At 72.2% G+C, this 108,798-nt stretch carries 110 protein-coding genes, 2 tRNA genes and 1 pseudogene; 71 read left to right on the top strand and 42 right to left on the bottom strand.

The window, feature by feature from the left end:
* Positions 1-204 precede the first annotated feature (204 nt).
* On the bottom strand, positions 205-1,113 hold the full coding sequence (fmt, locus tag KBB57_RS04730) for a methionyl-tRNA formyltransferase (protein ID WP_290747378.1): 909 nt from the start codon (positions 1,111-1,113) through the stop codon (positions 205-207).
* A 26-nt stretch (positions 1,114-1,139) separates the two neighbouring features.
* Complete coding sequence (def, locus tag KBB57_RS04725) at positions 1,140-1,658, bottom strand: peptide deformylase (protein ID WP_290747377.1); 519 nt, start codon at positions 1,656-1,658, stop codon at positions 1,140-1,142.
* An 85-nt stretch (positions 1,659-1,743) separates the two neighbouring features.
* On the opposite strand from def, the gene KBB57_RS04720 reads away from it, so the two are divergent.
* The 3 genes from KBB57_RS04720 (at position 1,744) to KBB57_RS04710 (ending at position 6,099) form a co-directional block, all read left to right on the top strand.
* Positions 1,744-2,913 carry a MalY/PatB family protein gene (locus tag KBB57_RS04720; protein WP_290747376.1) on the top strand — a complete coding sequence of 390 codons (1,170 nt, stop codon included), beginning with the start codon at positions 1,744-1,746 and terminating at the stop codon, positions 2,911-2,913.
* A 107-nt stretch (positions 2,914-3,020) separates the two neighbouring features.
* Positions 3,021-4,412, top strand: coding sequence for a chromate efflux transporter (gene chrA, locus KBB57_RS04715; RefSeq protein WP_290747375.1), 1,392 nt, complete (start codon positions 3,021-3,023; stop codon positions 4,410-4,412).
* Positions 4,413-4,473: 61 nt separating this feature from the next.
* The gene (locus KBB57_RS04710; protein WP_290747374.1) at positions 4,474-6,099 is read left to right on the top strand and encodes an iron ABC transporter permease; all 1,626 of its coding nucleotides are present in this window, start codon (positions 4,474-4,476) and stop codon (positions 6,097-6,099) included.
* 43 nt (positions 6,100-6,142) lie between these two features.
* Here KBB57_RS04710 and KBB57_RS04705 read toward each other — a convergent pair whose 3' ends face one another.
* From KBB57_RS04705 to KBB57_RS04680, 6 genes are all read right to left on the bottom strand, one after another.
* On the bottom strand, positions 6,143-6,736 hold the full coding sequence (locus tag KBB57_RS04705) for a MerR family transcriptional regulator (RefSeq protein ID WP_290747373.1): 594 nt from the start codon (positions 6,734-6,736) through the stop codon (positions 6,143-6,145).
* 16 nt (positions 6,737-6,752) lie between these two features.
* Entirely contained in the window at positions 6,753-7,055 is a 303-nt protein-coding gene (ihfA, locus tag KBB57_RS04700; RefSeq protein WP_290747372.1) for an integration host factor subunit alpha, read from the bottom strand.
* Positions 7,056-7,158: 103 nt separating this feature from the next.
* Positions 7,159-8,130: a beta-ketoacyl-ACP synthase III gene (locus tag KBB57_RS04695; RefSeq protein ID WP_290747404.1), complete on the bottom strand. Its 972-nt coding sequence runs from the start codon at positions 8,128-8,130 to the stop codon at positions 7,159-7,161.
* 8 nt (positions 8,131-8,138) lie between these two features.
* Entirely contained in the window at positions 8,139-9,227 is a 1,089-nt protein-coding gene (plsX, locus tag KBB57_RS04690; protein WP_290747371.1) for a phosphate acyltransferase PlsX, read from the bottom strand.
* A 57-nt stretch (positions 9,228-9,284) separates the two neighbouring features.
* On the bottom strand, positions 9,285-9,491 hold the full coding sequence (gene rpmF, locus KBB57_RS04685) for a 50S ribosomal protein L32 (RefSeq protein ID WP_290747370.1): 207 nt from the start codon (positions 9,489-9,491) through the stop codon (positions 9,285-9,287).
* Between the two features lie 173 nt (positions 9,492-9,664).
* Positions 9,665-10,258, bottom strand: coding sequence for a DUF177 domain-containing protein (locus KBB57_RS04680; RefSeq protein WP_290747369.1), 594 nt, complete (start codon positions 10,256-10,258; stop codon positions 9,665-9,667).
* A 134-nt stretch (positions 10,259-10,392) separates the two neighbouring features.
* Between KBB57_RS04680 and KBB57_RS04675 the strand changes: the two genes are divergently transcribed.
* From KBB57_RS04675 to KBB57_RS04660, 4 genes are all read left to right on the top strand, one after another.
* Complete coding sequence (locus KBB57_RS04675) at positions 10,393-10,848, top strand: outer membrane protein assembly factor BamE (RefSeq protein ID WP_290747368.1); 456 nt, start codon at positions 10,393-10,395, stop codon at positions 10,846-10,848.
* A gap of 641 nt (positions 10,849-11,489) precedes the next feature.
* Positions 11,490-12,458: a quinoprotein relay system zinc metallohydrolase 2 gene (locus KBB57_RS04670; protein ID WP_290747367.1), complete on the top strand. Its 969-nt coding sequence runs from the start codon at positions 11,490-11,492 to the stop codon at positions 12,456-12,458.
* 11 nt (positions 12,459-12,469) lie between these two features.
* A complete protein-coding gene (locus KBB57_RS04665; RefSeq protein ID WP_290747366.1) occupies positions 12,470-13,261 on the top strand; it encodes a quinoprotein dehydrogenase-associated SoxYZ-like carrier in 792 nt (263 codons plus the stop codon).
* Positions 13,258-13,803, top strand: coding sequence for a rhodanese-like domain-containing protein (locus KBB57_RS04660; RefSeq protein WP_290747365.1), 546 nt, complete (start codon positions 13,258-13,260; stop codon positions 13,801-13,803). Before KBB57_RS04665 ends, KBB57_RS04660 begins: the two co-directional genes overlap by 4 nt.
* 524 nt (positions 13,804-14,327) lie before the next feature.
* Here the strand turns inward: KBB57_RS04660 and KBB57_RS04655 are convergent.
* The 7 genes from KBB57_RS04655 to KBB57_RS04625 form a co-directional block, all read right to left on the bottom strand.
* The gene (locus tag KBB57_RS04655) at positions 14,328-14,939 is read right to left on the bottom strand and encodes an alpha/beta hydrolase (RefSeq protein WP_290747364.1); all 612 of its coding nucleotides are present in this window, start codon (positions 14,937-14,939) and stop codon (positions 14,328-14,330) included.
* Positions 14,936-15,058 carry a hypothetical protein gene (locus tag KBB57_RS04650; protein WP_290747363.1) on the bottom strand — a complete coding sequence of 41 codons (123 nt, stop codon included), beginning with the start codon at positions 15,056-15,058 and terminating at the stop codon, positions 14,936-14,938. The genes KBB57_RS04655 and KBB57_RS04650 overlap by 4 nt, the downstream gene beginning before the upstream one ends.
* The gene (locus KBB57_RS04645) at positions 15,055-15,177 is read right to left on the bottom strand and encodes a hypothetical protein (RefSeq protein WP_290747362.1); all 123 of its coding nucleotides are present in this window, start codon (positions 15,175-15,177) and stop codon (positions 15,055-15,057) included. The genes KBB57_RS04650 and KBB57_RS04645 overlap by 4 nt, the downstream gene beginning before the upstream one ends.
* The gene (locus KBB57_RS04640) at positions 15,174-16,103 is read right to left on the bottom strand and encodes a ring-cleaving dioxygenase (protein WP_290747361.1); all 930 of its coding nucleotides are present in this window, start codon (positions 16,101-16,103) and stop codon (positions 15,174-15,176) included. The genes KBB57_RS04645 and KBB57_RS04640 overlap by 4 nt, the downstream gene beginning before the upstream one ends.
* A gap of 380 nt (positions 16,104-16,483) precedes the next feature.
* A complete protein-coding gene (choV, locus tag KBB57_RS04635) occupies positions 16,484-17,533 on the bottom strand; it encodes a choline ABC transporter ATP-binding protein (protein WP_290747360.1) in 1,050 nt (349 codons plus the stop codon).
* A gap of 1 nt (position 17,534) precedes the next feature.
* Positions 17,535-18,362, bottom strand: coding sequence for a choline ABC transporter permease subunit (choW, locus tag KBB57_RS04630; RefSeq protein ID WP_290747359.1), 828 nt, complete (start codon positions 18,360-18,362; stop codon positions 17,535-17,537).
* A 143-nt stretch (positions 18,363-18,505) separates the two neighbouring features.
* Entirely contained in the window at positions 18,506-19,450 is a 945-nt protein-coding gene (locus tag KBB57_RS04625; RefSeq protein ID WP_290747358.1) for a choline ABC transporter substrate-binding protein, read from the bottom strand.
* 143 nt (positions 19,451-19,593) lie between these two features.
* On the opposite strand from KBB57_RS04625, the gene betI reads away from it, so the two are divergent.
* The 5 genes from betI to KBB57_RS04600 all read left to right on the top strand — a co-directional run bounded on the left by betI (position 19,594) and on the right by KBB57_RS04600 (position 25,231).
* A complete protein-coding gene (gene betI / locus KBB57_RS04620) occupies positions 19,594-20,181 on the top strand; it encodes a transcriptional regulator BetI (RefSeq protein WP_290747357.1) in 588 nt (195 codons plus the stop codon).
* Between the two features lie 160 nt (positions 20,182-20,341).
* On the top strand, positions 20,342-21,799 hold the full coding sequence (gene betB, locus KBB57_RS04615; protein ID WP_290747356.1) for a betaine-aldehyde dehydrogenase: 1,458 nt from the start codon (positions 20,342-20,344) through the stop codon (positions 21,797-21,799).
* A 10-nt stretch (positions 21,800-21,809) separates the two neighbouring features.
* Complete coding sequence (locus KBB57_RS04610; protein ID WP_290747355.1) at positions 21,810-22,451, top strand: glutathione S-transferase family protein; 642 nt, start codon at positions 21,810-21,812, stop codon at positions 22,449-22,451.
* A complete protein-coding gene (betA, locus tag KBB57_RS04605) occupies positions 22,451-24,097 on the top strand; it encodes a choline dehydrogenase (RefSeq protein ID WP_290747354.1) in 1,647 nt (548 codons plus the stop codon). The genes KBB57_RS04610 and betA overlap by 1 nt, the downstream gene beginning before the upstream one ends.
* A gap of 117 nt (positions 24,098-24,214) precedes the next feature.
* The gene (locus KBB57_RS04600) at positions 24,215-25,231 is read left to right on the top strand and encodes a DUF6635 family protein (RefSeq protein WP_290747353.1); all 1,017 of its coding nucleotides are present in this window, start codon (positions 24,215-24,217) and stop codon (positions 25,229-25,231) included.
* Positions 25,232-25,818: 587 nt separating this feature from the next.
* On the opposite strand, the gene KBB57_RS04595 is transcribed toward KBB57_RS04600, so the two are convergent.
* Together KBB57_RS04595 and KBB57_RS04590 are read right to left on the bottom strand one after the other, a co-directional pair.
* Complete coding sequence (locus KBB57_RS04595) at positions 25,819-26,937, bottom strand: hypothetical protein (RefSeq protein ID WP_290747352.1); 1,119 nt, start codon at positions 26,935-26,937, stop codon at positions 25,819-25,821.
* 107 nt (positions 26,938-27,044) lie between these two features.
* Positions 27,045-28,199 carry a CaiB/BaiF CoA-transferase family protein gene (locus KBB57_RS04590; protein ID WP_290747351.1) on the bottom strand — a complete coding sequence of 385 codons (1,155 nt, stop codon included), beginning with the start codon at positions 28,197-28,199 and terminating at the stop codon, positions 27,045-27,047.
* Positions 28,200-28,383: 184 nt separating this feature from the next.
* Here KBB57_RS04590 and KBB57_RS04585 point away from each other — a divergent pair, with 184 nt between their 5' ends.
* Positions 28,384-28,593 (top strand): DUF1127 domain-containing protein, encoded by a 210-nt coding sequence (locus tag KBB57_RS04585; RefSeq protein WP_290747350.1) that lies wholly within the window; start codon positions 28,384-28,386, stop codon positions 28,591-28,593.
* 58 nt (positions 28,594-28,651) lie between these two features.
* Complete coding sequence (locus KBB57_RS04580) at positions 28,652-29,197, top strand: GNAT family N-acetyltransferase (RefSeq protein WP_290747349.1); 546 nt, start codon at positions 28,652-28,654, stop codon at positions 29,195-29,197.
* Positions 29,198-29,208: 11 nt separating this feature from the next.
* Here KBB57_RS04580 and KBB57_RS04575 read toward each other — a convergent pair whose 3' ends face one another.
* The gene (locus KBB57_RS04575; protein ID WP_290747348.1) at positions 29,209-30,153 is read right to left on the bottom strand and encodes a hypothetical protein; all 945 of its coding nucleotides are present in this window, start codon (positions 30,151-30,153) and stop codon (positions 29,209-29,211) included.
* A 170-nt stretch (positions 30,154-30,323) separates the two neighbouring features.
* On the opposite strand from KBB57_RS04575, the gene KBB57_RS04570 reads away from it, so the two are divergent.
* The 7 genes from KBB57_RS04570 (at position 30,324) to KBB57_RS04540 (ending at position 35,701) form a co-directional block, all read left to right on the top strand.
* Entirely contained in the window at positions 30,324-31,136 is an 813-nt protein-coding gene (locus tag KBB57_RS04570) for a S49 family peptidase (protein WP_290747347.1), read from the top strand.
* Positions 31,133-31,309 (top strand): hypothetical protein, encoded by a 177-nt coding sequence (locus tag KBB57_RS04565; protein WP_290747346.1) that lies wholly within the window; start codon positions 31,133-31,135, stop codon positions 31,307-31,309. The genes KBB57_RS04570 and KBB57_RS04565 overlap by 4 nt, the downstream gene beginning before the upstream one ends.
* Positions 31,309-32,091 (top strand): SDR family oxidoreductase, encoded by a 783-nt coding sequence (locus KBB57_RS04560; RefSeq protein ID WP_290747403.1) that lies wholly within the window; start codon positions 31,309-31,311, stop codon positions 32,089-32,091. Before KBB57_RS04565 ends, KBB57_RS04560 begins: the two co-directional genes overlap by 1 nt.
* A 389-nt stretch (positions 32,092-32,480) precedes the next feature.
* The gene (gene uvrC / locus KBB57_RS04555; protein WP_290747402.1) at positions 32,481-34,325 is read left to right on the top strand and encodes an excinuclease ABC subunit UvrC; all 1,845 of its coding nucleotides are present in this window, start codon (positions 32,481-32,483) and stop codon (positions 34,323-34,325) included.
* Between the two features lie 41 nt (positions 34,326-34,366).
* Positions 34,367-34,987 carry a CDP-diacylglycerol--glycerol-3-phosphate 3-phosphatidyltransferase gene (pgsA, locus tag KBB57_RS04550; protein ID WP_290747345.1) on the top strand — a complete coding sequence of 207 codons (621 nt, stop codon included), beginning with the start codon at positions 34,367-34,369 and terminating at the stop codon, positions 34,985-34,987.
* Positions 34,984-35,235, top strand: coding sequence for a molybdopterin converting factor subunit 1 (gene moaD, locus KBB57_RS04545; protein ID WP_290747344.1), 252 nt, complete (start codon positions 34,984-34,986; stop codon positions 35,233-35,235). Before pgsA ends, moaD begins: the two co-directional genes overlap by 4 nt.
* A 13-nt stretch (positions 35,236-35,248) precedes the next feature.
* Positions 35,249-35,701 carry a molybdenum cofactor biosynthesis protein MoaE gene (locus KBB57_RS04540; RefSeq protein WP_290747343.1) on the top strand — a complete coding sequence of 151 codons (453 nt, stop codon included), beginning with the start codon at positions 35,249-35,251 and terminating at the stop codon, positions 35,699-35,701.
* A 289-nt stretch (positions 35,702-35,990) separates the two neighbouring features.
* Here KBB57_RS04540 and KBB57_RS04535 read toward each other — a convergent pair whose 3' ends face one another.
* The 3 genes from KBB57_RS04535 to KBB57_RS04525 all read right to left on the bottom strand — a co-directional run bounded on the left by KBB57_RS04535 (position 35,991) and on the right by KBB57_RS04525 (position 39,228).
* A complete protein-coding gene (locus KBB57_RS04535; RefSeq protein WP_290747342.1) occupies positions 35,991-36,314 on the bottom strand; it encodes a hypothetical protein in 324 nt (107 codons plus the stop codon).
* Positions 36,301-38,178 (bottom strand): OmpA family protein, encoded by a 1,878-nt coding sequence (locus KBB57_RS04530; protein ID WP_290747340.1) that lies wholly within the window; start codon positions 38,176-38,178, stop codon positions 36,301-36,303. Before KBB57_RS04530 ends, KBB57_RS04535 begins: the two co-directional genes overlap by 14 nt.
* 363 nt (positions 38,179-38,541) lie before the next feature.
* A complete protein-coding gene (locus KBB57_RS04525) occupies positions 38,542-39,228 on the bottom strand; it encodes a response regulator transcription factor (protein ID WP_290747338.1) in 687 nt (228 codons plus the stop codon).
* Between the two features lie 158 nt (positions 39,229-39,386).
* On the opposite strand from KBB57_RS04525, the gene ribA reads away from it, so the two are divergent.
* A complete protein-coding gene (gene ribA, locus KBB57_RS04520; protein ID WP_290747336.1) occupies positions 39,387-40,475 on the top strand; it encodes a GTP cyclohydrolase II in 1,089 nt (362 codons plus the stop codon).
* 92 nt (positions 40,476-40,567) lie between these two features.
* Positions 40,568-41,758, top strand: coding sequence for a lipid-A-disaccharide synthase (gene lpxB / locus KBB57_RS04515; protein ID WP_290747333.1), 1,191 nt, complete (start codon positions 40,568-40,570; stop codon positions 41,756-41,758).
* Between the two features lie 172 nt (positions 41,759-41,930).
* Here the strand turns inward: lpxB and KBB57_RS04510 are convergent, their stop codons facing one another.
* The gene (locus KBB57_RS04510) at positions 41,931-43,682 is read right to left on the bottom strand and encodes an alpha/beta fold hydrolase (RefSeq protein WP_290747331.1); all 1,752 of its coding nucleotides are present in this window, start codon (positions 43,680-43,682) and stop codon (positions 41,931-41,933) included.
* Positions 43,683-43,912: 230 nt separating this feature from the next.
* On the opposite strand from KBB57_RS04510, the gene rpmC reads away from it, so the two are divergent.
* The 15 genes from rpmC (at position 43,913) to KBB57_RS04435 (ending at position 50,502) form a co-directional block, all read left to right on the top strand.
* Positions 43,913-44,128 (top strand): 50S ribosomal protein L29, encoded by a 216-nt coding sequence (gene rpmC, locus KBB57_RS04505; protein WP_290747329.1) that lies wholly within the window; start codon positions 43,913-43,915, stop codon positions 44,126-44,128.
* A gap of 1 nt (position 44,129) precedes the next feature.
* Complete coding sequence (gene rpsQ, locus KBB57_RS04500) at positions 44,130-44,372, top strand: 30S ribosomal protein S17 (RefSeq protein WP_290747327.1); 243 nt, start codon at positions 44,130-44,132, stop codon at positions 44,370-44,372.
* Positions 44,373-44,431: 59 nt separating this feature from the next.
* On the top strand, positions 44,432-44,800 hold the full coding sequence (gene rplN, locus KBB57_RS04495) for a 50S ribosomal protein L14 (protein ID WP_109760336.1): 369 nt from the start codon (positions 44,432-44,434) through the stop codon (positions 44,798-44,800).
* The gene (gene rplX, locus KBB57_RS04490; RefSeq protein WP_290747322.1) at positions 44,800-45,105 is read left to right on the top strand and encodes a 50S ribosomal protein L24; all 306 of its coding nucleotides are present in this window, start codon (positions 44,800-44,802) and stop codon (positions 45,103-45,105) included. Before rplN ends, rplX begins: the two co-directional genes overlap by 1 nt.
* A complete protein-coding gene (gene rplE / locus KBB57_RS04485) occupies positions 45,105-45,665 on the top strand; it encodes a 50S ribosomal protein L5 (protein WP_290747320.1) in 561 nt (186 codons plus the stop codon). The genes rplX and rplE overlap by 1 nt, the downstream gene beginning before the upstream one ends.
* A 16-nt stretch (positions 45,666-45,681) precedes the next feature.
* Positions 45,682-45,987, top strand: coding sequence for a 30S ribosomal protein S14 (rpsN, locus tag KBB57_RS04480; protein ID WP_290747318.1), 306 nt, complete (start codon positions 45,682-45,684; stop codon positions 45,985-45,987).
* Positions 45,988-45,997: 10 nt separating this feature from the next.
* Positions 45,998-46,396, top strand: a complete 399-nt coding sequence (rpsH, locus tag KBB57_RS04475; protein ID WP_290747316.1) for a 30S ribosomal protein S8 — start codon at positions 45,998-46,000, stop codon at positions 46,394-46,396.
* 10 nt (positions 46,397-46,406) lie between these two features.
* On the top strand, positions 46,407-46,940 hold the full coding sequence (gene rplF, locus KBB57_RS04470; protein ID WP_290747314.1) for a 50S ribosomal protein L6: 534 nt from the start codon (positions 46,407-46,409) through the stop codon (positions 46,938-46,940).
* Between the two features lie 12 nt (positions 46,941-46,952).
* Entirely contained in the window at positions 46,953-47,312 is a 360-nt protein-coding gene (rplR, locus tag KBB57_RS04465; RefSeq protein WP_290747312.1) for a 50S ribosomal protein L18, read from the top strand.
* Between the two features lie 9 nt (positions 47,313-47,321).
* A complete protein-coding gene (rpsE, locus tag KBB57_RS04460) occupies positions 47,322-47,897 on the top strand; it encodes a 30S ribosomal protein S5 (RefSeq protein WP_290747309.1) in 576 nt (191 codons plus the stop codon).
* 4 nt (positions 47,898-47,901) lie between these two features.
* On the top strand, positions 47,902-48,090 hold the full coding sequence (gene rpmD, locus KBB57_RS04455) for a 50S ribosomal protein L30 (protein ID WP_290747307.1): 189 nt from the start codon (positions 47,902-47,904) through the stop codon (positions 48,088-48,090).
* Between the two features lie 164 nt (positions 48,091-48,254).
* Positions 48,255-48,695, top strand: a complete 441-nt coding sequence (locus KBB57_RS04450) for an SgcJ/EcaC family oxidoreductase (protein WP_290747305.1) — start codon at positions 48,255-48,257, stop codon at positions 48,693-48,695.
* Between the two features lie 13 nt (positions 48,696-48,708).
* On the top strand, positions 48,709-48,834 hold the full coding sequence (locus tag KBB57_RS04445) for a pyrimidine dimer DNA glycosylase/endonuclease V (protein ID WP_290747303.1): 126 nt from the start codon (positions 48,709-48,711) through the stop codon (positions 48,832-48,834).
* Positions 48,835-48,885: 51 nt separating this feature from the next.
* Positions 48,886-49,992: an IS4 family transposase gene (locus tag KBB57_RS04440; protein WP_290747301.1), complete on the top strand. Its 1,107-nt coding sequence runs from the start codon at positions 48,886-48,888 to the stop codon at positions 49,990-49,992.
* Positions 49,993-50,187: 195 nt separating this feature from the next.
* Positions 50,188-50,502, top strand: a complete 315-nt coding sequence (locus KBB57_RS04435) for a pyrimidine dimer DNA glycosylase/endonuclease V (RefSeq protein WP_290747299.1) — start codon at positions 50,188-50,190, stop codon at positions 50,500-50,502.
* A 417-nt stretch (positions 50,503-50,919) separates the two neighbouring features.
* Here KBB57_RS04435 and KBB57_RS04430 read toward each other — a convergent pair whose 3' ends face one another.
* On the bottom strand, positions 50,920-52,308 hold the full coding sequence (locus KBB57_RS04430) for a GntP family permease (RefSeq protein ID WP_290747297.1): 1,389 nt from the start codon (positions 52,306-52,308) through the stop codon (positions 50,920-50,922).
* A 238-nt stretch (positions 52,309-52,546) separates the two neighbouring features.
* Here KBB57_RS04430 and rplO point away from each other — a divergent pair, with 238 nt between their 5' ends.
* The 9 genes from rplO to KBB57_RS04385 all read left to right on the top strand — a co-directional run bounded on the left by rplO (position 52,547) and on the right by KBB57_RS04385 (position 59,633).
* A complete protein-coding gene (gene rplO / locus KBB57_RS04425) occupies positions 52,547-53,026 on the top strand; it encodes a 50S ribosomal protein L15 (protein ID WP_290747295.1) in 480 nt (159 codons plus the stop codon).
* A gap of 97 nt (positions 53,027-53,123) precedes the next feature.
* Positions 53,124-54,473: a preprotein translocase subunit SecY gene (secY, locus tag KBB57_RS04420; protein WP_290747294.1), complete on the top strand. Its 1,350-nt coding sequence runs from the start codon at positions 53,124-53,126 to the stop codon at positions 54,471-54,473.
* Entirely contained in the window at positions 54,470-55,138 is a 669-nt protein-coding gene (locus tag KBB57_RS04415) for an adenylate kinase (RefSeq protein ID WP_290747292.1), read from the top strand. The genes secY and KBB57_RS04415 overlap by 4 nt, the downstream gene beginning before the upstream one ends.
* A gap of 186 nt (positions 55,139-55,324) precedes the next feature.
* Positions 55,325-55,693 (top strand): 30S ribosomal protein S13, encoded by a 369-nt coding sequence (rpsM, locus tag KBB57_RS04410; RefSeq protein ID WP_290747290.1) that lies wholly within the window; start codon positions 55,325-55,327, stop codon positions 55,691-55,693.
* A 12-nt stretch (positions 55,694-55,705) separates the two neighbouring features.
* Complete coding sequence (gene rpsK / locus KBB57_RS04405; protein WP_290747289.1) at positions 55,706-56,095, top strand: 30S ribosomal protein S11; 390 nt, start codon at positions 55,706-55,708, stop codon at positions 56,093-56,095.
* 122 nt (positions 56,096-56,217) lie between these two features.
* Positions 56,218-57,234 (top strand): DNA-directed RNA polymerase subunit alpha, encoded by a 1,017-nt coding sequence (locus KBB57_RS04400; protein ID WP_290747287.1) that lies wholly within the window; start codon positions 56,218-56,220, stop codon positions 57,232-57,234.
* Positions 57,235-57,354: 120 nt separating this feature from the next.
* The gene (gene rplQ, locus KBB57_RS04395) at positions 57,355-57,774 is read left to right on the top strand and encodes a 50S ribosomal protein L17 (protein ID WP_290747285.1); all 420 of its coding nucleotides are present in this window, start codon (positions 57,355-57,357) and stop codon (positions 57,772-57,774) included.
* Positions 57,775-57,912: 138 nt separating this feature from the next.
* Complete coding sequence (locus KBB57_RS04390; RefSeq protein ID WP_290747283.1) at positions 57,913-59,250, top strand: replication-associated recombination protein A; 1,338 nt, start codon at positions 57,913-57,915, stop codon at positions 59,248-59,250.
* Complete coding sequence (locus KBB57_RS04385; RefSeq protein ID WP_290747281.1) at positions 59,250-59,633, top strand: BLUF domain-containing protein; 384 nt, start codon at positions 59,250-59,252, stop codon at positions 59,631-59,633. The genes KBB57_RS04390 and KBB57_RS04385 overlap by 1 nt, the downstream gene beginning before the upstream one ends.
* Before the next feature lie 575 nt (positions 59,634-60,208).
* On the opposite strand, the gene ileS is transcribed toward KBB57_RS04385, so the two are convergent.
* Complete coding sequence (gene ileS, locus KBB57_RS04380) at positions 60,209-63,157, bottom strand: isoleucine--tRNA ligase (protein ID WP_290747279.1); 2,949 nt, start codon at positions 63,155-63,157, stop codon at positions 60,209-60,211.
* Between the two features lie 448 nt (positions 63,158-63,605).
* Here ileS and KBB57_RS04375 point away from each other — a divergent pair, with 448 nt between their 5' ends.
* A complete protein-coding gene (locus tag KBB57_RS04375; protein ID WP_290747277.1) occupies positions 63,606-64,412 on the top strand; it encodes a class I SAM-dependent methyltransferase in 807 nt (268 codons plus the stop codon).
* Positions 64,413-64,442: 30 nt separating this feature from the next.
* Here KBB57_RS04375 and KBB57_RS04370 read toward each other — a convergent pair whose 3' ends face one another.
* Genes KBB57_RS04370 through KBB57_RS04360 form a run of 3 tightly spaced genes read right to left on the bottom strand, consistent with a single transcriptional unit; the run spans position 64,443 to position 67,053 of the window.
* Positions 64,443-66,047, bottom strand: a complete 1,605-nt coding sequence (locus KBB57_RS04370) for a CopD family protein (RefSeq protein WP_290747275.1) — start codon at positions 66,045-66,047, stop codon at positions 64,443-64,445.
* Positions 66,048-66,061: 14 nt separating this feature from the next.
* Positions 66,062-66,583 carry a YcnI family protein gene (locus tag KBB57_RS04365; RefSeq protein ID WP_290747273.1) on the bottom strand — a complete coding sequence of 174 codons (522 nt, stop codon included), beginning with the start codon at positions 66,581-66,583 and terminating at the stop codon, positions 66,062-66,064.
* 59 nt (positions 66,584-66,642) lie between these two features.
* On the bottom strand, positions 66,643-67,053 hold the full coding sequence (locus tag KBB57_RS04360; RefSeq protein WP_290747271.1) for a hypothetical protein: 411 nt from the start codon (positions 67,051-67,053) through the stop codon (positions 66,643-66,645).
* A gap of 206 nt (positions 67,054-67,259) precedes the next feature.
* On the opposite strand from KBB57_RS04360, the gene nirK reads away from it, so the two are divergent.
* The 4 genes from nirK (at position 67,260) to KBB57_RS04340 (ending at position 71,600) form a co-directional block, all read left to right on the top strand.
* On the top strand, positions 67,260-68,777 hold the full coding sequence (gene nirK, locus KBB57_RS04355; RefSeq protein WP_290747269.1) for a copper-containing nitrite reductase: 1,518 nt from the start codon (positions 67,260-67,262) through the stop codon (positions 68,775-68,777).
* Positions 68,778-69,009: 232 nt separating this feature from the next.
* Positions 69,010-69,705, top strand: a complete 696-nt coding sequence (locus KBB57_RS04350) for a Crp/Fnr family transcriptional regulator (RefSeq protein WP_290747267.1) — start codon at positions 69,010-69,012, stop codon at positions 69,703-69,705.
* A 672-nt stretch (positions 69,706-70,377) separates the two neighbouring features.
* Positions 70,378-70,503, top strand: coding sequence for a hypothetical protein (locus KBB57_RS04345; protein WP_290747265.1), 126 nt, complete (start codon positions 70,378-70,380; stop codon positions 70,501-70,503).
* 11 nt (positions 70,504-70,514) lie between these two features.
* A complete protein-coding gene (locus KBB57_RS04340; protein WP_290747263.1) occupies positions 70,515-71,600 on the top strand; it encodes a LysE family transporter in 1,086 nt (361 codons plus the stop codon).
* A 175-nt stretch (positions 71,601-71,775) separates the two neighbouring features.
* Here the strand turns inward: KBB57_RS04340 and KBB57_RS04335 are convergent, their stop codons facing one another.
* The 4 genes from KBB57_RS04335 to KBB57_RS04320 all read right to left on the bottom strand — a co-directional run bounded on the left by KBB57_RS04335 (position 71,776) and on the right by KBB57_RS04320 (position 76,086).
* The gene (locus tag KBB57_RS04335; RefSeq protein WP_290747261.1) at positions 71,776-72,813 is read right to left on the bottom strand and encodes an LLM class flavin-dependent oxidoreductase; all 1,038 of its coding nucleotides are present in this window, start codon (positions 72,811-72,813) and stop codon (positions 71,776-71,778) included.
* 1,130 nt (positions 72,814-73,943) lie between these two features.
* The gene (locus KBB57_RS04330) at positions 73,944-74,426 is read right to left on the bottom strand and encodes a CinA family protein (RefSeq protein WP_290747401.1); all 483 of its coding nucleotides are present in this window, start codon (positions 74,424-74,426) and stop codon (positions 73,944-73,946) included.
* Complete coding sequence (locus tag KBB57_RS04325; protein ID WP_290747260.1) at positions 74,423-74,920, bottom strand: phosphatidylglycerophosphatase A; 498 nt, start codon at positions 74,918-74,920, stop codon at positions 74,423-74,425. The genes KBB57_RS04330 and KBB57_RS04325 overlap by 4 nt, the downstream gene beginning before the upstream one ends.
* A complete protein-coding gene (locus KBB57_RS04320) occupies positions 74,917-76,086 on the bottom strand; it encodes a bifunctional 2-C-methyl-D-erythritol 4-phosphate cytidylyltransferase/2-C-methyl-D-erythritol 2,4-cyclodiphosphate synthase (protein WP_290747259.1) in 1,170 nt (389 codons plus the stop codon). Before KBB57_RS04320 ends, KBB57_RS04325 begins: the two co-directional genes overlap by 4 nt.
* A gap of 150 nt (positions 76,087-76,236) precedes the next feature.
* Between KBB57_RS04320 and dusB the strand changes: the two genes are divergently transcribed.
* The 6 genes from dusB to KBB57_RS04290 all read left to right on the top strand — a co-directional run bounded on the left by dusB (position 76,237) and on the right by KBB57_RS04290 (position 84,024).
* Positions 76,237-77,226: a tRNA dihydrouridine synthase DusB gene (dusB, locus tag KBB57_RS04315; protein ID WP_290747257.1), complete on the top strand. Its 990-nt coding sequence runs from the start codon at positions 76,237-76,239 to the stop codon at positions 77,224-77,226.
* On the top strand, positions 77,223-78,338 hold the full coding sequence (locus KBB57_RS04310) for an ATP-binding protein (protein WP_290747255.1): 1,116 nt from the start codon (positions 77,223-77,225) through the stop codon (positions 78,336-78,338). Before dusB ends, KBB57_RS04310 begins: the two co-directional genes overlap by 4 nt.
* On the top strand, positions 78,335-79,786 hold the full coding sequence (ntrC, locus tag KBB57_RS04305; protein ID WP_290747400.1) for a nitrogen regulation protein NR(I): 1,452 nt from the start codon (positions 78,335-78,337) through the stop codon (positions 79,784-79,786). Before KBB57_RS04310 ends, ntrC begins: the two co-directional genes overlap by 4 nt.
* A 128-nt stretch (positions 79,787-79,914) precedes the next feature.
* Positions 79,915-82,239, top strand: coding sequence for a PAS domain-containing sensor histidine kinase (locus KBB57_RS04300; RefSeq protein WP_290747252.1), 2,325 nt, complete (start codon positions 79,915-79,917; stop codon positions 82,237-82,239).
* Positions 82,236-83,636 carry a sigma-54 dependent transcriptional regulator gene (locus tag KBB57_RS04295; protein WP_290747248.1) on the top strand — a complete coding sequence of 467 codons (1,401 nt, stop codon included), beginning with the start codon at positions 82,236-82,238 and terminating at the stop codon, positions 83,634-83,636. Before KBB57_RS04300 ends, KBB57_RS04295 begins: the two co-directional genes overlap by 4 nt.
* 88 nt (positions 83,637-83,724) lie before the next feature.
* The gene (locus tag KBB57_RS04290; RefSeq protein WP_290747246.1) at positions 83,725-84,024 is read left to right on the top strand and encodes a DUF2218 domain-containing protein; all 300 of its coding nucleotides are present in this window, start codon (positions 83,725-83,727) and stop codon (positions 84,022-84,024) included.
* A 22-nt stretch (positions 84,025-84,046) separates the two neighbouring features.
* Here KBB57_RS04290 and ada read toward each other — a convergent pair whose 3' ends face one another.
* The 7 genes from ada to KBB57_RS04255 all read right to left on the bottom strand — a co-directional run bounded on the left by ada (position 84,047) and on the right by KBB57_RS04255 (position 91,379).
* Positions 84,047-85,129 carry a bifunctional DNA-binding transcriptional regulator/O6-methylguanine-DNA methyltransferase Ada gene (gene ada / locus KBB57_RS04285; protein WP_290747244.1) on the bottom strand — a complete coding sequence of 361 codons (1,083 nt, stop codon included), beginning with the start codon at positions 85,127-85,129 and terminating at the stop codon, positions 84,047-84,049.
* A 93-nt stretch (positions 85,130-85,222) separates the two neighbouring features.
* Positions 85,223-85,534: a monovalent cation/H(+) antiporter subunit G gene (mnhG, locus tag KBB57_RS04280; protein ID WP_290747242.1), complete on the bottom strand. Its 312-nt coding sequence runs from the start codon at positions 85,532-85,534 to the stop codon at positions 85,223-85,225.
* The gene (locus KBB57_RS04275; protein ID WP_290747240.1) at positions 85,531-85,812 is read right to left on the bottom strand and encodes a K+/H+ antiporter subunit F; all 282 of its coding nucleotides are present in this window, start codon (positions 85,810-85,812) and stop codon (positions 85,531-85,533) included. Before KBB57_RS04275 ends, mnhG begins: the two co-directional genes overlap by 4 nt.
* Positions 85,809-86,294 (bottom strand): Na+/H+ antiporter subunit E, encoded by a 486-nt coding sequence (locus KBB57_RS04270; RefSeq protein WP_290747238.1) that lies wholly within the window; start codon positions 86,292-86,294, stop codon positions 85,809-85,811. Before KBB57_RS04270 ends, KBB57_RS04275 begins: the two co-directional genes overlap by 4 nt.
* The gene (locus KBB57_RS04265; RefSeq protein WP_290747236.1) at positions 86,294-88,126 is read right to left on the bottom strand and encodes a monovalent cation/H+ antiporter subunit D; all 1,833 of its coding nucleotides are present in this window, start codon (positions 88,124-88,126) and stop codon (positions 86,294-86,296) included. The genes KBB57_RS04270 and KBB57_RS04265 overlap by 1 nt, the downstream gene beginning before the upstream one ends.
* Positions 88,123-88,485, bottom strand: a complete 363-nt coding sequence (locus KBB57_RS04260) for a Na+/H+ antiporter subunit C (RefSeq protein ID WP_290747234.1) — start codon at positions 88,483-88,485, stop codon at positions 88,123-88,125. The genes KBB57_RS04265 and KBB57_RS04260 overlap by 4 nt, the downstream gene beginning before the upstream one ends.
* The gene (locus KBB57_RS04255; protein ID WP_290747232.1) at positions 88,485-91,379 is read right to left on the bottom strand and encodes a monovalent cation/H+ antiporter subunit A; all 2,895 of its coding nucleotides are present in this window, start codon (positions 91,377-91,379) and stop codon (positions 88,485-88,487) included. The genes KBB57_RS04260 and KBB57_RS04255 overlap by 1 nt, the downstream gene beginning before the upstream one ends.
* A 251-nt stretch (positions 91,380-91,630) precedes the next feature.
* Between KBB57_RS04255 and iolG the strand changes: the two genes are divergently transcribed.
* Positions 91,631-92,635: an inositol 2-dehydrogenase gene (iolG, locus tag KBB57_RS04250; RefSeq protein WP_290747229.1), complete on the top strand. Its 1,005-nt coding sequence runs from the start codon at positions 91,631-91,633 to the stop codon at positions 92,633-92,635.
* 329 nt (positions 92,636-92,964) lie between these two features.
* Here the strand turns inward: iolG and KBB57_RS04245 are convergent, their stop codons facing one another.
* Positions 92,965-93,315, bottom strand: coding sequence for a hypothetical protein (locus KBB57_RS04245; protein WP_290747227.1), 351 nt, complete (start codon positions 93,313-93,315; stop codon positions 92,965-92,967).
* A 1,683-nt stretch (positions 93,316-94,998) separates the two neighbouring features.
* Positions 94,999-96,420: an adenosylhomocysteinase gene (ahcY, locus tag KBB57_RS04240; protein WP_290747399.1), complete on the bottom strand. Its 1,422-nt coding sequence runs from the start codon at positions 96,418-96,420 to the stop codon at positions 94,999-95,001.
* A 109-nt stretch (positions 96,421-96,529) separates the two neighbouring features.
* On the opposite strand from ahcY, the gene KBB57_RS04235 reads away from it, so the two are divergent.
* The 11 genes from KBB57_RS04235 to KBB57_RS04185 all read left to right on the top strand — a co-directional run bounded on the left by KBB57_RS04235 (position 96,530) and on the right by KBB57_RS04185 (position 105,289).
* Positions 96,530-97,123, top strand: coding sequence for an HD family hydrolase (locus KBB57_RS04235; protein WP_290747225.1), 594 nt, complete (start codon positions 96,530-96,532; stop codon positions 97,121-97,123).
* Positions 97,124-97,338: 215 nt separating this feature from the next.
* Complete coding sequence (gene rpsF, locus KBB57_RS04230; RefSeq protein ID WP_290747223.1) at positions 97,339-97,725, top strand: 30S ribosomal protein S6; 387 nt, start codon at positions 97,339-97,341, stop codon at positions 97,723-97,725.
* Positions 97,726-97,737: 12 nt separating this feature from the next.
* The gene (gene rpsR / locus KBB57_RS04225; RefSeq protein ID WP_290747221.1) at positions 97,738-97,965 is read left to right on the top strand and encodes a 30S ribosomal protein S18; all 228 of its coding nucleotides are present in this window, start codon (positions 97,738-97,740) and stop codon (positions 97,963-97,965) included.
* Positions 97,966-97,975: 10 nt separating this feature from the next.
* Entirely contained in the window at positions 97,976-98,563 is a 588-nt protein-coding gene (gene rplI, locus KBB57_RS04220; protein WP_290747219.1) for a 50S ribosomal protein L9, read from the top strand.
* A 137-nt stretch (positions 98,564-98,700) separates the two neighbouring features.
* Positions 98,701-98,784: transfer RNA gene (locus KBB57_RS04215), tRNA-Leu, on the top strand.
* Between the two features lie 123 nt (positions 98,785-98,907).
* Positions 98,908-99,744, top strand: coding sequence for a DNA repair protein RadC (radC, locus tag KBB57_RS04210; RefSeq protein ID WP_290747217.1), 837 nt, complete (start codon positions 98,908-98,910; stop codon positions 99,742-99,744).
* Between the two features lie 589 nt (positions 99,745-100,333).
* Positions 100,334-101,038, top strand: coding sequence for a ribonuclease activity regulator RraA (locus tag KBB57_RS04205; RefSeq protein ID WP_290747215.1), 705 nt, complete (start codon positions 100,334-100,336; stop codon positions 101,036-101,038).
* The gene (locus tag KBB57_RS04200) at positions 101,035-101,961 is read left to right on the top strand and encodes a dihydrodipicolinate synthase family protein (RefSeq protein ID WP_290747213.1); all 927 of its coding nucleotides are present in this window, start codon (positions 101,035-101,037) and stop codon (positions 101,959-101,961) included. Before KBB57_RS04205 ends, KBB57_RS04200 begins: the two co-directional genes overlap by 4 nt.
* 721 nt (positions 101,962-102,682) lie before the next feature.
* Positions 102,683-103,312 (top strand): CPBP family glutamic-type intramembrane protease, encoded by a 630-nt coding sequence (locus KBB57_RS04195; RefSeq protein ID WP_290747211.1) that lies wholly within the window; start codon positions 102,683-102,685, stop codon positions 103,310-103,312.
* Positions 103,309-104,421, top strand: a complete 1,113-nt coding sequence (locus KBB57_RS04190; RefSeq protein WP_290747209.1) for an aminodeoxychorismate synthase component I — start codon at positions 103,309-103,311, stop codon at positions 104,419-104,421. Before KBB57_RS04195 ends, KBB57_RS04190 begins: the two co-directional genes overlap by 4 nt.
* Positions 104,422-104,659: 238 nt before the next feature.
* Positions 104,660-105,289, top strand: coding sequence for an aminotransferase class IV (locus KBB57_RS04185; protein ID WP_367272655.1), 630 nt, complete (start codon positions 104,660-104,662; stop codon positions 105,287-105,289).
* Here KBB57_RS04185 and KBB57_RS04180 read toward each other — a convergent pair.
* Positions 105,286-106,529: pseudogene (locus KBB57_RS04180) on the bottom strand (IS110 family transposase). The gene KBB57_RS04185 and the pseudogene KBB57_RS04180 overlap by 4 nt on opposite strands.
* Before the next feature lie 328 nt (positions 106,530-106,857).
* Here KBB57_RS04180 and KBB57_RS04175 point away from each other — a divergent pair.
* A tRNA-Ser gene (locus tag KBB57_RS04175) sits at positions 106,858-106,947 on the top strand.
* Between the two features lie 346 nt (positions 106,948-107,293).
* Here the strand turns inward: KBB57_RS04175 and KBB57_RS04170 are convergent.
* The coding region (locus tag KBB57_RS04170; protein WP_290747205.1) for a Z1 domain-containing protein at positions 107,294-108,798 on the bottom strand (1,505 nt) is incomplete at its 5' end.

Here is a 108,798-nt window from a genome sequence, read left to right as displayed (position 1 = left end):
CGCGGGCGGGGCCCCTGCGCGCTGTTGCGCGCCGTTCTCCCACCCCCCTTCCCCCCGCCCGCTGGGCGGGGGAACCTGCACGATAGGAAGAAGGAAGAAGGAAGAAGGAAGGAAGAAGGAAGGAAGAAAGGGGCGCTGACGTGCCGGGCGCGGACGGGTGGCGTTCGAGCGTATGTCGGGCAGGGGCCGCGGGGCTAGCCGGGGTCAGGCGAGTCGTGCGCGCGGGGGCAGCGGGAAGCCGCGCAGGAAGGCGTCGGCGTCGGTCGGGGCGCGACCGGCGCGTTGCACAGCGAGGATACGCACCGCGCCGTGGCCGCAGGCGACGGTCAGCGCGTCGTCGAGGGTCTCGCCGGGCGCGCCGGCGCCTTCGGCGAGGCGGGAGCGCAAGAGGCGCAGGCGCTCGCCGGCGAGCTCGCACCAGGCGCCGGGGGAGGGGGAGAGGGCGCGGATGCGGCGGTCGACCTCCGGGGCGGGCAGGGTCCAGTCGATGCGGGCCTCGGCCTTGTCGATCTTGGCCGCGTAGGTGACGCCGGCCTCGGGCTGGGGCTGCGGGGTCAGGTCGTCGAGGCGGGCGAGGGCGTCGACGATCAGCCGGGCGCCGAGGGCGGCGAGGCGGTCGTGGAGGGCGCCCGCGGTCTCCTCCGGGCCGATCGGGAGGGGCTCGGCGAGGAGGACCGGGCCGGTGTCGAGCCCGGCCTCCATCTGCATGATCGAGACGCCGGTCTGCGCGTCGCCGGCGAGAATGGCGCGCTGGATCGGCGCGGCGCCGCGCCAGCGCGGCAGCAGCGAGGCGTGGACGTTGAGGCAGCCGCGTGGGGGCGCGGCGAGGATCGGGCGCGGCAGGATCAGGCCGTAGGCGGCGACGACCGCCGCCTCGGCGCCGAGGGCGGCGAAGGCCGCTTGCGCCTCCGGCTCGCGCAGCGAGGCGGGGGTGCGGACGGGAAGGCCGAGCGCCTCGGCGTGTGCGGCGACGGCGGAGGGGCGGGGCTTCTGGCCGCGGCCGGCGGGGCGCGGCGGCTGCGAGTAGACGGCTGCGATCTCGTGGCCGGCCTCCGCCAGCGCGTCGAGGCTCGCGCGGGCGAAGTCGGGAGTGCCCATGAAGACGAGGCGCATCGGGCCCTCCGCCGCAGACATCGGGCTCAGGCCCGCGATTTCTCGCGCTTGAGCTTCTTCATGCGCGAGGTGATCAGCGCGCGGCGGACGGCGCCGAGGTAGTCGATGAAGAGCTTGCCGTCGAGGTGGTCGAGCTCGTGCTGGGCGCAGATCGCCCAGCGCTCGTCGAAGTCGGCCTCGCGGCGGGCGCCGTCGAGGTCGGTCCAGCCGAGGCGGATGCGCTCGGCGCGGGTGACGTCCTCGTAGACGTCGGGGATCGAGAGGCAGCCTTCCTCGGAGACGACGGTCTCCGGCGAGCGCCAGAGGATCTCCGGGTTGACGAGGGCGAGGGGCGCGGGGGGATCGTCCTTGCCGGCGCAGTCCATGACGAAGACCCGCTTCATCACTCCGAGTTGGGTGGCGGCCAGCCCGATGCCCGGGGCGTCGTACATGGTGTCGAGCATGTCCGCCACCAGCCCGCGCACCGCGTCGTCGACGGCGGCGACGGGCTCGGCCGTCTTGCGCAGGCGCGGGTCGGGATGGATGAGGATGGGGCGCAGGCTCATGGGGCGCAGGTAAGGGAAGCGGCCCGCCTTGACAAGGCGCGCGCCGGCCTGCCCCCTGAGCGCCGCCGCGAGGGAGCGAGGGCCGATGTTCGACTTCGACGAGCCGATAGACCGCCGACGGACCCATTGCCTGAAATGGGACATGATGGAGCGGCTCTTCGGCGTGCCGGCCGGGGACGGGCTGGCCATGTGGGTGGCCGACATGGACTTCCGGCCGCCGCCCGCGGTGATGGAGGCGCTGGCCGCGGAGATCGCGCAGGGCGTGCCCGGGTATTTCGGCGACGACGCGGCCTATCGGGCGGCGATCTGCGGCTGGATGGCGCGGCGGCACGGCTGGGAGGTCGACCCGGCGGCGATCCTGACCACGCATGGCGTGGTGGCCGGGGTGGGGTTCTGCTGCCAGGCGTTCAGCGCGCCGGGCGAGGGGGTGATCCTGTTCACGCCGGTCTACCACGCCTTCGCGCGGGTGATCGCCGCAAACGGCCGGCGCATCGTCGAGCACCGGCTGGTCACGCGCGACGGGCGCCAGCACATGGATCTCGACGATCTGGCGAGGCGGCTGACGGGCGACGAGCGCATCGTGGTGTTCTGCTCGCCGCACAATCCGGGCGGGCGGATCTGGTCGGTCGAGGAGCAGCGGGAGCTGGCGGCGTTCTGCAGGGCGCATGACCTCGTGCTGGTGGCGGACGAGATCCACCACGACCTGGTGCTGCCGGGGCGGCGGCACGTCACCGCGGCGCTGGCGGCGCCGGAGGCGCTCGACCGGCTGGTGGTGCTGACGGCGACGACGAAGACCTTCAACATCGCCGGCGCGCTGACCGGCAACGCCATCGTGCCGGACGAGGGCTTGCGCGCGCGGCTGGCGGCGCGGATCGCGGCGGCGGGGGGTAGCCCGAACCGGCTCGGGGTGCTGATGGCGACGGCGGCATATTCGGGCGGCGAGGCCTGGCTCGAGGAACTGCTCGTCTATCTCGACGGCAACGTGCGCGCCTTCGAGGCGGGGCTCGGGGCGATCCCGGGGGTGCGGCCGACGCCGCTCGATTCGACCTATCTCGCCTGGATCGACTTCGCCGGGACCGGCCTCTCGCCCGACGGGATCGAGGCGCGGGTGCGCGAGGCGGGCATCGCCGCGAGCCCGGGGCGGCAGTTCGGGCCGGGGGGCGAGACCTTCATGCGGTTCAACATCGCCACGCCGCGGGCGCGGGTCGACGAGGCGGTGCGGCGGCTGCAGGTCGCGTTCGGCGGCGCAGCTTGACGCCCGCCGGGGCATAGGCGAGGCTGGCGGCACGGGGACCGCGCGATCTCCCCGTCAGGCGCCAGCCCAAGCATCGCGTCCGCGAGCCGTTGCCGAGGACGCACGCCATGACGCCAGACGCCTCCACGCCTGTCCCGTCGCCCGGGGGCGACGTCGTCCCCTTTCCTGCGGCGCTCCGTGTCTGGGCGCGCGTCGCGGCGCTGAGCTTCGGCGGGCCGGCGGGGCAGATCGCGGTGATGCATCGCATCGTCGTCGACGAGCAGCGCTGGGTCGGCGAGGCGCGATTCCTGCACGCGCTCAACTTCTGCATGCTGCTGCCGGGGCCGGAGGCGCACCAGCTCGCCATCTATCTCGGCTGGCTGCTGAACGGGGTCCGCGGCGCGGTCGCGGCGGGCCTTCTCTTCGTGCTGCCGGGCTTCGTCGCCATGCTGGCGCTCAGCGTCGCCTACGTCACGCTCGGCGAGACGCCGCTCGTCGCGGGGCTGTTCTTCGGCCTGCGCGCGGCGGTCGTCGCCATCGTCCTGCAGGCGCTGCTGCGCATCGGCGGGCGCACGCTGACGAGCCCGGCCACGATCGCCGTCGCCGCGCTCGCCTTCGTCGCGCTCGGCTTCCTCGGCGCTCCCTTTCCGCTCGTTGTGCTCGTCGCCGGCCTCGTCGGCTGGGCGGCGGCGCGGGCGGGGGTGGCGGGCCTCGCGCCCGGCCATGGCCACGCGGCGCGGGGCGGGCTCGCCGACCGGGACTCGGCGCTCGGCGAGGAGCCGCCGGCGCCGGACCGCGGCCGCCTGCGCGGCGTCCTCCGCGTCGCCGGCCTGACCGCGGCGCTCTGGCTCGCCCCGGTCGGCGTCCTCCTGCTGGCGCTCGGGCCGGACAACGTCTTCGCCCGGATCGCCGGCTTCTTCAGCCTGCTCGCCGTGGTGACCTTCGGGGGGGCCTACGCGGTGCTCGCCTATCTCGGCCAGGCCGCGGTGGCGAGCTATGGCTGGCTCACCCCGGCCGAGATGCTCGACGGGCTCGGGCTGGCAGAGACCACGCCGGGACCGCTGATCATGGTGGTGCAGTTCATCGGCTTCCTCGCCGCCTATCGCAACCCGGGGACGCTCGATCCGATGCTGGCGGCGACGCTCGGGGCGATACTGACCACCTGGGTGACCTTCGTGCCCTCGTTCCTCTGGATCCTCGCGGGCGCGCCCTTCGTCGAGCGGCTGCGCGGGGCGCGCGGGCTCGGCGGCGCGCTGCGCGCCATCACCGCCGCGGTGGTCGGGGTGATCCTGAACCTCGCGCTGTGGTTCGCGTCGCACGTGGTCTTCGCCGCGCATGTCCCGGTGCGCACCGGCTGGCTCCACTTCGACCGGCCGGTCCTCGCCAGCGCCGACCCGCTCGCGCTGGCGCTGGTCGCCGGCGCGCTCGTGGCGGTCTTCGTTCTGCGCCTCGGCCTTCTCGCCACGCTTGGCCTCGCCGCCGCCGCCGGCGCCGCGCTCCGGCTCGCGGGGCTCGGCTGACGGCTTGCCGGCGTCGGGTCGCGGCGCTATTCCCCCGGGCGATGCGAGGGGAGGGCCCGGCATGGGCGAACGGACGCTGGCGGCGCTGGCCTGGATCGTCGCCGGGATCTGCGTCACGCCGATGGCCGCGGCGGCGATCGCCGCGCTCCTCGGCGACCTCGCCACCTGGCGGGGCCTGATCGACACCGTCCTGCCGGTCTACGTCCGCAACACGCTGGCGCTCGTGGCGCTCGTCACCACCGGCGCGATCGCCGTCGGGGCGGGCGGGGCCTGGCTGGTGACGATGTTCCGCTTCCCGGGCTCGCGGGCGCTCGAGGTGATGATGGTCCTGCCGCTGGCCTTCCCGGCCTACGTGCTCGCCTACGCCTATACCGACCTCCTCCAGCATTCCGGGCTGGTGCAGACGTGGCTGCGCGAGATCACCGGCTGGGGGCCGCGCGACTACTGGTTCCCGAACGTGCGCTCGCTGCCCGGGGCGGCGCTGATGTTCGTCTGCGTGCTCTATCCGTACGTCTACCTGCTCGCCCGCGCCGCCTTCGCCGAGCAGTCGGCGACCGCCTATCTCGCGGCGCGCTCGCTGGGGCGGGGGCCGACGGCGGCGTTCCTGCGCGTCAGCCTGCCGATGGCGCGCCCGGCGATCGCGGCCGGGGCGCTGCTCGCGGTGATGGAGACGATCGCCGACTACGGCACGGTGGCGCATTTCACGGTGCGGACCTTCTCGACCGGCATCTACCAGGCGTGGTTCGCCATGCAGGACCGCGCCGCCGCCGCGCAGCTGGCGCTGTGCCTGCTCGGCTTCGCGCTGCTCGTGGCGGCGCTGGAGCGGATCGAGCGCGGCCGGGCGCGCACCCACCTGCGCGGCGCCCGGCTCGCGACGCTGGAGCGGACGCCGCTCGCCGGCTGGCGGGCCTGGGCGGCGACGGCGGCCTGCCTCGCGCCGGTGCTGGTCGGGTTCCTGTTGCCGGTCGTCGTGCTCGGGCGCATGGCGGTGCGCTCCGCGCAGAGCGTGACCGACCCGCGCTATGTGGACTTCGTGCTGCATTCGCTGACCCTCGCCGGGATCGCGGCGCTGGTCACCGTGGCGGGGGGCGTGCTGGTCGGCCATCGCGCCCGCTCGGCCCCGGGGCCGGCGACGCGGGCGATGGCCCTTGGGGCCGGGCTCGGCTACGCGGTGCCGGGCGGCGTGATCGCCGTGGGCCTGCTGGTGCCCTTCGCCGGGCTCGACAACGCAATCGACGGCTTCATGCGGGCGCGTTTCGGCGTGTCGACCGGGCTGCTCTTCACCGGGACCATCGGGCTCCTCGTCGTCGCCTACATGGCGCGGTTCATGGCGATCGCGCTCAACGCCTTCGACGCGGGGCTGGCCGCGGTCAGCCCGAACCTCGACGCGGTGGCGAGGACGCTGGGGCGCAGCGCGCCGCAGGTGCTGACCGGGGTGCATCTGCCGATCGTGCGGCGCAGCCTGCTGACCGCGGGGCTGATCGTCTTCGTCGAGGTGATGAAGGAGCTGCCGGCGACGATGATCATGCGGCCGTTCAACTTCGACACGCTGGCGGTGCAGGCCTACCGCCTCGCCGCCGACGAGCGCCTCGACCAGGCGGCGGTCCCGAGCCTCGTCATCGCCGCCGCCGGCATCGTGCCGGTGATCCTCGTCTGCCGCGCCATCGTCACCCGCGCGGCGGCGTGACGGCTGCGCGCTGGCTTCGGGGATAGCCGACCGGAAGTCGGGCTCAGTCGCTCACCATCACCCGGCGCAGCGCCTCGAGCTCGGAGACCAGCTTGCGCATCCGGGCGAGGCGGTCGGGCGCGTCAATGGCGGGCGCCTCGACGGCGGCTTCGGTGACGGCGGTCGGGACTGCGGTCTCCGCCACGGGCGCCGGCGCGGGCGCCTCCGCTACCGGCGCCGGGGCGCCCGCCGCGGGGGCCGAGGCGGGCGGGGGCGTGAAGAGGTCGGGCTGGGGGGCCGCCGGCGCGGGGCGCGCAGCGGGCGCGGGCTTGCGCTTCGAGGGCTCGGGCTTCGGTGCGGCGGCGGCGGGCTCAGGCTCGCCGTCCGGCAGGGTGCCGAGGCCGATGACGTGGCGCACCCCGCGCTCGCGCAGGATCTTCTGCACGCCCTTGATCGTCATGCCGTCGTCGTAGAGCAGGCCGCGGATGCCGCGCAGCAGCCGCACGTCCTCGGGGCGGTAGTAGCGCCGGCCGCCGCCGCGCTTGACCGGGCGGACCTGCGAGAAGCGGCTCTCCCAGAAGCGCAGGACGTGCGGCGGCACGTCGAGCACGTCCGCGACCTCGCTGATCGTGCGGAACGCCTCGGGGGACTTGTCCATCACGCGGCTCCCGGCATCAGCGCTTGTTGCCGGCGTCCACCCGCTCTTTCATGATGTGCGACGGACGGAAGGCGAGCACCCGGCGGGGCTCGATCGGCACCTCCTCGCCGGTCTTGGGATTGCGCCCGACGCGCGCGGACTTGGATCGCACGCTGAATGTGCCGAACGAGGAGATCTTCACCGTCTCGCCGCGCACCAGCGCCTCGGAGATGTGCTCCAGCACCGATTCCACGAGGTCGGAGCTCTCGTTGCGCGACAATCCGACGGCCCGGAACACGGCCTCGCTCAGCTCCATGCGAGTCAGGGTCTTCTCGCTCATTGCCGCCCCCCGTTTTTGATCAACATTTTGTTAACCTTACGGGCGAGTCGCGAGACGAGTCAACAAGGACGCCCGCGAAGGGGCGGGCGGCGGACGCCGGCGCCTACCAGCGCAGCACCGCGGCGCCCCAGGCGAGGCCGCCGCCGATCGCCTCCATCAGGATCACGTCGCCGGGCCGGAAGCGGCCCGCGGCGGCGGCGGTCGAGAGCGCGAGCGGGATCGAGGCGGCGGAGGTGTTGCCGTGGTCCTGCACGGTGACCACCACGCGCTCGAGCGGCACGCCGAGCTTCTGCGCGGTCATCGTCATGATGCGCAGGTTCGCCTGGTGCGGCACCAGCCAGTCGACGTCCGCCGGCCCGAGCCCGGCGCGGGCGAGCGCCGCGGCGCCGGTCTCGGCGAGCTTGACGACGGCGTGCTTGAACACTTCCTGCCCGGCCATCCGCACCACCCCGGCCGCGCCGGTGGTGGCGGGGCCGCCATCGACGTAGAGGATGCCGTTGTAGCGGCCGTCCGAGCGCAGGTCGGTGGCGAGGAGGCCGCGGTCGCCGGGCCCGCCCGCGCCCTCGGCGGCCTCGAGCACGATCGCGCCGGCGCCGTCGCCGAAGAGCACGCAGGTGCCGCGGTCGGAGAAGTCGAGGATGCGCGAGAACACCTCGGCCCCGATCACCAGCACGCGGCGCGCCTGGCCGATGCGGATGATCGCGTCGGCCTGGGCGAGCGCGTAGACGAAGCCGGCGCAGACCGCCTGCACGTCGAAGGCGAAGCCGCCGCGCATCCCGAGCGCCGCCTGCACCCGCGTCGCTGTCGAGGGAAAGGTCTGGTCGGGCGTCGCGGTGGCGAGCACGATCGCGTCGATGTCGGCCGCTTCCAGCCCGGCGTTCTCCAGCGCCGCCCGGGCGGCGGCGGTGGCGAGGTCGGAGGTCTTCTCGCCCTCGGCGGCGAAGCGGCGGCGCTCGATGCCGGTGCGGGTGCGGATCCACTCGTCCGAGGTGTCGAGGGTCGCCGCGAACTCGGCGTTCTCCACCACCCGCGCCGGCAGGTAGTGCCCGCAGCCCCGGGCCACCGAGCGGACGATCATGCCGCTCATGTCGGGGCCATCCCGTGCGCCTGCCCGGCGGCGGGCGTCGGCGCGATGCGCGCGGCGAGCCGCTCGGCGAAGCCGTTCTCGGCGAGCGTCGCCCCGAGCTTGATCGCCGCGGAGATGCCGGTCGCGTCGGCCGAGCCGTGGCTCTTGATCACCGTGCCGTTCAACCCGAGGAACACGCCGCCGTTCGCCCGCCGCGGGTCGATCCGCTTCGAGAGCCGCTGCAGCGAGGTATAGGCGAAGAGCGCGCCGATCCGACTGAGCGAGGAATAGGCGAAGGCCTCGCGCAGCAGGCCGCGGATCATGCCCGCGGTGCCCTCGCCGGTCTTGAGCGCGATGTTTCCGGTGAACCCGTCGGTGACGATCACGTCGACCCGGTCGGAGGCCATGTCGCTGCCCTCGACGTAGCCGATGTACTCGAAATCGCCGACCGGGGCCGCCGCGCCGATCAGCGCGGTCGCCTCGTGCAGCTCCGGCCGGCCCTTGTGCTCCTCGACCCCGACGTTGAGGAGCCCGACCCGCGGTCGGCGCAGCCCGAAGGCGTTGCGCGCATAGGACGCGCCCATCTGCGCGTAGCGGAGCAGATCCTCGGCGTCGGCGCGGATGTCGGCGCCTGCGTCGAGCAGCACGTTGTAGCCGGAGCGGTTGAGCGAGGGCCAGAGCACGGCGATCGCCGGGCGGTTCACCCCGGGGGCCTTGCGCAGCACCAGCATGGCGAGCGCCATCAGCGCGCCGGTGTTGCCGCAGGAGATCGTCACCCGCGACTCGCCCGACTTCACCGTCTCGAGCGCGTTCCACATGCTCGAGCCCTGGCCGCTGCGCAGCGCCCGCGAGGGCTTCTCGTCCATCGGCACCACCGAGGCGGCGTGGCGGATCTCGGTGCGCGCGGCCAGGGGCGAGCTGGCGCGGATGGCGCTCCGGAGCGCGTCGGCGTCGCCGTGCAGGATGTAGCGCAGCCGGCCGTTCTCGGCGAGCGACTTGCCGAGGCCGCGCACGACCTCGCCGAGGCCGCGCTCGCCGCTCATCGCGTCGATCGAAAGCACGATATCGCCGGAAGCGCCCGGAACTGCCGGATCGCCAGCGCTCATCGCGGCACGCTCATCGCGGCGCCCTCATCGCGGCCCGGGAGCCCCGATGCCTGGACGTCAGGCGGCTTCGTCGTCGAGATCGACCTCTTCGACCATCGCGACGACCTCGCGGCCGTCGTAGTGGCCGCAGGCCGGGCAGACATGGTGCGGGCGGCGAAGCTCGCCGCAGTTGGAGCATTCGTTGGGATTCGCCGCCACCAGCGCGTCATGCGACCGGCGCATCCCGCGCCGGGACCGCGTGACCTTGCTCTTCGGAACAGCCATTTCTCGACCTCGATCTCGTCCGGGCCGTCGCCCGAAGCCTCGTGCTGCGCGTTCGTCGCGGCGAGGTAGCAGAAGGGGCGCGCCATGTCACCCCCGCCCGCCTGACCGCGACCGGAAAACGAGCCGCGGAACATACGCATCCGCCGCCGCGACGCAACCCCGAATCGCGCGGCTCACGCGTCCTCGCCCGGCTTGCCCCGCAGCGCCGCCAGCGCCGCGAAGGGGCGGACCTCGCCGGATTCGAGGGGCGCGGCGCCGGGCGGGCCGCTCTCGGCCGCGGCGCCGAGCTCCGCGCCCTCCCGGCGCGGATAGGGGGGCAGCGCCAGCGCCAGCGCCTCGATCGCCACCACGCCAAGGTCGATGCGGTCGCCGAGCGGCTCGATCTCGTCGTCCTCGTCGGGATCGAGCTCGATCTCCGCCGCCGTCGCCTCGGCCGCCAGCGTCGCCGCCGCGTCCGGGGTGAAGATCCGGCGCACCGGCGTGTCGATGCGGGTGGTCACCGGCTCCAGCGTCACCACGCAGGTCTGCACCACCGTCGCGCCGAGCGTGGCCTCCAGCCCCCAGGCGCCGCCCGGCGCCGGCGCGAGCCGGCCCTTCAGCCGCAGCTTGCGCACCGCCTGCGCGCCGAGGAGCCGGGCGATCGCCGCCGCCTCGTCGGCGTCGGGCGAGACGTCGAAGGGGAAGGCGGCAAGGCCGCGCAAGCCGCGCGCCTCGACGACGCGGGGAAACTCGGGGTTCGCGGCCGAACGCGTCACGATCTCCGGCATCGTCGGCCCTCGGGGAGGTGTTCGGTCGCGTCGGGCCGGCTTCGGCGGCGTCGCGGCGGTCCAAGTTCCTTGAACATACATCATGCCCGGGATAGGGGAGCAAGGGAAATCCGGTCAGCCCCGAAGGGTTGCGAATGCGTTCCAAGGCCTTGCGCCGCACCGCGATCTGCGTCCTCGTCCTCGGCCTCGCCGCGGGCTGCGCGGCCACGACCAACGTGCATGGCTACATGCCCTCCCGCGGCGACATCGCCTCGGTCAAGCCGGGCGTCGACACCGCCGCGACGGTCGAGGAGAAGCTCGGCCTGCCGTCGAGCACGGGCCTGCTGCAGGACACCGCCTGGTACTACGTCGAGAGCACGATCGAGAACTACACCTACCACCGCCCCAGGGTGATCGACCGCACCGTGCTGGTGGTCAGCTTCAACGGCGACGGCGTGGTGACCGGCGTCGGGAGCTACGGCCTCGAGCGGGGCCGCATCGTCGAGCTCGAGGCGCGCACCACCGACACCGGCGGCCGCCAGCTCGGCGTGCTGGAGCAGCTCTTCGGCAACCTCCTCAACCTCGACGCCTCGCAGTTCGAGGACCAGTAGGGCCGGACGCACCGGATGCGCTCCGCCACGGCGGCGGTGGCGCCTAAATAGAAACCGGCGCTTCGGGCGAGATTGAGCATTTGGACCCGAGGCGTTCGATCTGCCTTGCGAGAGCGCGGGTCATGGGTTGGGCTTTCCGGAAGCGGTCCGGGCCGATGTCGGTGCAGGCGGCGCCGTCGCTCGGCATGTGGTGGATCGCGGTGAGGATCGATGCTGCGACGGCGCAGATGGCCTTCCTTGCACCGCGCCGGAAGCCGCTGGAACCGGGCGTTGAAGTAGCTGTGCTTCTTGCGCACGGCCGCCCAGGCGGGCCTGGACGAGGGCGGTCTTTAGCCCGGGTGCGCCCTTCTTGAGGCGGGTCGAGCGACGCTTGCCGGCGCTCTCGTCCTGGCGCAGGCTCCCGGGAAATCGAAGTCTGAATGGCGCGCTCTCAGGCCAGCAGGCTGGCCCAGACGCAAGCGAGGGTGCTCAAGGGAGCCCGGGTCCAACTCATTACGCGGGTCTCCAAACACCAAGGACAAGCCCGACCTCTCCGCCAACGGCGCCCACAGCATGCCACAGGCTTCATGCCCCAGGGTCCGCGAAGTCGGTGGCAACTCATACCAACCGCCGAGTTGACCGCGCGCGGCAGGCGGCGGAGCATGTCGGGGGGACCCAAGATGACACCGGCGGCGCATCCGATCGCGACGACCCGCCGCGACGCCCTGATCGGCGCCGCCTGCCTGTGCTGCCTGCCGCTGGTCGGGAGGGCGCGGGAGGCGCTGGGCGTCGTCGAGGCGGCGCCCGGCGTCTTCGTCCGGCGCGGGCCGGACGAGGAGGCGACGGCGGGCAACCTCGGGGGGATCGCCAATATCGGCTTCGTGATCGGCCGGGACGCGGTGCTGGTGACCGACCCGGGCGGCAGCCTCGCCGACGGGGCTTGGCTGCGGGGCGAGATACGGGCGCGCACCGACCGGCCGATCCGGCATGTGGTGATGAGCCACGTGCATCCGGACCATGCCTTCGGGGCGGGGGCGTTCCTCGGCGACGGCCCGGAGTTCGTCGGGCATTTCCGCCTCGCCGACGAGCTGACGGCGCGGGGGGAGTTCTACCGCGAGCGGCTGGTCGAGCTGGTGGGCGAGGCGGACGCCGGGCCGGTGGTGATGCCGACGCATGTCGTGGGCGAGGAGGGCGCGACGATCGACCTCGGCGGGCGGCGGCTCGAGCTGCGGGCGCATCCGGCGGCGCATACGCGCTCGGACCTCTCGATGCTCGACCGCGAGGCGGGGCTGCTGTTTCCGGCGGACCTGCTCTTCGTCGGCCGGATGCCGTCGCTCGACGGCAGCCTCGCGGGGTGGATCGGCGAGCTCGACGCGCTGGAGGCGACGGGAGCGCGGTCGGCGGTTCCGGGGCACGGGCCGGCGCTGGTGGAGCCGGCGGCGGCCCTGGCGCCGCTGCGGCGCTACCTGACGACGTTGCGCGACGACGTGCGGAGGGCCATCTCGGAGGGGCGGTCGATCCCGGAGACCGTCGAGGTCGCGGCGATGTCGGAGCGGGGCGACTGGGCGCTCTTCGACGACTACAATGGCCGCAACGTCACCCAGGCCTACAAGGAGCTGGAATGGGAATAGGAGCGAGGACGATGCAGCCTGCCCCCCTTATCCTCGCGGCGCTGCTCGCCGCGGCGCCGGCGCTGGCCGGCGGGAATGTCGAGCCCGACCGGCTGGAGCGCTGGCAGGACCTGACGGCGCTGATCTTCGGCGACGGGGTCGAGATCGCGCCGACGGAGAGCGTGACGATCGACGCGCCGGAGCGGGCGCTCGATTCGGCGCTGGTGCCGGTGACGATCGCCACCGACGACGCCGGGGTGACGGGGCTGAGCCTCGTCGTGGACGAGAACCCGGGGCCGCTGGCGGCGCGGGTGACGTTCGGGCCGGCGGGGGATCCGCGGGCGCTGGGCTTGCGGGTGCGGGTGGACGGCTACACCAACATCCACGCGGTCGCGACGCGGGCGGACGGGTCGATGGTGGCGAACGCCGCCTTCGTGAAGGGCGCTGGCGGCTGCTCGGCGCCGATCGGGGTGAGCGACCTCGAGGCGATGGCCGGGATGGGCGAGATGCGGATGAAGTTCGCCGAGGGGGGCCCGGACGGATCCGGCAGGGCGACGCTGATGGTGCGGCATCCGAACTTCAACGGGATGCAGATGAACCAGGTGTCGCGGCTCTATACGCCGGCGCGGTACGTGACCGACGTCGAGGTTAGCCGCGGGGATGCGCTGGTGTTCGACCTGGCGAGCGACATCTCGCTGGCGACGGATCCGGTGATCGACTTCCTGTATCGGCGCGGGTCGGAGGCGCCGTTCACGGTGACGGTGACGGACAGCTCGGGCGAGAGCTGGTCGCAGGACTTTCCGGCGCCGGAGATGACGAATTGACCCTGCGGGGGCTGATCGGCGCGCTGGCGCTGGTCCTGCTGGCGGGGCGGGCGTTGGCCGGGGATGCGCCGCCGGAGCCGGAGGGGTATCGCACCGGGGACCTGCGGGCGGCGACGCCGGCGACGCTCTCGGGGGCGACGGTGCTTGACCTCGCGGCGCTCGAGGCGGCGGTGGCGGGGGGCGCGGTGCTGATCGACGTGGGACCTGCGCCGGTGAAGCCGGCGGACATGCCGGCGGACCGGCCGTGGCTGCCGACGCATCGCTCGATCCCGGGAGCGGTGTGGCTGCCGGGGGCGGGGCTTGGGGACGACCTGCCGGCGGACCGGGAGGAGCTGCTGCTGGGCGAGGTCGCGGGGCTGACCGGGGGCGACAAGGCGAAGGCGGTGGTGGTGTTCTGCAAGCCGGATTGCTGGGCGAGCTGGAACGTCGGCCGGCGGCTGGTGCTGGCGGGCTATAGCGCGGTCGGGTGGTTCCCGGGCGGGGTCGATGCGTGGCAGGTGGATCACCCGACGGCGCCGGTGGAGGCGCCGGCAGGCTGGTAGCCCGGAGCGCACGGCCGGTGTCGCTTCTCCCGTGCTAACACGCGTGTTAGCGGGGTCAGATCTTTGAATTCGTTGGTTTTTGGTGATTCATCAACGGATCCTTCACACTGCACGACAGTAGAGCCGAAGCCCGGCCGGAAGCAGGTCGCGACGCCGATGCCAGACGGATTTGACCCGCGGCAAATCCGTCCGCGATCGCCCCTCGGGGGGCGAGCGCGATTCCGCGCTCGCCGGGGCGCTCACGGACGGATTGCGCGCAACGGGGAAATCTGCGCCCCTGACGGCTTCCGCGCGCAACCGCGCTCCAGCCGTCGGCGCGGCGAAAGCCATGCTTTCGCTTGTCGCGCCGGGCCTCGCGGGCAAGCCCGCTTCGGTCGCGCGGGGCCTCGTGGAGTCAGCAGGGCAGACAGGCGTCGTGCAGCGTGCGGATCCTTCACGAAGGTTGACGGGCGCGACGCGATGCGGCGCGCTTGCCGGTCGAGGAAGGCGCCGGCGGCGGCCCGCCGGCGGGGACGTGCAGGCGCTCAGGCGGCGGGCGCCGCCGCGAGGAAGCGGGCCGCTTCGGTGAGCTCGACCGGCTCGACCGAGTGGCCGCCGGCGTGCCAGAGGACCTCGGTCGGCGCGCCCTGGGCCTCGAGCCAGGCGGCGAGCTGGCGGGTGAGCGCGGGGGGACAGATCGGGTCGCGCTCGCCGGCGGTGATCAGAACGCGGGTGCGGACCGGGCCGGGGTCGGGCTCCCAGGCGATCAGCGGGTGCATCAGGACCGCGTCGTCGAGGAGGGCGCGGCGGGCGAAGATCAGGCTCGCGAGGATGTTGGCGCCGTTCGAGTAGCCGAGGCCGACCATCCGCGCGGGCTTGCGGGCGGCGATCTCGGCCTCGACGAAGGCGGCCATCTTCGCCGTCGCCCGGGCGAGATCGGCCATGTCGTAGACGCCTTCCGCCTTGCGGCGGAAGAAGCGGGCGGCGCCGCCTTCGGAGACGTCGCCGCGGGGGGCGACGATGGTCGCCTCCGGCAGGAGGTCGCGGACGAGGGGGACGAGCTGGCGCTCGTCGCCGCCGGTGCCGTGGAACGCGAAGGCGAGCGTCCCGCCGGGCGCGCCCGGCGAGACGGCGTGGATGTAGGGCGCCTCGCTCATTCGGTCGGCTCCGGCCGGCGTTCTGGCGCCGCGCGCAGGTGCGCGGGCCGGGTCGGCGGCGTCTTGCCCTCGCCGGGAGGCTCGGGCGTCTCGTCGTGGAGGCAAGGGGTCTCGCTCATTCGATCGGCTCCAGCCGGCGCTCCGGCACCGCGCGCAGGTGCGCGGGCCGGGTCGGCGGCGTCGGGTCCTTGCCGGAAGGCTCGGGCGTCTGGTCGTGGAGGCAAGGGGTCTCGCTCATTCGATCGGCTCCAGCCGGCGCTCCAGCGCGTCGCGCAGGTGGGCGTGCTGGGTCGGCAGCATCAGGCCCTCGCCGAGATGCTCGGGCGCCTCGTCGCGGGCGAAGCCGGGCTCGTCGGTCGCGACCTCGAAGAGGACGCCGCCGGGCGTGCGGAAGTAGATCGCCCAGAAGTAGTCGCGGTCGATCTGCGGCGTGACCTGGTAGCCGGTCTCGGCGAGCGCCTTGCGCACGACCGCTTGCGTCGCCTTGTCGGGGACGGCGAAGGCGACGTGATGGACCGTGCCGGCGCCGGGAATGGCGCGGCGGGCCGAGGGGGTCGCCTCGATCTCGATCGCGTCCGAGCCGTTGCCGTGCGGCAGGCGGTAGCGGGTCACGGCGCCCTCGCGGCCCTCCTCCTCGAAGCCCATGAAGCGCAGGAGCTCGTCGGTCGGGCCGGCGTCGGCCAGCCGCAGGGTGACGCCGCGGAAGCCGCGGATCGCCGCCTCCTCGGGCACGCCGCCGCCGGTCCAGGGCGCGCGGGCGTCGCCCCCGGTCTCCACCAGGGTGAACTCGTCGCCGTCGGGGCCGAGGAAGTCGAGCCGCTCCTCGCCGAGGACGGAGGACGATTTCAGCCCCTCGACGCCGGCATGGGCGAGGCGCTCGGCCCAGAAGGGGAGCGCGCCCGTCGGCACGGCGTAGCGGGTCAGCCCGACCTCGCCGGTCCCGCGCTTGCGGTCGCCGATGTTGGGGAAGGGGAAGTAGGTCATGATCGTGCCGGGCGTGCCGGCCTCGTCGCCGTAGTAGAGGTGGTAGACGTCGGGCGCGTCGAAGTTGACGGTCTTCTTCACCCGGCGCAGGCCAAGCGTGTCGGTGAAGAAGGCGTTGTTGGCGCGGGCGCCCGAGGCCATCGAGGTGACGTGGTGCAGGCCTTCGATCTGGTTCAGCATTGGCGTGCTCCGTTGCTTGGTTGGCCGTGTAGATAGGCGGTGACCAGGGACGGACAAACTGCGGGATCGGGCGGATCAATGTTGCGGCAGGGGAAACAATAAAGCGAGACGCATTGTCTGCATCGGGCGAGGCCGGGGGCCGTCATGGGTAACGCGGCCTTAAGCTTTGGCCGCCACGTTGTCCCTGCGTCGCGTTGGTCCTCGGAGGACGGGATGGCAGCCCTGTTTGTGGAGTTTGGTCTGGCGGGCCTCGTCCTGCTGCTTATGGCTGCGGTGGCTTTCCGGCGGCTTGCCGCCGGGGCCGTCCCTGTCCCTGTCCGCGAGCCGGCGCGACGCGCGTCCCCCGGGGCGGGCGCGCCGCGGGAGGGGTAGCGGGCCGCTCAGGCGGCGGGCGCGGTCGCGGCCTCGCGGGAGAGGACGGCGTAGACGGCGCGCGGGGTGATGCGGCCGACGACGGCGTCGCCGTCGATCACCCAGACCGGATCGTCGGAGGCGGCGAAGAGCGGCAGGGCGTCGCGGAGCGGCGCGTCCGGCGCGAGGGTGCGGCCGACGGCGGCGGGGCCCGGGTGCGGGGCCATGGCGTCGCTGGCGGAGAGCACCGAGAGCGGGTTCAGGTGCGCCACGAAGTCGGCGACGTAGGCGTTCGCCGGGCGGAGCACGATGTCCTCGGGCGCGCCGGTCTGCACGATGCGGCCCCCCTCCATGATCGAGATGGTGTCGCCGATCTTCACCGCCTCCTCGAGGTCGTGGGAGACGAAGACGATCGTGCAGTGCATCTTCTCCTGGAGTTGCAGGAGCTCGTCCTGGAGGCGGTTGCGGATCAGGGGATCGAGCGCGGAGAAGGGCTCGTCCATCAGCAGGATCTCGGCGTCGGTGGCGAAGGCGCGGGCGAGGCCGACGCGCTGCTGCATGCCGCCGGAGAGCTCGCCGACGCGCTTCGAGGCCCAGTCGCCGAGGTTGACGATGTCGAGGGTGGCGCGGGCCTTGGCGAGGCGCTCGGCCTGGCCCATGCCGGAGAGCTCCAGGCCGAGGGCGACGTTGTCGAGGACGCTGCGCCAGGGCAGGAGGCCGAACTGCTGGAACACCATGGCGACGCCGCCGCGGCGGAGCGTGCGGAGCGCGGTCGCGTCGCAGGTGGCGACGTCGACCATGGCGCCGTCGCGGCCGCGGACGCGGACGGCGCCGCGGACCACCGGGTTGAGGCCGTTCACGGCGCGGAGCAGGGTGGACTTGCCGGAGCCGGAGAGGCCCATCAGCACGGAGATCTCGCCCTTGGCGACGGCGAGGGTGCAGTCGTGGACGCCGAGGACCTGGCCGGTCATGCGCTGGACCTCGGCGCGGCTGCGGCCCTCGTCCATCAGGGGCAGGGCGGTCTGCGGGCTGTCGCCGAAGACGATGGAGACGGTGTCGAACTCGATCATCGGCTGCATGTCAGCCTCCGCGGCGGAAGGTTCGGTCGAGAAGGATCGCGACCACGACGATGACGAGGCCGGCCTCGAAGCCGAGGGCGGTGTTGACGGTGTTCAGCGCGCGCACCACCGGCACGCCGAGGCCGTCGGCGCCGACGAGGGCGGCGATCACCACCATCGAGAGCGAGAGCATGATGGTCTGGGTCAGGCCGGCCATGATCTGCGGCAGCGCCCACGGGAGCTCGACCTTGCGCAGGAGCTGGGAGGGCGTGGCGCCGAAGGCGAGGCCGGCCTCGCGCAGCTCCTTGGGCGTCGTGGAGATGCCGAGATGGGTGAGGCGGATCGGCGCGGGGATGACGAAGATCGCGGTGGCGATTAGGCCGGGCACCATGCCGATGCCGAAGAACACGATGGCCGGGATCAGGTAGACGAAGGTCGGCAGCGTCTGCATCAGGTCGAGGATGGGCCGCATGGCCGCGTAGAGGCGGGGACGGTGGGCGGCGGCGATGCCGATCGGCACGCCGAGGCCCATGCAGACGATCACCGCGGAGAGGACGAGGGTCAGGGTCTCGGTCGTCTCCTGCCAGTAGCCCTGGTTGAGGATGTAGGCGAAGCCGACCAGGACGAGGGCGACCGCGTACCAGGAGCGCTGGAGGAACCAGGCGAGGCCGGCGAAGGCGGCGACGATCACCAGCGGGTGCGGGGTCTGCAGCACCCAGAGGATGCCGGCGATCAGGCCCTCCACCCAGGAGGCGATCGCGTCGAAGACGAGGGCGCCGTGGGCGGTGAGCCAGTCGACGCCATTGGCCGCCCAGCGGCCGACGGGGATCTTGGGGCCGAGGCTGTCCATGGGTGGGGCCTATGGATGTCCCACAGTGGGACGCTGGTCAAGCGATCGGAATCGCTCGATAAAAGTATTAACGCGGCGGTTGTCCACAGGCGCGGAGGCGCCGACTCGTCCGGCGCGGCGGGGTGCGCCGGCGTGGCCGGGCGTCACAGGCCGAGAGCTCCGCGCACCGCCTCGACGGCGTCGCCGCCGTCGCGGGTGGTGACCTCGGCGAGCCAGGGGTGGACCGCCGCGGGGTTGGCCTTCAGCCATTCGGCGGCGGCGTCCATCGGGTCGGCGCCGTCGTCGAGGATCTTGCCCATCACCTCGTTCTCCATCGGCAGGGTGAACTCGAGGTTCTGCAGGAACTTGCCGAGGTTGGGGCATTCCGCGACGAGGCCGGCGCGGGTCAGGGTGCGCACCTCGGCGCCGCCGAAGTTCGGGCCGAAGACGTCGTCGCCGCCGGTCAGGTAGACCATGTCGAGGTTGGCGTTCATCGGATGGGGCTCCCAGCCGAGGAAGACGATGCCCGCGCCCTGGCGGGCGGCGCGCTTGGCCTGGGCGAGCATTCCCTGCTCGGAGCTCTCGACCAGCTCGAACTCGCCGAGGCCGAAGGCGTTGCTGGCGATCATGTCGAGGATCAGCCGGTTGCCGTCGTTGCCGGGCTCGATCCCGTAGATCTTGCCGCCGAGCTTGTCCTTGAACTGGGCGATCTGGGAGAAGTCGGTGAGCCCGGACTGGGCGAGCGGCTTCAGCGTCGCCAGCGTGTACTTGGCGCCGACGAGGTTGGTGCGCACCGTGTCGATGGTCTTCGCCTCGCGGTAGGGGGCGATGTCGTTCTCCATGGTCGGCATCCAGTTGCCGAGGAAGACGTCGATGTCGCCGCGCTCGAGGCTCTGGAAGGTGACGGGCAGCGCGAGGAGGGCGACGCTGGTCTTGTAGCCGAGCCCCTCGAGCACGGTGCGGGCGAGCGCCGTGGTGGCGGTGATGTCGGTCCAGCCCACGTCGGCGAAGGCGACGTCGGAGCAGCTGTCGGGGTCGGCCGCCAGCGAGGGCGTGGCGAGGGCGAGCGCCACGGCGAGGGCGGACAGGCTGTGCGTCAGGCGGAACACGGGGCGGGCTTCCTCTCGTTTGCGGGCGCCGGGCCGGGCCCGGGCGCCGGGCGTGCCGGGACATTGGTCGCCCGCCTTGCTTGACCTGCGCAAGGAAAACCGACATTGACTGATCCGTCAATCAACGTTTGTCGAGCGGTTCCATGCGCGCCAACGCCGGACGACCCGAGACCCGCCGCCGCGCCCTGATCGGCGCGACGCTGCGCGAGATCGCCGACCGGGGCTCGCTCGACGTCACGGTGGCGCAGATCGCCGCGCGGGCGGGCGTGTCCTCGGCGCTGGCGCATCACTACTTCGGGGCGAAGGAGGATCTGCTGCTGGCCACGATGCGGCACCTGCTGGCGGCCTTCGCGGCGGGGGCGGTGGCGGAGCTGCGGCGGGCGGAGGGGCCGCGGGCGCGGCTGTCGGGCGTGGTGCGGGCGAGCTTCGCGCCGGACCAGTTCCACCGCGCGACCATCGCCGCCTGGCTCACCTTCTACGCCAAGGCGCTGTCGGCGCCGGAGGCGGCGCGGCTCCTGTCGGTCTACCAGCGGCGGCTGCGGTCCAACCTCGTCCACGACCTGCGCGCCTTCCTGCCGCGGCCCGAGGCCGAGGAGACGGCGCGCGGGGTGGGGGCGCTGATCGACGGGCTCTACCTGCGCGAGGCGCTGGGGGCGGGGCCGGCGCGGCCCGCCGCGGCGATCGCGCTGGTGGAGGGGTATCTGGATCTGCGGCTGGGGGCGGGCGCGTGAGGGGCCTCGCGGCGACGATCCCGCCCGGCGACCGGCCCGAGCCGGGCCTTCCCCGCCGGCGAAGCGCGCCGCGGGCGGGACGGTCGGGGAAGGCGCGCGCGCGACGCGGCGCCTGCCCGGCGGCGGGACCGGCGCGGCGTCCCGGGCAGGGAGCGGACGCATGACGCAGCCGGCGGGGTCGCATTTCATCGGCGGGGCGTATGTGGAGGATGCGGGCGGCGCGCCGTTCGACGTGCTCTATCCCGCCACGCTGGAGCCGGTCGCGCGGCTGCACGAGGCGACGCCGGCGGTGGTCGCGGCGGCCGTCGCGGCGGCGGCGGCAGCCTTCGCGGTATGGCGGGCGACGGCGCCGGCCGTGCGGGGGCGGGTGCTGCGGCGGGCGGCGGACATCATAAGGGCGCGCAACCGGGAGCTGTCGGAGCTGGAGACGCTGGATACCGGCAAGCCGATCTCGGAGACGCTGGTCGCGGACTGGGCCTCGGGGGCGGATTGCCTGGAGTTCTTCGGCGGCGTCGCCATGGGGCTCCGCGGCGAGCATGTCGATCTGGGCGGCGACTTCGTCTACACGCGGCGCGAGCCGCTGGGGGTGTGCCTCGGGATCGGGGCGTGGAACTATCCGAGCCAGATCGCCTGCTGGAAGGCGGCGCCGGCGCTCGCCTGCGGCAACGCCATGGTGTTCAAGCCCTCGGAGCTGACGCCGCTCGGGGCGCTGAAGCTCGCCGAGATCCTCGTCGAGGCGGGGGCGCCGGCGGGGCTCTTCAACGTCGTGCAGGGGCGCGGCGCGGTGGGCGCGGCGCTGGTCGCGCATCCCGGGATCGCCAAGGTGTCGGTGACGGGCTCGGTTCCGACCGGGCGGCGGGTCTACGGCGCGGCGGCGGAGGGGCTGAAGCCGGTGACGCTGGAGCTGGGGGGCAAGTCGCCGCTGATCGTGTTCGAGGACGCCGACGTCGAGAGCGCCGTGGGCGGGGCGATGCTCGGGAACTTCTACTCGGCGGGGCAGGTCTGCTCGAACGGGACGCGGGTGTTCGTGCATCGCGGGCTGAAGGAGCGGTTCCTCGAGCGGCTGGCGGCGCGGACGGCGGGGATCCGGCTCGGCGATCCGATGGACGAGGCGGTGACGATGGGGTCGCTGATCTCGGAGGCGCAGGGCGCGAAGGTGATGGCCCATGTCGAGCGCGCGAGGGCCGAGGGGGCGCGGCTGGTCTGCGGCGGCGGGCGGGCGCGGATGCAGGGGCTGGCCGGGTTCTTCGTCGAGCCGACGGTGTTCGCGGACGTGACCGACGACATGACGCTGGCGCGCGAGGAGGTGTTCGGGCCGGTGATGGCGGTGCTCGAATTCGAGGGCGAGGACGAGGTGGTGGCGCGGGCGAACGCCACCGGGTTCGGGCTGGCGGCGGGGGTGTTCACCGCCGACCTCGCGCGGGCGCACCGGGTTGTGGCGCGGCTGGAGGCGGGGACGACCTGGATCAACGCCTACAACCTGACCCCGGTGGAGGCGCCCTTCGGGGGCGTGAAGCTGTCGGGGCTCGGGCGCGAGAACGGGCTCGCGGCGCTGGAGCATTATTCGCAGGTGAAATCGGTCTATGTCGCGACGGGGCCGGTCGAGGCGCCGTGGTGAGGAGAGGACGATGCTGAAGGTCTGGGGGCGGGCGACCTCGCTGAACGTGCAGGCGGTGCTGTGGACGGCGGCCGAGCTCGGGCTCGCGGTCGAGCGGATCGACGCGGGCTTCGGGTTCGGAGTGACGGACACGCCGGAGTATCGGGCGATGAACCCGAACGGGCTGGTGCCGGTGCTGCGCGACGAGAACGTGACCATGTTCGAGAGCGCGGCGATCGCGCGGTATCTCTGCGCGCGCTACGCGCGGTTTCCGTTCTGGCCGGAGGATCCGGTGGCCCGCGCCCCGGTCGACATGTGGGCGGAGTGGGGCAAGACCACGTTGCAGCCGAGCTTCCTCCGCCCGGTGTTCTTCCCGGTCCTGATCGGCGAGGGCGGTCCGGGGACGCCGGCCTGGGAGAAGGCGCGGGCAGAGTTCGAGCGGAACCTCGACATTCTGGAGGGGCAGCTCGGCGAGGGCCCCTGGATCACCGGCGCGGACTTCACGCTGGCGGATGTGGAGGTGGGGCTGCCGCTCTATCGCTACTACACGCTGGAGGGGCTGCCGCGGGCGGAGCGGCCGCGGTTGCAGGGGTATTACGACCGGCTGAACGAGCGGCCCGGCTATGCGCATGTGGCGGTGAGCTACGACGTGCTGCGGAGCTACCGGCCCTGATGCAGGCGGAATACGTCGTCGTCGGATCCGGCTCGGCCGGCTCGGCGCTCGCCTACCGGCTGGGCGAGGCGGGGCGGTCGGTGATCGTCGTGGAATACGGCGGCACCGACTGGGGGCCGTTCATCCAGATGCCGGCGGCGCTCAGCTATCCGATGAACATGGCCCGCTACGACTGGGGTTTCCACACCGAGCCGGAGCCGCATCTCGGCGGGCGGCGGCTCGCGACGCCGCGGGGGAAGGTGCTGGGGGGCTCGTCCTCGATCAACGGCATGGTCTACGTGCGCGGGCATCCGCGGGACTTCGACCATTGGGCCGAGGCGGGGGCGGCGGGGTGGAGCTGGGCGGACGTGGCGCCCTACTTCATCCGCATGGAGGACTGGCACGGCGGCCATTCCGACTGGCGGGGCGACGCGGGGCCGCTGCACGTGACAAGGGGGAAGCGGCGGAACCCGCTCTATCATTCCTTCGTCGAGGCGGGGGCGCAGGCGGGGTTCGAGCTGACCTACGACTACAACGGCGCGAAGCAGGAGGGCTTCGGGCCGATGGAGCAGACGGTGTGGAAGGGGCGGCGCTGGTCGGCGGCGAACGCCTACCTGCGGCCGGCGCTGAAGGGCGGGCGGGTGAAGGTCGTGAGCGGCCTCGCCACGCGGGTGGTCCTGAGCGAGGGGCGGGCGACCGGGGTCGAGGTGCTGTCGCGGAGCATGACCGAGACGATCACCGCGACGCGGGAGGTGATCCTCGCGGCCTCGTCGATCAACACGCCGAAGCTCCTGATGCTGTCGGGGATCGGGCCGGCGGCGCATCTGGCGGAGCACGGGATCGCGGTGGTCGCCGACCGGCCGGGGGTGGGGTCGAACCTGCAGGACCATCTGGAGCTCTACATCCAGATGAAGAGCCTGAAGCCGGTGACGCTCTACAGCCACTACAACTACATCGGCATGATGCGGATCGGGTTGCAGTGGCTCTTGTCGAAGGGCGGGCTCGGGACGTCGAACCAGTTCGAGAGCGCGGCCTTCGTGCGCTCGGCGCCGGGGGTGGAGTATCCGGACATCCAGTTCCATTTCCTGCCGCTCGCGGTGCGCTATGACGGGCGCTCGGCGGTGCGCGGGCACGGGTTCCAGGCGCATGTCGGGCCGATGCGCTCGCCCTCGCGCGGGACGGTGCGGCTGCAGAGCGCGCGGCCGGAGCAGGCGCCGGCGATCCTCTTCAACTACATGAGCCACGCGCAGGACTGGGCGGATTTCCGGCATTGCATCCGGCTGGCGCGGGAGATCTTCGCGCAGCCGGCCTTCGCGCCCTATGCCGGCGACGAGATCCAGCCCGGGGCGGGGCTGGTGACCGATGACGAGCTCGACGCGTTCGTGCGCGAGGAGGTGGAGAGCGCCTATCATCCCTGCGGGACGGCGCGGATGGGGCGGCGCGACGATCCGGAGGCGGTGGTCGATCCGGAGGGGCGGGTGATCGGGGTCGAGGGGCTGCGCGTCGCCGACAGCTCGATCTTCCCGCGCGTCACCAACGGCAACCTCAACGCTCCCTCGATCATGGTCGGCGAGAAGATCGCCGACCATGTGCTCGGCCGGGCGCCGCTGCCGCGCTTCGAGGGCGAGCCGTGGATCAGCCCGCGCTGGCGGGTCTCGGACCGGTAGGGCGGGGTCGGCCGCGTCGGCGATCGGGCCAGGGGAGTCGGTGGGTGGCGGCGGCGAGGAGGGCCGCCTGAGCCGTGGCGCCTTGCGGCGGCGCGGGCGCGCCCCATCTGGGCTGGGATGAGCGTAGAGCCTTCCTTCGAGGCGCCCGACGGGCTGCCGGTCCCGCAGGGGCTGGCGGCCGAGGCGGCGGCGCGGATCGTGCGCGAGGGGGCGGCGGACTATTTCGCCGGGTGCCGGGCGCGGGTGCGGCCGTTCGTCGACGCGAACTTCTCGGTGGCGGGCTCGGCGCGGCTGCATCGCCATGCGCTCGGCTGGGACCTCCTGAAGGCGCCGGCGAACGTCATGCTCTCGGTCCCGCAGGTCGGGCTGAAGCTGGGGGCGCTGGCGGCGCGCGGGCTCGGGGCGCGCGGGACGGCGGCGCGGCTCGGGGGCGTCGACCTCTTCCTCGATACGGCGGTGGCGCGCGAGTTGCGCTGGCGCATGATGACCGACCTCCTGCGCCAGCCGTATCGCGAGGGCGGGCGCGAGGCGCGGGCCGACGGGCTCGCCGAGGCGATCCTCGCGCGGCCGGAGATGGCGGCGCTGATCGCGGCCGCCGGGGCGAGCGCCGCGGCGCATCGCGACGACGCGGCGTTCCGCGCCCGGCTGGAGGGAGCGCTGACCGACTATACCGGGGCGCGGGCGGCGGCGGCCGAGATCACCACCGGGCTGATCGCGCTCGGCGGCGGCGCGGTGGCGTTCCAGAAGCTCACCCCGGGCGCGCTGGCGCTGGGGCCGGCGATCGCGGCCTCGCTGGCGCATGGGGCGGCGGTGTCGAGCTTTCCGCTCGGGGCGGCGGCGGGCGGCGTCTGGTACGCGCTGTTCCCGGCCGCGGCGTCGCCGGCGCTGGTCGCCGGGGCGACGGCGGGGGTGATGGGGGTGGCCGCGCTGGCCGCGGCCTTCGCCGGGCTGATCGCCGACCCGGCGCAGCGGGCGCTCGGATTGCACGAGCGGCGGCTGAACGCGCTGATCGACGCGCTGGAGGCGGGGTTCGAGGGGCGCGACCGCGCGTTCGTCGCCTATGACCTCTATGTCGCCCGGCTGCTCGATCTGAGCGACATGCTGCTCGGGGTGGCGCGGGCGTTCCGGCCGTGACCGGGGGCCATCAGCGGGGAGCCGGCGCGAGGGGGGCATCGAGCCCCCCTCGCGCCGGTCGGCGTTCCGCCTCCGGGGGACGGATCCGGGCTGGCGGCGCGGAGGCCGGAAGGCGCTTCCGCCGAGAGGCGTCCCAGGGCGCCTTCTGCGTCCTCGAACGCCGTTCCGGGCCTGGGTCGGCCCCGGGGCCTCGTTCGGGCGCCCGGTCCCCGTGCGCCTACGGCATTCACACATCCCGGCTGAAGCCACGGATCGGGAGGAATGGGCCGCGACACTGACGCCCGACGGATTTGACCCGTGGCGAATCCGTCCGCGATCGCCCCTCGGGGGGCGAGCGCGTCGCCGCGCTCGCCGGGGCGCTCACGGACGGATTGCGCGCGACGGAGAAATCTTCACCCCTGACGGCTTCCGCGCGCAACCGCGCTCCAGCCGTCGGCGCGGCGAAAGCCGGGCTTTCGCTTGTCGCGCCGTGGCCTCGCGGGCGGCGCCCGCTTCGGTCGGTCGGCTATCGGCTTCCTGTCGTTCGGTCTATGGCGGCTGGAGGCGAAGTGTGAATTTGCTAGCCCGTGCGCGGGGCGTCCGGCCGGTCAGACGGGGTAGCGCAGGATCGCGGCGAGGCTCGCCTCGCCCGGGACGTCGGCGCGGCGGGCGGAGACGACGCGCCCGCCGGCGCGCAGCGTGCGCACGGCGATCTCGTCCACCACGCCGTAGGTGCCGGCGCAGGGGGCGTCGACGAAGGTCAGCGCCCCGTCCTCGTCGGAGACTGTCCCGTGCAGGTCCGCGTCCATGTCGACGATCAGGGTGTCGACGGCGCCGAAGGTGGCGGCGCGGGCGGCCCCCGCCACGTCGTTGGTGGCGCGGCCCTGAGCCTCGCGCTCGGCGTAGAGGCGGGCGAAGTCGCCGATCTCGTCGGCGTAGATCTCGTCGAGGACGCCGCGGGCGGCGTCGGCGATCTCGTGCAGGGGCGTGTGGTCGAAGCTGCCGGCGATCGCCTGCCGCGCGGTGTGCGGATAGGTCGAGACGGCGCGGTAGATCGAGGCCATCGGCTCGGCGGCGGCGACGATCAGCGGGCGCTCGTGGCCCCTGAGGAAGGGCTTGAGCGCCGCGTCCACGACGCGGGCGTAGCGGTTGAGGAGCGCCGATTCCGAGGTGTGCTCGCCCGAGGCCATGTCCTTGCGGTTCTCGGTATGGCTGCGCTTGCCGAGGGCCTGGTTGAAGTCGCGGGGCAGGCCGGGGACGCGGACCTCCTCGGGCGGCAGGTCGGCGGAGACCTCGACCAGCCGCACGGCGCCGGCGCCGATGGCGAGCACGTAGGCGTTGTGCGGGAAGGTCACGGCGCGCAGCAGCGGCTTGATGTGGACGCGGTCGGAGACCTCGACCATGGAGACGAGCTTGCTCGGCAGGCGGTAGGTCTCGATCCAGTCGCCGGAGGCGAAGATCGCGAGACTGTTGGCCTGCCGGGCCCAGAACTCGTCGTCCTCGATGAGGTGCTCGACCGCCTGCTCGATCGGCCAGACGGCGCGCTTGGGGGTGTCGAACGCCTCCATCTCGGCGACGGCGGTCCTGAGGAGGTTCTTGAGCTCGATCCGGTCGATCTGCGCGTCCTGGGTCAGCGGCGTGGTCGCGACGTAGATCGAGACGGTCGGCTGCGCCCGTCGCGCGATCAGCTTCTCGATCTCGGTGCGGGTCGGCAGGTCGATGTGCATGTCAGGGCTCTCCTCGGGTCTGGCGGGCTTTACGCCGCGGCGCGACGGAAGGGAAGGGCCGCCGTCGGTCCTCTCGCACAAGAGAAAGCACAACTATTTGATCTGGATCAATTATCTTGGGCAGGCCAGGCGGCCCCCGCGGCGAGCGCGGCGCGGATCGCGCCGCCGTCGGCGTCGAGCCGGGGCGGGGCGCGGTCGGCGGCGAGGGCGGCGTCGGAGAAGCGCATCGGGCTGCGCGGCGCGCGCGAGCCGGCGATCTCCTGGACCATGCCGCGGGCCTCGGCCTGCGGGTCGGCGAAGGCCTCGGCGACGGTGTTGATCGGGCCGGCGGGGACGCCGGCGGCCTCGAGCGCGGCGAGGAGGTCGGCGCGGGAGCGCGCGGCCAGCGCCGGCGCCAGCGCCGCGACCAGCGCGGCGCGGTTGGCGACGCGGTCGCGGTTGAGCGTGAAGCGGGGGTCGGCGGCGAGGTCGAGGCCGAGCACGCCGCAGAGCTTCGCGAACTGGCCGTCGTTGCCGCAGGCGAGGACGAAGGGGCCGTCGGCGGCCTGGAACACCTGGTAGGGCGCGATGTTCGGGTGGGCGTTGCCCATGCGGGCGGGCAGGCGGCCGCCGATCAGCCAGTTGGTCGCCTGGTTGGCGAGAACGGCGAGCTGGCAGTCGAGGAGCGCCATGTCGATCCACTGGCCGCGGCCGGTGTGCGCGCGCATCAGTAGCGCCGCCTGCACGGCGATGGCGCCGTAGAGGCCGGTGAAGAGGTCGGCATAGGCGACGCCGGGCTTCTGCGCCTCGCCGCCGGGCTCGCCGGTCAGGTCCATGATCCCGCCCATGGCCTGGATGATGAAGTCGTAGCCGGCGCGGGGCGCGTAGGGGCCGGTCTGGCCGAAGCCGGTGATCGAGCAGTAGACGACGGCGGGGTTGGTCGTGGCGACGGCGGCGTAGTCGAGGCCGTAGCGGACAAGGCCGCCGAGCTTGAAGTTCTCCAGCACGACGTCGGCGCCCGCGGCGAGGCGGCGGGCGAGGGCGGCGTCGTCCGCGTTGCGGAAGTCGAGCGCGATCGAGCGCTTGCCGCGGTTGGCGGCGTGGAAGTAGGCGGCGGCGCCGTCGTCGGCGAAGGGCGGGCCCCAGCCGCGGGTCTCGTCGCCCTCGGGGCTCTCGACCTTGACGACGTCGGCGCCGAGGTCGGCGAGGGTCTGGCCGATCCACGGGCCGGCGAGGACGCGGGCGAGCTCCAGCACCTTCAGGCCCGCGAGTGGTCTTTCCATGGCCGCCCCTCCGCTTGCGCCGGAGCGGCATAGGGGCGCGCGCCCGGCGGGTCAAGCGCGCCGGGTCGAGGCTCGTGGGCAGGCGGAAGGCGGTGGAATTTCCGGGAAACGCCACGGATCTCCCACCATCTTCCACCTCCGCGTGCGTATGACGCTCGTGACGCGATAGCCATGGAGAGACGAGATGGCGACGCAGGATCTGGGCCTCAGCGACGCGAGGTACGGGCGGGGGTTCCGGCTCCGGACGCTCGCGGCGCGGGCGCTTCGCGCGGCGCTGCGCTGGGACGCGCGGTATCGGGAGCGGGCGCATCTCGCGACGCTCGACCGGGAGGCGCTGGAGGACATGGGAATCTCGCCCGACGATCCCGCGGTGACGGCGCCGCGGCCGTTCTGACCCTTGGCGCCTGCCGGGGGCGCGGCCATGCTTCGGGCCGGTTTCCGGGGAGGCGCGCTTGGGCGAGGCGGAGGAGGTGCGGGTTCGGCCGGCGCGGCGCGCCGAGGCGTCCGCGCTCGCGGCGCTGATCGACGCGGCCTTCGCCGAGTATGCCGGACGGGAGCCGCGGGCGGTCTGGGCGGCGTACCTGGCCGAGACGCGCGACGTCGCGCGGCGCTGGGACGCGGCCGAGGTGCTGGTCGCCGAGGCGGGCGGCGCGCCGGTGGGGACGGTCTCCTATCTCGCCGAGGCCTCGCAGGGGGACATGGGCCTGCCCGCCGGCTGGGCCGGGTTCCGGGCGCTGGCCGTGCCGCCCGCGGCGCGGGGGTGCGGGGTGGGGGCGGCGCTCGTCCGCGCCTGCGCGGCGCGGGCGCGCGCCGCCGGGCGACCGGCGCTCGGCATCCACACGCATCCGGCGATGACGGCGCCGCTGGCGCTCTATCGCCGGTTGGGCTTCGTGCGGGCCCCCGAGCTCGACGTGGACGCGGCGGCGCTGATGGGGCTCGCCGACGAGGGCAGCGCGTGTCTGGTGGCGCTCCGGCTTGATCTCGCGGGGCGGGCTTAGGGCCCGGGCGGTCAGGGGAGGGCGTTGGGGGCCATCCATTCCAGGTCGAAGAGGGCGACGAGGGCGCGGAAGCTGTCGAGGGTGACGTGGTCGAAGGGCCCCCCGACGCGCGCGGCGAGGAAGGCGGCGAGGCAGCGCTGCGCCGCGTCGGGGTCGGGCACGCGGGCGCCGAGGGCGGCGAGGTCCGCGGCGATCGAGGCGCCCTCGTCGAGGATGCAGTCGCTGTTCGCCAGCCGCTCCGAGGGGCCGTGCAGGCGGACCATGACCACCCGGCTGACCGAGGGCTGCGGATCGGCGCCGAGCACGGCGGGACCGCAGACGAGGCCGCCGAGGACGCTGCCGAGCGACATCGGCGGAAACAGCGTGAACTGGAAGGCGGTGCGCTCCTGCGGCTCGCGGAGGTCGGCGAGGAGCGCGCGGCGCATCAGCGAGACCGGGCCGGAAGCCTCGAGGCGGTCGGTCTCGCGGGTCTGCGTATAGGTGGCGGCGAGGCCGCCGGGCGCGGGCTGGAACTCGAAGGCCCCACGGATCAGCCGGCCGGGGAAATACGGCGACCAGGCGTAGGAATAGGTGGCGTAGAGCCCCGCAAGGCTGGCCGCGGCCTCGCCGCCGTGGCGGGCGGCGGCGCGGAAGGCCTCGCCGCCGAAGGCCTCGGCGCGGCGCATCAGCGTCTCGCGGCTTTCGGCGAGGCCGCCGCAGACGCGCTCGGCGAAGGCGTCGAAGGCCGTATCGGCGATCCAGGCCCCGCTCACGCCGCCGAGGACCAGCGCCCAGTCGTCGTAGATCTGCTGCTCGCGCGGGCGGGCGCGGCCCTGCAGCCACTTGTTGGCGCGCTCGACGTCGAAGGCGGTGCGGGAGTTGGCGCGGCGGAAGGCCGCCGCGAGATCCTTGCGGGTGCGCGCCCCGACGATGGCCGCCGTGAGGCAGAGCTTTCGCGAGATGTCGACGGCGTCCACGAGACCTCCCCCGGTCGATCGCGCGAAAGCGTTACCGCATCGTGGCGCCCATGCAACCCGCGCCGGCCGCGCGCGCGATTTCGGAGAGGGCGGCGCCCCGCGCCCCGACCGGCCCCGAAGCCGGCGGAGCGCCCTTGCGGGGGGCCCGCTCGCGGCCTAGATCGAGGGCGATGAGAAACCCGCTCAGTCTCCTGCGCCGGCGTGGCGTCGTCGCGGTGCTCCGGCTCGAAGGGGCGATCGGCGCGGGCCAGCGGCTCGGCGCGCCCGCGCTCTCCGACGCGGCCGTCGCGCCGCTCATCGACGCGGCCTTCTCGCGGGGCCGGCCGCTCGCCGTCGCGCTGTCGATCAACTCGCCGGGGGGGAGCCCCGCGCAGTCGAGCCTGATCGCCGCGCGCATCCGCCGCGCCGCCGACGAGAAGCGGATTCCGGTCCATGCCTTCGTCGAGGACGTCGCCGCCTCGGGCGGCTACTGGCTCGCCACGGCGGCGGACCGCATCCATGTCGATCCGAACTCGATCCTCGGCTCGATCGGGGTGATCTCGGCGTCGTTCGGGTTTCAGGATCTGATCGCGCGGCACGGCGTCGAGCGGCGGCTGCACACCGCCGGGGCCGACAAGAGCCTGCTCGACCCGTTCCGGCCGGAACGGCCCGAGGACGTCGAGCGGCTGAAGCGGTTGCAGGCGGTTATCCACGGCAACTTCATTGAGCAGGTGAAGGCGCGGCGCGGCGACCGGCTGAAGGGTGACGATCTCTTTTCCGGCGACATCTGGATCGGCGCCGACGCGGTCGAGGTCGGGCTGGCCGACGAGGTGGGCCATCTCGCGCCGACGATGCGCCGGCTCTACGGCGAGGACTTCCGCTTCCGCGTCGTCGCGCCGCGGCGGCCGCTGATCCGCCGGCTGGGGCTGCCCGGGGTCGCCGAGGCGCTCGGCGGGCTCGAGGATCGCGCGCTCTGGGCGCGGTTCGGGCTGGCGGCGCCATGACCGTCAAGCTCGCCGTCCTGCTCCTCGCCGTCGCCGTGCTGGCGAGCCTCGCCGCGCGCGGCCGCGCCAGCCGGCCGAAGCCGCCCCGGCGCGCGGTCGAGACGGCGCGCAAGTGCCCGTCCTGCGGGGCCTGGGTGGTCGCCGGGGCCCGCTGCGACTGCGAGGGCAGGTGATCCACCGCGCCGCGCTGGTCACCGGCGGCGGACGCCGGCTCGGCCGGGCGATGGCGCTCGATCTCGCCGCGCGCGGGACCGCGGTCGCCGTCCACTACAACGCCAGCCGCGACGAGGCGGAGGCGGTGGCGGCGGAGGCGCGGGCGCTCGGCGTTGGGGCGGCGGCGCTCCAGGCGGACCTCCTCGACCGCGCGGCGACGGCGCGGCTCGTTCCGGAGGCGGCGGCGGCGCTCGGCGGACCGCTCGACGTGCTGGTTAACAACGCCTCGATCTTCGAGCACGACACGATCGAGACGGCGACCTGGGAGAGCTGGGACCGCCACATCGGCTCGAACCTGCGGGCGCCCTTCGAGCTGATCCAGGCCTTCGCGGCGCAGGCCCCGCGCGCCGTGCCCGATGCGGCCGGCGAGCCGGTGGCGCGGGCCGCAATCGTCAACGTGATCGACCAGCGGGTGCGGAAGCTCACGCCGGAGTTTGCAACCTATACGATCGCGAAGATGGGGCTCTGGGCGCTGACCCGCACCGCGGCGCAGGGGCTTGCGCCGCATGTCCGCGTCAACGCCATCGGTCCCGGCCCGACGCTGCGGGCGGATCGGCAGTCGGAGGAGCACTTTCGCCGCCAGCGCGCGGCCACGGCGCTCGGGCGCGGGGCCTCGGAGGCGGAGATCTGTGCGGCGCTGCGCTTCCTGCTCGACGCGCCGGGCGTGACGGGCCAGCTCGTCTGCGTCGACGGCGGCCAGCACCTCGCCTGGCGCACCGCCGACGTCCTCGGGGTTGAGTGATTGCGAGCCCTTCCAGGGCGGGTTTCCGGCCGCCCCGCCCTTGACTTTCCACCGCCCGGGAAGCGATCGCGAAATCGTTACGATTCTGTCAACGTTATCAGAATTTTAGTTAACGGCCTAAAATTTCCTTTGCAAAAACAGTTGCTTGCCTATGTGCCTAAAATTCAGACAATCACGAAAACGGGCTTGAATCGCTGGGGAAAGCCGCGACGCCGGGTTTTTCCTCACAGACTTATCCACAGATTCCGGGGATACCTTCGGACTTGCAATGTGGCCTCCCCGCAGGCAACGAGACCGCGGAATCAGTCAGCGACCGCGACCCAAAAGTGACCTCCGACCCGCCACACGACCAGCCGGTTTTCGACGAGGACGGCGTCGCCCGCGGCCCCGTGCGGCTTGGCCACGAGGTGATCCGCGACTATATCCGCCGCCTCGCCGACAAGCCCGGCGTCTACCGGATGCTCGACCAGAAGGGCGACGTCCTCTACGTCGGCAAGGCCCGCAGCCTCAGGAAGCGCGTGGCCTCCTACGCCAAGCCGGTGGGGCACAGCGCACGCATAGCGCGAATGATCTCGGCCACGGCGTCGATGATGTTCCTGACGACGGAGACCGAGACCGAGGCGCTGCTGCTCGAGCAGAACCTGATCAAGCAGCTGAAGCCGCGCTTCAACGTGCTCCTGCGGGACGACAAGAGCTTCCCTTCGATCCTGCTGACCGGCGACCACCCCTTCCCGCGCATCGCCAAGCATCGCGGGCTGCGCAAGGAGAAGGGGCGCTACTTCGGGCCCTTCGCCGGGGCGGGCGCGGTCAACCGCACGATCAACCAGCTGCAGAAGGCGTTCCTGCTCCGGACCTGCTCCGAGCCGATGTTCGAGAGCCGGACGCGGCCGTGCCTCCTGCACCAGATCCGGCGGTGCAGCGCGCCCTGCGTCGGGCTGATCGGCGAGGCGGAGTACGGGGCGCTGGTCGAGGACGCGGCGCTCTTTCTCTCCGGCAAGTCGACGCGGGTGCAGGAGGCGCTGGCGCGCGAGATGGGCGAGGCGGCGGCGGCGATGGAGTTCGAGCGCGCCGCGGCGCTGCGCGACCGCATCCGGGCGCTGACGGCGGTGCAGGCGAGCCAGGGGGTGAACCCCGAGGGCGTCGAGGAGGCGGACGTGGTGGCGCTGTGGCAGGAGGGGGGCCATGCCTCCGTGCAGGTGTTCTTCATCCGGGCCAACCAGAACTGGGGCAACCGCGCCTATTTCCCCCGGGCGGGGGCGGGAATCGACGCGGGCGAGATCCTCGAGGCCTTCCTGGGGCAGTTCTACGGCAACAAGACGCCGGCGCGCGCCATCCTGCTCAGCCATCCGCCCGACAACGCCGACCTGCTCGCCGAGGCGCTCTCCGCGCAGCTCGGGCGCCGGGTGGAGATCGCGGTGCCGCAGCGGGGCGAGAAGGCGCGGCTGGTCGAGCAGGCGGCGAGGAACGCCCGCGAGGCGCTGGCGCGGCGGATGGCGGAGAGCGCGAGCCAGGCGGCGCTGCTCGACGGCGTCGCCGAGGCCTTCGGGCTCGAGGGGCCGCCCGAGCGGATCGAGGTCTACGACAACAGCCACATCATGGGCGCGCACGCGGTCGGCGCGATGATCGTCGCGGGGCCGGAGGGCTTCGTGAAGTCGCAGTACCGCAAGTTCAACATCAAGGGCACGGACCTGACCCCGGGCGACGACTTCGGGATGATGCGCGAGGTGCTGACGCGGCGCTTCGCGCGGCTGGCGCGCGAGGAGGGCGAGGGCAAGGGCGAGACCTGGCCGGATCTGGTGCTGATCGACGGCGGGCCGGGGCAGGTGGCGGCGGCCAGGGCGGCGCTGGAGGAGCTCGGGATCGAGGACGTGGCGATCGTCGGCGTCGCCAAGGGCGTCGACCGCGACGCCGGCAAGGAGGAGTTCCACCGGCCGGGCCGGCCGCCGATGGCGCTCGGCCACCGCGACCCGGTGCTCTACTTCGTGCAGCGGCTGCGCGACGAGGCGCACCGCTTCGCGATCGGCGCGCACCGGGCGAAGCGGGCGGCGCAGACGCGGGCGACGCCGCTCGACGAGGTGCCGGGGGTGGGCGCGGCGCGCAAGCGGGCGTTGCTCGCGCATTTCGGCTCGGCCAAGGCGGTGGCGCGGGCGGGGCTCGCGGATCTGAAGGCCGCGCCGGGGATTTCCGACGCCCTCGCCGAGGCGATCCACGGCTTCTTCCATGGGGAGCGGTGACGCGCTATATCCGGGGTGAGGGGCCCGAGGAGGCGGGCTGCATGACCTGGACGATCCCCAACATCCTGACCGTCCTGCGGCTTGCCGCGGCGCCCGGCGTGGCGCTGGCCTTCGCCATCTTCGACCGTCCCTATGCCGACTGGATCGCCTTCGGGCTCTTCATCCTCGCGGCGCTGACCGACTGGATCGACGGCAAGATCGCCCGGGCGTGGAAGCAGGAATCGAACTTCGGGCGGATGATGGACCCGATCGCCGACAAGGCGATGGTGGTGATCGCGCTCGCCGTGATCGTCGGTCTCTGGGGCATGAAGGCGCTGATCCTGGTGCCGGTGGCGTTCATCCTGCTGCGCGAGATCTTCGTCTCGGGCCTGCGCGAGTTCCTCGGGGCGAAGGCCGGCAAGCTCAAGGTGACCTATCTCGCCAAGTGGAAGACCACGGCGCAGATGGTGGCGATCCCGGTGCTGCTGCTCGCGGGCGTCTTCGAGTACGACCGGCGGCACAACGCGCCCTGGGTGAGCGACTGGTTCCACGACTGGATGGCCTGGATCCTGTCGAACGGCGGGCTGATCCTGATCTGGATCGCCGGGTTGCTGACGCTGATGACCGGCTACGACTACCTGATGAAGGCGATGCCCTTCCTGCGCGACCGGCAGCAGCGATGACGCTCCGCGTCCTCTACTTCGCCTGGCTGCGCGAGCGGGTCGGGCTGCCGGGCGAGGCGGTGGAGACCGGGGCGGCGACGGTGGCGGAGCTGGTGGACGAGCTCGCCGCGCGCGAGCCGCGCTACGCCGCCGCCTTCGCCGACATGGCCGCGGTGCGGGTCGCGGTCGACCAGGAGCTCGCCGGGCTCGACGCGCCGCTCGCGGGCGTGCGCGAGGTGGCGTTCTTCCCGCCGATGACCGGCGGCTGATGGCCGCCCGGCGATGACGATCCGGGTCCAGCGCGAGGACTTCGACCTCGGCGCCGAGCTCGCCGCCTTGCGGGCCGGGCGGACCGACATCGGCGCGCTGGTGAGCTTCACCGGGCTGGTGCGCGACATGGCCGGGCGGCTGACCGGGTTCGAGCTCGAGCATTATCCGGCGATGACGGAGAAGGCGCTGGCGGCGATCGAGGCGGAGGCGCGGGCGCGCTGGCCGCTGCAGGCGAGCCTGATCGTCCACCGCTACGGGCCGCTCGCGGTCGGCGAGCAGATCATGATGGTGGCGACGGCGTCCGCGAATCGCCAGGCGGCCTTCGAGGCGGCGGAGTTCCTGATGGACTTCCTGAAGTCGCGCGCGCCTTTCTGGAAGAAGGAGACCACCGCGGCGGGCGCGGCCTGGGTCGACGCCCGCGAGAGCGACGAGGCCGCCTTGGCGCGCTGGGGCTCCGGCGCCTGACGGGGGCCGGCGCGAGGGGGGCATCGAGCCCCCCTCGCGCCGACGCGCGAGGACGCGCGCGGAAGGGGGCTCGGGTTCACCAGGGAACAACCCCCGGGCCTGTTCCCCGGAGCCGCCGCCGCGTTGATTGATGCCTGGGTCGCGGGCCCCCGAGTCGTCAAGGACGCCTGCGGCGCCGGCGCCAGCGCCGGTAAATCCTTGACGACTCGGGGGCCCGCGACCCTTTCCGGCATCAACGCGACGGTGGCTCCGGAGAACAGGCCCTCGCCGGGGCGCCCTTGGCGGCGCGTCAGGCGGCGGGGTCGGAGCCGGTCGTCGTGCGGTAGGCGGCGCGGATGGCCTCGGCGGCGGCGCGCTCGCGGGCGAGGGCGTCCTCCGCCGAGGCGCGCTCGGCCTCGGTCTCGCGGAGGCGGGCGGCGAGGTCGGTCTCGATCTCGGCGAGGCGGGCCTCGGCGCTGCGCCGCGCCTCCTCGCTCTGCGCGAGCCGGGCGGCGAGGTCGCGGGCGCCGCCGCCGGAGCCGAGCCGCGCGCCGATCGCGCCGATGATCCAGCCGAGGAGCACGGCGGCGGCGAGCGCGCCGGCGATGATCAGGGTCAGCTCATCGCGGTCCAAAGGCGGGCTCCTCGTAGGGGACGGGCGGCGCGGGCGGCGGCTCCGCCGGCTCGAGCCTCGGGGTGAGCAGGGTCAGCTCGATCCGGCGGTTGGCGGTGCGGCCCTCGGGCGTGTCGTTGGGGGCGACCGGCCGGTCGGAGCCGTAGCCCTTGGCGGTGAAGCGCATCTGCGGCAGGTCGGCGGCGTCGAGCGCCGCCTTGACCGCCTCGGCCCGCGCCTCGCTCAGCGCGAGGTTGCGGGCGGGATCGCCGGCGCCGTCGGTATGGCCGCCGACCTCGAAGTCGAGGGGCGGGCAGGCGGCGAGGGTGGCGGCGAGCGCGGCGACCGCCGCCTCGCCCTCCGGCTCCAGCTCGGCGGAGCCGGCGGCGAAGACGACGGGCGTCGCGGCGAGCGCCGCGGCGACGTCGGCGGCGCAGGTTCCCGCCGGGTCGGCGGCGACGGCGCGCGCCCGCGCCTCGGCCGCCGCCGCGGCGGCGTCGAAGCGGACCGCGACCTTGAGCGCCCCGGGCGCGCCCTCGGAGAGGATCGACCGCACCCGTCCGGCGCCGTCGGGGCCGGGCGCCTCGCCGGCGATCTCGGCGGCGTCGGGGGTCATCTCCAGCCGGCCCGTCTTCAGCACCGCGAGCGCCTCGACGCCGGCGAGGAGGCGGGCCGTCCAGCCCTCCGGCAGGTTCTGCGCCGGCGCCGTGGCGTCCTCGACCCGGTCCGGGCCGAAGAGCGCCGCCGCCACCGTCGCGACCGCGGCGCGCGACGCCGCGTCGCCGGCCGGGCCGGCGATGCGCAGGCCGCCGCCTTCGTCGAGCTCCGCCACGAAGCGCGCCGCCACGGGCGGCGGGGGCGCGGGCGCCTCGGTCGGGGCGGAGGGCGGGGTCGGGTCGGGGGCGAGCGTGAAGCCCTCGGGCAGCGCGGCGGCGAGGTCGGCCCGCGCCGCGGCGACGTGGCCGGGGTCGGCGCCTTGCGGGGCGGCGAGGGTCGCCGTCTCGTCCTCGAGGGTGAAGCGCCCGCCGGCCAGCGCCCGGAGCGCCGCCGCGCCCGCCGCGGCCGCCTGCGGCCATTCGGGGGAAGGCGCGCCGGGACCGATCGCGCAATCGCCGCCCGGCGTCCGGGCCGCGGCGAGGATCGCGGCGGCGTCCGCCCCGGAGGGAGCCGCGCAGGCCGCGAGCTCCGGAAGCCCGTCCCTGAGCGCGAGCTCGAAGCGGTAGGGGGCGATCGCCGGCCGCGGGGCCTCGACGTCGAGGGTCAGCGCCACGCCCTCGGGCCGCGCCGCCGTCAGCCGCGCCTCGACCGCGGCGCGGGCGGCGTCGTCCTCGACGAGGCCCGTCACCTCCACCCGGCCGGGCGCTACCGCGACCCGCGCCCCGGGCAACGCGGCCAGGGCGGCGAGACCGAGGTCGAGCGCCGCCTGCCAACCCGCCGGGGCAGGCGCGTCGACGCGCTCCACCATGTCGACGGGCCGTCCGGGCAGGTCGCCGGCGTCGGGCGCCGCCCCGGCGGGCGCGAGGCCGATGGCCGTCACCTCGTCGCCGGTGCGCAGCAGCTCCAGCGCGAAGGCGGGCGCGGGCGGCGGGGTCGGGGCGGCGGCCAGCGTGGTCCGGTCCTCGACCCGGCGCGGGTCGACCACCCCGCGCACGATCTCCACGGCGCGCACCCGGCTCGCCTCGTCGGGGGCCGCGCCGTCCAGCCGCAGGATCAGCCCGTCGGTCTCCGCAGTGGCCCAGACCTCGCCGGCGGCCGCCAGCGCCGTCGTCGCCTGCGTCCGCGTCCGGTCCTCGACCTCGCGCGCCGCGCGGTCGCCCAGCCAGAGCGCGCCCGCGGCCGCGCCCCCGAGCGCCAGGACGACGAAGGCGATCGCCCGCAGCCGCATCTTTCCCCTGTGCCGAATGCAAATCGAGCGGGTGCTTAGGCCAGCCCCGGCGACGGATCAACCCGCGCCGGTCCCCGGCTGCGCCCGCTCGCGAAACCGTGCCGGCGCCGGCGCGACGCGCCGGGGTCTTGCGGCCCGCGGCATGCGGCCCCGGCGGGCGGCCGGCGACGGGGTCCCGCACCTGCAGGCATGCCCGGCCTCCTGGCGGTCGGCGGCTCCGTTGGAGGATCCCGCGGGCACGCAAACAGCAAAAATGGCGCGGCGCCGCTCCCACCCCTGGGCGGCGCCGCGCTCCCCGTCAGGCCCGGGAGCCGGGCGCCGCGGCGCGGGGCCGAGGCCCTGCGCGAGGCGCGCTTGGCCCCGTCAGCCCACCAGCCGGTAGCCGCCGGGCTCGGTGACGAGGATTCGGGCGTTCGCGGGATCGGGCTCGATCTTCTGCCGGAGCCGGTAGATATGCGTCTCCAGCGTGTGCGTCGTGACGCCGTTGTTGTAGCCCCAGACCTCGTGCAGCAGCTCGTCGCGCGGCACCACCACGTCGTTGGCGCGGTAGAGGTACTTGAGGATGTTGGTCTCCTTCTCCGTCAGCCGGATCTTGCGCTCCTTCTCGTCGAGGAGGAGCTTGGCGGCCGGCCGGAACGTGTAGGGGCCGACGGCGAAGACGGCGTCCTCGGACTGCTCGTGCTGGCGCAGCTGCGCGCGGATGCGGGCGAGCAGCACCGGCAGCTTGAAGGGCTTCGCCACGTAGTCGTTCGCGCCGCTCTCCAGACCGAGGATGGTGTCCGCGTCGGTGGTGTGGCCGGTCAGCATGATGACCGGGCACTTCACCCCCTGCTTGCGCATCAGCCGGCAGAGCTCGCGCCCGTCCATGTCGGGCAGGCCGACGTCGAGGATGACGAGGTCGTAGTGCTGCTCCCTGGCCCGGGCGAGCCCGCCCTCGCCGTCGCCGGCCTCGAAGACGTCGAACTCCTCGGTCAGCACGAGCTGGTCGGCAAGCGCCTCGCGCAGGTCCGCGTCGTCGTCCACCATCAGTATCTTCTTGAGAGCGCTCATCGTTTCCTCCGTTCCTGCCCGCCATCTCGGGCGGCGGCGGCGGCCGCGCAACGTCGGCGCCCCGGGGCTCGCGCCGGTGTGACCGTGGCGGGCGGATTGTTTCATTTCCCGTCAGGCGCCAGTATCGAGGACGCCCGTCCCCGTTCCGGCAGAACCGCATGTCGCTCGACCTTTCCCCCGCCGAACGCCTCGCCCGCGCCCGCGCCGACCTGCGCATGGGCGCGGCCGTCGGCCTCGTCGGCGGCGACGCGGCCGCGCTGGCGCTGGCCGCGGAGACGGCGACGGCGGAGCGGCTCGCCGACCTGCACGCCTTCGGCCCGGTCGATCTCGCGCTGACCGTGCGCCGCGCCGAGACGCTGAAGGCGCGCGCCTATGACGGCGACCTCGCCCGGGTCGCCGTGCCGGCCGACGCAGGGGTCGACTGGGTGCGGGCGGTCGCGGATCCCTCGACCGACCTCGCCTGGCCGATGAAGGGGCCGTTCATCGCCCGCCGCGGCGGGGCGGCGGCCCTCCACCGCGCCGCCATCGCGCTCTGCAAGCAGGCGCATCTCCTGCCCGCGGCGCTGGTCGCCCCGGTCGCGCCCGAGGCGCTCGACCGCTTGGGCGGAGCGGGCGTGAGTCGTCTCGATCTCTGCGAGGTGCCGGTCGACGCCGATGCGGGGCCGCTCCTCGAGGCGGCGGCGGCGCGGGTGCCGCTCGAGGCCTCGCAGGCCGGCCGCGTCCACGTCTTCCGGCCGCGGGACGGCGCCGAGGAGCACTACGCCGTCGAGATCGGCGCGCCCGACCGGGCGAAGCCGGTGCTGGCGCGGCTGCATTCCGCCTGCTTCACCGGCGACATCCTCGGCAGCCTCAAGTGCGACTGCGGGCCGCAGCTGCGCGCCGCGCTGGCGCAGATCGGCGCCGAGGGGGCGGGCGTGCTCCTCTACCTCAACCAGGAGGGCAGGGGGATCGGGCTCGCCAACAAGATGCGCGCCTATGCGTTGCAGGATCAGGGCTTCGACACGGTCGAGGCGAACCACCGGCTCGGCTTCGAGGACGACGAGCGCGACTTCCGGCTCGGGGCGAAGATGCTGCGGGCCATGGGTTTCGGCGCGGTGCGGCTGATGACCAACAACCCGCGCAAGGTCGAGATGATGCGCGCCAGCGGCCTCGACGTCGCCGAGCGCGTGCCGCTTCGGGTCGGGCGGACGCCGTTCAACGCGCGCTACCTCGACACCAAGGCGGCGAAGTCGGGGCACCTGCTGTGAGATCGGCCGGAACCCCGCCGAGACCCCGAAAATCCAGCGGCGGCCCTCCGCCGCCGCATTTCGGCGCCGTCTCCCTGAGCCGCGCCGGCTGAATGGCGGGGCCGCGGCTCTTCATCGTCGCCGGCGAGCCGTCGGGCGACCAGCTCGGCGGCGCGCTGATCGCCGGGCTGCGGGATCTCGCGCCGGGCGTGACGGTCGAGGGCGTTGGCGGGCCGGCGATGGCGGCGGCGGGGCTTGCGAGCCGCTTCCCGATGGAGGAGCTCTCGGTGATGGGCGTGGCCGAGGTGCTGCCGCGGCTGCCGCGCCTGCTGCGGCGGATCCGCGAGACCGGCGACGCCGTCGCCGCTTCGCGCCCGGACGCGCTGATCGGCATCGACAGCCCGGACTTCACGCTGCGGGTCGCCCGGCGCGCGCGGGCATTGCTGCCGGGGTTGCGGGTGATCCACTACGTCGCGCCGAGCGTCTGGGCGTGGCGGCCCGGGCGGGCGGCGAGGATGGCCGAGGTCGTCGACCACGTCCTCGCGCTCCTGCCCTTCGAGCCGCCCTACATGGAGGCGGCCGGCATGACCTGCGACTTCGTCGGCCATCCGCTCGCCACCGTGCCGCGCGCCGGGCCGGAGGCGATCGCCGCGGTGCGGGCGGAGCTGGGGCTTGCGCCGGGGCGGCGGCTGCTGGCGCTCCTGCCGGGATCGCGGCGGGGCGAGGTTCGCCGGTTGGGCGCGACCTTCGTCGCCACCTGGGACCGGCTGCGCGCCGACCGGCCCGACCTCGCGGCGGTGATCCCGACCGTCGGGCCGGTCGCCGACCTCGCCGCTGCGCTTGCCCTGCCGGGGGCGCGGGTCCTCGACCCGCGCGGCCTGCCGCAGGCGGCGGCCGAGGCGCGCAAGCGGGCGGCGCTCGCCGCCGCGGATGCCGCCCTCGCCGCCTCCGGGACGGTGAGCCTCGAGCTGGCGGGGCAGGGGACGCCGATGGCGATCGGCTACAAGGTGCATCCGCTGACCGCCCCTTTCGCGCGGCGGATGATCCGCATCGACAGCTCGACGCTGGTGAACCTCGTCACCGGCACGCGGACGGTGCCGGAGTTCTTCCAGGAGGAGTGCGTCCCCGAGCGTCTCGCCCCGGCGCTGGCGCGCCTCCTCGACGACCCCGCGGCGGCCGCCGCGCAGCGCGCCGTCGGCGACCGCGCGATGGACCTCCTCGGCCGCGGCGGCGAGCCCCCGGGCCTGCGCGCGGCCCGCTCCGTCCTCGCCCATCTCGACCGGACCGCGGGCCACGTGACCTGAGGCAGATCCTGCCTCGGGCCTGACGGTCCCGGCGCGCTGCGCAGCCCCGAAGGGCGGCGTCTGTTCTGTCCCGGGAGAAATCTGGAGCGGGCGGAGTCTTGTTGCAGACATCGTAACCCAAGAGATTCGCGACAGAATCCCCCTCCCCCGAGTCAATCAGCCGGTGACCGTATCAGGGGGCCTTCACGTAGGTGCCGGGGGCGTCGCAGACGATGGGGTAGCCGAGGTTGCCCGCGCCCATGGGCGGCGGGGCGGCGGGGGGGCCGGAGCGCTCTCCCAGCCAGGCGGCCCAGGCTCCCCACCACGAGCCTTCGTGGAACGGCGCGACGGCGAGCCAGGCGTCGGTGTCGCGGTAGGGCGCGTGGGCCGGGGTCTCGAGCAGGCGGTAGTGGCGGCCGCGGCGGCCGGGCTCGGAGACGACGCCGGCGTTGTGGCCGCCGTTCGTCAGCGCGAAGGTCACCTCGGAATCGAACAGGCGGTGGATCTTGTAGGCCGACCGCCACGGCGCCACGTGGTCGGTCTCGGTGCCGACGGCGAAGACCGGGGTGCGGATGTCGGAGAGCGCCACCGCGGCGCCGTCCACCTTGTAGCGGCCCTCGGCGAGGTCGTTGTCGAGGAAGAGCCGCCGCAGATACTGCGAATGCATGCGGTAGGGCAGGCGGGTGGCGTCGGCGTTCCAGGCCATCAGGTCGTTGGGGGCCGAGCGGTCGCCGAGCAGGTACTCGCGCGTCAGCCGCGACCAGATCAGGTCGTGCGAGCGCAGGAGCTGGAACGCCCCGGCCATCTGCCAGGTGTCGAGATAGCCCTGCTCCCACATCATGTCCTCGAGGAAGCTCACCTGGCTCTCGTTGATGAAGAGGGTGAGCTCCCCCGCCTCGGTGAAGTCCGACTGCGCGGCGAGGAGCGTGATCGTCGCGAGCCGGTCGTCGCCGTCGCGCGCCATCGCCGCGGCGGCGATGGTCAGGAGCGTGCCGCCGAGGCAGTAGCCGCAGGCATGGACGCGGTCGCAGCCGGTGATCGCCTGCACGGCGGCGATCGCCGCCATCTGGCCGTCGCGCAGGTAGTCCTCCATGCCGAGGTCGCGGCCCTCCGGGCCGGGATTGAGCCAGGAGATCATGAACACCGTGAAGCCCTGGTCGACCAGCCAGCGCACCAGGCTGTTGCCCGGGCTGAGGTCGAGGACGTAGTACTTCATGATCCAGGCCGGCGTGATCAGCACCGGCTGGGGGCGGACCTTCGCGGTGGTCGGCGCGTACTGGATGAGCTCGATCAGCCGGTTGCGGAAGACGACCTTGCCGGGCGTGACGGCCACGTCGACGCCGACCTCGAAGCCCTGCGGGTGCGGATTGGCGTTGCCGCCGACCATGCGGGCGAGGTCCCCGAACCAGTTCTGCGCGCCGCGGACGAAGTTCATGCCGCCGGACTCGACGGTGCGCTGCCACACCTCCGGGTTCGTCGCCATGAAGTTCGCAGGCGAGAAGACGTCGAGCATCTGGCGGGCGGCGAAGGACACCACGGCCTCGTGCTTGCGGGTCACGCCGCGCACGTCGGTTGTCGCCTCGGCCCACCATTGCTGCTGGAGGAGGAAGGCCTGGTGGATGAGGTTGAAGGGCGGGCGCCGCCAGGCCTCGGCGGCGAAGCGCCGGTCCTGCGCCGCCGGCTCGATGCAGGCGCCGCCGCCTTGCATCGCGTAGAGCTGGAAGCGCAGCACCTGGCGGACCGCCTCGCGCATCAGCTCGGCCTGCTTGCCGGGGGAGGCGGCGAGGTGCGAGGCCCAGTCGGACCACGAGGCGCGGAGCGCGGCCGGGGAGAGGCCGAGGGTGAAGCGGGCGGCGAGCGCGTTGGCGGCGCGGTCGAGGATCTCGCCGGAGTGATCGTGCTCCGGCAGGACCTGCTCGAACGCCGGACGGATGACTACAGGCACCTCTCGATTCACGGCGTGGCTCCCCCGGGCAAGATCGTTTCGTCCATGCATAGACCCCGGCCCGGCCGGCGTCGATCCCCGCGCGATTTTCCTTCGGCCGACGTGGCTTCCCGGAATCGAGGTTGCGCCCGCCCGGGCATGCGTGTAAGGGGCGCGCTCACCTATGACCTCCGCCGGAATCAGGGTGACCCCAAGTCGGGGCCCTCTGGCGATGTTGAAAGGACGTGGCCATGAAAGCGGCCGATCTCCGGGCGAAGACGCCCGACCAGCTGCGCGACGAGCTCGGGCGGCTCAAGAAGGAGGCCTTCAACCTCCGCTTCCAGAAGGCGACCGGCCAGCTGGAGAACACCGCGCGGATGGAGGCGGTGCGCCGCGACGCCGCCCGCGTCAAGACGATCCTGAACCAGAAGGCTGCCGCCGCGGCCGGCCAGAAGGCGGAGGCCTGACATGCCCAAGCGTATCCTCCAGGGCACCGTGACCTCCGACAAGAACGCGCAGACGGTGACCGTCCTCGTCGAGCGGCGCTTCACGCATCCGGTGATGAAGAAGACCGTCCGCTCGTCCAAGAAGTACCGGGCCCACGACCCGGAGAACCGCTTCAAGGTCGGCGACACGGTGCGCATCCAGGAATGCGCGCCGATCTCGAAGACCAAGCGCTGGGAGGTGCTGGTCGAGGCCGCCGAGGCCTGACCGGCTCCCAGCTTGTCGAAACCGCGGGACTCGTTCCCGCAGGTCGGGAGTGACCAGACATGATCCAGATGCAGACCAATCTGGACGTCGCCGACAATTCGGGCGCGCGTCGGGTGCAGTGCATCAAGGTCCTCGGCGGCTCGCACCGGCGCTATGCGTCGGTGGGCGACATCATCGTCGTCTCCGTCAAGGAAGCCATCCCGCGCGGCCGCGTGAAGAAGGGCGACGTCCGCAAGGCCGTCGTCGTGCGCACCGCCAAGGAAGTCCGCCGCGAGGACGGCACCTCGATCCGGTTCGACCGGAACGCGGCGGTGATCCTCAACAACCAGAACGAGCCGGTCGGCACCCGCATCTTCGGGCCGGTCGTGCGCGAGCTGCGGGCGAAGAACTTCATGAAGATCATCTCGCTCGCGCCGGAGGTGCTGTGATGTCCGCAAAGCTCCGCAAGGGCGACAAGGTCGTCGTCATCGCCGGCAAGGACCGGGGCCGTCAGGGCGAGATCACCAAGGTGATCCCGGCCGACAACAAGGCCGTGGTCTCGGGCGTCAACGTGGCGATCCGCCACACCCGCCAGTCGCAGTCCTCGCAGGGCGGCCGGATCGCCAAGGACATGCCGATCGACCTCTCGAACCTCGCGCTCGTCGACGGCAAGGGCAAGGCGACCCGCGTCGGCTTCCGCATCGAGGACGGCAAGAAGGTCCGCTTCGCCAAGACCACCGGGGAGGCGATCTGATGCTCGACGCTGCCGATTACACTCCGCGCCTGGAGACGCTCTACAAGGACACGATCCGCGCCGCTCTGAAGGAGGAGTTCTCCTACACGAACGACATGCAGATCCCGCGCCTGGAGAAGATCGTCCTGAACATGGGCGTGGGCGAGGCGACCTCCGACACCAAGAAGGTGCGCTCGGCCGAGGCGGATCTGACGCTGATCGCCGGGCAGAAGCCGGTGGTGACCAAGGCCAAGAAGTCGATCGCCGGCTTCAAGGTCCGCGAGGAGATGCCGCTCGGCGTCAAGGTCACGCTGCGGCGCGACAAGATGTACGAGTTCCTCGACCGCCTGGTCACGGTGGCGCTGCCGCGCGTCCGCGACTTCCGCGGCCTGAACCCCAAGAGCTTCGACGGCCGCGGCAACTACGCCATGGGCCTCAAGGAGCACATCGTGTTCCCCGAGATCAGCTTCGACAAGGTCGACCAGGTCTGGGGCATGGACATCGTGATCTGCACCACGGCCAAGACCGACGCCGAGGCGAAGGCGCTGCTGAAGGCCTTCAACATGCCCTTCACGGCCTGAGCGCGGGAGAGAGACAATGGCAAAGACCAGCATGATCGAGCGCCAGAAGAAGCGCGAGGCTCTGGTGGCGAAGTACGCCGCCAAGCGCGAGGCCCTGAAGGCGATCGCCCGCGACGACAGCAAGAGCCGCGAGGAGCGCTTCAAGGCGACGCTCGCGCTCGCCAAGCTGCCGCGCAACTCGTCCGCCACGCGGCTGCACAACCGCTGCGAGGTGACGGGCCGTCCGCGGGCCTACTACCGCAAGCTGCGCATGTCGCGCATCGCGCTCCGGGACCTCGCCTCGGCGGGGCAGATCCCGGGCATGGTCAAGTCGAGCTGGTGAGGAGGCGCCCATGTCGATGAACGATCCCCTGGGCGACATGCTCACCCGCATCCGCAACGCCCAGATGCGCGGCAAGTCCACGACCCGGACGCCCGCCTCGAAGATCCGCCGCTGGGTCCTCGACGTGCTGAAGGCCGAGGGCTACATCCGCGGCTACGAGGAGGTGACCGGCACGACCGGGCACCCCGAGATCGAGATCTCGCTGAAGTACTTCGACGGGCGCCCGGTCATTCGCGAGCTGAAGCGGGTGTCGAAGCCCGGCCGGCGCGTCTATGCCGGCGTCTCGGAGATGCCGCAGGTCCGCCAGGGCCTCGGCGTGGCCATCCTGTCGACGCCGAAGGGCGTCATGTCGGACGCGCAGGCCCGCACGGTGAACGTGGGCGGCGAAGTCCTCTGCACCGTGTTCTGAGGAGGGACGCATGTCGCGCATCGGAAAGAAGCCGATCGCCGTCCCGGGCGGGGTGACCGCCTCGATCTCGGGACAGACGGTCGAGGTCAAGGGCCCGAAGGGCGCCCGTTCCTTCACGGCGACGGACGACGTGACGGTCGCGCTGGAGGACGGCGCCCTGACGGTGAAGCCGCGGGGCACGTCCAAGCGCGCCCGGCAGCAATGGGGCATGTCGCGGACCCAGGTGGCGAACCTCGTCACCGGCGTCACGACGGGCTTCAAGCGCGAGATGGAGATCACCGGCGTGGGCTACCGCGCCGCGGCGCAGGGCAAGGTCCTGAAGCTCTCCCTCGGCTACAGCCACGACGTCGACTTCGAGGTGCCGGAGGGCGTGACCGTCACGACCCCGAAGCCGACCGAGATCGTCGTCGAGGGCATCGACCAGCAGCTCGTCGGCCAGGTCGCGGCCAACATCCGCGAGTGGCGCAAGCCCGAGCCCTACAAGGGCAAGGGCATTCGCTACAAGGACGAGTTCATCTTCCGCAAGGAAGGCAAGAAGAAGTAGGGGACGCGCATCATGGCGAACAGCAAGCGTGATCTGTTCCAGAAGCGCCGTCAGCGCGTCCGGAACAAGCTCAGGGCGATGGCGAACGGCCGTCCGCGGCTGAGCGTGCATCGCAGCCTGAAGAACATCTCGGTCCAGCTCATCGACGACGCCGGGGGCCGCACCCTCGCCGCCGCCTCGACGCTGGAGCCGGCGCTCGGGCTGAAGGGCAAGAACAACAAGGAAGCGGCGGCCAAGGTCGGCGCCGAGATCGCGGCGCGCGCCAAGGCGGCCGGGATCGAGGAGGTCTACTTCGACCGCGGCGGCTTCCTGTTCCACGGCAAGGTCAAGGCCCTTGCGGACGCCGCCCGTGAGGGCGGTCTCAAGTTCTAGGAGGGCGAGATGGCCAGGGAAGAGGGCGGCCGCCGCGAGCGCCGCGACCGCGACCGGGACGAGAACCCGGAATTCGCCGACCGGCTGGTGGCGATCAACCGCGTCTCCAAGACGGTGAAGGGCGGCAAGCGCTTCGGCTTTGCGGCGCTCGTCGTCGTGGGCGACCAGAAGGGCCGCGTCGGCTACGGCAAGGGCAAGGCCCGCGAGGTGCCGGAGGCGATCCGCAAGGCGACCGAGCAGGCCAAGCGGCAGATGATCCGGGTTCCGCTCCGCGAGGGCCGGACGCTGCACCACGACATGGAAGGCCGCCACGGCGCCGGCAAGGTCGTGATGCGCACCGCGCCCGCCGGCACCGGCATCATCGCCGGCGGCCCGATGCGCGCGGTGTTCGAGATGCTCGGCGTCCATGACGTGGTGTCGAAGTCGCTGGGCAGCCAGAACCCGTATAACATGATCCGGGCGACCATCGATGGCCTGACCAGCCAGACCTCGCCGCGCATGGTGGCGCAGCGTCGCGGCAAGAAGGTCGCCGACATCCTGCCGAAGACCGCCGAGACGCCGGCGGCCGAGACGGCGGAGGCCTGAGGCAATGGCGAAGACCATCGTGGTGAAGCAGATCGGCTCGCCGATCCGCCGGCCGAAGTCGCAGCGTGCGGTGCTGGTCGGCCTCGGGCTGAACAAGATGCACAAGACCCGCGAGCTCGAGGACACCCCCGCGATCCGCGGCATGGTGGCCACGGTGCCGCATCTGGTGACAATCGTGGAGGAGCGCGGCTAAGCGCTCCCGCCTTGGCCCGCGGCGGCGACGCTGCGGGCCTTTTCCTTTTCGGGCGGCCCTCTTTCGCGATCCGCGAGGCGGCGCGCGAGGGCGTCCGGTATCCCCTGTCCTGACTTGGTGGTATGATGCCTCTCCGGCGTATTTGCGCCGTCAGGGAGGGGTCCATGCGTCAGATTCTGCTTGCCGGCGCCTTGCTCGTGGCGCCGGGGATCGCCGTTGCCGACGCCGCGAGCGACATGGCCGCGGCGCAGAGGCTGTGGGAGCAGGCCTTCGCCACCGGCGACGGCGCGAAGGCGGCGGAGATGGCGTTTACCGAGGATGCGCGCCTGTTGCCGAACGGCGAGCCCATCGTCGAGGGGCGCGAGGCGATCGCCGCCTACTGGCAGGGGGGCTTCGACGCCGGGGTGCGCGACCTGAAGCTCGGCCTGATCGCCGTCGACCGGCCGAGCGAGGACACCATGATCGAGACCGGCGCCTGGTCGGTCACCGTCCCCGGCGAGGGCGGTGCGATGATGGAGGTCGGCGGCAAGGCGCTGGTGGTCTGGAAGAAGGAGGCCGACGGCGTCTGGCGCATGGCGCAGGACATGTGGAACACGAACGAGTAGGGCCGGCCGGCGCGTGACCCGCATCAACGTCGTGCCGCCGGAGGAGCTGTCGCGGGCGCATCTCGTCGCGGAATATCGCGAGTTGCCGCGGGTCTTCGGCATGGTCCGCGCCATGATCGCCCGGGGCCTCGACCCATAGGCGCTAACTTAAGGGGTTGTTGCGTACAGCTGGGGGTGATTCACCCTTGGGATGAGACAGGCGCTTTCTTCCGGTGATGGGTGGGCCGAAGTTGTGGCGCGCCTGGGTACGGCCGATGATCTAGCGGCCTCCGCGCGTGACGCGGGGGCGCTGACGCGGCGGCGGGGTGTGGCGGATGCGTCCAGCCTGCTGCGCCTGGGGCTTTGCTATGGCCCCGGCGGGATGTCGCTGCGCGAGACGGCGGCGTGGGCACAGATGCAGGGCATCGCCAAGCTTTCAGATGTCGCCCTGCTGAAGCGGCTGCGCGGGGCGGCGGATTGGTTCGGCCACCTTGCCGGGCGGATCGTCGCGGATCGCGCCAGCGCATCAGACCGGCTCGGTCAGCGCCCGCTGCGGCTGGTGGATGGAACCGCCGTCGGCGCGCCAGGTCGTGGGGGAGCAGGCTGGCGTCTGCACATGAGCTACGATCCGCGGGCGAGTCGCTTCACGGACTTCGAGCTGACCGACGGCAGCGAGGCCGAACGTCTGGACCGTTTCGAGCCGGAGACCGGCGAGATCAGGGTCGCCGACCGCGGCTTCGGCCACCGACCCGACTGCATCCGCCACCTGGCGGAGGGGCCGGGCGACTATGTGGTCCGGGTCCACTGGCGCGGTCTGCACTGGCTGGAGGAGACGGGAGATCGCTTTGACGTCATGGGGTTTCTCGAAGGCCTCGGAAACGACGACAGCGGGGAGGCCCGCGTCCTGATCGGTCGCGGAAAGCGGCAAGGGTCGTGGGAGGCGTTCCCGGCCCGGCTGGTCGCCCTGCGCCTGCCGCCGGAAAAGGCGGAGCAGGCCAGAGCGCGCGTCCGAAGCGAGAACCGCCGCAAGGGCCGGGCCGTCCAGCCGCAGACGCTGGCCGCGGCCGGACATGTCCTGCTGCTCACCTCGCTCGCCTCGGAAGACTATCCGGCCGAGCACATCGCCGCCCTCTACCGCCTGCGATGGCAGGTGGAGATCGCCTTCAAGCGCCTCAAGAGGCTGCTGCGGCTCGACACGTTGCGCGCCAGAGACCCGGACCTCGCCAGGGCGTGGATTTTCGCCAACCTGCTGGCCGCATTCCTGATCGAAGACATGCTCCGGCTTCCGCCGGACTCTTCCCCCTCGACAGGCCCCTGAACGGAACGGCGCGACGACCGGACCGGCCTCGCTTTGGCGGATGGTCAAGATGCTCGTCCACGGCCTGCGGGGCGCAATCATCGGAACCATCCCGCTCGGTGAATGCCCGGAGAGACTTCGTGCCTGCATCGGCCGCCTCAACGAGCCTCCGCGACGGAGAACCCTGCAGATGCTCAACCCCTTAAGTTAGCGCCTATGGGCCTCGACCCCGCCTCGGCGCGCATCCCGCCGAGTTACCGGCTCGGGGCAGGGCACATGACGTTCTTCTGCGACAAGCTCGGCTATCTGGTGGCGCGGCAGGCGGCGCTGGTCGCCGAGATGCGCCGCCGCGGCTACCGGCCCGCCTTCGGCGACCCGGAGGGGCTGCTCGACGGCATTCCGGAGGCCTGGCGCGGCGAGTGGGCGCCCGACGCCGAGGCGCTGCGGCTCAGCCGGGCGCGGATCGCCGTGCGGACGCCGGCGGCCGCCGGGGGCGGGTTAGGCGGCGGCGCTGGCGGGCGGAGCGGGTGACGCCGGATCGTCAGGCTCGCGCGCGTCGAGGTGATGGGGTGGGGAATGGCGGGCTTGGGAAATCTTGCCTGGGGCCAGGTGGTCGTGGCCTCTGCGAAAGGCCTGATGCGGAGAGGGCCGAAAGGGGGCGAGGACGCGGGGGGCGGGGCTAACACGCGTGTTAGCAGGATCAACATACTGGAATATATGGATATTCCTATTCTTGTTCATCCGATGGCAATGAAGGTTGATGCGCTGGAAGGTCGTGTTCCAGAAGGTGGTGTGGCTGCCCCGCAGCGCCGCCGCCCGCCAGCGCGCGTTCACGCGGCGCTGGCTCTGGCGGGCGGGGTCGCGGGACGGATCCTGCCGCTCGGGAGGGTGGAGGCGTCGGGAGGATGGTCGGGGGCGCCGCGCCGGCGGGGCGCGGCGGCCTTCGGGTCAGACGATGCCGGTCGTGTAGTAGACGAGGATGATGAAGAACACCGCGAGCGTCTTCAGCACGGTGATGGCGAAGATATCGCCGTAGGACTGGCGGTGCGTCAGGCCGGTGACCGCGAGGAGCGTGATGACCGCGCCGTTGTGGGGGAGCGTGTCCATGCCGCCGCTCGCCATAGACGCGACCCGGTGCAGCACCTCGAAGGGAATGTTCGCCGCCTCGGCGGCCGCCTTGAACTCGTCTGCCATGGCGGCGAGCGCGATGCTGAGCCCGCCCGAGGCCGAGCCGGTGATCCCGGCCAGCACGCTGACCGTCACCGCCGTCTTGACCAGGGCGTCGGGGATCGCCTGCAGCGCGCCGGCGATCACCAGGAACCCGGGGAGCGAGGCGATCACCCCGCCGAAGCCGTATTCCGACGCGGTGTTCATCGAGGCGAGGAGCGAGCCTCCGACGGCCGCCTTGGTGCCCTCGGCGAAGCGCGCCGCGACGGCATGCCACGCGAAGACCAGCACGGTCAGGATGCCGAGGATCAGCGCGCCCATCACCGCCCAGATCGCGGTGACCGACCCGACCTCGGTGACGAGGGGATGGGCCATGGCGAGCGTGACCTCGTGGGTCTCGCCGTAGACGGCCGGGATCGCCGCAGTCAGCAGCTTGTTCGCCACGCCGACGACGATCAGCGGCGAGACGGCGATCCAGCCGTTCGGCAGGCCTTCCTCGGAGACCGGCTCGGGCTCGTTGAGGTGGCCCTCGCCGTAGCCCTCGCCCCTGGCCTGGGCGCTGCGGCGGCGCCATTCGAGATAGGTCATCCCGAGGACGAAGATGAAGATCGAGCCGATGATCCCGAGCGCCGGCGCGGCCCAGGTGGTGGTGCCGAAGAAGGTGCTGGGGATGATGTTCTGGATCTGCGGCGTCCCCGGCATCGCGTCCATGGTGAAGGAGAAGGCCCCGAGCGCCACGGTGCCGGGGATCAGCCGCTTGGGGATGTCGCTGGAGCGGAACATCTCGGCGGCGAAGGGATAGACCGCGAAGACCACGACGAAGAGCGACACGCCGCCGTAGGTGAGGACGGCGCAGACCAGCACGATGGAGAGCATCGCCCGCTGCGCGCCGACGACGCCGATCACCGCGCGGACGATCGCCTTGGAGAAGCCGGAGAGCTCGATGACCTTGCCGAAGACGGCGCCGAGCAGGAAGACCGGGAAGTAGAGGCGGACGAAGCCGGCCATCTTGTCCATGAAGACGCCGGTGAACATCGGCGGCACCGCCGAGGGCTGGGTCAGGAGCACGGCGAGCAGCGCGGCGATCGGCGCGAAGAGGATGACGCTGAAGCCGCGATACGCGACGAACATCAGCAGGCACAGGGCGAAGAGCACCGTCAGGAAGTCCATTCAGCCCCTCCCGGGCATGGCGGCCCGGCTCGGAGCGCGGGCGGACTGTAACGCCGGATTTTGCGCTGCCGCAACGGGTTCGCGTGGGCAGGTCCGCGGGCCGCGGCTGGGTGAGGCTTGCCAGCCGGCGGGGCAGGGGATATAGGCGTGCGTCCGCCCTGCGGGGGCGGAATCCAGTGATCAGGCCGCGTTCGCCCCGTCCAGTCGCTCGGGGGCGTTTCCGGCAAGGAGAAGCGACATGAAGCTGAACGAACTCCGAGACAATCCCGGCGCGACCAAGTCGCGCAAGCGCATCGCCCGCGGCCCGGGCTCCGGCAAGGGCAAGACCGGCGGCCGCGGCATCAAGGGCCAGAAGTCGCGCTCCGGCGTGGCGATCAACGCCTACGAGGGCGGCCAGATGCCGCTCTACCGCCGGCTCGGCAAGCGCGGCTTCACCAAGCCGAACCGCAAGGACTTCGTCGTGGTCAACCTCGGGCTGATCCAGAAGTTCGTCGAGGCGGGCAAGCTCGACGCGACCGCGGTGACCGAGGACGCGCTGGTCGCCTCGGGCCTGCTGCGCCGCAAGCACGACGGCGTCCGGCTGCTCGCCAAGGGCGAGATCGCCACGGCGCTGACGGTGACCGTCACCGGCGCCTCGGCGGCCGCGGTGGCGGCGGTCGAGAAGGCCGGCGGCACGGTGACCCTGACCGGGCCCAGGGCCGAAGCGGCGGCGGAATGAGGCTTGTGGCCCTCCGGGCCGCGGCTTAATTGATGGCGAGTTTTCGCGCCGCCGGTCCGGGAACGGGCTCGGCGGCGCCGTCGTGAAAGGGCGTCCCATGGCCTCCGCAGCGGAACAGATGGCCTCCAACCTCAGCTGGAGCACCTTCGGCAAGGCCAAGGAGCTGCAGCAGCGCATCCTGTTCGCGATCGGGCTGCTGATCGTCTACCGCATCGGCACCTACATCCCCGTCCCCGGCATCGACGCCGACCGGCTGCGGCAGTTCTTCGACCAGGCGAACGCCGGGCTCGGCGGCATGCTCAACATGTTCACCGGCGGCGCGGTCGGCCGCATGGCGATCTTCGCGCTCGGGATCATGCCCTACATCTCGGCCTCGATCATCGTGCAGCTGATGACCTCGATGGTCCCGCAGCTCGGCGCGCTGAAGAAGGAAGGCGAGGCGGGCCGGAAGAAGATCAACCAGTACACCCGCTACGGCACGGTGTTCCTCGCCACCTTCCAGGCCTACGGCCTCGCGCTCGGGCTCGAGGCGGAGAACATGGCGCACGACCCGGGCTGGCCGTTCCGCACCGGCGTCGTGGTGACGCTGGTCGGCGGCACCATGTTCCTGATGTGGCTCGGCGAGCAGATCACCTCGCGCGGCATCGGCAACGGCATCAGCCTGATCATCTTCGTCGGCATCATCGCCAATCTTCCGCACGCGCTCGCGCAGTTCTTCACCCAGGGTCGCACCGGGGCGCTGAGCCCGGCCGTCATCCTCGGCATCATGGTCATGATGATCGCGGTGATCGCCTTCGTGGTGTTCATGGAGCGGGCGCTGCGAAAGATCCACATCCAGTATCCCAAGCGCCAGGTCGGCCTGAAGATCTACGGCGGCGAGAGCTCGCACCTGCCGCTCAAGGTGAACCCGGCCGGCGTCATCCCGGCGATCTTCGCCTCGTCGCTGCTCCTGCTGCCGGCGACCATCACCACCTTCGCCGGCACCGGCACGGGCGGCTGGGGCGACTACGTCGCCGCCTATCTCGGCCGCGGCCAGCCGTTGCAGCTCCTGCTCTTCGGCGCGCTGATCGTGTTCTTCACCTATTTCTACACGGCCAACGTCGCCTTCAAGTCGGACGACGTGGCGGACAACCTGAAGAAGCAGGGCGGCTTCATCCCCGGCATCCGGCCCGGGCAGAAGACCATCGAGTACCTCGACTACGTGGTCTCGCGCATCCTGGTGATCGGCTCGGCCTACCTCGCCGCGGTCTGCCTGCTGCCCGAGGTGCTGATCTCGCAGCTCGCCGTGCCGTTCTACTTTGGCGGGACTTCCCTTCTGATCGTGGTCTCGGTAACCATGGACACCATCACGCAGGTGCAGTCGCATATGCTCGCCCATCAGTACGAGGGTCTGATCGAGCGGGCGCGGCTGCGGAGCAAGGGCAGAGGGAGCAAGCCGCGGCGATGAACATTATCCTTCTCGGTCCGCCCGGTGCGGGCAAGGGCACCCAGGCGCGCCGGCTCGTCGAGGAGTTCGGCATGGTGCAGCTCTCCACCGGAGACATGCTGCGCGCCGCCAAGGACAGCGGCACCGAGATGGGCAGGAAGGTCGCCGCGGTGATGGCGCGGGGCGAGCTCGTCACCGACGACATCGTGATCGGGCTGATCGCCGAGCAGCTCGACGGCGAGGCCGGCAAGCACGGGCTGATCTTCGACGGCTTTCCCCGGACGCTGGCCCAGGCCGACGCGCTCGAGGAGCTGATGGCGCGCAAGGGCCGCAAGCTCGACGTCGCGGTCGAGATGCGGGTCGACGACGAGGCGCTGGTCGAGCGCATCTCCGGCCGGTTCAGCTGCGCGAATTGCGGCGAGGTCTACCACGACAGCACCAAGCCGACCGCGAAGGCCGGGGTCTGCGACAAGTGCGGCGGGACCGAGTTCATCCGGCGCGCCGACGACAACGCGGAATCGGTGCGGGTGCGACTCGGCGCCTACAACCGCCAGACGGCGCCGCTGATCGGCTACTACCACGCCAAGGGCAAATTGAGGTCGGTCGACGGCCTCGGCGAGATCGAGGCGATCGCCGGGCAGATCCGCGCGGCGCTGGGACTGGAGAAGGCGGCGATCGGCTCTTGACGCCCCCTTGACGATTCCTATACTCCGCGCGCTCCCGGGAGGGAGTCGATCTCTCCAATTCGCCTCGGGGAAACGCGGGACGTCCGACCCGGCGGGACGGGTTACGCGGGTCGCGGCGTGAGGTCGTCGGCGGGCTTTGACGGTTGAGGGGCCAGGGGCGGCCCGACGAAGGAACGGAGCAGTAACTTGGCGCGCATAGCGGGCGTAAACATTCCGACGAACAAGCGGGTGGCGATTGCGCTCACCTATATCCACGGCATCGGCCGCACCAAGGCGGACGAGCTGATCGGTGCGCTCGAGATCGACCCGAGCCGGCGGGTCAACGACCTGACCGACAGCGAGGTCCTGAAGATCCGCGAGTACATCGACGCGAACCTGTCGGTCGAGGGCGACCTGCGGCGCGAGACCTCGATGAACATCAAGCGGCTGATGGACCTCGGCTGCTACCGCGGCCTGCGCCACCGCCGCGGCCTGCCGGTTCGCGGCCAGCGCACCCACACCAACGCCCGCACCCGCAAGGGGCCTGCCAAGGCCATCGCCGGCAAGAAGAAATAAGGAGAGCAGCCGATGGCCCGCGAGAAGGCGCGCGTGAAGCGCAAGGAACGCAAGAACATCTCGACCGGCGTCTGCCACGTCAACGCCAGCTTCAACAACACCAAGATCCTGATCGCCGACGCCCAGGGCAACGCGATCGCCTGGTCGTCGGCTGGCGCGATGGGGTTCAAGGGCTCGCGCAAGTCGACGCCCTACGCCGCCCAGATGGCCGCCGAGGACGCCGGCAAGAAGGCGCAGGAGCACGGGGTGCGCACGCTGGAGGTCGAGGTGCAGGGCCCCGGCTCGGGCCGCGAGAGCGCGCTCCGCGCGCTGGGCGCCGTCGGGTTCCAGATCACCGCGATCCGCGACGTGACCCCGATCGCGCATAACGGCTGCCGCCCGCCCAAGCGCCGGCGCGTCTGACCGCATCCTATTCCGCGGATCGCCCGCCCCGCCAGGCGGGCGATCGGCGTTTCTGAACTGACCCTCGGGAGTTCGGCGGCCAAGGATCGGGCGTCGGACAGGAATGGAGGACCAAGGCCTTGATGATCCACAAGAACTGGCAGGAGCTCATCCGCCCGACCGCGCTCGAGGTGAAGACCGGGGCGGACCCGCAGCGCCAGGCCACCGCCGTCGCCGAGCCGCTGGAGCGCGGCTTCGGCCTGACCCTCGGCAACGCCCTGCGCCGCGTGCTGATGTCCTCGCTCCAGGGCGCGGCCATCACCTCGGTGCAGATCGACGGGGTGCTGCATGAATTCTCGTCGGTGCCGGGCGTCCGCGAGGACGTGACCGACATCGTGCTGAACCTCAAGGGCGTCGCGATCAAGATGGAGGTCGAGGGGCCGAAGCGCCTCGAGATCCGCGCGACCGGCCCGGGCGTCGTCACCGCCGGCGACATCTCCGAGACGAACGGCATCGAGATCCTGAACCGCGACCACGTGGTCTGCCACCTCGACGACGGCGCCAGCGTCTACATGGAGCTGACCGTCGAGACCGGGAAGGGCTACGTCGCCGCCGACCGCAACCGGCCCGAGGACGCGCCGATCGGGCTGATCTCGGTCGACGCGCTGTTCTCGCCGATCAAGAAGGTCAGCTACAAGGTCGACCCGACCCGCGAGGGCCAGGTGCTCGACTACGACAAGCTGACGCTGCAGATCGAGACCGACGGCTCGGTGCGGCCCGAGGACGCCATCGCCTACGCCGCGCGCATCCTGCAGGACCAGCTCTCGGTGTTCGTCAACTTCGAGGAGCCGAGCTCGGGCGTGCGCTCGGACGTCGACGACGATCTGGAGTTCAACCCGCTTCTGCTGAAGAAGGTCGACGAGCTGGAGCTCAGCGTCCGCTCGGCGAACTGCCTGAAGAACGACAACATCGTCTACATCGGCGACCTGATCCAGAAGACCGAGGCGGAGATGCTGCGCACCCCGAACTTCGGCCGCAAGTCGCTGAACGAGATCAAGGAGGTGCTGACCGGCATGGGCCTGCATCTCGGCATGGAGATCGTCGACTGGCCGCCCGAGAACATCGAGGATCTGGCCAAGAAGTACGAGGACCAGTTCTGATCTTTCCGGGGGGGCGCGACGCGCCCCCTTGCAAGGCCCGGGCCGCGAGGCCCCAAGGAGGCGCGCGCGCGTGAGGCGCCTGCCGGACAAAGCAAAACACGGACGAAATAGGAGAAAGACATGCGTCACGGCCAGGGCTATCGCAAGCTCAACCGCACCCACGAGCATCGCAAGGCGATGTTCTCCAACATGGTCTGCTCGCTCATCGAGCATGAGCAGATCAAGACCACGCTGCCGAAGGCCAAGGAGCTGAAGCGGATCGCCGACAAGGTGATCACGCTCGGCAAGCGCGGCGACCTGCACGCCCGCCGGCTCGCGGCGGCGCAGCTGAAGCAGGACGCGGCGGTCGCGAAGCTCTTCGAGACGCTCGGCGTGCGCTACAAGGACCGCCAGGGCGGCTACACCCGCGTGCTGAAGGCGGGCTTCCGCTACGGGGACGCCGCCCCGATGGCGATCATCGAGCTGGTCGACCGCGACGCCAGCGCCAAGGGCGCGGGCGACAAGGCCCGCCTCGCCGCCGAGGAAGCCGCCGAGGCCTGAGCCCGGCGCGCCAGCCCGAACTGATCTCGACCGCTTCGAGCCCCGTCCTTCCGGCGGGGCTCTTGCGTTCCGCCCGGGGCAGGACGCGAGGGCAGGGGCGGGCTTTCCCCCGGCGGGCGGCGCCGGTAGAACGGCGGCATGGCCGACCTCTTCGACCCCCGCCCGGCGTCCGGGCCGACGCCTGCCGCCTCCGGGCCCCCGCGCCGCGGCGGCCCGCGGCCGCTGGCCGACCGGCTGCGGCCGACCCGCCTCGCCGAGGTGCTGGGGCAGGAGCGGCTGCTCGGCCCCGACGGGCCGCTGGCGCGGATGCTGGCGCAGGGCAGCCTCGGCTCGATCATCCTCTGGGGGCCGCCGGGGGTGGGCAAGACCACGATCGCGCGCCTGCTCGCCGAGGAGACGGACCTCGCCTTCGTGCAGGTGAGCGCGATCTTCACCGGGGTGGCCGACCTCAAGAAGATCTTCGAGGCGGCGAAGCTCCGCCGCGGCAACGGCCGGGGCACGCTGCTCTTCGTCGACGAGATCCACCGCTTCAACCGCGCCCAGCAGGACGGCTTCCTGCCGCACATGGAGGACGGCACCATCGTCCTCGTCGGGGCGACGACGGAGAACCCCTCCTTCGAGCTGAACGCGGCGCTGCTCTCCCGCGCGCAGGTGCTGACGCTGGCGCGGCTCGACGAGGCGGCGCTGGCGACGCTCGCCGACCGGGCGGAGTCGGCGCTGGGGCGTCCCCTGCCGCTGACCGCCGAGGCGCGGGCGCGGCTGGTGGAGATGGCGGACGGCGACGGGCGGGCGCTCCTCAACCTCGTGGAGCAGCTCGCGGGGGAGCGGGAGACGCTCGACGTGGCGGCGCTCTCGGAGCGGCTGTCGCGGCGGGCGGCGATCTACGACAAGTCGGGGGACGCGCACTACAACCTGATCTCGGCGCTGCACAAGTCGGTGCGCGGCTCGGACCCGGACGCGAGCCTCTACTGGCTGGCGCGGATGCTGGAGGGGGGCGAGGATCCGCGCTACCTGGCGCGGCGGATCACCCGGATGGCGGTCGAGGACATCGGGCAGGCCGACCCGGGCGCCATGGCCTTCTGCCTCGCCGCCTGGGAGACCTACGAGCGGCTGGGCTCGCCCGAGGGGGAGCTGGCGCTGGCGCAGGCGGTGATCCGGCTCGCCCTCGCGCCGAAGTCGAACGCGGGCTATGCGGCCTTCTCCGCCGCGCGGGCGGCGGCGAAGCGGACGGGGTCGCTGGCGCCGCCGAAGCACATCCTGAACGCGCCGACGAAGCTGATGAAGGAGGAGGGCTACGGCGCGGGCTACGTCTACGACCACGCCACGCCCGAGGCGTTCTCGGGCCAGTCCTATTTCCCCGACGCGATGCCCCGCGAGACCTTCTACGTGCCGACCCGCCGCGGCCGCGAGGCCGAGATCGCCGACCGGCTGGAGGCCCTCGCCGCGGCGCGGCGGCGGCTGGGGGGCGGCGACTGATGGCGGGATCGCCCGCGGCGGCGGAGCCGGACCTCGTCCGCCTCGTCTATGTCAGCGTGGCGACGCGGCCGCTCGGCCCCGAGGAGCTGGAGGCGATCGCCGCGGCGGCGCGGCGGAACAACCCGCCGCGCGGGCTGACCGGGCTGCTGCTCTACGGCGGCGGCCGGTTCTACGGGCTGCTGGAGGGCACGGAGCGGCGGGTGCTGGGGCGGATGGAGCGCATCGTCGCCGACCCGCGGCACAAGGCGATCCGCGTGCTGCGGGAGGACCCGATCCGCGCCCGGCGCTTCGCGGAATGGTCCTTCGGCCCCTTGCCGCTGACTGCGGGCGGCGAGGAGGATCTGGCCGCGCTCGACCGGTTTCTGGTCAGCGTCCGCCGCTGACCCGGCCTTACCGGAGCGTCGATATTCGCGCGCGTGCGAAGGTGTCAAGTAATTGATATTGATGGGTATAGGCAAAAATCGCCCTTAACGAAACCTTACCGTCCCGGCCACGACGGTGAGCGGCGGCGCGCAGGGGCGAGAGAGCACACTGCACGACAGTGGAGAGGAAGCCCGGCCCGAGGCTGGCCGCGACGCCGACGCCAGACGGATTTGACCCGTGGCAAATCCGTCCGCGATCGCCCCTGCGGGGGGCGAGCGCGCCGCGCTCGCCGGGGCGATCACGGACGGATGGCGCGCGACGGGGAAATCTTCACCCCTCACGGCTTCCGCGCCAACGCGCTCCAGCCGTCGGCGCGGCGAAAGCCATGCTTTCGCTTGTCGCGCCGGGCCTCGCGGGCAAGCCCGCTTCGGTCGGTTGGTCGGCGCGCGCGCCCCGTGGACCCAGCAGGGCAGACAGGTGTCGTGCAGTGTGGCGAGAGAGTGGGCGGTGCAAAATTATGCTGAAAATTCAATACATTGAATGGGGTATCACGCGTGATACATGGCTGTATCACGCGTGACAGGCCAAGGGAGCGTCAGCCCACAGCCTCGTCGCAGCGGTCGCAGACGCCGGGGTGGGCGTGCGTGCCGACGTCGGGGAGGATCTTCCAGCAGCGCGCGCATTTCTCGCCCTCGGCCAGTCCCGGCACGACGGCGACGCCGTGGGCGTCGTCGAGGCGGAAGGCGTGCTCGGGCGCCGGGGCCTCGGTCACGGTGAGCGCCGAGACGATGCAGGCGTCGACGAAGTCCGCGCCGACCAGCGCCGCCAGCGTGTCGGGGTCGGAGACGTGGACGACGGGCGCAGCCTCGAGGCTCGCGCCGATGCGCTTCTCGCGGCGCTCGATCTCCAGCGCGCCGGTGACGACGCGGCGGGCGCGGCGGACGTATTCCCATTTCGTGCCGATCGCCGGGTCGTACCAGGCGCCGGGCGTGTCGGGGAAGTCGACCAGGTGGACGGAGCTTTCCTCGCCCGGATGCCGCTCCAGCCAGACCTCCTCCATGGTGAAGGGCAGGATCGGGGCGAGCCACGTCACCAGCCGGGCGAAGAGCGCGTCGAGGACGGTGCGCGCCGCGCGGCGGCGCGTCGAGGTTGCGGCGTCGCAGTAGAGCGCGTCCTTGCGGATGTCGAAGTAGAAGGCCGAGAGGTCGACGGTGGCGAACTGGAACAGCGCCTGGAACAGGCCCTGGAAGTCGTAGGCGGCGTAGCCCTCGCGCACCGCGCCGTCGAGCTCGGCCAGCCGGTGCAGCACCCAGCGCTCCAGCTCCGGCATCTCGTCGAGGCCGAGCTTCTCCGCCGGCTCGAAGCCGTCGAGCGCGCCGAGAAGGAAGCGCAGCGTGTTGCGCAGGCGCCGGTAGCCGTCGGCGACGCCCTTGAGGATCTCCGGCCCGATGCGCTGATCCACCGTATAGTCGGTCTGCGCCACCCAGAGCCGCAGGATGTCGGCGCCGTATTGCTTGATGACGTCCTGGGGCGCGACGGTGTTGCCGACCGACTTCGACATCTTCAGCCCGTTCTCGTCGAGCGTGAAGCCGTGGGTCAGCACCCCCTTGTAGGGGGCCCGCCCGCGGGTGCCGCAGGCTTGCAGGAGCGAGGACTGGAACCAGCCGCGATGCTGGTCGGTGCCCTCGAGGTAGAGGTCGGCCGGCCAGACGCCGTCGTCGCGGTCGCGGAGCGCGAAGGCGTGGGTGGAGCCGCTGTCGAACCAGACGTCGAGGATGTCGCGCACCTGCTCCCACGGCTCGTTCGCCCGAGCGCCGAGGAAGCGCTCCCGCGCCCCCTCGGCGTACCAGGCGTCGGCGCCCTCGGCCTCGAAGGCCTCGCGGATGCGGGCGTTGACGCCCTCGTCGCACAGGAGCTCGACCCGACCCTCGGGCAGGCGCTTGACGAAGCAGGTGAGCGGCACGCCCCAGGCGCGCTGGCGAGAGAGCACCCAGTCGGGGCGGGTGGAAACCATCGAGTGGATGCGGTTGCGGCCCGTGACGGGCGTCCACTGCACCAGCCGCTCGATGGAGGTCAGCGCCCGCTCGCGGATGGTGTCGCCGTAGTCGCCCATGCCGTCCTGGAGCGGCTTGTCGATGGCGACGAACCACTGGGGGGTGTTGCGATAGATGACCGGGGCCTTGGAGCGCCAGGAATGCGGGTAGGAATGCTTGATGCGGCCGAGGGCGGCGAGGGCCCCGGCCTCCTTCAGCTTCTCGATCACCGCCTTGTTGGCGGGGCCTTCCTTGCCCTTCGCGTCGAGGATGCGCATGCCGGCGAAGAAGGGCACGTGCGGCGCGAAGGAGCTGTCCTCCAGCACGTTGTGGGTCATCCGGTCGACGAGGCCGTTCCTCACGAAGAGCTCGTAGTCGTCGAGGCCGTGGGAGGGGGCCATGTGGACGAAGCCCGTGCCGGCGTCCTCGATGACGAAATCGCCTTCGAGGACCGGGACGGGGTAGTCCCAGAACGGGTCGAGCAGCGCCAGCGGGTGGCGGCAGACGAGCGGGCGGAGGTCGCCGGCGGTCACGTCGCGCAGCCGCTCATGGCCGGTGACGCGCGCGGCGGCGAAGACTTCCGCGGCGAGCTTGTCGGCGAGGATCAGTCGCTCGCCGGTGGCGACCCAGTTGTCGGCGGCGGCGTCGGTGACCTCGTAGAGCCCGTAGGGGATCGTTCCCGAATAGGCGACGCCGCGGTTCGAGGGGATGGTCCAGGGCGTCGTCGTCCAGATGACGATTGAGGCGCCGAGAAGGTCGCTGCGCTCCGCGACCTCGGAGGCGTCGAAGGACGCGGGGGCGAGGGGGAACTTCACCCAGATCGTGTGGCTCTGGTGATCCTTGTATTCCACTTCCGCCTCGGCGAGGGCGGTCTGCTCGACGGGCGACCACATGACCGGCTTGGAGCCGAGATAGAGCGAGCCGTTCATGACGAACTTCATGAACTCGTCGGCGATCACCGCCTCGGCGTGGAAGTCCATGGTCCGGTAGGGATCGTCCCAGTCGCCGGTGACGCCGAGGCGCCGGAACTCCTCGCGCTGCACGTCGAGCCAGTGCGCTGCGAAGGCGCGGCATTCGGCGCGGAAGGCGCGGGCGGCGGCCGGGTCGGCGAGGTCGGGCTTGGACTTGCCGCCGGCGAGGTATTTCTTCTCGATCTCCCACTCGATCGGCAGGCCGTGGCAGTCCCAGCCGGGGACGTAGCGGCTGTCCTTGCCCATCATCTGCTGGGACCGGACGATGAAGTCCTTCAGCACCTTGTTGAGCGCGTGGCCGATGTGGAGGTGGTTGTTGGCGTAGGGCGGGCCGTCGTGGAGCACGAAGGGGGTGCGGCCGGCGGCGGAGGCGCGCAGGCGGGCGTAGACCCCGAGGCGCCGCCAGCGCTCGAGCCATCCGGGCTCGCGCTGCGGCAGGCCCGCGCGCATCGGGAACTCCGTGCGCGGCAGGAACAGGGTGTCCTTGTAGTCGAGGGCCTCGGCGGCGGGCGTGTCGGAGGCGGTGGCGTCGGCGGGCATGGGCGCTATCCTCGGGCGCGGGCGATGGAGGGACGTGACCCGGCGGCCCCGAGACGGCTCAGGGCGCCGGGGACGTAATTCGCAGGGGGACGCCGATCCTCGCCATGCGACGGCTTCTAGCCGCGGCGCGGCCGGCCCGCAATGCGCTTTTCCCGCCGCTTGCCATCGGCCGCGGCCCGCGCCAAGGCTCGGCGTCGGGGCGTCGGGGCGTCGGGGCAGCGACGGGGAGGGACATGGGCGAGACGTCGGCCTGGCGCATCTACCTCCGCTCGCTGCGGCTGCTCGGGGCCGAGAAGGGGGCGGCGGCTTTCGTCGCGGTGGCGTCGCGCGCCTCCTGGCGGAGGGCGGCTTCGCCGAGGCGGCGGCGCCCGCGCGACAGGACCCCGCGCCGGCGTGACTGGCGCGGCGGGCGGGAGGGGCGTATCCTCGCGCGCGGGAGGGCCCGGCGATGTCGCAGCAAGCCCGACACGACGCCTGGGGCGTCGCCGAGAGCTACGAGCTCTACATGGGGCGCTGGAGCCGCCTGGTGGCGGCGCGCTTCCTCGACTGGCTCGATCCGCCCCCGGGGCTCGACTGGCTGGAGGTCGGCTGCGGCACGGGCGCGCTCGCCGGGGCGATCCGCGACCGCGCCGCGCCGGCGAGCCTGACGGGCGTCGAGCCGTCGGAGGCCTTCCTCGCGCAGGCCCGCGCCAGCCTGCCCGAGGCCGGCGTCCGGCTGCTTTCCGGCGAGGCGCAGGCGTTGCCGGTTCCTGACGGCGGCGCGGACGTCGTCGTCTCCGGCCTCGGTCTCAACTTCGTGCCGGACCGCCCGCGCGCGCTCGCCGAGATGCGCCGGGCGGCGCGCCCCGGCGGCACGATCGCCTTCTACGTCTGGGATTATCCCTCGGGCGGCCTCGCCTTCGTCGACGCCTTCTGGAAGGCTGCGGCGGCGCTGGACCCGGCGGCCGCGGAGCTCGCCGAGGACCGTCGCTTCGCCTTCTGCACGCCGGAGGGCCTGCGCGCCCTCACCGAGGCGGCGGGCCTCGCCGGGGTGGACGGCGCGGGGATCGAGGTTCCCACCACCTTCCGCGACTTCGACGACTTCTGGCGTCCCTTCACGCTCGGGGCCGGTCCGGCCCCCGGCTACTGCGCCACGCTCGATCCGGCGGCCCGGGCGCGGCTCGAGGCGGAGCTCTCGCGCAGCCTGCCGCGGGATGCGCAGGGCGCGATCCCGCTCGCCGCCCGTGCCTGGGCTTTTCGCGGGAGCTCCGGCTGACGCCGCGCTGCGGCGTCGGCGCGCGTGCGCCTACTCGCCTCCGCCGGGCGGCTGTCCGATGTCGATCGCGCCGTGGAGGGATTGCTGGGTGAAGTCGTCGACGAGGACGTCGACGGTCACGGTCCATTCGGCGGCGTGGGGGAGGAGCAGCGGGCCGGCGCGCCAGGCGGCGCCGGAGCCGCCGGCCTCGAGGCGGACCGGCTCGACGCCGGCGGCCGGCTCGGCGAAGGCGATGCGCACGGCCCTGGGGTCGAGGGCGCCGGAGGGCGAGGCGAGCGCGATCGCGACCTCGTTCGCGCCGGCGCGGCCCGGGCGGAGGGTGACCTCGGCCATCAGCTCGGCGCCGTGCAGGTGGGCGTGGACGGCGGTCGGCGCGGCGGCGGCCGAGCGCGGCGGCGGCAGCAGGCGGAAGCCGCCGGCGAGGGCGAGGATCAGAAGGCCGGTCGCGATCTCCGCCAGCACCGATCGGCGCAGGCGCGCGGGCGCGTCGGGGTCGCCGGCGGCGATCGCCGGGGTGAGGCGCAGGCGATTGTGGGCGGCGAGGGCGAGCAGCAGCGCGACGGCGGCGAGCTTGGCGAGGAGGAGCCGGCCGTAGGCGGTGTCGATGAGCGCCGCGGCGGAGCCGAGCTGCACGGCGGCGAGCCCGGCGCCGCTGGCGACGAGGAGCGCCACCAGCGGCACGGCGAGCGCCGAGAAGCGGCGGAGCCGCAGGGTCAGCGCGGTGCGGGGGGCGCGGACGCCCCCGGCGAGGCCGGGGAGCGCGCCGATCCAGTAGAGGAAGGCGGCGGCGTGGATCGCCACGGCGGGCGGGGTCAGCCAGCGCGGCGGCGCGCTGGCGGCATGGCCGAAGAGCGCGAAGCTCGCCGCCGCGGTCGCCCAGGCGGCGAGCGCGAGGCCCGCGCCCGCGGCGCGCTCGCGGCGTCGGGCGAGGAGCGCGAGGAGGGCGAGCGCGGCAGCGAGGACGCAGGCGAGCGCCGTGGCGGCGAAGCGGCTGGCGAGCGCCGCGCGCCAGGGGGCGGCGCCGAGCAGGGCGGCGGCGGGGGCGCCGGTCAGGTCGAGCCCGTGCAGGCCGCAGGCGAGCGCCGCGAGCGGCAGGGTGGCGGCCGCGGCGGCGAGGGCGAGGCGCCGCGCGCCCCGCAGCGGCGGACCGGCGTCGACGAGCCGCAGGAAGACCGCGCCGCCCACGCCGAACGCGAGCGCGACGGTCAGCGCGCCATGGGCGAGCGCCGCCGGCCATGCCGTGGTCGTGGCCGGCGCGGCGACGGGCAGGGTGGACGGGGCGCCGATGGAGAAGGCGAGGCTGCCGCCGATCGGGTGGCCGTCGGCGGAGACGACCCGCCAGCTGAGGAGCAGGGTTCCGGCGATGGGGCCGGGGGGAAGCGGGACGACGAGGCGCGCGCCTTCGGGGCGGGGGGCCGCGTCGACGGGCGGCGCGCCGGCGCGGAACCAGCGGGCGGCGAGCGCCGTCACCGGCTCGCTGAAGGCGAGCGTCGCCGCGGCCGGGGCCACGGCGACGACGCTGCCCGCCGGGGGCTCGGCGGCGACGAGCTCGGCATGGGCCTCGGCGCGGCCGCCTGCAAGCAGGGCCGCGACGAGGCCGGCGGCGGCGAGGAGCGCCCGCGCGCCGCGGCGCATGCCGGACAGGCGGGTCAGTGCCCGCCTGCCGACGCGGGGAGCAGGCGCAGGCCAGGGGCGGGGTGCTCGAGGCTGTCGGCGTCCTGTCCGGCGGCCGGGATCTCGATCCAGCGCGCGGCCTTGTCGCCGCATTCCTGCACGACCGGGAAGAAGAGGTCGCTCCCGGGGGCGAGGCCGTCGGTCAGCGTCGCGCGGAAGACGAACTCGTCGTAGTAGTCGTCGGGGAGCGAGCCGGCCCAGCTGATCTCGGTGACGCCCTCGCCGAGCGCCTCGCCGTAATAGTCGTAGGGCCTGGCGTAGGCGCCGACGACGGTGTCGAGCTGCCAGCCGGCCTTGGGCATCGGCTTGACCGCGATCACGCCCTCGGGGATGCGGACGCGCAGCCGGGTCGTGGCGGAGCCCTCGCAGCCGTGGCCGACGCGGAGGACCGCCTTGTAGGTGGAGCCGACGGGGGCCTCGGCGGTCTCCAGGGTGACATGCGCCTGTGCGCCGGCGGCCAGGGCGGCGAGCGCCGCGGCCAGGAGAAGTCTCGACATGGATTCGTTCCTGCGCAAGCCGTCGGCGCGGGCCGCGGCGGTGTGCCTATGGGTGTAGGTCAGGCGTGCGCGGGACGGGGCGGGGCGCGGGCGTGGCGCGGGGTGACGGCCGGTCCGGCGGGCGCCTCGGCGACGGCCGGACCGGCCGGGGCGGCGATCGCGGCGGCAAGGCGGCCGGGCGCATCGCCAGGGCGGGGTTGCAGCCCCGGCGCCGCCATCAGGACGCAGGCGAGGCAGGCGGGCCCGGCGAGGTGGGCGTCGTGGCTATCGGCCATGGCGCGGCCGTGACCGTCGGCCGTGGCATCGTCGTGGCTGTTGGCCGTGGCGTGGCGGTCGGCCGTGGCGTGGCCGGCGTGGGCCTGCGACGTCGCGGCGGCGAGGAGGGCGCGTGCGTGCAGGGAAGGGGCCACGGAGAGGGCGACGGCAAGCGCGAGCAGGAGCGCGAGCAGGCCGGCGACGGGCAGGCGCAAGGCCCCCCTTCGTCGCGTCGGCTCGATCCGCAGCGCCCGCACCGAGGCCTCCCTCTCCATTCCTCGCGGCGAGGTTATCCTAGCCGCCGCGCGGACGGAAATGCTTGCGATTTCGCAACGACCGGAACCGGGGGACAGCCGAAGGCTGCGCTCACGGGTCCGTGAGGCGGGCCCCACCGCAGCCAGACGCCATCGGAGTTCCGACGATGCCCTTCACCAGATACGGAAGACCCCCGGGCGGGCGGCAGGCGCCCTGGCGCGGCCTCGCCCGCGCGCTCCTGATCCTGCTCGCGCTCGCCGTCGCGGCCCTGCTCTCGCCGACCGGGGCGCGGGCGCAGGAGCACCAGCACGACCAGGCCGCGGGGCAGGCGGCGGAGGCGACCCCCGCCGCGACCCCGGCTGCGACCAGCGCGGGCGGCCAGCCGGGCGTCAGCTACCACGCGCCGCTCGTCTTCACCCTGCGCACCGGCATCGCCGAAGGGCGCATGGTCTATATCGGCGTCGGCGGCACGATCGAGGGCGAGGTGAACCCGACGCTGGTCGTCCACGAGGGCGAGCTCGTGCAGATCAACCTCATCAACGGCGAGGGCGCCGAGCACGACATCTTCGTCGATCAGTACGGCGCGCGGTCGTCGCGGGTGATCGGCAAGAACGCCTCGTCGACCTTCTCGTTCACCGCGAGCAAGCCCGGCGAGTTCGCCTATTTCTGCACGATCGCCGGCCATCGCGCCGCGGGCATGGAGGGGCTGATCCGGGTCGTCGCCGGCGCGCGGGAGGCGGCGGGGGAAGAGGGCGCGGACATCGTGCGCGACCCCGCGGACCTGCCGGGCCCTATCGGCCAGCGGCCGCCGCAGGTGGTGAAGGTCCTTCTGGAGACCGTTGAGCTGAAGGGTAGGCTCGACGACGGAACCTCCTACGAATACTGGACGTTCAACCACAAGGTTCCCGGACCGTTCGTGCGCGTCCGCGTCGGCGACACCGTCGAGGTGACGCTGAAGAACGACCCGAACAGCGTGATGATGCATTCGGTCGACTTCCACGCCGCCACCGGTCCGGGCGGGGGGGCGCATGACACGCAGACCGAGCCCGGCGCGGAGAACGTGGTGACGTTCAAGGCCTTGAAGCCCGGCGTCTACGTCTACCACTGCGCCACGCCGAGCGTCGCGCATCACATCACCAACGGCATGTACGGCCTGATCGTCGTCGAGCCGGAGGGCGGGCTGCCGCAGGTGGACCGCGAGTTCTACGTGATGCAGGGCGAGCTCTACACCGTCGATGCCTTCGGCACGCACGGCCTGATGGAGATGGACTACGACAAGCTGATCTCCGAGAATCCGGAATACTTCCTGTTCAACGGCGCGGTGGGCGCGCTCACCAAGGAGCATCCGCTCTACGCCAACGTCGGCGAGCGCGTGCGCATCTTCTTCGGCGTGGGCGGGCCGAACTTCACCTCGTCGTTCCACGTCATCGGCGAGATCTTCGACAACGTCTATCCCTTCGCCAGCGTGACCTCGCCGCCGCTGACCAACATCCAGACGGTGACCGTGCCGCCGGGCGGCGCGACGGTGGTGGACTTCACCATCGACCGGGCGGGGACCTTCGTCCTCGTCGACCACGCGCTCTCGCGCGCGGAGCGGGGGCTCGCCGGCTATCTCATCGTCGACGGTCCGGCGAACGACGAGATCATGCATGCCGGCCCGGCCGACCAGGGCCCGGTGAACTGAGCGTGACCTGAGGCCCGGCGCCCCGGCGCCGGGCGCTTTTTCGCCGCCTCCCGTCACGGGGGGCGGCATCCCTTTGGAACGGCGACGGAAAACCGGGCTGGAACGTGGCTGGAATCCGGCTGGAATCCGGCTTGCCATTTTTTCACGTCGGCTTGACGGACGGGGCGCGCTTGCCCGCGGGCGGCGATGCGTTACAAGGCGGTTCACCCTTCCTCACGCTCGCGGGCGCCCCTTGTCGAAGCTCGACCCAAGCCTCCTCGCGGCGCTGCCGCCCTTCTCGCGCCTCGACCGCCGCCAGCTCGGCGAGATCCTCGACCGGGCGACGCCGCAGCGCTACGCCGAGGGCGCGGCGGTGTTCCGCCAGGGCATGCCGGCGGAGCGCTTCCACATGCTGCTCGACGGCTTCATCCGGGTGATCCGCGCCACCCCGGAGGGCGAGCAGGTCATTGCGCTGCACATCCCGCCCGGCCAGCTCTTCGGCATCGCCCCGGCGCTCGGGCGCGACACCTATCCGGCGACCGCGGTGGCCGCGTCGGAATCGCTCGCGCTCGGCTGGCCGACGCGGCTCTGGCACGAGTTCGCGGCGAGCTACGAGGGCTTTGCGACCGAGACCTACCGCACCGTCGGCGCGCGGCTCGGCGAGTTCCAGACGCGGGTGGACGAGCTCGCCACGCGCGCCGTCGAGCAGCGGGTGGCGTCCTGCCTGCTGCGCATGGCGAACCAGTCCGGGCGCAAGACCGAGGAGGGGATCGAGATCGCCTTCCCGGTCACCCGCGCCGACATCGCCGATATGACCGGCACGACGCTGCACACGGTCAGCCGGCTCCTGTCGGCCTGGGAGCGCGACGGGATGGTGAAGAGCACGCGCCGCCACATCGTGGTGACGGCCGCGCACCGGCTGGTGGTGCTGAGCGGCGCGGCAGGATAGCCGTGCCCCTCGGCGCGAGAGGGGCGAGGCCGGCTTGCGCGCGCTTGCGCGTGCGCAGGAATGATCAAGATACTGGAATAAAAGAGTATCTCCCTTCCGTTTACCCGACGGCGCACACTGCACGACACCTGTCTGCCCTGCTGACTCCACGAGGCCCCGAGCGACCGAAGCGGGCTTGCCCGCGAGGCCACGGCGCGACAGGCGAAAGCATTGCTTTCGCCGCGCCGACGGCTGGAGCGCGGTTGCGCGCGGAAGCCGTGAGGGGCGCAGATTTCTCCGGAAGCGCGCAATCCGTCCGTGAGCGCCCCGGCGAGCGCGGAATCGCGCTCGCCCCCCGAGGGGCGATCGCGGACGGATTTGCCACGGGTCAAATCCGTCTGGCGTCACCGTCGCGGCCTGCTTCCGGCCGGGCTTCCTCTCCACTGTGTCGTGCAGTGTGCCCGACGGCCACGCTCCGCGACGGAGGCGGCAAGGGTCGACCGGCGGCGAGGTCTCGCCTCGCGACGGCTCCCGCAGGTCGCACGGCAAGAAAGGTTGACGCAGCCCGCTCCCGCTGCCTCAGGCCCGAGGCCCCGCAGGGGCCTCTGACCGCGCGGGCGCGCCCGTGATGTCGCGCGTGGATCATCGGCGAATGCGGCGGGCGCCATACCGGCATGGCGACCTGGACTAAGGATGCTCGATCCCGCCCTCTTTCTCGCGTTCGTCGCCGCCCTGGCGCTCCTGGAGGTCACGCCCGGGCCCGACATGATGCTCGTCCTCGCGCGGGGCGTCGGGCAGGGACGGCGGTCGCCCTGCTGACCGTCGTCGGCATGATGTTCATCGCCGGCGTCGTGCAGGTGACGCTGCTCGTTCTCGGCGTGGCGTCGCTGCTGCGCGTCTGTCCGGCCGTGCTGACCACGCTCCAGGGGCTGGGCGCGCTCTACCTGCTCTATCTCGGCGCCAGGACGATCCGGGCCAGCTTCCGCCCCCATGATCCGGGTGTGGCGCGGTCGAATCGGGTCTCGGACCGGACCGCCCTCAGGGCGAACACCAAGGCCGCCTATCGCTTCTTCTCGAACGAGAAGGTGAGCGAGGACAAGATACTGGCCGGCCACTTCCAGGCTTCCGCCCTGCGCGTGCAGGCCGTCGAGGGGCCGATCCTGGTGCTCCAGGACACGACGGAATTCTCCTTCACCCGGAGCGCGCCCGAGAAGATCGTCTTCACCAAGACCTCCACCGGGTGCAAGGAGAAGGACGGCCGCTTCCGCCAGCACACGCTGTGTGGCCTGCTGTCGCACGCCAGCCTCGCGGTTACGCCCGACGGGCTGCCGCTCGGCCTCACGGCGGTGAAGGTCTGGTCGCGGGACAAGTTCAAGGGCACGGCGGCGCTGAAGCGGAAGATCAACCCGACCCGCGTGCCGATCGACCAGAAGGAGAGCGTCCGCTGGCTCGACAAGACGAGGTCGGCAAGCGCGACCTGCTCGGGTCGGGTCGAGACCTGGAAGCTGCAGCTGACCGGGCCGATCGCGAGGCTGGCCGTGGCGGAGGTCTGCCAGGTCGCGGGCGCGGTGATCCGTAGGGCGATACTGTCCTCGCTGGTCACCGTGGCGCTCGGACCGGCTTCGACGCCGTTGACGACGAGGGTGCCACTGGTGGCGACGACCTCCATCGGCGCGTTGAGCCCGAAGATCGAGATGTCGTTCGAGGTGACGACCTCCTCGGCCTCGAGACCGGCGACGGAGTCGAAGGTGCCGGTGCCGATCAGCAACGCCGAGGCGGGCGCAGAGCTCTCGCCGCCGGCGCTGGCGACAAGCGAGACGCGGCCGATGGCGCTCGCCGGCAGCGCGGCCGCGCCGAAGCTGTCGAGCGGATCTTCGCGGGTGGCCGAACCGGACGGATCGGCATGGCAAAGATAATCCCGCAAGGAACGATGGGTCCCGGGATGTGGGTCCCGATGATGGCACTCCGAAATGAGGCGGCGACCGTCGGCGCTTCCTGAGTGTGAAACCGCAGCAAACATCTTCGCCGGGTCTGCGTCTTCGACCCAGTCACTCATGAACGCGCAACTACGCGCAAATCATGACTCGCGCATCAATCGGCAAGGATCTCGCGGACCATCGGAACGACCTTCGTTCCGTAGAGCTCGATCGCATGCATGAGGCTGGCGTGCGGCATCGTGCCGTAGCTGTACTTCAGGTCGAAGCGATCGAGGTCGAGCGTGCGCACCGTCCGGGCGATCTTGCGGGCGACGGTCTCGGGCGAGCCGACGTGCATCGCGCCATGCTCGACGTCCGCGAGATACTCGTCCTTGCTCACCGGTCCCCAGCCGCGATCCCGGCCGATGCGGTCGCGGGACCGCTTGAAGTGCGGGAAGAGCAACTCGCGGGCCTCCTCGTCGGTGTCGGCGACGAACCCCGGCGCATGCACCCCGATCGGGAGCATCGGCGCCCCCAGCTCCGACAGCGACCGCCGGTAGAGATCAACGTAGGGACGGAACCGCGCGGGGTCGCCGCCGATCACCGCGAGCATCAGACCGAAGCGGTAGCGGGCGGCCCGCACGACCGACTCGGGCGAGCCGCCGACGCCGACCCATACCGGGAACGAGCCCCGGACCGACTTCGGGAACACCTCGGTCGCGGTCAGCGGAGGGCGATGCGACCCCGACCACGTCACCGGGCCTTCGGACCGCAGGGCGGCGAAGAGGTCGAGCTTCTCGCTGAACAGCCGCTCGTAGTCGGCGAGGTCGTAGCCGAAGAGCGGGAAGGACTCGGTGAACGAGCCGCGGCCCAGCGTGACCTCGGCGCGGCCGCCGGAGATGCCGTCGAGCGTCGCGAAACGCTCGTAGACGCGGACCGGATCGTCCGAGCTCAGGACGGTGACAGCACTGCCCAGCAGAATCCGCCCGGTCCTCGCGGCGATCGCGGCGAGGACCATGTCCGGCGCGGAGACGGCGAAGTCGTCGCGATGATGCTCGCCGATGCCGAAGGCGTCGGCGCCGACCTGATCGGCGAGGACGCCTTGCGCCACCACGTTGCGGATCACCTCGTCGTAGCGCGCGAGCGAGCCGTCCGGCAGCGCGTTGACGTCCCCGAAGGTGTCAAGGCCGAGTTGCAGCTCCTGCGGCGGCATCGGACCTCCCTCCGATTTCACGGGCTGTTCAGGCACTCGCCGGATCGTTCGGAACCCTGCGGAAGACGCCGATGCCCTCCGGCTTGTCATTCGGAGGCATGGTCAAGGTCAAGCGACACGTTTCCAGGTCCTCTGTGAACTGGAAAACGTGTCAGGGCGCCGGGCGCGCGCAGATCGACCGCGGCGCGCGCTTGCCGGTGCTTGTGGAGCGCCCGGATCATGCGGGCGCTGCGGCCGTCGTCCCAATTGGAGCGAACGACCTCGAGGAGCTCCTGGCGGCCATCCTCCTTCCTCGAGGAATACGAGCACGGCGCCCGCCCGAGGAAGGCCGTCGCCTGATGCCCGCCGTCATCGAGACCCCACCTTCCTCCGCGCCGCCGAGGTCTGGATCCCCGGCCCCTCCGGCGACGTCCTCCTCCGCTCCGACGGCGTCTACGGGCCCCTGAAGCCCTTCGAGGCCGTCGCCGGGGAGCACGGCTTCGCCCCGGGCGAGGGCCACCCCGGCCGCGCCGGGAAGGAGGCCCGGCCGATCGTCCTCACCAACCTCGCCGACCCAGCCTTCCGGCGCGCCGCCCCCGCCTTTCGGCGCGCCGCCCCCGCCGCCGCCGGCCTCGCCGTCGCCGTCGTCGTCCCGGTCTTCTCCGGCCCCGCGCTGAAAGGCGTCCTCGTCCTCTTCTGCGGCCGCGACGACGCCCATTTCGGCGTCATCGAGATCTGGCGGGGGCAGGGGGAGACGATGACCCTCGACGCCGGGCTCTACGGCGCAGCGATCGCCTTCCGCGAGGTCTCGGAGGGCGCCAGCTTCGCCCTCGGCCAAGGCCCTGCCCGGCGGCGTCCGGGCCGCCCGCGCCCCTGACCTCGGCCACTCCGCCGGCTTCGTCCGCTCCGCCGCCGCCCGCGCCGCCGGCCTTGGCCTGCCGGTCCCGACTCCCTCCGGCACGCGCTACGTCCTCACCCTGCTCTCCGGCGGCGGCGCCCCCATCGCCCGCTGCTTCGAGCTCCGGGAGGCGGCCCCGGCCCCCGCCGGCCGCGCGGCGCCCTCGTCGACGGCCTCTGCGACGTCGAGGGCCCGCTCGGGGCCACGGGACCGCAGCCGCGCTCCCCGGGCCACCGCGGCCGACCCGCCCGCGTCAGCCCGCTTCCATGGCCTCCAGCGCCATCCCGAGCGCCGTCTCCACCGACCGCAGCCGGATCGCCTCCCGGCCCAGCGGGCCGAAGTCGTGGCGGACGGCGGCCACGCCGGCCTCGGTCGCCACCGCGAACCAGACGAGCCCCTCCGGCTTCGCCTCGGAGGCGCCCGGGCCGGCGACGCCGGTGATCGCCACGGCGAGATGCGCCGCCGAGCGGGCGAGGGCTCCGGCCGCCATGGCGCGGGCGACCGGCTCGGAGACCGCGCCATGCGCCGCGATCAGCCCGGGATCGACCCCCAGCATCGCCGCCTTGGCGGCGTTCGAATAGGTGACGAACCCGCGGTCGAACACGTCCGACGAGCCGGCGATGTCCGTCAGCGCCGCCGCCACGAGCCCGCCCGTGCAGGACTCGGCCGTGGCGATGCGCCATCCCCGCCCGCGCGCCGCGTCGAGGACCCGTCCGGCCAGCGCCCCGGCGATCACATCAGCCACCCGTGCGCCACCGCCGCGGCGACGCTCACCACCACCGCCGCCATCACCCCGGCGATGGCGTCGTCGAGCATCACCCCCATCGGCCCCTTCTTGCGGTCCGCCCAGCCGACCGGCCCGAGCTTCAGGATGTCGAAGAGCCGGAACAGCAGGAACGCCCCCACCCAGCCCGGCCACGGGAACAGCCACGCCGGCGCGCCCATGTGCCAGAGCCCCAGCGACAGCGGCCAGAGCGCGATCCACTGCCCGACGACCTCGTCCACGACGACATAGCCCGGGTCGAGGTCGTGCTCGTCGACCACCTCGACCCGCGTCGCCCAGTAGCCGATCGGATAGAGCGCGATCGTGGCCAGCGCGAGCAGCGGAAACCCCCCGAGCCCGTGCAGGATCCAGCCCGCCGGCACCGCCGCGGCCGCGCCCCAGGTGCCGGCCGGGCCGGGGATCAGCCCGACATAGCCGAAGGTGCAGATGGCCCGCGCGAGCCTCATGGCCGCGCCTCCATCGGCCGCACCAGCGTTGCGGTGGCGAGCGCGGCGACGCCCTCCTCGCGCCCGGTGAAGCCGAGCCGCTCCGAGGTGGTCGCCTTGACGCTGACGCGCTCCGCCCCGACCCCGGCGGCGACCGCAAGGGCCGCGCGCATCTCGGCCGCGTGGGGGCCGATCTTCGGGGCCTCGCAGACCAGCGTGCAGTCGAGGTGCGTGATGGCGAAGCCCGCCTCGACCGCCCGGGCGGCGGCGGCGCGCAGGAAGATCTCCGACGCCGCGCCCTTCCATTGCGGGTCCGACGGCGGGAACCAGCGCCCGATGTCACCCTCGGCGAGGGCGCCGAGGATGGCGTCGGTGACGGCGTGCATGCCGACGTCGGCGTCGGAATGGCCGACGAGGCCGCGGCCGAAGGGCAGGCGCACCCCGCAGAGGGTGACGTGATCGCCCGGCCCGAAGGCGTGCACGTCGAAGCCGTTGCCGGTGCGCACGTCCATGGCGCTCCTCCCGATGTCGCGTCGCGCCCGCGCGAGATCGGCGGGCCCGGTGATCTTGTAGTTCGCCTCGTCGCCTTCGACGAGGGCGACCGCGAGCCCGGCCGCGCGGGCGACGGCGGCGTCGTCCGCCGCCGCGCCGGGATGGGCGCGATGGGCGGCGAGGATGGCGTCGAAGCGGAAGCCCTGCGGCGTCTGGGCCCGCCACAGCCCGTCGCGGGGCGCCGGCGCGAGCGCGTTCCCCCCGGCTCCCCGCCAGAGCGCGTCCACGACCGGCAGCGCGGGGAAGGCGGCGGGGGCGTCGTCGAGGGCGGCGAGCACGCGGTCGATCACCGCGCCGGCAAGGAAGGGGCGGGCGGCGTCATGGATGAGGACGCCGCCCGGCGCGTGCGGCGCGAGCGCCTCCAGCCCGGCGCGGACCGAGGCGGCGCGGTCGGCCCCGCCGGCCACGGGCGGCAGCAGGCGCGGATCGGCGAGGCCCGCCATGGCGGCGGCGTAGCGCGCGTCGTCGCCGGGGGCGATGACCACCTGCACCGCGTCGACGGCGGGATGGACGAGCAGCGCGCGGGCGGCGCGCGCGAGGATCGCGGCGTCGCCGAGGCGGAGATACTGCTTCGGCGTGTCGCCGCCGAGCCGCTCGCCCCGGCCGGCCGCCACGATCAGCCCGGCGACCTGCATTTCCGTCCTCCCGACCGGCTTCGCCGCGGGTTATAGTGGTAGTGCGACGCAGGCCACAATGCGCCTCAAGCCGCCTTGTTTTCGGGCGTATGGTCTTGTCTGGGGCGCCGGCCTCGGTTATCACTTCGCAGATGCACACGGAATGGGCGCATGTCTGACGCGATCACGCGCATACTCGGTGAGACGCCTGTTTTTCTGGCGCCGATGGCGGGCATCAGCGACGTTCCCTTCCGTAGCCTGGCGCTTCGGGCCGGGGCGGGGCTCGTCGTCTCCGAGATGGTGGCGAGCGGCGAGATGCTGAACGCGAAGCCTTCGGCGCGGGCGCGCGCCGAGCTCGGGCTCGACGAGGCGCGCACCAGCGTGCAGCTCGCCGGCCGCGAGCCGGCCCCGATGGCCGAGGCGGCGCGGATGCTGGCGGGGCAGGGCGCGCGGATCATCGACATCAACATGGGCTGCCCGGCCCGCAAGGTGACCGGCGGCCTCGCCGGCTCGGCGCTGATGCGCGACCTCGACCGCGCGCTCTCGCTGATCGAGGCGGTGGTCGGCGCGAGCGACGCGCCCGTCACGCTGAAGATGCGGCTCGGCTGGGACGGCGGCTGCCTCAACGCCCCCGATCTGGCGCGGCGCGCCGAGTCGGCGGGGGTGCGGATGATCGTGGTCCATGGCCGCACCCGGGCGCAGTTCTACGACGGGCGCGCCGACTGGGCGGCCGTCGCGGCGGTGAAGCGGGCGGTGGGGATTCCGGTGGTGGTGAACGGCGACGTGACCGACGCCGCCTCGGCGCGGGCGGCGCTCGCCCGCTCGGGGGCGGACGGGGTGATGGTGGGCCGCGGCGCGCGCGGGCGGCCGTGGCTCGTCGGGCGGATCGCGGCGGAGCTGCGCGGCGCGCCCCCGGCGCCCGAGCCGGCGGGCGCGGCGCTGCGCGACGCCATCCTCGAGCACTACGAGGCGATGCTCGCCTTCTACGGCGCCGATCTCGGGCTCCGCGTGGCGCGCAAGCATCTCGGCTGGTATCTGGAGCGTGTCGAGGGCGGCGCGGCGCTGCGGGCGCAGGCGCTGCGCCTGACCGACCCGCGCGCGGTGGCCGCGGCGCTCGCCGCAGTGGCCGATCTTCCCCCGGCCATGGACGCGGCGGCATGAGCCCCCCGAGCTTCGAGGCGATCTGGGGGGCCATGCCCTATCCGGCGCTGGTGCTGGCGGCCGACGACGCCATCTGCGCCGCCAATCCCGCGGCCGAGAGCTTCGGCGCCGTCTCGGCGCGGCAGATGGAGGGCCGCCCGCTCGGCCGCTTCCTCGGCGAGGACAGCGCCGTCCTCGAGGTGGTCCGCCAGGCCCGCCGCAGCGGCGTCTCGGTCGCGCAGTACGACATCCTCGTCGGCTGGGGCGACCAGGCCCCGCAGTCGCAGAACATCCACGCCGCGCCCCTCCACGAGAGCGACGGCGCGGTCCTCCTGCTCATCCACCCGCAGGGCATGGCCGACAAGATGGACCGCAGCCTCGGCCACCGCTCGGCCGCGCGCTCGGTGACCGGCATGGCCGCGATGCTCGCCCACGAGATCCGCAACCCGCTCGCCGGCATCTCCGGCGCCGCGCAGCTCCTCGAGATGGGCCTCGGCGACGCCGACCGCGAGCTGACCGGGCTGATCCAGACCGAGGCCGCCCGCATCGGCAAGCTCGTCGACCGGGTCGAGCAGTTCGGCGACCTGCGCCCGGCGCAGCGCCGCCCGATCAACATCCACGACGTCCTCGACCGCGCGCGGCGCGCCGCCAAGGCGGGCTTCGCAGCCCATGCGCGCTTCTCCGAGGACTACGACCCCTCGCTCCCCCCGACCGCGGGCGATCCCGACCCGCTGCTCCAGGTGTTCCAGAACCTCCTGAAGAACGCCGCCGAAGCCATTCCCAAGGTTGGCGGATCGATCACCATCGCCACCTCCTACGCCCCCGGCGTCAAGATGCTGCGCCCCGGCGGCTGGAGCGAGAGCCTGCCGCTCCTCGTCACCATCACCGACAACGGCCCGGGCGTGCCGGAGGGGCTGGTCCGCGACATCTTCGACCCCTTCGTCAGCTCCAAGGTCAACGGCACCGGCCTCGGCCTGTCGCTGGTGTCGAAGGTGATCGCCGACCACGGCGGCGTCGTCGAATGCGACAGCCGCCCCGGCCGCACCCGCTTCCGCGTCCGCCTGCCGGTCTGGCGCGGCGCGACGCCGGAGGACGAGGACGCCCCCGAGGAAGCCAGCGTTACGGAGGCCTGATGGAAGGGACCATCCTCGTCGCCGACGACGACCGCTCGATCCGCACCGTGCTCGCCCAGGCGCTGACCCGCGCCGGCTGCCGGGTGCGCGCCACCGGCACCGCCTCGACGCTCTGGCGCTGGATCGAGGAGGGCGAGGGCGACGTCGTCGTCACCGACGTCATGATGCCCGACGGCGACGCGCTCGACCTGCTCCCCGCCATCCGAAAGCGCCGGCCGACGCTGCCGGTCATCGTGATGAGCGCGCAGAACACGGTGATGACCGCGATCCGCGCCGCGGAGGTCGGGGCCTACGAATACCTGCCGAAGCCCTTCGACCTCAAGGAGGTGCTCGCCCAGGTCTCCAAGGCGCTGAACCAGAAGTCCCGCCCCCAGCAGCCCGTCGAGGAGGAGCCCGTCGGCGGCGACAACCTGCCGCTCATCGGCCGCAGCCCGGCGATGCAGGAGGTCTACCGCATCCTCGCCCGGCTGATGAACACCGACCTCGGGGTGATGATCACCGGCGAGAGCGGCACCGGCAAGGAGCTGGTGGCCCGCGCGCTCCACAACTTCGGCCTGCGCAAGAAAGGCCCCTTCGTCGCCATCAACATGGCGGCGATCCCGCGCGACCTGATCGAGAGCGAGCTCTTCGGCCACGAGAAGGGCGCCTTTACCGGCGCCGACCGCTCGATGCCGGGCAAGTTCGAGCAGGCCCGCGGCGGCACGCTCTTCCTCGACGAGGTGGGCGACATGCCCCTCGACGCCCAGACCCGCCTCCTGCGCGTCCTCCAGGAGGGCGAGTACACCCGCGTCGGCGGCCGCGAGCTGCAGACGGCCGACGTCCGCATCATCGCCGCCACCCACCAGGATCTCCGCGGCCTGATCAACGAGGGCCGCTTCCGCGAGGATCTGTTCTACCGCCTGAACGTCGTCCCCATCCGCCTGCCGCCGCTCCGCGAGCGCCTCGACGACGTCCCCGACCTCGCCCGCGCCTTCCTGCGCAAGGCGGAATCGGAGGGCCTGCCGCGCAAGACCATCTCCAAGGAGGCGCTCGACATCCTCAAGAAGCAGGAATGGTCGGGCAACGTCCGCGAGCTGGAAAACCTCATGCGCCGGCTCTGCGTGCTCTGCCCGGACGACGTGATCTCCGGGACCGTGGTCACCCAGGAGATCGCCGCGCGGCCCTCCTCCGCCGCCGGCCCGCAGGCGACGCAGCCGCAGCGGCTCTCCCAGGCGATCGAGACGCACCTGCGCCGCTACTTCGACCTCCACGGCGACAGCCTGCCCCCCGACGGGCTCTACGACCGCATCCTCAAGGAGATGGAGCTGCCGCTGATCGCGCTCAGCCTGTCGGCGACCCGCGGCAACCAGGTCCGCACCGCGGAGCTGCTGGGGATCAACCGCAACACGCTCCGCAAGAAGATCAAGGACCTGGACATCCGCGTCACCCGCGGCAAGCGCATGCTCTGACCGCGCCGGCGGGGCCGCGCCCGGCCCGCCGGCGAAAAACGGCTCGCGCCTCGACATTCCGGTTACAGGCGTCGCGGGATTGATGTAAGATTGCCACAGTCGAGCAGTCGAGAACGCATCGCCCCAGAATGCGCAACGCCAACTTCGCCAACGCCAGCCTGCGCCTCGCACGCTGGAAGGATCGGCCCGCCGTCCGCATCGCCGCGGTCTGGGGCCTCTTCGCGCTCGGGCCGCTGCTCGCGCTCCTGACCTTCATCGCCTTCTCCGACCTCGCCACCCGCGAGGCGGGGCGCACGCTGCGCTTCGTGCTGCTCGCCGACTTCGTCTATGCGCTGGTGCTCGCGACCTTCATGGCGCGCCGGCTGGTCGAGATGCTGGCGATGCGCCGCTCGCAGGCGGAAGGCTCGCGCCTGCACCTGCGGCTGATGCGGGTGTTCACGCTCTTCGCGCTGGCCCCCACGCTCCTCGTCGCCGTCTTCGCCACCATCACCCTCAACTTCGGGCTCGAGGGCTGGTTCTCCGAGCGGGTGCGCAACGTCGTGGCGAACTCGCTCGCCGCGGCGCAGGCCTACGAGGACGAGCACCGCCGCACCCTCCAGGCCGACGCCAACCAGCTCGCCGGCTTCCTCGACGCGCAGAAGGAGCGCTATCCGCTGCTGACCGGCGGCCTCCTGCGCGAGCTGCTGACCCGCGGCCAGACCCAGATGCAGCGCGCGCTCCCCCGCGCCTACGTCATCGACGGCGACGGATCGCTCCGGGCGCGCGGCGAGCGCAGCTACCTCTTCGACTTCATCCCCCCGACAAGGGAGGAGATCGACCGCGCCGAGGCCGGCGAGGTCGTGGTGATCGAGGACTGGACCCACAACGAGTTCCGCGCCCTCCTGAAGCTCGACGCCTTCGCCGACCACTACCTCTACGTCAGCCGCGCGGTCGACGGGAACATCCTCAGCCTCCTCGACGAGACCCAGGCGACCGTCGGCCTCTACCAGCAGCTCGAGTCCGACCGCGGGCGGCTGCTCTTCGAGTTCGCGCTCATCTACATCGGCTTCGCGCTGGTGGTGATCCTCGGGGCGATCTGGCTGGCGCTCTGGTTCGCCGAGCGGCTGGCGCGTCCCGTCAGCCGCCTCGCCGCGGCGGCGGCGCGGGTCGGCGAGGGCGACCTCGACGTGCGCGTGCCGGAGTCGCGCAGCGACGACGAGATCGCGCTCCTCGGCCGCGCCTTCAACACCATGACCCGCCAGGTGAAGGGCCAGCGCGACGCGCTGATCGAGGCGAACATGGAGACGGAGCGGCGCCGCCGGCTCTTCGATTCCGTGCTCTCCGGCGTCACCGCCGGCGTGCTCGGCCTCGACGGCGAGGGCCGCGTCGAGCTCGTCAACGCCGCGGCGGCGCATCTCCTCGACATCGACCCCGAGGCGGTCTGGGGCCGGCCGCTCGCCGAGGCGGCGCCGGAGTTCGCCGACCTGATCGCCCGCGTCGAGGGGAGCCGCGTCGGCGTGGCGCAGGCCGAGGTGAAGCTCCGCCGCGCCGGCGCCGAGCGCGACCTCCTCGCCCGCATCGCCACCCGGCGGCCTGGCGAGGAGGAGGCCGGCGAGGAGGGCGACGTCGAGCACGGCGAGATCGAGCACGGCGAGATCGAGGGCTACGTCCTCTCCTTCGACGACGTGACCGACCTCGTCGTCGCCCAGCGCATGGCCGCCTGGGGCGACGTGGCGCGGCGCATCGCCCACGAGGTGAAGAACCCGCTGACCCCGATCCAGCTCTCCGCCGAGCGCCTCCGCCGCAAGTTCGGGCCCCTCGTCGGCGACCAGCGCGAGGCGCTGGAGCAATACGCCGACGTGATCGTGCGCCAGACCGGCGACCTGCGCCGGATCGTCGACGAGTTCTCGAAGTTCGCCCGGATGCCCGCCCCCGAGCGCGCCGAGATCGACCTCGCGCGGCTCCTCGGCGAGGCGGTGCTCCTCCAGGAGAGCGCCCGGCCCGACATCCGCTTCCGCCTCGACCGGCCGGCCGGGGCGGTCATGGCCTTCCTCGACCCGACGATGATCAACCAGGCGCTCACCAACCTCCTCAAGAACGCCGAGGAGGCGATCGAGGCCCGCGGCGAGGACGCGCCGCCGGGCGAGATCCGGGTGCGCCTCGCGCTGGAGCCGCCGGGGATCGTCATCGACATCCAGGACAACGGCTCGGGCCTGCCGGACCAGCCGGCGCGGCTCTTCGAGCCCTACGTCACCCATCGCGCCAAGGGCACCGGCCTCGGCCTGCCCATCGTCAAGAAGATCGTGGAGGAGCACGACGGGACGCTCGAGCTGACCCCGGCCCCGGTCTTCGAGGGCTCGGAGCGGCCGGGCGCCTGGGCGCGCGTCGCCTTCCCGCAGGCGGCCTCGGCGCGCGGCCGCGAAGACGGCCACGCCGCGGCCATAAGCAAGAAACTGAGAGAGAGCACGTCATGACCGATATCCTCGTCGTCGACGACGAGCGCGACATCCGCGCGCTGATCGCCGACATCCTGACGGACGAGGGCCACGGGGTCCGCATGGCCTGGGACGGCGAGACCGCGCTCGCCGAGATCGACAAGGCGGCCCCCGACCTCGTCATCCTCGACATCTGGCTGAAGGACAGCCGGATGGACGGGATCGACATCCTCAAGAAGGTCAAGCGCGACAACCCGGCGGTGCCGATCGTCATCATCTCCGGGCACGGCAACATCGAGATCGCCGTCGCCGCGATCAAGCAGGGCGCCTACGACTTCATCGAGAAGCCCTTCAACATCGACCAGCTGATGGTGGTGATCGGCCGGGCGCTGGAGGCCTCGCGGCTCCGCCGCGAGAACGCCGCGCTCAAGGAGAAGGAGACCGTCGGCCACGACATGGTCGGCGGCTCCGCGGCCTTCCGCCAGCTCAAGGGCCAGCTCGACAAGGTGGCGCGCACCAACAGCCGGGTGATGCTGACCGGCCCCGCCGGCGCCGGCAAGGAGGTGGCGGCGCGCTACCTCCACGCCCATTCCGACCGGGCGAAGGGCCCCTTCGTCGTGGTGAACTCCGCCTCGATCGGGGCCGAGCAGATGGAGGACGTGCTCTTCGGCCGCGAGGGCGCCGAGCGCGGCGTCGAGCCCGGCCTGCTCGAGCGGGCGCACACGGGCGTCCTCTTCTTCGACGAGGTGGCGGACATGCCGCCGGGGACGCAGTCGAAGATCCTCCGCGTCCTCGTCGACCAGGCCTTCCAGCGCGTCGGCGGCGGCGGGGTGGTGCGCGTCGACGTGCGCGTCGTCTCGGCGACGACGCGCGACCTCGCCCGCGAGGTCGCCGCCGGGCGCTTCCGCACCGAGCTCTACCACCGCCTGAACGTCGTCCCGGTCGCCGTCCCGGGGCTGGAGGCGCGCCGCGACGACATCCCGGCGCTGGCCAAGCACTTCCTCGACGAGCTGAACGCCGCCCAGGGCCTGCCGCTGCGCGCCCTCTCGCCCGAGGCCGAGGCCCAGCTCCAGACGATGCGCTGGCCCGGCAACGTCCGCCAGCTCCGCAACACGCTGGAGCGCGCGCTGATCCTCGGCTCCGACCTCGGGCCGATCCAGCCGGAGGACCTCGTCGCCGACGCGCCCGCCTCGGGCGCCGGCCCGGGCGCCTCCGTCGGCGCCGCCTTCGCGGGCCTCGCGCTGCGCGAGGCCCGCGAGGTGTTCGAGCGCGAGTACCTCCTCGCCCAGATCAACCGCTTCGGCGGCAACATCTCGCGGACCGCGAGCTTCGTCGGCATGGAGCGCTCCGCGCTCCACCGCAAGCTCAAGTCCCTGAACGTGCTCCCCGCCTCCCGCGGGGGCCGTTCCGAGGAGGAAGCCGAGGAGCACGCCTGACCGCGACGGACTCCCGCGCCACCGACGTTTCAACCACAGCGCCCCGCGCCGCCCTGCGGCGACGGGGCCGTCACATCCGGAGACGACAATGACCGACGCGACCGAAACCCAGCGCGCCGTGGCCGAGGTGCGCACCGCCCACGCGAAGCGCTACATGGGCCAGCTTTGCAAGCACTTCGCCCACAAGGTTCCCGCCGAGCTGGAGGAGACCTCCGGCGTCGTGCGCTTCCCCTTCGGCACCCTCCACGCCCGCGCCGAGGACGACCGCCTGATCCTCGAGGTAGAGGCCACGCCCGAGAACCTCGCCCGGATCGAGGAGGTGACCGCCAGCCACCTCGTCCGCTTCGCCTTCCGCGAGGAAATCGCCATCGACTGGCGCCCCGCCTGACCCCCCGACCCGGCGGGCCGCGTCAGCCCCCCGTGCGCTCGCGGGCCAGCAGCGCGGCCTTGCGCGCCACCCCCCAGCGATAGCCGGAGATCGCGCCCCCCGTGCGCACCACCCGGTGGCAAGGCACCACCACCCCGACCGGGTTCGCCGCGCAGGCCGTCGCCACGGCGCGCGCCGAGCCCGGCCGGCCGATCGCCGCGGCGAGGTCGGCATAGGTCGTCGTCGTCCCGCAGGGAATGTCCCTGAGCGCCTGCCACACCCGCTCCTGGAACGCGGTGCCCCGCAGGTCGAGCGGCAGCCCGCGATCCTCGCCGGGGCTCTCCACCGTCGCCGCCACGTCCGCCACCAGGGCCGCGAACCCCGGATCCGGCGCCGCGAGCGTGGCGTTCGGGAACCGCCGCGCCAGCCAGGCGGTCAGCGCGCCCTCGTCCTCGCCGAACTGCACCGCGCAGACCCCGCGCGCCGTCGCCGCCACCAGGATCGTCCCGAGCGAGGTCGCCGCGGTCGCATGGCGGATCGTCTCCCCCCGCCCGCCCTCGCGCCGCGTCGCCGGGCTCATCCCCAGCCGCGCCCCCGCCTCGGCGTAGAACCGGCTCGGCGAGCCGTAGCCCGCCCCGACGATCGCCTGCGTCACGCTCTCGCCCGCCGCCAGCCCCGCCTCCGCCCGCCGCGCCCGCAGCGCCCGCGCATAGGCCGCGGGCGTCAGCCCGGTCTGCCGGCGGAACAGCCGGTGGAAATGGTGCGGCGCATAGCCCGCCCGCGCGGCGATCGCATCCAGCCCCGGAACCGCCGCCTCGTCGGCGACCGCGGCCTCGATCATCGCGGCCGCCGCGGCCACCGCCTGCGAGGCGACGCGCCGCTCGGGCTCGGCGTCCGGCTCGCAGCGCAGGCACGCCCGCAGCCCCGCGGCCCGGGCGGCGGCCGGGTCGGGATAGAACGCGACGTTCTCCCGCTTCGGCCGCCGCGCCGGGCACGTAGGACGGCAGTAAATCCCGGTCGTGCGCACCCCGAGCACGAAGGCGCCGTCCGCCGCGGGATCGCGCGCCAGCACGGCGGCCCAGCGGGCCTCGTCATCCGAAAGGGCAGGGGCGGGAACATCGAGCATGGCGGCCTCCGGGGCGCAAGTATGGCGGAACCTCGACCCCGAGACTAGGGCAGGGGGCCTGCCCCCCGCGCCCCGCCGCTTGCGCTCAAAGCGTCACTCGTCGCGATAGATCGCCGCCCGCGCCAGCAGCATCAGCGTCACCGGCGTCGTCACCGAGACGAAGAACCCGATCAGCGCCTCGTGCAGCACCGGCCGCCCCTGCGTCACCGAGAAGACGATCATCGAGGCGATCACGATCCCGGCCGTCCCCCAGCTCGTCCCGAGCGTCGGCGCGTGGATGCGCTCGTAGAACGTCGGCAGCCGCGCCAGCCCGATCGAGCCGATCAGCGTCAGCCCGGCGCCGATCAGCAGGAAGACCGCCGCCGGGATCGCCGCCCAGAGCGGCAGGGCGTCGAGATGGCTCATTCGATCACCTCCCCCCGCATCAGGAACTTGCCCAGCGCCACCGTGGCCACGAAGCCCAGCATGGCGATCACCAGCGCCGACTCGAAGAAGAACACCGTCCCCGTGCGGATCCCCAGCGTCAGGAACAGCAGCATCGTGTCGATGTAGAGCGCGTCGAGCCCCAGCACCCGGTCCTGCGCCCGCGGCCCGCGGATGATCCGGTAGGCCGCGCAGACCATGGCGAGGGCCAGCGCCGCCAGCGCCACCGTGGTCGCGTGCGAGAGGATGGTCGCGCTCATTCGAATATCTCCTTGAGCAGGCTCGCATAACGGTCGATGACGATGTGCCGCCACTCGTCCGGGTCCGCGAGGTCGAGGACGTGCAGCAGCAGCCGGCCGCGCGCCGCGTCGTAGTCCATCCACGCAGTGCCCGGCGTCGATGTGACGATGACGGCGAGCGTCGCGAGCGCCGTCGGATCGCGCAGCGGCAGGTCGATCTCCACGAAGCCCGAGCGCCGCCGCCCGCCGCTGCCGAAGAGGCAGATCCGCGCCACCATGAGGTTCGAGCGCAGGATGTCGGCCATCACCCGCAGGAACAGCAGCGCCGCCAGGTCCCAGCGCCGGATGCGCGGGCGGGTCGGGTCGAGCGCCGCCATCGCCCGCCCGGCGACCAGAGCCACCGCCGTCCCGAGCAGCAGATGCCCGATCGAGAAGCTGTTGAGCAGCAGCCACATCACCAGGAGGCCGAGCGACAGCAGCGGATGCGGCACGATGCGCGCCATCACTCCGCGGCCTCCGTCGCCGCCGGCTGGTCCGCGGCCGGAACCTCCGGCGCCTGCGCCGGGGAATCCGGCTGCTCGACCGCCGCCCCCTCCGCCGCGACCGCCGGCGCATCGGTCTCTGAAGCTGCCCCCTCCGCCGCGGCCGCCGGCTGCCCGGGCGCGCCCGGCGCCGCCGCCGCGGCTCCGGGCTGCGCCGGCGAGGCCGGCGCTCCCTCCGGCGGCGCTCCCGGATAGAGCACCCCCCGCACATAGACGTGGGGATGGCCGAGCGCGCTCGCCGTCGCCTCCATGTAGCGCATCACCGGCGCGGCCTTGACCGTCATCGCCGCGGTCAGCGCGATCAGCAGCACCACCGGCGCGAGCTCGATCATCGGCACCCCGGGCAGCTCCTCGCGGTCCGAGGCCCAGAAGGTGCGGATGCCCTCGCGCACCAGCGCCACCAGCGCCGCGAGCCCCGAGACGATGACCAGCCCGGTGAACGCCAGCGCGATCCCCGAGATCTCGCCCGAGGCGAGGCTCCCCGAGCCCAGCGCCGCCGACAGCATGGCGAACTTCCCGAGAAAGCCGGCGAGCGGCGGCATCCCCGACAGCACCAGCGCACAGGCCATGAAGCAGAGGCCGAGCGTCGTCGTCGCGGCCGTCAGGCCCGGCCCGGTGTCCTCGCGGGTCTCCTCCTCGCCGAGCTCGTCCTCGCCGAAGCCGTAGGCCTCGGCGGTCACCGTCAGGATGCCGGCCAGCGCGCCCTGCTCGCGCTCGATCAGCTCGACCATCAGGAACAGCGCCGCGATCGCCACCGTCGAGGCGACGAGATAATAGAGCCCGGCCGCGAGGATCGCCCCGCCGCCGCCGAGCGCGGTCATGCCGACGACGGCGAGCAGCGTCCCCGACGAGACCAGCACCGAGCAGCCGGCGAGCCGCCCGAGCCCCTGGCTCGCGAGCACGCCGATCGTGCCGTAGACGATCGTCGCGAACCCGCCGGCGAGGATCACCTCCGCCCCGAGCCCGGCGAGATGCGTCGCCCCCGCGCCGAAGGCGAGCGACGAGACCCGCAGCACCACGTAGACCCCGACCTTCGACAGGATCGCGAACATCGCCGCCGAGGGCGGCGCCGCCGCCATGTAGGTCGGCGGCAGCCAGAAGCAGAGCGGCCACATCGCCGCCTTGACGAGGAACGCCACCCCGAGCACCGCCGCGCCGGCGGCGAGCAGCGGCCGGTCCGCGCCGGAGACCAGCGGCACCCGCGCGGCGAGATCGGCCATGTTGAGCGTGCCGGTCACCCCGTAGATCAGCGCGACCCCGATCAGGAACAGGAGCGAGGCGGCAAGGTTGATCGCGATGTAGTGCAGCCCCGCCCGCACCCGCATCACGCCTCCGCCGTGCAGCACCAACCCGTAGGAGGCCGCGAGCAGAACCTCGAAGAACACGAAGAGGTTGAAGAGATCTCCGGTCAGGAACGCGCCGTTCAGCCCCATCAGCAGGAACTGGAACAGCGTGTGGAAATGCGGCCCCCGCCGGTCCCAGCGCGCCGTGGCGAAGACGACCGTCGGCAGCGCCAGCAGCGCGGTGAGCAGCACCATCAGCGCCGACAGCCGGTCGAGCACCAGCACGATGGCGAAGGGCGGCGGCCAGTTGCCGAGGAGGTAGACCCCGACCTGCGCCGGGCTCGCCGCCGCCGCCTGCCCGAGGAGCCGGGTCGCCACGTAGAAGAGCGCCGCGGTGGCGAGGATGGCGATCAGCCGGCGCTGCCGCTCGTCGTAGAACAGCATCAGCGCGCCGGCGACCAGCGGGATCAGGATCGGCGCGATCAGCAGGTGGTCGGGATCGAGGATCACGGCTCGTCGCCCTCCTCGACCTCGCGCTCGACCCCGTCGACGTGGTCGGTGCCGGTCAGCCCGCGCGAGACCATCATCACCACGAGGAAGAGCGCCGTCGTCGCGAAGCTGATGACGATCGCGGTCAGCACCAGCGCCTGCGGCACCGGGTCGGCGTAGGCGGCGGGATCGACCACGCCGCCCTTCTCGAGCAGCGGCGCCGCGCCGACCCGCGGCCGGCCCATGGAGAAGATGAAGAGGTTGACCCCGTAGGACAGCAGCGCCAGCCCGACGATCACCTGGAAGGTGCGCGGCCGCAGCAGCAGCCACACCCCGGAGGCGACGAGCACGCCGATCGCAAGGGCGAGCACCGCCTCCATCAGCCCTCGCCCTCCCCCTCGGCCGGGCGGCGCGCGCGCAGCGACTGGTGGGCGATCGCCACCAGGATCAGCACCGTCGCGCCGACGACCAGCAGATAGACCCCGAGGTCGAAGAGGAGCGCGCTCGCCACCGGGACGCGGCCGATCAGCGGCAGCTCGACATACTGCGAATGCGTCGTCAGGAACGGCAGGTCGAAGAGCCAGGCCCCCACGCCCGTCCCCGCGGCGATCAGGAGCCCCACCCCCATCCAGCGCATCGGCAGGATGCGCAGCCGGTCCTCCACCTCGCGCGTCTTCATCCCGAGGTATTGCAGCAGGAAGGCGACCGCGAGCGTCACCCCCGCCGCGAACCCGCCGCCCGGCAGGTCGTGCCCGCGCAGGAACAGATAGGCCGAGAGCATGATGATCGGCGGGAACATCCACCGCATGATCACCGACGGCACCGCGAGGTAGTCGCGCAGCGTGTCGCCGCGGCTCCGCCCCTCGCGCTCGTCGTCCCGCGCGTCCTGGATCCGCTGCTGCTCCGGCAGATCCTCGCTCTCCTGCGCCGGCCGGAACCGCCGCAACAGCGCGAAGATGGTCAGCGCCACGATCCCGAGCACGGTGATCTCGCCGAAGGTGTCGAAGGCGCGGAAGTCGACGAGGATCACGTTGACGACGTTGGTCCCGCCCCCCTCCACATAGGCATGCGTCAGGAACCAGTCCGCCGCCCGCCGGTCGAGCGGCGAGCTCATCACCGCATAGGCGACCCCCGCGACCCCCACCCCGCAGGCCAGCGCGATCACCAGATCCCGCCCCCGCCGCAGCCGCGCCAGCGGGGCGGTGTCGCGCGGGATCTCCTGCAACCGCTTCGGCAGCCAGCGCAAGCCGAGCAGCAACAGCACCGTGGTCGCCACCTCGACGACCAGCTGCGTCAGCGCCAGGTCCGGCGCCGACAGCCACACGAAGCTCGCGCAGGTCACCACCCCCGCGCCGCCCAGCAGCAGCAGCGCCGCGAAGCGATGGTACTTCGCCTGCCACGCCGCCGCGACGGCGCAGGCCGCCCCCACCGCCCACAGGATCGAGAACAGCGGGTCGTAGCTCGGCGGCGTCTGCGGCTCCAGCCGGTCCGCCCCGCGCAGCATCCACGCCGCCGCGCCGAGCGCCGCGATCACCAGGATGCCGAGCTGCGGCTGGAGCCGCTCCGTGCCCAGCAGCCGGAACGCCCGCCGCGCCCAGATCCACGAGACGTTGACCAGCACCCGCTCGAAGATGCGCTGGCCCTTCAGCGCCCGCAGGACCGGCGGCCCCTCCGGCCCCGCCCCGATCCGCCGCGACGCCAGCGCATAGAGCAGCACGCCCCCCGCCAGCGCCGCGAGGCTCATCACCAGGGGCATGTTGATCCCGTGCCAGATCGCGAGGCTGTAGGACGGCGTCCGGTCCCCCAGCACCGCGACCGCGGCGTTCCGCAGGAACGGCCCGATCGTCACCGCCGGCGCCACCCCGATCGCGAGGCAGACCACCACCAGCGCCTCGACCGGCAGCCGCATCAGGAACGGCGGCTCGTGCGGCTCCTTCGGCAGGTCGGTCGCCAGCGGCCCGAAGAACACCTGATGGATGAACCGCAGCGAGTAGGCGACCGAGAAGATCGAGGCGACGAGCGCGATCCACGGCATCGACCGGTCGAGGAGCGAGCCGTCGTGGTACTCCGCCGCCTCGGCGAAGAACATCTCCTTCGACAGGAACCCGTTCAGCAGCGGCACCCCCGCCATCGCCGCCGAGGCGACGATGGCGAGCGTCGCGGTGATCGGCATGACGTGGCGCAAGCCCCCGAGCTTGCGCATGTCCCGCGTCCCGGTCTCGTGGTCGACGATCCCCGCGGCCATGAACAGCGACGCCTTGAAGACGGCATGGTTCACCACGTGGAAGATCGCCGCCACGAAGGCGAGCGGCGTGTCCATCCCGCAGAGCGCCGTCGCGAGCCCGAGATGGCTGATCGTCGAATACGCGAGCAGGCCCTTCAGGTCGTGCTGGAAGAGCGCGAGGAACGCCCCGAAGACCAGCGTCGCCAGCCCCGCCGAGGAGACGATGTAGAACCACGCCTCCGTCCCCGACAGCGCCGGCGACAGCCGGATCAGCAGGAAGACCCCCGCCTTCACCATCGTCGCCGAATGCAGGTAGGCCGAGACCGGCGTCGGCGCCGCCATCGCGTTCGGCAGCCAGAAGTGGAACGGCACCTGCGCCGACTTGGTGAAGGCCCCGAGCAGCACCAGGATCAGCGCCGGCAGGTAGAGCGGATGCGCCCGGATCACGGCGCCCGCGGCGAGCACCCGGTCGAGGTCGTAGGACCCGACGATCCGCCCGATCACCAGCACGCCGGCGAGCAGGCACAGCCCCCCGAAGGCGGTGACGATCAGCGCCATGCGCGCCCCGTCGCGCGCCGCCGGAGAGCCGGTCCAGAACCCGATGAGCAGGAACGAGAAAAGGCTGGTCAGCTCCCAGAACACCACCAGCATGACGAGGTTGCCCGAGAGCACCACCCCCGCCATCGCCCCCATGAAGGCGAGGAGGCAGGCGAAGAACCGCGTCGCCGGATCCTTCGGCGACAGGTAGTAACGGGCATAGATCACCACGAGCAGCCCGATCGCGTAGATGAGCGCGAGGAACAGCCACGCGAGCCCGTCGACCCGGATGCGCAGGTTGATCCCGAAGGTCGGCAGCCAGGCGACCGCATGGGTGGCGACGCCGCCGTCGACCACCGCCGGATAGAGCGAGATCGTCAGCAGCATCCCCGCCACCGCCACCGCTCCGGAGAGCCAGGCCTCGGGATTGCGCCCGGCCGGAATCAGCGCAGCCGCCACGCTGCCGAAGAACGGCAGGACGAGGAGCACGATGAGGGCGTTGGCCGGAATCATGTCGGCGACCTTTTCAGCGCCCGCCGGAACATGCCAGCCCGTATCGCCGGCGCCGGCCCGTCTCCCCGCCCCGTCCGCCCGGTTCCCGGCGGAGCCGCGGGAGGCGGCCAGCCCGGGGCCGGCCGCACGTCGCCCCTGAAACGCGCCGGCGTTTCAGCCCGTGGACCGCGCCGCGAGGGGGCTGGCGCGCCGCCGCGTCCGGCGGCATGGTGCGGCCGGACGAGAGGACGAACCCGGGGGAGGGGGACAGGATGACAGTGAGGTTTGGCCTGCTCGGCGCGGGCCGCATCGGCAAGGTCCACGGCCGCGCCGTCTCGGCGAACCCCGACGCGCGCCTCGTCGCCGTCGCCGACGCCGTTCCCGCCGCCGCCGAGGCGATCGCCGCCGCCCACGGCGCCGAGGTCCGCTCCATCGACGCGATCGAGGCGGCCGCCGACATCGACGCCGTGGTGATCTGCACGCCGACCGACACCCATGCCGACCTGATCGAGCGTTTCGCCCGCGCCGGCAAGGGCGTGTTCTGCGAGAAGCCGGTCGACCTCTCCGTCGCCCGCGTGCAGGCCTGCCTCGAGGTCGTCGCGGCGACCGGGGCCACGCTGATGGTCGGCTTCAACCGCCGCTTCGACCCGGACTTCCGCGCGGTCAAGGCGGCGATCGACGCCGGCCGCATCGGCCGCGTCGAGATGGTCTCGATCACCTCCCGCGACCCCGGCCCGCCGCCCGTCTCCTACATCGAGCGCTCGGGCGGCCTCTTCCGCGACATGATGATCCACGACTTCGACCTCGCCCGCTGGCTCCTCGGCGAGGAGCCCGACCGGGTGCTCGCCGCCGGCTCGGTCCTCGTCGACCCGGCGATCGGCGCCGCCGGCGACGTCGACAGCGCCAGCGTCATCCTGACCACCCCGGGCGGCCGGCACTGCGCCATCTCGAACTCGCGCCGCGCCACCTACGGCTACGACCAGCGCATCGAGGCGCACGGCTCCGAGGGCGCCGTCGCCGCCGAGAACCGCCGCGAGGCCAACATCGAGCTCGCCCGCGCCGACGGCTACCTCCGCCCGCCGCTCCTCAACTTCTTCATGGACCGCTACACCGAGGCCTACGCCGCCGAGATCGCCGCCTTCATCACGGCGCTCAGGGACGGCACGCCGCCGCCCACCACCGGCCAGGACGGCCTGATGGCCCTCGCGCTCGCCGACGCCGCCAACCTCTCGCTGCGCGAGGGCAGGGCGGTCAGCGTCTCGGAGGTCCTGCCCTGAGGCGAGGGGACGCCGGCGCTGCCGGCCATTTTGATACGCAAAGCGAGCGCGAAGGTAGCGCTCGCTCCCGTCACCACGACGCTATTGCTGCGGCCATTTTGCACCGCAGACGTTTCCAGTCTCGGTGCTTCCTTGCAGGTAATGGACCTAGGCCTCCGGAGGTTGAGCATATAGCTCGCCTTCCACGTCGTTCGTCACGAACTGGCGGAAGTCGCTACCACGCCCGAGCATCGCGATCATATGCACGGCATCGTCGGCCATGGAGAAGCCCTATGGCTTTTACCGTCAGAGGGATATTCATGGAGGGTATCTGTTCAATTGCGGTGAGCTCAAAGGATTCGAGGGACGCCGGGGGTTCGATCTCCATGATCTTCACCCAGCAGAATGAGGTCGAAGGTCATCTCTAACCTATCAGCCATATCGTGCATCGCGTCCTCCTCGTTCGGCAGATACGGAGCTTCGGCTCGAAGGATTTTCATCGCCGTCCGCATCTCGCGCAGCACCGATTTGGGAACCGATGGTTGATTTTTGAGCAGCCGGGCCAGCTCGTGACTGTCAAATTCAAGCCTTTCGGACGCGCTGTGATCCAGCACGCGGACAGTTTGTATCTGCAAGAGAAAGCGGCCTAGCTCTTCCTGGTAGCGCTCAAAAATTGGCATAATCTCGGTCATTTCCGCCATATAAGCTCCTTACGAGGGATTGCCCTATAAATCGTGGCCTCCTGCCCCCAGTTCGACCGATGATAGGGCAGACCGGCTACACCGCTCAACCGTGGGGCTGTCTGCCAAACTTCGGTTTGAAGTGAGCCGACCTTGTTGAGATCGATCATCGCGACGCCATGACCATTGTCTTGAGCGACATCGAGCCTTTTACTGGTCGAAATCCGGCGCCCCTTGCCACCCCTCGGTACGCCCGCAGCGACTAAAGGAAGCTGCACCTTTCAACGCTTTGGTTGAGGGGGACGAAATCTCGCGCCGCACAGTTGCATCTTATTTTCACCATTTTAATCATAAATATTTGTGAAATATTACTTCAAGCGACAGTGAAGGCGCAATTTTTTACCCACCACGCCATCCTTTTGCGCCGGAAGCCTGCGAGCGGCCGCGATCTCAACCGACTCTGCTTGGCCAGATCCGCGCCCATCTCTGCGCGCACCCGTCCATGCAAAATGCTGGATGGCCGCGGCCAGACCCGCATGGGCCGCGTTGGCGACAACACCGCGACGGCGCGCCCACGCCGAAAGGGCCGGCGTGCGCCCACAAGAGAATGCGGGAGAGCCCTCCCCTCAGAGGGCTCTCCCGACCCACCGCGTGCGGCGGCTGGAGCAAGTCCCCGTGAGACCCCAGGATGCTGCGCCGAGAGCCGCCCCGACCCCACGCTGGGGGGCCCCGTCCGACGTCGCGCCCTGAAAGCCTCGCCTGCCGCACGTCCCCTCGGGTCCACATGCCCGAAGTCCGAAATCTGCGCTGATGCGAGGAACCCGGCGGGGATGTCGGGCGCTTCTGGCCACGTCCGCCGATGGAGAGACACTGCCACAACCGGGGCCCCGGGTCAAACCAAGAACGCCGAGAAGTCTAGGTAAACAAATCACTTACGCAAATGGCCGCTGCGCGGCCTCCGGCGCCGGGCGGGCGCCCGGTCGGGGAACGGGACGACCAGGCGGAGAAGCGCCCCGTGGGTTGCTTGAGCGACCCCACGCCGGGCAGGGAGGGCGCAAGCTTCAAGTAAGTCGACCGGCGCCGCGAAATGCGGCGCTGATGATTTTGTAAAAATTTTTACCGATATATTCAAAATATTTGTAAATATATTTCGAATTATATTTGCGAACGAACAAACATTACCGAGAATTCGCCCGTGCGCATCTACCCAGGCTCGCCCGACAGCATCGCCGACGACTGGCCATGAGGGTGCGCGGCCCTGCGACCCCACACTGCACGACAGTGGAGAGCAAACCCGTCCGAAGGTAGGTCGCGACGGTGAAGCCAGACGGATTTGACCCGCGGCAAATCCGTCCGCGATCGCCCCTGCGGGGGGCGAGCGCGTTGCCGCGCTCGCCGGGGCGATCACGGACGGATGGCGCGCGACGGAGAAATCTTCACCCCTCACGGCTTCCGCGCTAACGCGCTCCAGCCGTCGGCGCGGCGAAAGCCGGGCTTTCGCCTGTCGCGCCGGGCCTCGCGGGCAAGCCCGCTTCGGTCGCTCGGCGCTCGCGCGCGCCCCGTGGATCCAGCAGGGCAGACAGGTGTCGTGCAGTGTGCCGCGACCCGCAAGGTTCCGTTTACGATTACGTGAAATCAATGGCTTAGCCAATTTTCACGCGTGAACACCGCGCCCGGCCCGCGAGGCCGGGCGCGAGGCCCGCCTCAGTACCGGTAGTGGTCCGGCTTGAACGGCCCCTGCTGCGACACGCCGATATACTCGGCCTGCTCCGGCCGGAGCTCCGTCAGCCGCACCCCGATCCGCTCGAGATGCAGCCGCGCCACCTTCTCGTCGAGGTGCTTCGGCAGCGTGTAGACCTGGTTCGCGTACTGCTCCCCCCGGGTCCACAGCTCGATCTGCGCCAGCGTCTGGTTGGTGAACGACGCCGACATCACGAAGGACGGATGCCCCGTGGCGTTGCCGAGGTTGAGGAGCCGCCCCTGCGAGAGCAGGATGATCCGCTTCCCGTCCGGGAAATGGACCATGTCCACCTGGTCCTTGACGTTCGTCCATTTCAGGTTGCGCAGCGCCGCCACCTGGATCTCGTTGTCGAAGTGGCCGATGTTGCCGACGATCGCCATGTCCTTCATCGCCCGCATGTCGTCGAGGGTGATGACGTCCCGGTTGCCGGTCGCGGTGATGAAGATGTCCGCCCGCGGCGCCACGTCGGCGAGCGTCACCACCTCGTAGCCGTCCATCGCCGCCTGCAAGGCGCAGATCGGGTCGACCTCGGTCACGCAGACCCGCGCCCCGGCGCCCCGGAGCGACGCCGCCGAGCCCTTGCCGACGTCGCCGTAGCCGAGCACCACCGCGACCTTGCCCGCCATCATCGTGTCGGTGCCGCGGCGGATGCCGTCGACGAGCGACTCCTTGCAGCCGTACTTGTTGTCGAACTTCGACTTGGTGACGCTGTCGTTGACGTTGATCGCCGGGAAGGGCAGGCGGCCCTTCTCCATCAGCTGGTAGAGCCGGTGGACGCCGGTCGTGGTCTCCTCCGAGACGCCCCGGATGGCGTGGCGCTGCCGCACGAACCAGCCCGGGCTCTCCTTCAGCCGCTTGCGGATCTGGGCGAAGAAGTATTCCGCCTCCTCGCTGTCGGGGTTCTCGATCAGCCCGGTCTCGCCTTCCTCGACCCGCGCGCCGGTCAGGATGTACATCGTGGCGTCGCCGCCGTCGTCGAGGATCATGTTGGCCCCGCCCGCACCTTCGCCGCCGAACCCGAAGATCCGGTCGGTGTAGGTCCAGTACTCCTCCAGCGTCTCGCCCTTCACCGCGAAGACCGGCACGCCGGCCGCCGCGATCGCGGCCGCGGCGTGGTCCTGGGTGGAGAAGATGTTGCACGAGGCCCAGCGCACCTCGGCCCCGAGCGCGACCAGCGTCTCGATCAGCACCGCGGTCTGGATCGTCATGTGCAGCGACCCGGCGATCCGCGCGCCCTTGAGGGGCTTCGTCGCGCCGAACTCGGCGCGCAGCGCCATCAGGCCCGGCATCTCCGTCTCGGCGATCTCGATCTCGCGGCGGCCGAAATCGGCCAGCGCGATGTCCCTCACCACATAGTCGCGGTCGATGGTCCCGGCCCTGGTCATCATGCTCGTTCCCCGAATGGCGGTGGGGGCGGGGCTTAGCACCGCGGGGCCCCCTCGACAACCGCGCGGCCGCGGGACAAGACAGGGCGCGCGAGGCGGGAGGAGCGGCATGGCGAAGGCGGCGCGGGCCTGGCAGCGGATGCTCTCGGGCCGGCGGCTCGACCTGCTCGACCCCTCGCCGCTCGACATCGAGATCGAGGACATCGCCCACGGCCTCGCCTTCGTGGCGCGCTGGAACGGCCAGACCGCGGGCGACCACCCGTTCTCGGTCGCCGAGCATTCCCTCGTCGTCGAGCGCCTCTTCGCCGCCCTCGCCCCGCGCTCCGAGCCGCGCTGGCGGCTGGCGGCGCTGCTCCACGACGCGCCGGAATACGTCATCGGCGACATGATCTCGCCGGTGAAGGGCGCGGTCGGCCCCGACTACGCCGCGATGGACGCCCGGCTCGCCGCCGCCGTCCACGTCCGCTTCGGCCTGCCCGCCACCCTGCCGGCCCCGGTCAAGGCGCTGATCAAGCGCGCCGACCGCATCTCGGCCTGGCTCGAGGCCACGAGCCTCGCCGGCTTCGCCCGTCCCGAGGCCGACCGCCTCTTCGGCGCCCCGAAGCCCGCCGAGCTCGCCGCCGTCGCCCTCCCTCTCCGGCCGCCGATGGCGGTCAAGGCCGACTTCCTCGCCCGCCACGCGGCCCTCCTCGCGGAGTGCTGAGGGCCTGCGTGGCGGGGAAATTCATCCAAACAAATGACTTTTAACATCCGTCCCCGCGTGGACGGCGCCCGCGGGCGCGGTTTCGCCCTTGCCTTCCGCGCCCGGGCCCGTATAAGCGCCCATCCCTCCACGGACACTCACGCGTCGCCTCTCGTACCGGGACCGGAGGGAACAGGTCCCGTCATGAAGCGCGCCGATTGAAACGGACGATACGCATGGCTCTCTACGAGCATGTCTTCATCGCGCGTCAGGACCTCTCCAACGCGCAGGCGGAAGGGCTGATCGAGCACTTCGGCCAGGTCCTCGCCGACAACGGCGGCAAGGTGGTCGGCTCCGAGTACTGGGGCCTGAAGACCATGGCCTACAAGATCAACAAGAACCGCAAGGGGCACTACGCCTACCTGCGCTCCGACGCGCCCTCGCCGGCGGTGGCCGAGATGGAGCGGCTGATGCGGCTCCACGAGGACGTGATGCGGGTCCTGACCGTGAAGGTCGACAAGCACGAGGAGGGCCCCTCGGCGGTCATCCAGTCCAAGAACCAGCGCGACGAGCGCGGCGACCGTGACCGCGGCCCCCGCCGCCCGCGCCGTGACGACGCGTAAGGGAGAGCGAAAATGGCCAACCGCCCCTTCTTCCGCCGCCGCAAGTCCTGCCCGTTCTCGGGCGACAACGCGCCGAAGATCGACTACAAGGACGTGAAGCTGCTGCAGCGCTACATCTCCGAGCGCGGCAAGATCGTCCCCTCCCGCATCACCGCCGTGTCGTCGAAGAAGCAGCGCGAGCTCGCCCGGGCGATCAAGCGCGCCCGCTTCGTCGCGCTGCTCCCCTACGCCGTGAAGTGAGGATCTGACGATGGAAGTCGTTCTTCTCGAGCGCGTCGCCAAGCTCGGCCAGATGGGCGAGGTGGTGAAGGTGAAGCAGGGCTACGCCCGCAACTACCTGCTGCCGCAGGGCAAGGCGCTGCGCGCCACGCCGGCGAACCTCAAGCGGTTCGAGGCCGACCGCGCCCAGCTCGAGGCGCGCAACCTCGAGCTCAAGGCGGAGGCCGAGAAGGTCGCCGCTAAGCTCGACGGCCAGACCTTCGTGGTGATCCGCTCCGCCTCCGACGGCGGCGCGCTCTACGGCTCGGTGACCACCCGCGACGCGGCCGACGCCGCCACCGCGGGCGGCTTCAGCCTCGACCGCCGGCAGGTCGAGCTCAACGCGCCGATCAAGGAGCTCGGGCTCCACGACCTCACCGTCACGCTCCACCCGGAGGTCACGGCGACGATCACCATCAACGTCGCCCGCAGCCAGGAGGAGGCCGAGATGCAGGCCTCCGGCAAGACCATCCAGGAGCTCCAGGCCGAGGCCGACGCCGCGGCCGAGTTCGACATCCAGGAGCTCTTCGACGACATCGGCGGCGCCGCCTCCGAGGAGACCGCGCCCTTCGGGCGCTGATCCCGGCGACCGCCGCGCACGACCCGAGGGCCGCCCCGCAAGGGCGGCCTTCTTCCTTTCCGCCGCGCGCATCTGGAAAACCCGGCGCGCCGCCCGTATTGATGCATCCCGGCGCCGGGGATTCGGCGCCGCCGCGCGCGGGCGTGGTGGAATGGTAGACACGAGGGTCTCAAACACCCTTTCCGCAAGGAGTGTCGGTTCGAGTCCGACCGCCCGCACCAGCGACCTCAATCGCTTGCCCCGCGACCCTCGCATCCGGCGCGAGCGCGCCCCGGGTCTCGCCGGTAACCTCCGCTTAACCGGCTTCGGCGAAGCCTCTGCGCTGGCGTTCGCAGGAGGCGGGCATGGGCGACGGGCCGAAGGGGCACGGTTTCGCGCAAGGGTTCTCGGAGGAGGCGCTCCGCGGCCTCGACGAGCTGGAGCGCCGCCTGCCGCCGCCGCTCGCGCGCTTCCTTCCCGCCGCGACCACGCCGGAGCCGCGCCCCGACGGCCGGCCCGAGCCCGACCGGCGGCCGCACTACTGGGGCCACCGCGAGCGCCTGCGCCAGCGCTTCCTCACCGGCGGCCACGCCGCGATGCCGGAATACGAGCTCCTTGAGCTCGTGCTCTTCAACGCCATCCCGCGCATCGACGTGAAGCCGCTCGCCAAGGCGCTGCTCGCCGCCTTCGGCGACCTCAACGGGGTGATCGCCGCGCCCGAGCCACGGCTGATGGCGGTGCCCGGGGTGACGCCGCAGGTCCACGTCCAGCTCCGCGTCGTCGAGGCGATCGCCCACCGCATGGCGCGGGCGAAGGTGATGCAGCGCGAGGTGATCTCGTCCTGGGACGCGCTCCTGCGCTACTGCAAGACGGTGATGGCCTACCGCGACACCGAGTCCTTCCGCATCCTGTTCCTCGACCGCAAGAACGTGCTGGTCGCCGACGAGGAGCAGGCCAAGGGCACGGTCGACCACGTGCCGGTCTATCCGCGCGAGGTGGCCAAGCGCGCGCTGGAGCTCAACGCCAGCGCGATCATCCTCGTCCACAACCACCCCTCCGGCGATCCGACCCCGAGCCAGGCCGACATCGACATGACCGAGGCCGTCGAGGCCGCCTGCGCCGCCATCGGCGTGACGATCCACGACCACGTGGTGATCGGCAGGGAGACCGACGCCTCCTTCCGCAGCCTCGGCCTGCTGTAGGGCCGCGGCCGGCCGGCGTCGGGGATGGCTTGACCGTCGCCAGGCCCGGGCCATCCCCGAGGCGGCTGGGCGTCGCCGGCTCCGATGGACCGCCTCGTCCCTCGCCCTGCTTGGCGGTTGCACCCGGACCCGCCGACCACGTCGTGCCGAGGACACGCGCCCCCCTGCTGAAGACCCTCCCGATGTGATACAGTCGCCGGGCGATCGCCTCGGACGGTCGCCCCGCCCGTCCTTCCGCGTCGGCGGGTTGCGGCTTGGCCCACCTGCGTCTCAAGGGAGCATCGGCGCGCCTGCCGTCGTGCCGGAGGCACGCGCCGGCGTGACGGGCAGGCCGGCGCCGCCGATTGTGCATCGGCGGGGAATAGGGGGGCCTGATACGCCCGTCCTGTGGCCATCAGGATAGCGTATGACGGGTTGGCAGGGCTGCGGATGCTGGCGCATCGGCGCGACAGGGGCGCCCCGCGCTCCCGGGAGCCGATCGGCGGAGCAAGCCGACTGTGGCGTTTCCCGCCGGAACGCGCGCATCCTGCGTCACCGGATCGGTCCTCCGCCTCGACGGCGGGCCGGTCGCCCACACCCGAGAGACACCATGCCGCTCGATCCCAAGACCGCCGAAACCCTCCGGGGCGTCTCGACCGCGACCCTGACCACCGTCCTGCTCAAGAAGGGCCTGCGCAACGTCTGGATGCGCGGGCCGAGGCCGCTCCGGCCCGGCCAGGAGCGGCTGGTCGGCGCGGCCTTCACCCTGCGCTTCGTTCCCGCCCGCGAGGACCTCGCCACGCCGGCGAGCTGGGCCTCGCCGATCTCCACCCGCGCCGCCATCGAGGCGATGCCCGAGGGCGTGATCGTCGTCGCCGACGCCATGGGCGTGACCGACGCCGGCATCTTCGGCGACATCCTCTGCGCCCGCATGGTCCGGCGCAACGTCGCCGCGCTCGTCACCGACGGGGCGATGCGCGACGCGGCCGGCGTGCTCGGGACCGGGCTGCCGGTCTGGTGCGACGGCGTCGCCGCGCCCCCCTCGGTCGCCGGGCTCACCTTCGTCGGCTGGCAGGAGCCCGTCGGCTGCGGCGGCGTCGCGGTCTTCCCCGACGACGTGGTCGTCGCCGACGACGACGGCGCGGTGCTGATCCCCGCCGCCCTGCTCGACGCCGTGCTCGCCGAGGCCCCGGAGCAGGAGGCGATGGAGGCGTGGATCATGACCGAGGTCGAGCGCGGCGCGCCGCTGCCGGGCCTCTACCCGATGAACGACGCGACGAAGGCCCGCTACGCCGCCTGGAGGGCCGGGCAATGAGCTTCGGCGTCGACACGAAGGGCGTCTATCCGATCGCGGCGACGCCCTTCCACCCGGACGGGCGTCTCGATCTCGACGGCGTCGACCGGCTCACCGACTTCTACCAGGAGGCGGGCGCGACGGGGATGACCATCCTCGGCATCATGGGCGAGGCGCAGAAGCTGGAGCCGGAGGAGGCCCGCGCCATCGCCCGGCGGGTGGCGGCGCGCTCGCGCGTGCCGGTCGTCGTCGGCGTCTCCGCGCCCGGCTTCGCGGCGATGCGCAGCCTCGCCCGCGACGCGATGGACGCCGGCGCCGCCGGAGTGATGATCGCCCCCGCGCCGCACCTGCGCAGCGACGAGCAGATCGCGGCCTGGTTCGCCCAGGCCGTCGAGGCCGTCGGCCCCGACGTCCCCTGGGCGTTGCAGGACTATCCGCTGACGCTGACCGTCATCCTCTCCGTGCCGCTGATCGCCCGGATCATGACCGAGCACCCGTCCTGCGTGATGCTGAAGGCCGAGGACTGGCCCGGGCTCGAGAAGCTGAGCGCGCTGCGCAGGCGGCAGGCCGCGGGCGAGCTGCGCCCGTTCTCGATCCTGACGGCCAACGGCGGCCTCTTCCTCGACTTCGAGCCCGAGCGCGGCTCGGACGGCGCGATGACCGGCTACGCCTTCCCCGACATGCTGGTCGAGCTGATCGACCTGCACGCACGCGGCCAGCGCGACGCCGCCCACGACCTCTTCGACGCCCACCTGCCGCTCATCCGCTACGAGCAGCAGCCCGCCGTCGGCCTTTCCGTGCGCAAGTATGTCCTGATGCGCCGCGGGATCATCGCCTCCGACGTGCAGCGCAAGCCCGGACCGGCGCTGACCGGGACCGGCCGTCAGGAGGTGGACTATCTCCTCCGCCGCCTCGCGCGGCACGACCGCCGCGCCGCGGTCTAGGGACCGGGGACGCCGGCGCGACACGACGCCTGCGCCCTCCCATGCGACGACAGGCCCCGGACAGGCGGGCCTCCGGTCGCGCCAAGGACGAGGCGGCGGCGTCTCGCCGCGCGACGGCTCCCGCAGGTTGACATGTGCATGTCAACCTGCTCGCCGCGGAGCGGCCGGGGCAGGGAGGGCGCAAGCTTCAAGTGAGTCGAACGGCGCCGCGAAATGCGGCGCTGATGATTGTGCAATGATTTTCACCGTTTATATTCAAAATATTTGCAAATATATTCGAATTATATTTGCGCGCAAACAAGCATGGTCGGGATGCCGCCCGTCTGCATCTGCCCGGGGCCGTCCGACAGCATCGCGGGCGATTGGCCATGAGGGTACACGGCCTTGGTGTCGTATGACCTGCTCGGCACAGGGCCTATCCCGGAGCCGCCATCCACCCGTGGAGAAGGCTCGCATAACGCCGGGAGTCGCCGAGCTGCGAAGGACGAATGATACAATATAACATATATAGCAAAAACAACTACTTGCCGAATTTTCACGCGTGAACACCGCGGGCGACGCCGGCCCTCCCGCCCCGTCACGCGGGCCCGCCCCACCTCGCTGCGGCTCTCCCGCCCGGCGGCGCGCCTCCGTGCGGGCCTTGACCTCGCCGCGTTCCGGGGCGACTTGGCCGGGCAGGGACCACCGGGGCCGAGCGATGACCGAAGCCAGGACGCAAGCCATGCCGCGGGCAGGGATCGGGCGCGCGGCGGAGGGTCTCGCGGTCTTCGTCGCGGCCCCGCTCGCCATGGCCTTCGCCCTGCCGCCGGCGGCGCTCTTCCCCGCGCTCTTCGCCATGACCGCGGTGGGCGCGATCCTGCTGGCGCGGACCCCGGGCTTCGCGTGGCGGAGCCTCGTGCGCGGGCCCGTCCCCTGGGGAAGTGCGGCGCTCGTCGGCCTCGCCGCCGCCATCGCCTGCGGGGCGCTGGTCTGGGCGCTCGTCCCCGCCGAGGCGCTGGCGCTGCCCCGGCGCGCCCCCGTGCTGTGGCTCGCCATCCTCGTCCTCTATCCCCTCCTGTCGGCGCTGCCGCAGGAGCTCCTGTTCCGGCCGCTGTTCTTCCGCCGCTACGGCGCGCTCTTCCCCTCGACCGCGGCGGCCGTGGCCGCGAACGCGCTCGCCTTCGGCTTCGCCCACCTGATGTTCTGGAACTGGCTGGCGGTGGGCCTCTCGGCCGTCGGCGGCTTGATCTTCGCGCTCGGCTACCTCCGCCACGGCTTCCCGACCGCCGTCGCCCTCCACGCCGTCTGCGGGGGCGTGGTGTTCACCAGCGGGCTCGGGCGGTTCTTCTATCACGGCGCGGTGGGCGGATGAGCTTCGTCGAGCTCGACCACGGCCCCGACGGCGCGCCGGCACGCTTCGAGGCCCCGTCGGCCGTGCTGCGCGCCGACGCGCCGGACGAGGCGGCCGACGTCCTCGCCGCGCTCGAGGCGGCGCTCGCGGCGGGGCGCTGGGTGGCGGGCTACGCGTCCTACGAGCTCGGCTACGTGCTCGAGCCGCATCTCCTGCCGCTGCTGCCGCCGCGCCGGCGCACGCCGCTCCTCGAGCTCGGGGTGTTCGACGGCCCGCCGGTCCCGGCGCGCCCGGCGGCGCCCGGCGGGCGGCTCGGCCTGCTGGCGCCCGACTGGGACTTCGCCGCCTACCGCGCCGCCTTCGACCGGGCGAAGGCCTGGATCGAGGCGGGCGACGTCTATCAGGTCAACCTGACCATGCAGCTCCGCGGCCGCTGGTCCGGCGCGCCCGAGGCGATCGCCGCGGCGCTCGCCGCCCGCCAGCCGGTGGGCCATGGCGGGCTGGTGTCGCTGCCCGGCGCCACGCTGGTCTGCCGCTCGCCGGAGCTCTTCTTCGCCCTCGACGGCCGCGGCGGCGTGCTGAACCGCCCGATGAAGGGCACCGCGCCGCGCGACCCCGACCCGGCGCGCGACGCCCGCCTGCGCGACGGCCTCGCCGCCGACCCGAAGAACCGCGCCGAGAACCTGATGATCGTCGACCTGATGCGCAACGACGTCGCCCGCGTCGCCGTCGCGGGATCGGTCGAGGCCGTGCGGCTCTTCACGGTCGAGAGCTACGCCACGGTCCACCAGATGGTGTCGGAGGTGCGCGGCCGCCTCCTGCCCGGGGTGGGTCCCGCAGGGGTGCTGCGTGCGCTCTTCCCCTGCGGCTCGATCACCGGCGCGCCGAAGATCCGGGCGATGGAGATCATCCGCGCGCTGGAGCCCGCGCCCCGCGGCGCCTATTGCGGCGCGATCGGCTGGGCCGCGCCCGACGGCCGCGCCGACTTTTCCGTAGCGATCCGGACCCTGACCCTGCACCCCGACGGCGAGGCGACGCTCGGGGTAGGCGGCGGCGTGGTGGCGGACTCGACGGCGAGGTCGGAGTATCGGGAGGCCCTGTGGAAAGCCCGCTTCGCCGCCCCGGCATGAGCCCCGGCGCGCCGCCGCTGCGGACCCCGGCGCGCCGCCGGGCCGGATCGGGCGTCGCCCCGCCGGGCCCTCGCGGTTGCTCCATCCCGGCCGAACCGCGCGCCCGACCGCGCGCCCGGATGCCGGCGCGTGGCCGGGTCGGCCGGGGCGTCGCCCCGCCGGGCCCTCGCGCTTGCTCCTTCGCGGCGGTCGATGGCATGGCGACAGGATTGGAGGATCGGAGGAACCGTTGGCGGCTGTGCTCCACCACCCCGGCGTGAGGCTGGTCGAGACCTTGCGCTGGACCCCCGGCGCCGGCTTCTCCCGCCTCGACGCCCATCTCGCCCGCCTCGCCCGCGGCGCCGCCGCCCTCGGCGTGGCGCTCCGCCCCGGCGCGATCGACGCGGCCCTCGCCGAGGTCGGCGCGGGGGAGGGGAGGGAGCTGCGCGTGCGGCTCCTCGTCGACCTGTCCGGCGCCGCGACGGTCGAGACCGCCCCCGCGCCGCCCCCGGCCGCGCCGTGGCGCGTCATCCTCGCCGCGGAGCGGCTCCGCTCCGACGATCCCTGGCTCGCGATCAAGACCACCCGCCGCCCCGCCCACGACGCGGCCCGCGCGGCCCTCGCCGGGGGCGCCGACGAGGCGATCCTCCTCAACGAGCGCGGCGAGGTCTGCGACGGCACGATCACCACGGTCTTCCTCGACCGCGGCGCCGGCCTCCTGACCCCTCCGCTCGCCTGCGGCTGCCTGCCCGGCGTCCTGCGCGCCGAGCTCCTCGCCGCCGGCACGGCGCGCGAGGCGACCCTGCGCCCGCCGGACCTCGCCCACGGCCGCCTCCTCGTCGGCAACGCGCTCCGCGGCCTCATCCCCGCCCGCCTCGCGGAGGCCTAAATAGAAACTGGAGCTGTTGAGAGGGAGCAGACGAAGCCGAGGCGTTCGATCTGTCGAGCGAGCGCCTTGGCCCGGATCATGGGCTTGTCGTTGTGGAAGTGGTCCGGTCCGAGGTTTGCATAGGCGGCGCCGTCGTTCAGCATGTGATAGATCGTGGTCAGGATCGACGCGGCGACGGCGCAGATTGCCTTGCGCGCACCGCGACGTCCGCGAAGCCGCTGGAACTGGGCATTGAAGTCGCCCTGCTTCTTGCGCGCCGCCGCCCAAGCAGCCTGAACGAGCGCGGTCTTCAGCCAGGGGGCGCCTTTCTTCAGTCGGGTGGAGCGGCGCTTTCCGGCGCTCTCGTCGTTGCGCGGGCAGAGGCCGGCCCAGGAGATCAGGTGGCCGGCGGTGGGGAAGCGGCTCATGTCGAGGCCTATTTCGGAGAGGACGACCTCCGCTGTGAGCTCAGCGACGCCGGGGATGGTGACGAGGAGCGCGACCGCCTCGCGGAAAGGGCCGAGGTCACGGTCCACCTCCGCGTCGATGGCGGCGACGGCGGCGGCGAGCGCGTCGGTCTGGCCGAGGTGCAGGCCGAGGAGGAAGCGGTGGTGCGGGCCGGGCCTGCCAGTCAGGGCGGCGCGGATCGATTCCGGGCTCGCCTTCACCCGCGGCCCGACGAGCGCGCGCAGCCGGTCCGGATCGGTCTCGCCGGCGGCGAGCGCGTCGAGGACGGTGCGCCCCGACTGGCCCATGATGTCGGTGACGACCGAGGCGAGCTTGAGGTTGGCGTCCGCGAGGGTCTTCTGGATGCGCTGGACGTGGGAGGCCTGCTCGCGGACGAGTTGCTGAGCTGGGTGCGCAGGAGGTCGCGCATCGCGCGGGTGCCCTCGTCGGGCACGAAGCTCGGGCGGATCAGGCCGTGGGCGAGCAGGTCGGAGAGCCAGACCGCGTCGGCGACGTCGGTCTTGCGCCCGGGCACGTTCTTCACGTGCGCCGCGTTGGCAAGGACCAGGGTGCGGCCTTCCTCGACGAGCACCTGCCAGACGGGTCGCCAGTAGATGCCGGTCGCCTCCATGGCGATGGCCGGGCAGTCGTGACGCTCCAGCCAGTCCGAGAGCGCGAGGAGCCCCGGCGTCGTGGTCGCGAAGGTCTCGACCTCGCGCCGGACCGACCCGTCGCCCTCGACCAGCCGCACCGCCGCGACGACGGTGTCCTTGTGCACGTCCAGGCCGGCGCAGCGGGGATGCAGAACCTCCATATCGGTCTCCTCCGAGGTCGCGCCGTCGGCGCAGGCTCCCGAGAAGGTAAAGTCTGAATGGCGCGTTCCGGGCCGGCGGGCTGCCGGCCGTGACGCAAGCGAGGGTGTTTCGGGGAGCCCGGGTCCAACTGACATGCGGGCTCGATCACACCAAGGACAGGCCCGACCTCTCCGCCGACGGCGACGCCATCATGCCACAGGTTTCGTGCCTCAGGGTCGGCAGCGTCGGTGCCAACTGATATGATGCCGGACGCCGCTCCGTTGGCCTCTCGGCAGAATTCACGACGGGAGTTGCAGCCGCCGCCGAGGTTGCCTAAAGGGGGGCAGCGGAGAGATGCCGGAGTGGTCGATCGGGGCGGTCTCGAAAACCGTTGTGGGGGTGACCCCACCCAGGGTTCGAATCCCTGTCTCTCCGCCACTTAACCTAGCGAAAGCGTTCTCCCAATCCGGCTGCGGCCGGATTTTTCCGTTATTTTCGGGGGTTATACGGGTGGGGCTGAGCACCGGCCCCCGCGCCGGGAGGTCCGGAAGCGGTCTCTCAGGGCCGATATTCTCCGGACCTGATGACTGCGCGGATTTGGTGTGGAGCCTGTAAGATATTGTAATTTATGCAATTTTTCTCCCTGCCGTTCACCCATCCGATCTCAGGCCCATTCGCCTCGTTCGCCACCGACGTCGAACCGATTGTCAACGGGCCTCCCTGTGCGCTCTAGGTATCGGTATGTGCTCTCGGCGGCTGCGACAGCAATTGACCTATCCCGCAACTACTCCTCTATGTCGTCGTCGTGCTCGGCACCGTCGTCCCGGACAGTCGACGCGAATACACTTGGCGCCGCACTAGCTGGGGCGAACAGGACCGGCCACCAGAAAGGCGTCCCGCGCCATCCGTCTTCCTCCCGCCCATCCTGCTGCGAAAGCACGAGAATGGGTTGGTGGCCGACAATCCCTCGAACAGCGGCGCGATCTTGCATCGTGTGCGGGGCGTCCGAGAAACGGCCTCCGGCTCTCTGCCTACTCAACCGTCGCCCAGTGCCACCTAGTATTAGACATTCACCCTTCTCGGCAGGCGGTGGCGCGATGGTCGAAAAGTACTGGATCGCGGCACGACATGCCTCCCAATCAAAATTATACCCTGGCTCGAAATTGAAGCAGCCCTGTATCAGCGTGATAATATCAATCGCAGTTTCGGTTTTGATTGTGACGATCTCACCCGCATCCAACTTCTGATGCGGAATGATCTTTTCAAGCTTATGCATGATCGGTGCCAAGGTGGACCTGGCCTTAGTCTGAAAGCCAACCGGCAAGTGGGCACCGCCCGGCCGGAGGGCGACTATATCCGACACCAGAATCTTGTTCGGGGCGCAGGGAATTACCCGGTTGGCCTGATCCTTTACCACGAAAGCTACGCCCCGATCATGCGCCCCCGTCTCAAAGGCGTGGCGAAGGGCAGAATCGAACTGGTGAATCGAGCGCAGGGCCTGGAAGTTGTGGCCCGTGGTGTAGAAGCGGGTCACGGCGAGGTCTTCACGGGGACGGGCGCCGTACATGCGGGCATGCTGCAAGACAGTGTCCTGCTGCATCCGTTTCGGCGATCGGCCATAGTAGAAGCCGATCAGGTGAGGAACTGTGATGCCGCGATCCAGAATCTGACCGCCGATGAACACGTTGCACGGTGTGCGGAGTTTAAGCTCGGCGTTATCGTCCAGAAGCTTCTGGACATCATTGTCCGAGTTTACCTTTTCGGTCGCCACAGCTCCCTTCTTGAAAAAATTCTGAACTTCGCTCAGAATCGTCTTGCGATCGGGCATCGTCAGGCCGCCAGCCTCGACCGAGCGCGCCAGGTCGTCTATGGCTTTGTTCACTAAATCCGCGAAAACCGGCAGCGCCTTGTCGATGGCCTCTTGAAGAGCCTCGATCAGCTCACCGACGACGGTATGCTGCCAGGCATGAGAGGTTCGCGATGTTTCGACATGAACGATCATCGCATAGCGATCCGGACGTTTCCCGGCAACTTTCTGTTGGTGTCGTCGGATCGCTGTCGCAGTTACGAAGGTGATTAGGGCGTGGCGAATGCCTGCAATGTTGGCATGCGTTAGGATCTGATCCTTCCTGACCCGACGTCGATCCTCTTTCCGCAGAGCCAGCAGTTCGTTGTCTGCGACCGGATGCCAAAGGTAGTACTCCGGCTCGTCCTCGGTGTGCTCACCAAAGTAATGGTCGCCCCCAACGTAACCGCCGTGGATCGGGACGAGTTTGGTGAAGGCTGGAC

Source organism: Amaricoccus sp. (assembly GCF_017993425.1).
GTDB lineage: Bacteria > Pseudomonadota > Alphaproteobacteria > Rhodobacterales > Rhodobacteraceae > Amaricoccus.
Note: the sequence above shows the minus strand (reverse complement) of the source record. Positions and strands in the feature narration are given on the sequence as shown.

What these genes read in the sequence shown, in the direction of transcription:
- rpsE (WP_290747309.1), top strand. Translation starts at nt 47,322, where the DNA reads ATGGCCAGGGAAGAGGGCGGCCGCCGCGAGCGCCGCGACCGCGACCGG.
- rpmC (WP_290747329.1), top strand. Translation starts at nt 43,913, where the DNA reads ATGAAAGCGGCCGATCTCCGGGCGAAGACGCCCGACCAGCTGCGCGAC.
- KBB57_RS04675 (WP_290747368.1), top strand. Translation starts at nt 10,393, where the DNA reads ATGCGTTCCAAGGCCTTGCGCCGCACCGCGATCTGCGTCCTCGTCCTC.
- KBB57_RS04235 (WP_290747225.1), top strand. Translation starts at nt 96,530, where the DNA reads ATGGCGAAGGCGGCGCGGGCCTGGCAGCGGATGCTCTCGGGCCGGCGG.
- KBB57_RS04565 (WP_290747346.1), top strand. Translation starts at nt 31,133, where the DNA reads ATGACCGTCAAGCTCGCCGTCCTGCTCCTCGCCGTCGCCGTGCTGGCG.
- KBB57_RS04205 (WP_290747215.1), top strand. Translation starts at nt 100,334, where the DNA reads ATGCCGCTCGATCCCAAGACCGCCGAAACCCTCCGGGGCGTCTCGACC.
- KBB57_RS04195 (WP_290747211.1), top strand. Translation starts at nt 102,683, where the DNA reads ATGCCGCGGGCAGGGATCGGGCGCGCGGCGGAGGGTCTCGCGGTCTTC.
- secY (WP_290747294.1), top strand. Translation starts at nt 53,124, where the DNA reads ATGGCCTCCGCAGCGGAACAGATGGCCTCCAACCTCAGCTGGAGCACC.
- ada (WP_290747244.1), bottom strand. Translation starts at nt 85,129, where the DNA reads ATGCTCGATGTTCCCGCCCCTGCCCTTTCGGATGACGAGGCCCGCTGG.
- KBB57_RS04415 (WP_290747292.1), top strand. Translation starts at nt 54,470, where the DNA reads ATGAACATTATCCTTCTCGGTCCGCCCGGTGCGGGCAAGGGCACCCAG.
- KBB57_RS04525 (WP_290747338.1), bottom strand. Translation starts at nt 39,228, where the DNA reads ATGAGCGCTCTCAAGAAGATACTGATGGTGGACGACGACGCGGACCTG.
- lpxB (WP_290747333.1), top strand. Translation starts at nt 40,568, where the DNA reads ATGGCGGGGCCGCGGCTCTTCATCGTCGCCGGCGAGCCGTCGGGCGAC.
- rplI (WP_290747219.1), top strand. Translation starts at nt 97,976, where the DNA reads ATGGAAGTCGTTCTTCTCGAGCGCGTCGCCAAGCTCGGCCAGATGGGC.
- rplN (WP_109760336.1), top strand. Translation starts at nt 44,432, where the DNA reads ATGATCCAGATGCAGACCAATCTGGACGTCGCCGACAATTCGGGCGCG.
- KBB57_RS04295 (WP_290747248.1), top strand. Translation starts at nt 82,236, where the DNA reads ATGACCGATATCCTCGTCGTCGACGACGAGCGCGACATCCGCGCGCTG.
- moaD (WP_290747344.1), top strand. Translation starts at nt 34,984, where the DNA reads ATGACGCTCCGCGTCCTCTACTTCGCCTGGCTGCGCGAGCGGGTCGGG.
- rplX (WP_290747322.1), top strand. Translation starts at nt 44,800, where the DNA reads ATGTCCGCAAAGCTCCGCAAGGGCGACAAGGTCGTCGTCATCGCCGGC.
- KBB57_RS04590 (WP_290747351.1), bottom strand. Translation starts at nt 28,199, where the DNA reads ATGGAAAGACCACTCGCGGGCCTGAAGGTGCTGGAGCTCGCCCGCGTC.
- rplO (WP_290747295.1), top strand. Translation starts at nt 52,547, where the DNA reads ATGAAGCTGAACGAACTCCGAGACAATCCCGGCGCGACCAAGTCGCGC.
- KBB57_RS04190 (WP_290747209.1), top strand. Translation starts at nt 103,309, where the DNA reads ATGAGCTTCGTCGAGCTCGACCACGGCCCCGACGGCGCGCCGGCACGC.
- KBB57_RS04300 (WP_290747252.1), top strand. Translation starts at nt 79,915, where the DNA reads ATGCGCAACGCCAACTTCGCCAACGCCAGCCTGCGCCTCGCACGCTGG.
- iolG (WP_290747229.1), top strand. Translation starts at nt 91,631, where the DNA reads ATGACAGTGAGGTTTGGCCTGCTCGGCGCGGGCCGCATCGGCAAGGTC.
- KBB57_RS04570 (WP_290747347.1), top strand. Translation starts at nt 30,324, where the DNA reads ATGAGAAACCCGCTCAGTCTCCTGCGCCGGCGTGGCGTCGTCGCGGTG.
- KBB57_RS04370 (WP_290747275.1), bottom strand. Translation starts at nt 66,047, where the DNA reads ATGCGCCGCGGCGCGCGGGCGCTCCTCGCCGCCGCCGGCCTCGTCGCG.
- KBB57_RS04665 (WP_290747366.1), top strand. Translation starts at nt 12,470, where the DNA reads ATGCAGCCTGCCCCCCTTATCCTCGCGGCGCTGCTCGCCGCGGCGCCG.
- choV (WP_290747360.1), bottom strand. Translation starts at nt 17,533, where the DNA reads ATGCAGCCGATGATCGAGTTCGACACCGTCTCCATCGTCTTCGGCGAC.
- def (WP_290747377.1), bottom strand. Translation starts at nt 1,658, where the DNA reads ATGAGCCTGCGCCCCATCCTCATCCATCCCGACCCGCGCCTGCGCAAG.
- KBB57_RS04710 (WP_290747374.1), top strand. Translation starts at nt 4,474, where the DNA reads ATGGGCGAACGGACGCTGGCGGCGCTGGCCTGGATCGTCGCCGGGATC.
- KBB57_RS04275 (WP_290747240.1), bottom strand. Translation starts at nt 85,812, where the DNA reads ATGAGCGCGACCATCCTCTCGCACGCGACCACGGTGGCGCTGGCGGCG.
- rpsK (WP_290747289.1), top strand. Translation starts at nt 55,706, where the DNA reads ATGGCCCGCGAGAAGGCGCGCGTGAAGCGCAAGGAACGCAAGAACATC.
- rplF (WP_290747314.1), top strand. Translation starts at nt 46,407, where the DNA reads ATGTCGCGCATCGGAAAGAAGCCGATCGCCGTCCCGGGCGGGGTGACC.
- ileS (WP_290747279.1), bottom strand. Translation starts at nt 63,157, where the DNA reads ATGCCCGCCGACGCCACCGCCTCCGACACGCCCGCCGCCGAGGCCCTC.
- KBB57_RS04245 (WP_290747227.1), bottom strand. Translation starts at nt 93,315, where the DNA reads ATGGCGGAAATGACCGAGATTATGCCAATTTTTGAGCGCTACCAGGAA.
- rpsR (WP_290747221.1), top strand. Translation starts at nt 97,738, where the DNA reads ATGGCCAACCGCCCCTTCTTCCGCCGCCGCAAGTCCTGCCCGTTCTCG.
- KBB57_RS04430 (WP_290747297.1), bottom strand. Translation starts at nt 52,308, where the DNA reads ATGGACTTCCTGACGGTGCTCTTCGCCCTGTGCCTGCTGATGTTCGTC.
- KBB57_RS04385 (WP_290747281.1), top strand. Translation starts at nt 59,250, where the DNA reads ATGGCGGGATCGCCCGCGGCGGCGGAGCCGGACCTCGTCCGCCTCGTC.
- rpmF (WP_290747370.1), bottom strand. Translation starts at nt 9,491, where the DNA reads ATGGCTGTTCCGAAGAGCAAGGTCACGCGGTCCCGGCGCGGGATGCGC.
- KBB57_RS04640 (WP_290747361.1), bottom strand. Translation starts at nt 16,103, where the DNA reads ATGCTGAACCAGATCGAAGGCCTGCACCACGTCACCTCGATGGCCTCG.
- KBB57_RS04655 (WP_290747364.1), bottom strand. Translation starts at nt 14,939, where the DNA reads ATGAGCGAGGCGCCCTACATCCACGCCGTCTCGCCGGGCGCGCCCGGC.
- KBB57_RS04200 (WP_290747213.1), top strand. Translation starts at nt 101,035, where the DNA reads ATGAGCTTCGGCGTCGACACGAAGGGCGTCTATCCGATCGCGGCGACG.
- KBB57_RS04325 (WP_290747260.1), bottom strand. Translation starts at nt 74,920, where the DNA reads ATGAGGCTCGCGCGGGCCATCTGCACCTTCGGCTATGTCGGGCTGATC.
- rplE (WP_290747320.1), top strand. Translation starts at nt 45,105, where the DNA reads ATGCTCGACGCTGCCGATTACACTCCGCGCCTGGAGACGCTCTACAAG.
- rpsH (WP_290747316.1), top strand. Translation starts at nt 45,998, where the DNA reads ATGTCGATGAACGATCCCCTGGGCGACATGCTCACCCGCATCCGCAAC.
- radC (WP_290747217.1), top strand. Translation starts at nt 98,908, where the DNA reads ATGGGCGACGGGCCGAAGGGGCACGGTTTCGCGCAAGGGTTCTCGGAG.
- rplR (WP_290747312.1), top strand. Translation starts at nt 46,953, where the DNA reads ATGGCGAACAGCAAGCGTGATCTGTTCCAGAAGCGCCGTCAGCGCGTC.
- rplQ (WP_290747285.1), top strand. Translation starts at nt 57,355, where the DNA reads ATGCGTCACGGCCAGGGCTATCGCAAGCTCAACCGCACCCACGAGCAT.
- ribA (WP_290747336.1), top strand. Translation starts at nt 39,387, where the DNA reads ATGTCGCTCGACCTTTCCCCCGCCGAACGCCTCGCCCGCGCCCGCGCC.
- KBB57_RS04345 (WP_290747265.1), top strand. Translation starts at nt 70,378, where the DNA reads ATGCTCGATCCCGCCCTCTTTCTCGCGTTCGTCGCCGCCCTGGCGCTC.
- KBB57_RS04530 (WP_290747340.1), bottom strand. Translation starts at nt 38,178, where the DNA reads ATGCGGCTGCGGGCGATCGCCTTCGTCGTCCTGGCGCTCGGGGGCGCG.
- KBB57_RS04670 (WP_290747367.1), top strand. Translation starts at nt 11,490, where the DNA reads ATGTCGGGGGGACCCAAGATGACACCGGCGGCGCATCCGATCGCGACG.
- KBB57_RS04390 (WP_290747283.1), top strand. Translation starts at nt 57,913, where the DNA reads ATGGCCGACCTCTTCGACCCCCGCCCGGCGTCCGGGCCGACGCCTGCC.
- choW (WP_290747359.1), bottom strand. Translation starts at nt 18,362, where the DNA reads ATGGACAGCCTCGGCCCCAAGATCCCCGTCGGCCGCTGGGCGGCCAAT.
- KBB57_RS04450 (WP_290747305.1), top strand. Translation starts at nt 48,255, where the DNA reads ATGCGTCAGATTCTGCTTGCCGGCGCCTTGCTCGTGGCGCCGGGGATC.
- chrA (WP_290747375.1), top strand. Translation starts at nt 3,021, where the DNA reads ATGACGCCAGACGCCTCCACGCCTGTCCCGTCGCCCGGGGGCGACGTC.
- KBB57_RS04365 (WP_290747273.1), bottom strand. Translation starts at nt 66,583, where the DNA reads ATGTCGAGACTTCTCCTGGCCGCGGCGCTCGCCGCCCTGGCCGCCGGC.
- KBB57_RS04335 (WP_290747261.1), bottom strand. Translation starts at nt 72,813, where the DNA reads ATGCCGCCGCAGGAGCTGCAACTCGGCCTTGACACCTTCGGGGACGTC.
- KBB57_RS04310 (WP_290747255.1), top strand. Translation starts at nt 77,223, where the DNA reads ATGAGCCCCCCGAGCTTCGAGGCGATCTGGGGGGCCATGCCCTATCCG.
- nirK (WP_290747269.1), top strand. Translation starts at nt 67,260, where the DNA reads ATGCCCTTCACCAGATACGGAAGACCCCCGGGCGGGCGGCAGGCGCCC.
- rpsQ (WP_290747327.1), top strand. Translation starts at nt 44,130, where the DNA reads ATGCCCAAGCGTATCCTCCAGGGCACCGTGACCTCCGACAAGAACGCG.
- rpsF (WP_290747223.1), top strand. Translation starts at nt 97,339, where the DNA reads ATGGCTCTCTACGAGCATGTCTTCATCGCGCGTCAGGACCTCTCCAAC.
- rpsN (WP_290747318.1), top strand. Translation starts at nt 45,682, where the DNA reads ATGGCAAAGACCAGCATGATCGAGCGCCAGAAGAAGCGCGAGGCTCTG.
- KBB57_RS04680 (WP_290747369.1), bottom strand. Translation starts at nt 10,258, where the DNA reads ATGCCGGAGATCGTGACGCGTTCGGCCGCGAACCCCGAGTTTCCCCGC.
- KBB57_RS04540 (WP_290747343.1), top strand. Translation starts at nt 35,249, where the DNA reads ATGACGATCCGGGTCCAGCGCGAGGACTTCGACCTCGGCGCCGAGCTC.
- KBB57_RS04255 (WP_290747232.1), bottom strand. Translation starts at nt 91,379, where the DNA reads ATGATTCCGGCCAACGCCCTCATCGTGCTCCTCGTCCTGCCGTTCTTC.
- rpmD (WP_290747307.1), top strand. Translation starts at nt 47,902, where the DNA reads ATGGCGAAGACCATCGTGGTGAAGCAGATCGGCTCGCCGATCCGCCGG.
- ihfA (WP_290747372.1), bottom strand. Translation starts at nt 7,055, where the DNA reads ATGAGCGAGAAGACCCTGACTCGCATGGAGCTGAGCGAGGCCGTGTTC.
- KBB57_RS04440 (WP_290747301.1), top strand. Translation starts at nt 48,886, where the DNA reads ATGAGACAGGCGCTTTCTTCCGGTGATGGGTGGGCCGAAGTTGTGGCG.
- pgsA (WP_290747345.1), top strand. Translation starts at nt 34,367, where the DNA reads ATGACCTGGACGATCCCCAACATCCTGACCGTCCTGCGGCTTGCCGCG.
- KBB57_RS04645 (WP_290747362.1), bottom strand. Translation starts at nt 15,177, where the DNA reads ATGAGCGAGACCCCTTGCCTCCACGACCAGACGCCCGAGCCTTCCGGC.
- KBB57_RS04290 (WP_290747246.1), top strand. Translation starts at nt 83,725, where the DNA reads ATGACCGACGCGACCGAAACCCAGCGCGCCGTGGCCGAGGTGCGCACC.
- KBB57_RS04585 (WP_290747350.1), top strand. Translation starts at nt 28,384, where the DNA reads ATGGCGACGCAGGATCTGGGCCTCAGCGACGCGAGGTACGGGCGGGGG.
- betB (WP_290747356.1), top strand. Translation starts at nt 20,342, where the DNA reads ATGACGCAGCCGGCGGGGTCGCATTTCATCGGCGGGGCGTATGTGGAG.
- KBB57_RS04435 (WP_290747299.1), top strand. Translation starts at nt 50,188, where the DNA reads ATGGGCCTCGACCCCGCCTCGGCGCGCATCCCGCCGAGTTACCGGCTC.
- KBB57_RS04375 (WP_290747277.1), top strand. Translation starts at nt 63,606, where the DNA reads ATGTCGCAGCAAGCCCGACACGACGCCTGGGGCGTCGCCGAGAGCTAC.
- KBB57_RS04270 (WP_290747238.1), bottom strand. Translation starts at nt 86,294, where the DNA reads ATGGCGCGCATCGTGCCGCATCCGCTGCTGTCGCTCGGCCTCCTGGTG.
- KBB57_RS04595 (WP_290747352.1), bottom strand. Translation starts at nt 26,937, where the DNA reads ATGCACATCGACCTGCCGACCCGCACCGAGATCGAGAAGCTGATCGCG.
- KBB57_RS04600 (WP_290747353.1), top strand. Translation starts at nt 24,215, where the DNA reads ATGAGCGTAGAGCCTTCCTTCGAGGCGCCCGACGGGCTGCCGGTCCCG.
- plsX (WP_290747371.1), bottom strand. Translation starts at nt 9,227, where the DNA reads ATGAGCGCTGGCGATCCGGCAGTTCCGGGCGCTTCCGGCGATATCGTG.
- KBB57_RS04650 (WP_290747363.1), bottom strand. Translation starts at nt 15,058, where the DNA reads ATGAGCGAGACCCCTTGCCTCCACGACGAGACGCCCGAGCCTCCCGGC.
- ahcY (WP_290747399.1), bottom strand. Translation starts at nt 96,420, where the DNA reads ATGACCAGGGCCGGGACCATCGACCGCGACTATGTGGTGAGGGACATC.
- dusB (WP_290747257.1), top strand. Translation starts at nt 76,237, where the DNA reads ATGTCTGACGCGATCACGCGCATACTCGGTGAGACGCCTGTTTTTCTG.
- betA (WP_290747354.1), top strand. Translation starts at nt 22,451, where the DNA reads ATGCAGGCGGAATACGTCGTCGTCGGATCCGGCTCGGCCGGCTCGGCG.
- KBB57_RS04705 (WP_290747373.1), bottom strand. Translation starts at nt 6,736, where the DNA reads ATGGACAAGTCCCCCGAGGCGTTCCGCACGATCAGCGAGGTCGCGGAC.
- KBB57_RS04340 (WP_290747263.1), top strand. Translation starts at nt 70,515, where the DNA reads ATGATGTTCATCGCCGGCGTCGTGCAGGTGACGCTGCTCGTTCTCGGC.
- KBB57_RS04320 (WP_290747259.1), bottom strand. Translation starts at nt 76,086, where the DNA reads ATGCAGGTCGCCGGGCTGATCGTGGCGGCCGGCCGGGGCGAGCGGCTC.
- betI (WP_290747357.1), top strand. Translation starts at nt 19,594, where the DNA reads ATGCGCGCCAACGCCGGACGACCCGAGACCCGCCGCCGCGCCCTGATC.
- KBB57_RS04400 (WP_290747287.1), top strand. Translation starts at nt 56,218, where the DNA reads ATGATCCACAAGAACTGGCAGGAGCTCATCCGCCCGACCGCGCTCGAG.
- mnhG (WP_290747242.1), bottom strand. Translation starts at nt 85,534, where the DNA reads ATGAGCCATCTCGACGCCCTGCCGCTCTGGGCGGCGATCCCGGCGGCG.
- KBB57_RS04260 (WP_290747234.1), bottom strand. Translation starts at nt 88,485, where the DNA reads ATGGAGGCGGTGCTCGCCCTTGCGATCGGCGTGCTCGTCGCCTCCGGG.
- KBB57_RS04610 (WP_290747355.1), top strand. Translation starts at nt 21,810, where the DNA reads ATGCTGAAGGTCTGGGGGCGGGCGACCTCGCTGAACGTGCAGGCGGTG.
- fmt (WP_290747378.1), bottom strand. Translation starts at nt 1,113, where the DNA reads ATGCGCCTCGTCTTCATGGGCACTCCCGACTTCGCCCGCGCGAGCCTC.
- KBB57_RS04720 (WP_290747376.1), top strand. Translation starts at nt 1,744, where the DNA reads ATGTTCGACTTCGACGAGCCGATAGACCGCCGACGGACCCATTGCCTG.